The 109111-nt window shown below is 65.7% G+C and carries 120 protein-coding genes, 1 tRNA gene and 1 riboswitch (1 of these 122 cut by a window edge); of the genes, 65 read left to right on the forward strand and 56 right to left on the reverse strand.

The window, feature by feature from the left end:
* Positions 1–59: 59 nt before the first annotated feature.
* Complete coding sequence (locus H9639_RS04550) at positions 60–662, reverse strand: antibiotic biosynthesis monooxygenase (RefSeq protein ID WP_191806960.1); 603 nt, start codon at positions 660–662, stop codon at positions 60–62.
* Between the two features lie 115 nt (positions 663–777).
* Entirely contained in the window at positions 778–1674 is an 897-nt protein-coding gene (locus H9639_RS04555) for a LysR substrate-binding domain-containing protein (RefSeq protein ID WP_191806961.1), read from the reverse strand.
* A gap of 133 nt (positions 1675–1807) precedes the next feature.
* On the opposite strand from H9639_RS04555, the gene H9639_RS04560 reads away from it, so the two are divergent.
* From H9639_RS04560 to H9639_RS04575, 4 genes are all read left to right on the forward strand, one after another.
* The gene (locus H9639_RS04560) at positions 1808–3106 is read left to right on the forward strand and encodes a cytochrome P450 (RefSeq protein ID WP_191806962.1); all 1299 of its coding nucleotides are present in this window, start codon (positions 1808–1810) and stop codon (positions 3104–3106) included.
* Between the two features lie 25 nt (positions 3107–3131).
* Entirely contained in the window at positions 3132–3455 is a 324-nt protein-coding gene (locus tag H9639_RS04565) for a 2Fe-2S iron-sulfur cluster-binding protein (protein WP_191806963.1), read from the forward strand.
* Positions 3456–3458: 3 nt separating this feature from the next.
* On the forward strand, positions 3459–4697 hold the full coding sequence (locus tag H9639_RS04570) for an NAD(P)/FAD-dependent oxidoreductase (protein WP_191806964.1): 1239 nt from the start codon (positions 3459–3461) through the stop codon (positions 4695–4697).
* Positions 4698–4762: 65 nt separating this feature from the next.
* Entirely contained in the window at positions 4763–6148 is a 1386-nt protein-coding gene (locus tag H9639_RS04575; RefSeq protein ID WP_191806965.1) for an MFS transporter, read from the forward strand.
* Between the two features lie 21 nt (positions 6149–6169).
* Here H9639_RS04575 and H9639_RS04580 read toward each other — a convergent pair whose 3' ends face one another.
* On the reverse strand, positions 6170–6928 hold the full coding sequence (locus H9639_RS04580) for a LysE family translocator (RefSeq protein WP_191806966.1): 759 nt from the start codon (positions 6926–6928) through the stop codon (positions 6170–6172).
* 80 nt (positions 6929–7008) lie between these two features.
* Here H9639_RS04580 and H9639_RS04585 point away from each other — a divergent pair, with 80 nt between their 5' ends.
* Both H9639_RS04585 and H9639_RS04590 read left to right on the forward strand, forming a co-directional pair.
* A complete protein-coding gene (locus tag H9639_RS04585; RefSeq protein ID WP_318241979.1) occupies positions 7009–7458 on the forward strand; it encodes an Lrp/AsnC family transcriptional regulator in 450 nt (149 codons plus the stop codon).
* Positions 7459–7491: 33 nt separating this feature from the next.
* Positions 7492–8166, forward strand: a complete 675-nt coding sequence (locus H9639_RS04590) for an alpha/beta hydrolase family protein (protein WP_191806967.1) — start codon at positions 7492–7494, stop codon at positions 8164–8166.
* A gap of 256 nt (positions 8167–8422) precedes the next feature.
* On the opposite strand, the gene H9639_RS04595 is transcribed toward H9639_RS04590, so the two are convergent.
* Together H9639_RS04595 and H9639_RS04600 are read right to left on the reverse strand one after the other, a co-directional pair.
* Complete coding sequence (locus tag H9639_RS04595; RefSeq protein ID WP_191806968.1) at positions 8423–8863, reverse strand: DUF5956 family protein; 441 nt, start codon at positions 8861–8863, stop codon at positions 8423–8425.
* Positions 8856–9839, reverse strand: a complete 984-nt coding sequence (locus tag H9639_RS04600; protein ID WP_191806969.1) for a LysR family transcriptional regulator — start codon at positions 9837–9839, stop codon at positions 8856–8858. Before H9639_RS04600 ends, H9639_RS04595 begins: the two co-directional genes overlap by 8 nt.
* 71 nt (positions 9840–9910) lie before the next feature.
* Here H9639_RS04600 and H9639_RS04605 point away from each other — a divergent pair, with 71 nt between their 5' ends.
* Together H9639_RS04605 and H9639_RS04610 are read left to right on the forward strand one after the other, a co-directional pair.
* The gene (locus H9639_RS04605; RefSeq protein WP_191806970.1) at positions 9911–10981 is read left to right on the forward strand and encodes a YeiH family protein; all 1071 of its coding nucleotides are present in this window, start codon (positions 9911–9913) and stop codon (positions 10979–10981) included.
* 215 nt (positions 10982–11196) lie between these two features.
* Positions 11197–11892 carry an HAD family hydrolase gene (locus H9639_RS04610; RefSeq protein WP_191806971.1) on the forward strand — a complete coding sequence of 232 codons (696 nt, stop codon included), beginning with the start codon at positions 11197–11199 and terminating at the stop codon, positions 11890–11892.
* A gap of 14 nt (positions 11893–11906) precedes the next feature.
* Here the strand turns inward: H9639_RS04610 and H9639_RS04615 are convergent, their stop codons facing one another.
* From H9639_RS04615 to H9639_RS04630, 4 genes are read right to left on the reverse strand one after another with little or no spacing between them, the layout of a single operon-like run.
* Positions 11907–13178, reverse strand: a complete 1272-nt coding sequence (locus tag H9639_RS04615) for an NAD(P)/FAD-dependent oxidoreductase (protein ID WP_225219237.1) — start codon at positions 13176–13178, stop codon at positions 11907–11909.
* Positions 13179–13493 carry a 2Fe-2S iron-sulfur cluster-binding protein gene (locus H9639_RS04620; RefSeq protein WP_191806972.1) on the reverse strand — a complete coding sequence of 105 codons (315 nt, stop codon included), beginning with the start codon at positions 13491–13493 and terminating at the stop codon, positions 13179–13181.
* 31 nt (positions 13494–13524) lie between these two features.
* The gene (locus H9639_RS04625) at positions 13525–14730 is read right to left on the reverse strand and encodes a cytochrome P450 (protein ID WP_191806973.1); all 1206 of its coding nucleotides are present in this window, start codon (positions 14728–14730) and stop codon (positions 13525–13527) included.
* A gap of 10 nt (positions 14731–14740) precedes the next feature.
* Positions 14741–15691 carry an ABC transporter substrate-binding protein gene (locus H9639_RS04630; protein WP_191806974.1) on the reverse strand — a complete coding sequence of 317 codons (951 nt, stop codon included), beginning with the start codon at positions 15689–15691 and terminating at the stop codon, positions 14741–14743.
* Positions 15692–15832: 141 nt separating this feature from the next.
* Here H9639_RS04630 and H9639_RS04635 point away from each other — a divergent pair, with 141 nt between their 5' ends.
* Complete coding sequence (locus H9639_RS04635; RefSeq protein WP_191806975.1) at positions 15833–16699, forward strand: IclR family transcriptional regulator; 867 nt, start codon at positions 15833–15835, stop codon at positions 16697–16699.
* 56 nt (positions 16700–16755) lie between these two features.
* Positions 16756–17352, forward strand: a complete 597-nt coding sequence (locus tag H9639_RS04640; protein ID WP_191806976.1) for a DUF1349 domain-containing protein — start codon at positions 16756–16758, stop codon at positions 17350–17352.
* Between the two features lie 11 nt (positions 17353–17363).
* On the opposite strand, the gene H9639_RS04645 is transcribed toward H9639_RS04640, so the two are convergent.
* Complete coding sequence (locus tag H9639_RS04645) at positions 17364–17720, reverse strand: nuclear transport factor 2 family protein (RefSeq protein WP_191806977.1); 357 nt, start codon at positions 17718–17720, stop codon at positions 17364–17366.
* A gap of 100 nt (positions 17721–17820) precedes the next feature.
* Between H9639_RS04645 and H9639_RS04650 the strand changes: the two genes are divergently transcribed.
* Together H9639_RS04650 and H9639_RS04655 are read left to right on the forward strand one after the other, a co-directional pair.
* Entirely contained in the window at positions 17821–18840 is a 1020-nt protein-coding gene (locus H9639_RS04650) for an LLM class flavin-dependent oxidoreductase (protein ID WP_191745626.1), read from the forward strand.
* 56 nt (positions 18841–18896) lie between these two features.
* On the forward strand, positions 18897–19355 hold the full coding sequence (locus H9639_RS04655) for a GNAT family N-acetyltransferase (protein WP_191806978.1): 459 nt from the start codon (positions 18897–18899) through the stop codon (positions 19353–19355).
* A 55-nt stretch (positions 19356–19410) separates the two neighbouring features.
* Here the strand turns inward: H9639_RS04655 and H9639_RS04660 are convergent, their stop codons facing one another.
* From H9639_RS04660 to H9639_RS04675, 4 genes are all read right to left on the reverse strand, one after another.
* Positions 19411–19947, reverse strand: a complete 537-nt coding sequence (locus tag H9639_RS04660) for a DUF488 domain-containing protein (RefSeq protein ID WP_191806979.1) — start codon at positions 19945–19947, stop codon at positions 19411–19413.
* A gap of 5 nt (positions 19948–19952) precedes the next feature.
* Positions 19953–20168: a hypervirulence associated TUDOR domain-containing protein gene (locus H9639_RS04665; protein WP_191806980.1), complete on the reverse strand. Its 216-nt coding sequence runs from the start codon at positions 20166–20168 to the stop codon at positions 19953–19955.
* Between the two features lie 66 nt (positions 20169–20234).
* Positions 20235–20534 (reverse strand): hypothetical protein, encoded by a 300-nt coding sequence (locus H9639_RS04670; protein ID WP_191745622.1) that lies wholly within the window; start codon positions 20532–20534, stop codon positions 20235–20237.
* Positions 20535–20636: 102 nt separating this feature from the next.
* On the reverse strand, positions 20637–21662 hold the full coding sequence (locus H9639_RS04675) for a GTP pyrophosphokinase (protein ID WP_191806981.1): 1026 nt from the start codon (positions 21660–21662) through the stop codon (positions 20637–20639).
* Positions 21663–21940: 278 nt separating this feature from the next.
* Between H9639_RS04675 and H9639_RS04680 the strand changes: the two genes are divergently transcribed.
* Positions 21941–23398 (forward strand): FAD-binding oxidoreductase, encoded by a 1458-nt coding sequence (locus H9639_RS04680; protein ID WP_191806982.1) that lies wholly within the window; start codon positions 21941–21943, stop codon positions 23396–23398.
* Here H9639_RS04680 and H9639_RS04685 read toward each other — a convergent pair.
* Together H9639_RS04685 and H9639_RS04690 are read right to left on the reverse strand one after the other, a co-directional pair.
* A complete protein-coding gene (locus H9639_RS04685; protein ID WP_191745618.1) occupies positions 23386–23613 on the reverse strand; it encodes a hexameric tyrosine-coordinated heme protein in 228 nt (75 codons plus the stop codon). The genes H9639_RS04680 and H9639_RS04685 overlap by 13 nt on opposite strands.
* Before the next feature lie 109 nt (positions 23614–23722).
* On the reverse strand, positions 23723–24064 hold the full coding sequence (locus tag H9639_RS04690) for an antibiotic biosynthesis monooxygenase family protein (protein ID WP_191806983.1): 342 nt from the start codon (positions 24062–24064) through the stop codon (positions 23723–23725).
* Positions 24065–24115: 51 nt separating this feature from the next.
* Here H9639_RS04690 and H9639_RS04695 point away from each other — a divergent pair, with 51 nt between their 5' ends.
* Both H9639_RS04695 and H9639_RS04700 read left to right on the forward strand, forming a co-directional pair.
* Positions 24116–24736, forward strand: a complete 621-nt coding sequence (locus H9639_RS04695; RefSeq protein WP_191806984.1) for a flavin reductase family protein — start codon at positions 24116–24118, stop codon at positions 24734–24736.
* Between the two features lie 200 nt (positions 24737–24936).
* Positions 24937–26697, forward strand: coding sequence for a BCCT family transporter (locus tag H9639_RS04700; protein WP_191806985.1), 1761 nt, complete (start codon positions 24937–24939; stop codon positions 26695–26697).
* Here the strand turns inward: H9639_RS04700 and H9639_RS04705 are convergent.
* Positions 26694–27440 (reverse strand): alpha/beta fold hydrolase, encoded by a 747-nt coding sequence (locus tag H9639_RS04705; protein ID WP_191806986.1) that lies wholly within the window; start codon positions 27438–27440, stop codon positions 26694–26696. The genes H9639_RS04700 and H9639_RS04705 overlap by 4 nt on opposite strands.
* 99 nt (positions 27441–27539) lie before the next feature.
* Here H9639_RS04705 and H9639_RS04710 point away from each other — a divergent pair, with 99 nt between their 5' ends.
* Positions 27540–28535, forward strand: coding sequence for a GlxA family transcriptional regulator (locus tag H9639_RS04710; protein WP_191806987.1), 996 nt, complete (start codon positions 27540–27542; stop codon positions 28533–28535).
* A 58-nt stretch (positions 28536–28593) separates the two neighbouring features.
* On the opposite strand, the gene H9639_RS04715 is transcribed toward H9639_RS04710, so the two are convergent.
* Complete coding sequence (locus H9639_RS04715) at positions 28594–29703, reverse strand: NADH:flavin oxidoreductase/NADH oxidase (RefSeq protein WP_191806988.1); 1110 nt, start codon at positions 29701–29703, stop codon at positions 28594–28596.
* Between the two features lie 128 nt (positions 29704–29831).
* Here H9639_RS04715 and H9639_RS04720 point away from each other — a divergent pair, with 128 nt between their 5' ends.
* From H9639_RS04720 to H9639_RS04735, 4 genes are all read left to right on the forward strand, one after another.
* Complete coding sequence (locus H9639_RS04720) at positions 29832–30194, forward strand: ArsR/SmtB family transcription factor (protein WP_191806989.1); 363 nt, start codon at positions 29832–29834, stop codon at positions 30192–30194.
* Between the two features lie 61 nt (positions 30195–30255).
* Positions 30256–30321: riboswitch (guanidine-III (ykkC-III) riboswitch) on the forward strand.
* An 11-nt stretch (positions 30322–30332) separates the two neighbouring features.
* Positions 30333–30647, forward strand: a complete 315-nt coding sequence (locus tag H9639_RS04725; RefSeq protein ID WP_191806990.1) for a DMT family transporter — start codon at positions 30333–30335, stop codon at positions 30645–30647.
* Between the two features lie 2 nt (positions 30648–30649).
* On the forward strand, positions 30650–31000 hold the full coding sequence (locus H9639_RS04730; RefSeq protein ID WP_191806991.1) for a DMT family transporter: 351 nt from the start codon (positions 30650–30652) through the stop codon (positions 30998–31000).
* 120 nt (positions 31001–31120) lie between these two features.
* Entirely contained in the window at positions 31121–32596 is a 1476-nt protein-coding gene (locus tag H9639_RS04735) for an amino acid permease (protein WP_191806992.1), read from the forward strand.
* Positions 32597–32601: 5 nt separating this feature from the next.
* Here H9639_RS04735 and H9639_RS04740 read toward each other — a convergent pair whose 3' ends face one another.
* Genes H9639_RS04740 through H9639_RS04750 form a run of 3 tightly spaced genes read right to left on the reverse strand, consistent with a single transcriptional unit; the run spans position 32602 to position 36269 of the window.
* Positions 32602–34179 (reverse strand): sensor histidine kinase, encoded by a 1578-nt coding sequence (locus H9639_RS04740; protein WP_191806993.1) that lies wholly within the window; start codon positions 34177–34179, stop codon positions 32602–32604.
* Entirely contained in the window at positions 34176–34919 is a 744-nt protein-coding gene (locus tag H9639_RS04745; RefSeq protein ID WP_191806994.1) for a response regulator transcription factor, read from the reverse strand. Before H9639_RS04745 ends, H9639_RS04740 begins: the two co-directional genes overlap by 4 nt.
* Positions 34920–34964: 45 nt before the next feature.
* The gene (locus tag H9639_RS04750) at positions 34965–36269 is read right to left on the reverse strand and encodes an MFS transporter (RefSeq protein ID WP_225219238.1); all 1305 of its coding nucleotides are present in this window, start codon (positions 36267–36269) and stop codon (positions 34965–34967) included.
* Positions 36270–36419: 150 nt separating this feature from the next.
* Here H9639_RS04750 and H9639_RS04755 point away from each other — a divergent pair, with 150 nt between their 5' ends.
* Entirely contained in the window at positions 36420–36860 is a 441-nt protein-coding gene (locus H9639_RS04755) for a hypothetical protein (RefSeq protein WP_191806995.1), read from the forward strand.
* Between the two features lie 90 nt (positions 36861–36950).
* Positions 36951–37268 (forward strand): hypothetical protein, encoded by a 318-nt coding sequence (locus H9639_RS04760; protein ID WP_191806996.1) that lies wholly within the window; start codon positions 36951–36953, stop codon positions 37266–37268.
* Positions 37269–37307: 39 nt separating this feature from the next.
* Here the strand turns inward: H9639_RS04760 and H9639_RS04765 are convergent, their stop codons facing one another.
* Positions 37308–37814, reverse strand: coding sequence for a hypothetical protein (locus tag H9639_RS04765; RefSeq protein ID WP_191806997.1), 507 nt, complete (start codon positions 37812–37814; stop codon positions 37308–37310).
* Positions 37815–38017: 203 nt separating this feature from the next.
* Here H9639_RS04765 and H9639_RS04770 point away from each other — a divergent pair, with 203 nt between their 5' ends.
* Entirely contained in the window at positions 38018–38266 is a 249-nt protein-coding gene (locus H9639_RS04770) for a PLDc N-terminal domain-containing protein (protein ID WP_191806998.1), read from the forward strand.
* Between the two features lie 126 nt (positions 38267–38392).
* Positions 38393–39661 (forward strand): Nramp family divalent metal transporter, encoded by a 1269-nt coding sequence (locus H9639_RS04775; RefSeq protein ID WP_191806999.1) that lies wholly within the window; start codon positions 38393–38395, stop codon positions 39659–39661.
* Positions 39662–39673: 12 nt separating this feature from the next.
* Here H9639_RS04775 and trxB read toward each other — a convergent pair whose 3' ends face one another.
* The 4 genes from trxB to H9639_RS04795 all read right to left on the reverse strand — a co-directional run bounded on the left by trxB (position 39674) and on the right by H9639_RS04795 (position 45107).
* Complete coding sequence (trxB, locus tag H9639_RS04780) at positions 39674–40648, reverse strand: thioredoxin-disulfide reductase (protein ID WP_191807000.1); 975 nt, start codon at positions 40646–40648, stop codon at positions 39674–39676.
* Between the two features lie 105 nt (positions 40649–40753).
* On the reverse strand, positions 40754–41641 hold the full coding sequence (locus H9639_RS04785; RefSeq protein ID WP_191807001.1) for an ABC transporter permease: 888 nt from the start codon (positions 41639–41641) through the stop codon (positions 40754–40756).
* Positions 41638–42579, reverse strand: a complete 942-nt coding sequence (locus H9639_RS04790) for an ABC transporter ATP-binding protein (RefSeq protein ID WP_191807002.1) — start codon at positions 42577–42579, stop codon at positions 41638–41640. Before H9639_RS04790 ends, H9639_RS04785 begins: the two co-directional genes overlap by 4 nt.
* Before the next feature lie 164 nt (positions 42580–42743).
* Entirely contained in the window at positions 42744–45107 is a 2364-nt protein-coding gene (locus H9639_RS04795; RefSeq protein WP_191807003.1) for a transglycosylase domain-containing protein, read from the reverse strand.
* A 346-nt stretch (positions 45108–45453) separates the two neighbouring features.
* Between H9639_RS04795 and H9639_RS04800 the strand changes: the two genes are divergently transcribed.
* Complete coding sequence (locus H9639_RS04800; RefSeq protein WP_191807004.1) at positions 45454–46059, forward strand: hypothetical protein; 606 nt, start codon at positions 45454–45456, stop codon at positions 46057–46059.
* Positions 46056–46640, forward strand: a complete 585-nt coding sequence (locus H9639_RS04805; RefSeq protein WP_191807005.1) for a hypothetical protein — start codon at positions 46056–46058, stop codon at positions 46638–46640. The genes H9639_RS04800 and H9639_RS04805 overlap by 4 nt, the downstream gene beginning before the upstream one ends.
* An 81-nt stretch (positions 46641–46721) precedes the next feature.
* Here the strand turns inward: H9639_RS04805 and H9639_RS04810 are convergent.
* A tRNA-Ala gene (locus H9639_RS04810) sits at positions 46722–46794 on the reverse strand.
* A gap of 226 nt (positions 46795–47020) precedes the next feature.
* Here H9639_RS04810 and H9639_RS04815 point away from each other — a divergent pair.
* Complete coding sequence (locus H9639_RS04815; RefSeq protein WP_449657880.1) at positions 47021–47428, forward strand: four-helix bundle copper-binding protein; 408 nt, start codon at positions 47021–47023, stop codon at positions 47426–47428.
* Entirely contained in the window at positions 47428–47754 is a 327-nt protein-coding gene (locus tag H9639_RS04820) for a hypothetical protein (RefSeq protein ID WP_191807007.1), read from the forward strand. Before H9639_RS04815 ends, H9639_RS04820 begins: the two co-directional genes overlap by 1 nt.
* A 21-nt stretch (positions 47755–47775) precedes the next feature.
* On the opposite strand, the gene H9639_RS04825 is transcribed toward H9639_RS04820, so the two are convergent.
* Positions 47776–48081, reverse strand: a complete 306-nt coding sequence (locus H9639_RS04825; RefSeq protein ID WP_191807008.1) for a hypothetical protein — start codon at positions 48079–48081, stop codon at positions 47776–47778.
* Positions 48078–48599, reverse strand: a complete 522-nt coding sequence (locus H9639_RS04830; protein ID WP_191807009.1) for a mycothiol transferase — start codon at positions 48597–48599, stop codon at positions 48078–48080. Before H9639_RS04830 ends, H9639_RS04825 begins: the two co-directional genes overlap by 4 nt.
* 138 nt (positions 48600–48737) lie before the next feature.
* Here H9639_RS04830 and H9639_RS04835 point away from each other — a divergent pair, with 138 nt between their 5' ends.
* The 11 genes from H9639_RS04835 (at position 48738) to H9639_RS04885 (ending at position 57970) form a co-directional block, all read left to right on the forward strand.
* Positions 48738–48962 carry a hypothetical protein gene (locus H9639_RS04835; RefSeq protein ID WP_191807010.1) on the forward strand — a complete coding sequence of 75 codons (225 nt, stop codon included), beginning with the start codon at positions 48738–48740 and terminating at the stop codon, positions 48960–48962.
* Between the two features lie 123 nt (positions 48963–49085).
* Positions 49086–50033 (forward strand): metal ABC transporter substrate-binding protein, encoded by a 948-nt coding sequence (locus H9639_RS04840; protein WP_191807011.1) that lies wholly within the window; start codon positions 49086–49088, stop codon positions 50031–50033.
* Positions 50030–50818, forward strand: a complete 789-nt coding sequence (locus H9639_RS04845) for a metal ABC transporter ATP-binding protein (RefSeq protein WP_191807012.1) — start codon at positions 50030–50032, stop codon at positions 50816–50818. Before H9639_RS04840 ends, H9639_RS04845 begins: the two co-directional genes overlap by 4 nt.
* Positions 50815–51705, forward strand: a complete 891-nt coding sequence (locus H9639_RS04850; protein ID WP_191807013.1) for a metal ABC transporter permease — start codon at positions 50815–50817, stop codon at positions 51703–51705. The genes H9639_RS04845 and H9639_RS04850 overlap by 4 nt, the downstream gene beginning before the upstream one ends.
* Entirely contained in the window at positions 51702–52415 is a 714-nt protein-coding gene (locus tag H9639_RS04855) for an IclR family transcriptional regulator (protein WP_191807014.1), read from the forward strand. The genes H9639_RS04850 and H9639_RS04855 overlap by 4 nt, the downstream gene beginning before the upstream one ends.
* A gap of 109 nt (positions 52416–52524) precedes the next feature.
* Positions 52525–54486, forward strand: coding sequence for a heavy metal translocating P-type ATPase (locus tag H9639_RS04860; protein ID WP_191807015.1), 1962 nt, complete (start codon positions 52525–52527; stop codon positions 54484–54486).
* A 36-nt stretch (positions 54487–54522) separates the two neighbouring features.
* Positions 54523–54876, forward strand: coding sequence for a nuclear transport factor 2 family protein (locus tag H9639_RS04865; protein ID WP_318241980.1), 354 nt, complete (start codon positions 54523–54525; stop codon positions 54874–54876).
* 46 nt (positions 54877–54922) lie between these two features.
* Positions 54923–55648 (forward strand): hypothetical protein, encoded by a 726-nt coding sequence (locus tag H9639_RS04870; protein WP_191807016.1) that lies wholly within the window; start codon positions 54923–54925, stop codon positions 55646–55648.
* 48 nt (positions 55649–55696) lie between these two features.
* Positions 55697–56404 carry a hypothetical protein gene (locus tag H9639_RS04875; protein WP_191807017.1) on the forward strand — a complete coding sequence of 236 codons (708 nt, stop codon included), beginning with the start codon at positions 55697–55699 and terminating at the stop codon, positions 56402–56404.
* 221 nt (positions 56405–56625) lie between these two features.
* Positions 56626–57567: a choloylglycine hydrolase gene (gene bsh, locus H9639_RS04880; RefSeq protein ID WP_191807018.1), complete on the forward strand. Its 942-nt coding sequence runs from the start codon at positions 56626–56628 to the stop codon at positions 57565–57567.
* 1 nt (position 57568) lies between these two features.
* The gene (locus H9639_RS04885; RefSeq protein WP_191807019.1) at positions 57569–57970 is read left to right on the forward strand and encodes a (R)-mandelonitrile lyase; all 402 of its coding nucleotides are present in this window, start codon (positions 57569–57571) and stop codon (positions 57968–57970) included.
* A gap of 24 nt (positions 57971–57994) precedes the next feature.
* Here H9639_RS04885 and soxR read toward each other — a convergent pair whose 3' ends face one another.
* The gene (gene soxR, locus H9639_RS04890; protein WP_191807020.1) at positions 57995–58507 is read right to left on the reverse strand and encodes a redox-sensitive transcriptional activator SoxR; all 513 of its coding nucleotides are present in this window, start codon (positions 58505–58507) and stop codon (positions 57995–57997) included.
* Positions 58508–58570: 63 nt separating this feature from the next.
* Between soxR and H9639_RS04895 the strand changes: the two genes are divergently transcribed.
* From H9639_RS04895 to H9639_RS04910, 4 genes are all read left to right on the forward strand, one after another.
* Positions 58571–59854, forward strand: a complete 1284-nt coding sequence (locus H9639_RS04895) for an MFS transporter (protein WP_191807021.1) — start codon at positions 58571–58573, stop codon at positions 59852–59854.
* Between the two features lie 233 nt (positions 59855–60087).
* A complete protein-coding gene (locus H9639_RS04900; RefSeq protein ID WP_191807022.1) occupies positions 60088–60294 on the forward strand; it encodes a hypothetical protein in 207 nt (68 codons plus the stop codon).
* Positions 60295–60485: 191 nt separating this feature from the next.
* Positions 60486–60815 carry a hypothetical protein gene (locus H9639_RS04905; RefSeq protein ID WP_191807023.1) on the forward strand — a complete coding sequence of 110 codons (330 nt, stop codon included), beginning with the start codon at positions 60486–60488 and terminating at the stop codon, positions 60813–60815.
* 106 nt (positions 60816–60921) lie between these two features.
* A complete protein-coding gene (locus tag H9639_RS04910) occupies positions 60922–61491 on the forward strand; it encodes a DapH/DapD/GlmU-related protein (protein WP_191807024.1) in 570 nt (189 codons plus the stop codon).
* Positions 61492–61582: 91 nt separating this feature from the next.
* Here H9639_RS04910 and H9639_RS04915 read toward each other — a convergent pair whose 3' ends face one another.
* Complete coding sequence (locus H9639_RS04915; protein WP_191807025.1) at positions 61583–62662, reverse strand: alkene reductase; 1080 nt, start codon at positions 62660–62662, stop codon at positions 61583–61585.
* A 284-nt stretch (positions 62663–62946) separates the two neighbouring features.
* Here H9639_RS04915 and H9639_RS04920 point away from each other — a divergent pair, with 284 nt between their 5' ends.
* Entirely contained in the window at positions 62947–64092 is a 1146-nt protein-coding gene (locus H9639_RS04920) for a baeRF2 domain-containing protein (protein WP_191807026.1), read from the forward strand.
* A gap of 351 nt (positions 64093–64443) precedes the next feature.
* On the opposite strand, the gene H9639_RS04925 is transcribed toward H9639_RS04920, so the two are convergent.
* The 6 genes from H9639_RS04925 to H9639_RS04950 form a co-directional block, all read right to left on the reverse strand.
* Positions 64444–64842 (reverse strand): hypothetical protein, encoded by a 399-nt coding sequence (locus H9639_RS04925; RefSeq protein WP_191807027.1) that lies wholly within the window; start codon positions 64840–64842, stop codon positions 64444–64446.
* 52 nt (positions 64843–64894) lie between these two features.
* Complete coding sequence (locus H9639_RS04930) at positions 64895–65320, reverse strand: hypothetical protein (RefSeq protein ID WP_191807028.1); 426 nt, start codon at positions 65318–65320, stop codon at positions 64895–64897.
* Between the two features lie 178 nt (positions 65321–65498).
* On the reverse strand, positions 65499–66020 hold the full coding sequence (locus H9639_RS04935) for an adenylyl-sulfate kinase (RefSeq protein ID WP_191807029.1): 522 nt from the start codon (positions 66018–66020) through the stop codon (positions 65499–65501).
* A gap of 16 nt (positions 66021–66036) precedes the next feature.
* On the reverse strand, positions 66037–66252 hold the full coding sequence (locus H9639_RS04940; protein ID WP_191807030.1) for a hypothetical protein: 216 nt from the start codon (positions 66250–66252) through the stop codon (positions 66037–66039).
* 236 nt (positions 66253–66488) lie between these two features.
* On the reverse strand, positions 66489–66704 hold the full coding sequence (locus H9639_RS04945) for a helix-turn-helix domain-containing protein (protein WP_191807031.1): 216 nt from the start codon (positions 66702–66704) through the stop codon (positions 66489–66491).
* Positions 66705–66716: 12 nt separating this feature from the next.
* Positions 66717–67172, reverse strand: coding sequence for a MarR family winged helix-turn-helix transcriptional regulator (locus H9639_RS04950; RefSeq protein ID WP_191807032.1), 456 nt, complete (start codon positions 67170–67172; stop codon positions 66717–66719).
* 62 nt (positions 67173–67234) lie between these two features.
* Here H9639_RS04950 and H9639_RS04955 point away from each other — a divergent pair, with 62 nt between their 5' ends.
* A complete protein-coding gene (locus H9639_RS04955) occupies positions 67235–67603 on the forward strand; it encodes a VOC family protein (RefSeq protein ID WP_191807033.1) in 369 nt (122 codons plus the stop codon).
* 109 nt (positions 67604–67712) lie between these two features.
* Here the strand turns inward: H9639_RS04955 and H9639_RS04960 are convergent, their stop codons facing one another.
* Positions 67713–68567 carry an aldo/keto reductase gene (locus H9639_RS04960; protein ID WP_191807034.1) on the reverse strand — a complete coding sequence of 285 codons (855 nt, stop codon included), beginning with the start codon at positions 68565–68567 and terminating at the stop codon, positions 67713–67715.
* 195 nt (positions 68568–68762) lie between these two features.
* Here H9639_RS04960 and H9639_RS04965 point away from each other — a divergent pair, with 195 nt between their 5' ends.
* Entirely contained in the window at positions 68763–69533 is a 771-nt protein-coding gene (locus H9639_RS04965; RefSeq protein ID WP_191807035.1) for a carboxymuconolactone decarboxylase family protein, read from the forward strand.
* A gap of 12 nt (positions 69534–69545) precedes the next feature.
* On the opposite strand, the gene H9639_RS04970 is transcribed toward H9639_RS04965, so the two are convergent.
* From H9639_RS04970 to H9639_RS04990, 5 genes are all read right to left on the reverse strand, one after another.
* Entirely contained in the window at positions 69546–71150 is a 1605-nt protein-coding gene (locus tag H9639_RS04970) for an alpha-amylase family glycosyl hydrolase (protein WP_191807036.1), read from the reverse strand.
* Positions 71147–72037, reverse strand: coding sequence for a carbohydrate ABC transporter permease (locus H9639_RS04975; protein WP_191807037.1), 891 nt, complete (start codon positions 72035–72037; stop codon positions 71147–71149). Before H9639_RS04975 ends, H9639_RS04970 begins: the two co-directional genes overlap by 4 nt.
* Complete coding sequence (locus tag H9639_RS04980; protein WP_191807038.1) at positions 72034–73044, reverse strand: carbohydrate ABC transporter permease; 1011 nt, start codon at positions 73042–73044, stop codon at positions 72034–72036. The genes H9639_RS04975 and H9639_RS04980 overlap by 4 nt, the downstream gene beginning before the upstream one ends.
* A 79-nt stretch (positions 73045–73123) precedes the next feature.
* Positions 73124–74440 carry an ABC transporter substrate-binding protein gene (locus H9639_RS04985; protein ID WP_191807039.1) on the reverse strand — a complete coding sequence of 439 codons (1317 nt, stop codon included), beginning with the start codon at positions 74438–74440 and terminating at the stop codon, positions 73124–73126.
* A gap of 29 nt (positions 74441–74469) precedes the next feature.
* Positions 74470–75486, reverse strand: coding sequence for a LacI family DNA-binding transcriptional regulator (locus H9639_RS04990; RefSeq protein WP_191807040.1), 1017 nt, complete (start codon positions 75484–75486; stop codon positions 74470–74472).
* 266 nt (positions 75487–75752) lie between these two features.
* On the opposite strand from H9639_RS04990, the gene H9639_RS04995 reads away from it, so the two are divergent.
* Positions 75753–76160: a RidA family protein gene (locus H9639_RS04995; protein ID WP_191807406.1), complete on the forward strand. Its 408-nt coding sequence runs from the start codon at positions 75753–75755 to the stop codon at positions 76158–76160.
* 24 nt (positions 76161–76184) lie between these two features.
* Here the strand turns inward: H9639_RS04995 and H9639_RS05000 are convergent, their stop codons facing one another.
* Both H9639_RS05000 and H9639_RS05005 read right to left on the reverse strand, forming a co-directional pair.
* Complete coding sequence (locus tag H9639_RS05000; protein WP_191807041.1) at positions 76185–76787, reverse strand: RNA polymerase sigma factor; 603 nt, start codon at positions 76785–76787, stop codon at positions 76185–76187.
* Complete coding sequence (locus H9639_RS05005; RefSeq protein ID WP_191807042.1) at positions 76784–77374, reverse strand: hypothetical protein; 591 nt, start codon at positions 77372–77374, stop codon at positions 76784–76786. Before H9639_RS05005 ends, H9639_RS05000 begins: the two co-directional genes overlap by 4 nt.
* A gap of 528 nt (positions 77375–77902) precedes the next feature.
* Here H9639_RS05005 and H9639_RS05010 point away from each other — a divergent pair.
* The gene (locus tag H9639_RS05010; protein ID WP_191807043.1) at positions 77903–79009 is read left to right on the forward strand and encodes a polymer-forming cytoskeletal protein; all 1107 of its coding nucleotides are present in this window, start codon (positions 77903–77905) and stop codon (positions 79007–79009) included.
* Positions 79010–79074: 65 nt separating this feature from the next.
* Here H9639_RS05010 and H9639_RS05015 read toward each other — a convergent pair whose 3' ends face one another.
* On the reverse strand, positions 79075–79650 hold the full coding sequence (locus tag H9639_RS05015; RefSeq protein WP_191807044.1) for an RES family NAD+ phosphorylase: 576 nt from the start codon (positions 79648–79650) through the stop codon (positions 79075–79077).
* A gap of 2 nt (positions 79651–79652) precedes the next feature.
* Entirely contained in the window at positions 79653–80054 is a 402-nt protein-coding gene (locus H9639_RS05020) for an MbcA/ParS/Xre antitoxin family protein (RefSeq protein WP_191807045.1), read from the reverse strand.
* A gap of 106 nt (positions 80055–80160) precedes the next feature.
* Between H9639_RS05020 and H9639_RS05025 the strand changes: the two genes are divergently transcribed.
* The 7 genes from H9639_RS05025 (at position 80161) to H9639_RS05055 (ending at position 88357) form a co-directional block, all read left to right on the forward strand.
* Positions 80161–80847 carry an ABC transporter ATP-binding protein gene (locus tag H9639_RS05025; RefSeq protein WP_191807046.1) on the forward strand — a complete coding sequence of 229 codons (687 nt, stop codon included), beginning with the start codon at positions 80161–80163 and terminating at the stop codon, positions 80845–80847.
* Between the two features lie 3 nt (positions 80848–80850).
* Entirely contained in the window at positions 80851–82416 is a 1566-nt protein-coding gene (locus H9639_RS05030; protein WP_191807047.1) for a DUF6297 family protein, read from the forward strand.
* Positions 82417–82524: 108 nt separating this feature from the next.
* The gene (locus H9639_RS05035; RefSeq protein WP_191807407.1) at positions 82525–83949 is read left to right on the forward strand and encodes a cryptochrome/photolyase family protein; all 1425 of its coding nucleotides are present in this window, start codon (positions 82525–82527) and stop codon (positions 83947–83949) included.
* A 98-nt stretch (positions 83950–84047) separates the two neighbouring features.
* Complete coding sequence (locus H9639_RS05040) at positions 84048–84623, forward strand: hypothetical protein (protein WP_191807048.1); 576 nt, start codon at positions 84048–84050, stop codon at positions 84621–84623.
* Positions 84572–86455: a hypothetical protein gene (locus H9639_RS05045; protein ID WP_191807049.1), complete on the forward strand. Its 1884-nt coding sequence runs from the start codon at positions 84572–84574 to the stop codon at positions 86453–86455. Before H9639_RS05040 ends, H9639_RS05045 begins: the two co-directional genes overlap by 52 nt.
* Before the next feature lie 333 nt (positions 86456–86788).
* Positions 86789–87760: a hypothetical protein gene (locus H9639_RS05050; protein ID WP_191807050.1), complete on the forward strand. Its 972-nt coding sequence runs from the start codon at positions 86789–86791 to the stop codon at positions 87758–87760.
* A gap of 3 nt (positions 87761–87763) precedes the next feature.
* Positions 87764–88357: a hypothetical protein gene (locus H9639_RS05055; RefSeq protein ID WP_191807051.1), complete on the forward strand. Its 594-nt coding sequence runs from the start codon at positions 87764–87766 to the stop codon at positions 88355–88357.
* Between the two features lie 372 nt (positions 88358–88729).
* Here H9639_RS05055 and H9639_RS05060 read toward each other — a convergent pair whose 3' ends face one another.
* Entirely contained in the window at positions 88730–89389 is a 660-nt protein-coding gene (locus H9639_RS05060; RefSeq protein ID WP_191807052.1) for a zinc finger domain-containing protein, read from the reverse strand.
* 269 nt (positions 89390–89658) lie between these two features.
* On the opposite strand from H9639_RS05060, the gene H9639_RS05065 reads away from it, so the two are divergent.
* The 5 genes from H9639_RS05065 to H9639_RS05085 all read left to right on the forward strand — a co-directional run bounded on the left by H9639_RS05065 (position 89659) and on the right by H9639_RS05085 (position 95861).
* The gene (locus tag H9639_RS05065; RefSeq protein WP_191807053.1) at positions 89659–91137 is read left to right on the forward strand and encodes a fumarylacetoacetate hydrolase family protein; all 1479 of its coding nucleotides are present in this window, start codon (positions 89659–89661) and stop codon (positions 91135–91137) included.
* Positions 91134–91829, forward strand: a complete 696-nt coding sequence (locus H9639_RS05070; protein ID WP_191807054.1) for a GntR family transcriptional regulator — start codon at positions 91134–91136, stop codon at positions 91827–91829. The genes H9639_RS05065 and H9639_RS05070 overlap by 4 nt, the downstream gene beginning before the upstream one ends.
* 41 nt (positions 91830–91870) lie before the next feature.
* Positions 91871–93388 (forward strand): 5-carboxymethyl-2-hydroxymuconate semialdehyde dehydrogenase, encoded by a 1518-nt coding sequence (gene hpaE / locus H9639_RS05075; protein ID WP_191807055.1) that lies wholly within the window; start codon positions 91871–91873, stop codon positions 93386–93388.
* A gap of 25 nt (positions 93389–93413) precedes the next feature.
* Positions 93414–94490, forward strand: a complete 1077-nt coding sequence (hpaD, locus tag H9639_RS05080) for a 3,4-dihydroxyphenylacetate 2,3-dioxygenase (protein WP_191745525.1) — start codon at positions 93414–93416, stop codon at positions 94488–94490.
* Between the two features lie 789 nt (positions 94491–95279).
* Positions 95280–95861 carry a dihydrofolate reductase family protein gene (locus tag H9639_RS05085; RefSeq protein WP_191807056.1) on the forward strand — a complete coding sequence of 194 codons (582 nt, stop codon included), beginning with the start codon at positions 95280–95282 and terminating at the stop codon, positions 95859–95861.
* A gap of 376 nt (positions 95862–96237) precedes the next feature.
* Here H9639_RS05085 and cynS read toward each other — a convergent pair whose 3' ends face one another.
* Positions 96238–96708 carry a cyanase gene (gene cynS, locus H9639_RS05090; protein ID WP_191807057.1) on the reverse strand — a complete coding sequence of 157 codons (471 nt, stop codon included), beginning with the start codon at positions 96706–96708 and terminating at the stop codon, positions 96238–96240.
* A gap of 39 nt (positions 96709–96747) precedes the next feature.
* Positions 96748–97413, reverse strand: coding sequence for a carbonic anhydrase (locus tag H9639_RS05095; RefSeq protein WP_191807058.1), 666 nt, complete (start codon positions 97411–97413; stop codon positions 96748–96750).
* Positions 97414–97525: 112 nt separating this feature from the next.
* Between H9639_RS05095 and cynR the strand changes: the two genes are divergently transcribed.
* Positions 97526–98440 (forward strand): transcriptional regulator CynR, encoded by a 915-nt coding sequence (gene cynR, locus H9639_RS05100; RefSeq protein ID WP_191807408.1) that lies wholly within the window; start codon positions 97526–97528, stop codon positions 98438–98440.
* Positions 98441–98455: 15 nt separating this feature from the next.
* Here cynR and H9639_RS05105 read toward each other — a convergent pair whose 3' ends face one another.
* Positions 98456–99052: a TetR/AcrR family transcriptional regulator gene (locus H9639_RS05105; protein WP_191807059.1), complete on the reverse strand. Its 597-nt coding sequence runs from the start codon at positions 99050–99052 to the stop codon at positions 98456–98458.
* A 126-nt stretch (positions 99053–99178) separates the two neighbouring features.
* On the opposite strand from H9639_RS05105, the gene H9639_RS05110 reads away from it, so the two are divergent.
* The 3 genes from H9639_RS05110 (at position 99179) to H9639_RS05120 (ending at position 101769) form a co-directional block, all read left to right on the forward strand.
* Positions 99179–100144, forward strand: coding sequence for a DUF5692 family protein (locus tag H9639_RS05110; protein ID WP_191807060.1), 966 nt, complete (start codon positions 99179–99181; stop codon positions 100142–100144).
* Positions 100145–100342: 198 nt separating this feature from the next.
* Complete coding sequence (gene corA, locus H9639_RS05115; RefSeq protein ID WP_191807061.1) at positions 100343–101338, forward strand: magnesium/cobalt transporter CorA; 996 nt, start codon at positions 100343–100345, stop codon at positions 101336–101338.
* Between the two features lie 11 nt (positions 101339–101349).
* Entirely contained in the window at positions 101350–101769 is a 420-nt protein-coding gene (locus H9639_RS05120) for an META domain-containing protein (RefSeq protein ID WP_191807062.1), read from the forward strand.
* 144 nt (positions 101770–101913) lie between these two features.
* Here H9639_RS05120 and H9639_RS05125 read toward each other — a convergent pair whose 3' ends face one another.
* The 3 genes from H9639_RS05125 to H9639_RS05135 all read right to left on the reverse strand — a co-directional run bounded on the left by H9639_RS05125 (position 101914) and on the right by H9639_RS05135 (position 105561).
* A complete protein-coding gene (locus tag H9639_RS05125) occupies positions 101914–103185 on the reverse strand; it encodes an MFS transporter (protein ID WP_225219239.1) in 1272 nt (423 codons plus the stop codon).
* A gap of 175 nt (positions 103186–103360) precedes the next feature.
* Entirely contained in the window at positions 103361–104707 is a 1347-nt protein-coding gene (locus tag H9639_RS05130) for an MFS transporter (protein WP_191807063.1), read from the reverse strand.
* Between the two features lie 353 nt (positions 104708–105060).
* Positions 105061–105561 carry a DUF456 domain-containing protein gene (locus H9639_RS05135; protein ID WP_191807064.1) on the reverse strand — a complete coding sequence of 167 codons (501 nt, stop codon included), beginning with the start codon at positions 105559–105561 and terminating at the stop codon, positions 105061–105063.
* Between the two features lie 583 nt (positions 105562–106144).
* Here H9639_RS05135 and H9639_RS05140 point away from each other — a divergent pair.
* A complete protein-coding gene (locus tag H9639_RS05140) occupies positions 106145–107365 on the forward strand; it encodes a hypothetical protein (protein ID WP_191807065.1) in 1221 nt (406 codons plus the stop codon).
* 66 nt (positions 107366–107431) lie between these two features.
* On the opposite strand, the gene H9639_RS05145 is transcribed toward H9639_RS05140, so the two are convergent.
* A complete protein-coding gene (locus H9639_RS05145) occupies positions 107432–108340 on the reverse strand; it encodes an SDR family oxidoreductase (RefSeq protein ID WP_191807066.1) in 909 nt (302 codons plus the stop codon).
* A 250-nt stretch (positions 108341–108590) separates the two neighbouring features.
* Positions 108591–109111, reverse strand: the 3' portion of a protein-coding gene (locus H9639_RS05150; RefSeq protein ID WP_191807067.1) for a multidrug effflux MFS transporter. Its footprint extends 682 nt past the window's final position; only the last 521 of its 1203 coding nucleotides appear in the window; its start codon lies beyond the right edge, outside the window; the stop codon is at positions 108591–108593.

Genomic DNA, 109111 nt, shown 5'->3' on the forward strand with positions numbered 1-109111 from the left:
CCCCCCCCCCCCCCCCCCCCCCCCCCCCCCGCCGTGGTCGTCGTTGTTGAAGAGGGGTTTTAGCTGGTCCGCCGGCGCTGCAGCCAGGGCTGCAGGAGCCCGGTAACCCAGGGCAGTACCCAGTACGCCATGATCGGGGTGAGGATGGCCGTGGTGATGAGCACGCGCAGCGGCATCAGGATCTCATCCCAGCCCGGAACGGCGAGGCCGACCAGCCAGGTAAAGATGAGGTTGACCGGGAAAAACCCCAGCCAGATCGCTATGGCCTGCTTCCACCGCGGCGGCGTGAAGGAGGCCTTAAGGTCAGTGGTGGCCGACGGCGCGTCGAACCAGCCCTCGATACCGGTGCGGCGGGTGACGGTGCGGTCTTCGACCAGATCCCGTCCCTTTGCCAGCCAGGCCTGCCGGTGTTCGGAGTGCTCCCAGGCATCCAGTGAGGGCTCATCGGCGAAGCGGTACAGCATGTGCCATTCGTCGGAGGTGGCGGAGGCGCGGACCCATCCCGAGCCGAGGAAGCCGGGCCAGGTATTGGCGAGGTTGACGCCTTCCTGGACCCAGTGCGTGGCCTCGGACACGCGGCGGGGATCGACCCGCCGGGTGATGGAGACCGTCACCGCCTCCGGCCCCCGGGCCGGAAGGGTGTCAGTGTGCGTTGATGTCATGCCTTCCAGTATCCGGATCCCGGGCCGGTGCTCCGAATCTGCAGGTCAGCGGCCCGCAGGGAGCTCCGGGACCGCTCCCGGGGCCACTCCAGGGAGCGCCCCCGGGGCCGGACCGCTAGCCGTAGAGCTCGGCGGCAAGGTCCAGCATGGCACTGACGCTTTGCGACGGGCGGACGGCGTCCGGCCAGACGATCGATACCGGGACCGGACGGACCGCCGGGCGGATCGGCCGCACCACAAGGGACCGCCCCTCGTAGGACTGCCCGCCGGCTGGCTGCTGAACCAGGATGGCGAAGCCCATGCCCCGCCCCACCAGGGAACGGGTCACCTCGTAATCGGTAGTCCGGAACCGGATATTCGGCTGCATGCCCGCGGCGTCGAACATGGTCATGGTGTTTTCGCGGCTGGGATTCACATCAAGCAGGATCATCGGTTCCGCGGCGACATCAGCCAGAGCGAGGTCCTCGCGGTCAGCCAGCGGATGGTCCGCGGAGAGCACGATCGATGGCTCCGCATCGTAGAGCTTCTGCCGGTTCAGGCCGGCCGGGAGGGAGAGATCGTAGGCAATGGCGACGTCGAGCCGGCCGCTTGCAAGCCGGCGCTGCACCTCGGTCTGCGGGCCGTCGAAGAAATCGAGCTGTACCAGGGGATGGCGCCGCCCGTAGTGGTCAATCAGCCGGGCAAGGACCGTGGGGGCCAGCGTCAGGTAGCAGCCGAGGGTCAGGGAGCCGCGGAGTTCCGCGCCGGCGTCACCGGCATGCAGCTCCAGGTCCGTGGCTTCCACCAGCAGGGACTTGGCGCGGGTCAGCACGTACTGTCCGGCAGCCGTGAGTGTGACGCCGTGGGCCTTGCGGCGGATCGTCAGTTGGGCATCAAAAACCCGTTCCAGGTTGTTGACCGCACCGGATACCGCGGACTGGGAGACGTGCAGGGACCCGGCCGCCGCGGCGATGCTGCCCTGTTCGGCCACGGCCACGAAGGCCTCCAGCTGCCGCAGTGTATACCGGGCCATGCATAACCTCGCTAAAACCGTGGATGGTGGACTCTTTCTTGTACTTTACCGGGGATATGATCCACACCACACTTGGTCTCAGACGAGTCGACTCAGATGTGTTGACGTGGACCCTTCCACCAGGAGACCAAAGATGACCTTCCCGGGAACAACGGAAACCACCGGCTGCCCCTTCACCGGAGCAGGCAGTAAAGCCGGAACCGCTGTCGATCCCCTGCCCGCTCCCCCGCTCCCCGCTCCGGCAGCGGACAACCCACCACCCCGGGACGCCCCGGTGGCCGACTGGGTCACCATCCCGGACCTGTACCGGGACCCGTTCCCGATCTACCGCCGCATGCGTGAAGAAGCGCCGGTCCACTGGGTCCCCGCCGTCAACCGCTACATGGTGACCAGCTACGCGGCGTGCCACACGATCGAGCAGGACGCAGAGACCTTCTCCGCTAATGAAACGGGCTCGCTCATGAAGCGTGCCATGGGCCACTCGATGCTGCGCAAGGACGACCCGGAGCACAAGCGGGACCGCGACTCCTACGGCAGCACGCTGCGGCCCGGGACCATCAAGAATCACTGGAATGCGGTCTTCGAGGCCAACAACGAGAAGTACCTCGGCGAACTGGAGCGGAAGGGGCCGGGTGCCGACTTCGTCTGGGACTACGCGGCACCGTACGCAGCGGAGAACCTGCGGCTGATCTGCGGCTTCCACAACGCCACGCAGGCGGACATGCAGCGCTGGAGCCAGACCATGATCGACGGCACGGGCAACTACGCCGACGACGCCGGGGTCTGGGCCAAAAGCGCGCAGTCCTCCGCCGAGGTGGACACCGCCATCGATGAGATGCTGCCCTACCTCAAGGACCACCCGGACCACTCGCTGCTCTCCGGGCTGGCGTCCCTGCCGATCCCCCTGGAAGCGATCCGCGCCAACCTGAAGATGACCATCGGCGGCGGCCTGAACGAACCGCGCGATGTGCTCGCCACCACGGTCTGGGCGCTGCTCAACAATCCCGGCCAGCTGGCCTCTATCAACGGGGATCCGAAACGCTACGCCACGGCCTTCGAGGAATCCGTCCGCTGGGTGGCGCCGATCGGCATGTACCCGCGGGAGGTCACCCGGGATACCGTCCTGGACGGTGTCCGGCTGCCCCGGGGAGCGCGGGTGGGCGTCGTCCTCGGCGCCGCCAACCGCGACCCGCTGGTCTTTGAGGACCCCGAGACCTTCAACATCGACCGGCCCAAGAAGCCGCACCTGGGCTTCGGCGGCGGCGCGCATTTCTGTGCCGGTACCTGGGTAGCCCGGGCACAGGTGGCGCAGGTGGCCATGCCCGCTCTCTTCGACCGTCTCCCCGGCCTCCGCCTGGACCCGGAGAACGCCTCTATCGACGCCGGCTGGGTCTTCCGCGGCCTGGTCAAGATGCCCGTCATCTGGGGCTGAAACCCCGTTTTTTGCTAGGAGAACCATGAACACCATTACCTTTATCCAGCCCTCGGGCGCGCCCGCCGTCGTCACCGTTGAGCCCGGCACGTCCCTGATGCGCGCTGCCGTGACCAACGGCGTTGACGGGATTGTTGGCGAATGCGGCGGCCAGGCCATGTGCGCCACCTGCCACATCTACGTCCGCCCGGAATTCGCCGGTGCCCTGCCGGCAATCAGTGACGACGAGGAAGAGATGCTCGACTGCACCACCGCCGAGCGGACCGACCGCTCCCGGCTCGGCTGCCAGGTCAAGGCCTGCACCGAGCTGGACGGCATCGTCGTCGACGTCCCCTCGGACCAGGTGTAGCGCATGCCGGTCGTCATCATTGGCGGAGGGCAGGCCGGACTGCAGGTTGCAGACAGCCTGCGCGGCGGCGGTTACACCGGCACCGTCACGATTGTGGCGGACGAGCCGGGCCTGCCCTACCAGCGTCCCCCACTGTCCAAGGACTATCTGGCAGCCGGCGCGGATCCGGCACCGCTTCCGCTGCGGGCCGCCTCGTTCTTCCCTGAGAAGGACATCGCGCTGCACGACGGCGTCAGCGCCGTTTCGGTGGACCGGGCGGCCAGGACGGTAGCCCTCAGCGATGGCAGCATCCTGCTCTATGAGCACCTGGTCTTCGCCACCGGCGCAGCCAACCGCTTCCTGGGCTGCGACGGCGCGGAACTGCCCGGGGTGCACGGGCTTAAGACCCTGGCCGACGCCGAAGCCCTGCACGCCGCGCTGCCGGCAGCCCGTGACGTTGTGGTGGTGGGAGCAGGCTTCATCGGCCTGGAATTCGCGGCCGCGGCCCGGGCCCGGGGCTGCAGCGTCACCGTCCTGGAATTCGCCGCCCGTCCAATGGGACGGGCACTGAGCCCGGCGATGAGCGACTGGTTCACCGCCGCACACGCGGAACTGGGGGTTCGGCTGCAGCTGGGCGAAGGCATCGCTCATTTTGAGGCCGGACCTGACGGCCGGGTGATGGCAGCCGTCTCCACCACCGGTGCCCGCTATCCGGCGGACCTGGTGGTCGCCGGCGTCGGCGTCGTCCCCAATGATTCGCTGGCTGCCGCGGCGGGGCTGGAAACCGCCAACGGCATCGTGGTGGACGAGGCACTGCGGACCGCTGACCCGGCGGTCCTCGCCGTGGGAGACTGCGCCAGTTTCCCCTCCGTCCACGCCGGCGCCCGAAACCGGCTGGAGTCCGTGCAGAATGCGACGGACCAGGGACGGCACGCCGCCCAGACCATCCTCGGGGCGCCGTCCGCCTACACCGAACTGCCATGGTTTTGGAGCACACAGGGAAGCCTGCGACTGCAGATCGCCGGCCTTTCCACCCCCGGGGACACCACCGTCATCAACGGGGACCCGGCTGCCGGCAAATTCTCCATCCTGTGTTTCCGGGACGGGCGGCTCGCCGCCGTCGAGTCCGTCAATTCACCCGGGGATCATCTGGGCGCCCGCAAGCTCCTGGCCGCCGGCCGCGGCCCCTCCCCCGAGGAAGCGGCAGCACCAGGCTTCAGCCTCAAGGCCTACGCCCGGCAAGCCGCGCCCAGTCCCGTCTAGACGTTCCGCCCGCTTTTCCGTTCCACCGTCCGCAGTTCCGCATCACTTCACCATCTGGAGACCCCATGAGCACACCACGGACCGACGCCGGTTCCCGGAGGACGCAGCGCCGCGTTGCCTTCGCCACGATCGTCGGCACAACCATCGAGTGGTACGACTTCTTTATCTATGCCACGGCCGCGGGCCTGGTGTTCGCCCAGGTGTTCTTCGCACCAGCCGGCGAGTCGATCGGCCTGCTGCTCGCTTTTGCGTCCGTGGGCATCAGTTTCCTGTTCCGGCCCCTGGGTGCTTTCCTGGCCGGGCATTTCGGCGACAAGATCGGCCGGCGTCCGATGCTGGTCCTGACGCTCATCCTGATGGGCATCTCCACAACCCTGATCGGTGTCCTTCCCACTTACGAAACGGCCGGGTTGCTGGCACCGGTGGTGCTGCTGCTGCTGCGAATCCTGCAGGGCATTTCCGCCGGCGGCGAGTGGGGCGGCGCCGTCCTGATGGCGGTGGAGCATGCTCCGCCCAGCCGCCGCGGACGGGCCGGGTCCTTCCCGCAGCTCGGCGTTCCCCTGGGCATGCTGCTCGCCTCCGGTGTGACCGCTGTGATGACTGGCTGGGTTTCCCCGGGCGACGCATTCATCGAATGGGGCTGGCGGGTGCCGTTCCTGCTCAGCATCGTGCTGATTGTGGTGGGCTACCTGGTGCGCCGGGCGGTGGAGGAATCCCCGATCTTCACGGAAATTGCCGAAAAGAAGCAGCAGACCAAAGTGCCCGTCGCCGAGCTGTTCCGCAAGCACTGGCTTCTGGTGATCCTGGCCGCCCTGGTCTTCGCGGGCAACAACGCCGCCGGCTACATGGCGACCGGAGGATTCATCCCCAGCTACGCCACCGGGGAAAAAGTAGGCCTGGACCGCACTGACGTCCTCCTGGCCATCACCTTCGCCGCCGCGATGTGGTTCATTTTCACCCTGCTCTCCGGCTTCGTTGCCGACACCATCGGCCGGAAGCGGACCTACCTCATCGGGTTCTCCGTCCAGGCACTGATGGTCTTCCCGCTGTTCTGGCTGATCGACACCGGGTCACTGCCGATGCTCTACCTGGCGCTGGGCCTCTTCGCGATCGGGCTGGGTATGAGCTACGGACCGCAGGCCGCCTGGTACAGCGAGATCTTCCCGGCCTCCGTCCGGTTCTCCGGGGTCTCGATCTCCTACGCGCTGGGAGCGATCCTGGGCGGGGCGTTTGCGCCGACCATCGCGCAGGCCCTGATCAATTCCACCGGAACCAGCGCGTCGGTGTCCCTGTACCTGCTGGGCATGACCGTTGTGTCGATTGCCGCTGTGCTCGTACTGCGGGACCGGCCGGGTATCGACCTGTCCATCAACAACCAGGCCGAGCAGGAGGTCGGTGCCACCGTTTTCGACAAGCGGCGGGCTCCGGCGTTCGAGAAGGTCAACAACTAGCCTCCGGCCCTCCTGGTGCTGCTAGCCGAACAGCGCAGCGCCCTGCTCGGCGAGCAGCACCAGGGACAGGCAGACCATGATGATGCCGCTGGCCAGGGTGACGGCGCGGGCTCCGGCGGGCCGGGAGCGCAGCAGCCGGCGGGCAGCGAGCGCCACGCAGGTGTAGATAACCACGGACACCGCGAAGTGGGACAGGCCGAGGATCAGTGACTGCAAAGGGACCGCCAGGACGGAGCCGGCATCAACGAACTGCGGGATCAGTGCCAGGTAGAGCAGCAGCGCCTTGGGGTTCGTGGCGCTGGTGCCGAGTCCTTTCAGGAAGTCCGTGCGTGCGGCAGGGTGCGCCGGTGCCGGTGCAGCCACGGCAATGCTCCCCGCCGTGCCCGGCCCGGCACCCAGGCCAGCGGCGGTCACGGCACGCCCACCCGCCGCCGTCGTCCCGGGAACGGCAGCCGCTGCTGCGGGAGCCGCCGTCGTCGTATCCGCTGTGAAGCCGGCCGAACGCCAGGTGCGCATCGTCGAGATACCGAGCCACAAGAGGTACGCCGCGCCCAGGAGGGTAATGCCCACCAGCAGCTGCGGAGTGGCGGCAATCAGCGCGGCCAGCCCGGCGACGATCAGCGCGGTGTGAAACAGGTAGCCGACGGACAGCCCGGCTACGGCCGGGGCAATCCGGTTGCCGCGCAGACCGGCGGAGATGCTGTACGCCCAGTCAGCACCGGGGGTCATGGCCAAGGTGATAGAGACGGCCGCGAAGCCCGCGAGCAGCGATAAATCCATCCCTTAACCCTAGTAATCCGACGGCGATAAGTGCTTACCGATTAATGCCTGCCAGGGGTGTTCAACAGTATGATTCTTGCGTGATTGACGATATCGACCGGGAAATATTGCGCCTGCTGCAAATCGATGGACGAATGACTGCCACCGCCCTGGCCAGCGAGGTAGGCCTTACCGTGGCGCCGTGCCACCGCCGGATCAAGGAGCTGGAGCGCAGCGGCGTGCTCACCGGATACCGCGCCGTCGTGGATCCGGCCGCCGTCGGGCTCACCTTCCAAGCCCTGGTGTTCGTCACCTTGCGTGACCGGCAGCAGATGCTCACCTTCGAGGACGAGGTGGGCCGGATCGAGCAGATAGTCAAAGCGGACAGGCTCTTCGGCGAACCGGATTTCCTGCTCAAGGTGATCGCCGCAGACCTGCAGGCTTACCAACGGTTCTACGACGAGGTGCTGGTGGGGCTTCCCGGCGTCGAAAAGCTGACCAGCACCATCGTGATGAAGACGGTGAAGGAGGAGGGAGCCCTCCCCCTGTGACCCTCGGGCCCTTCCCCGCGTAGATTGGACCCCATGCCAGTGCAGCAGCAGGAACTTGCCGTCAACGTGGGAGACGGGACTGTCACCGCCATGTTTGCGCGGCCCGATGACGCGTGGGCGTCCATGGTGGTCGCCCACGGTGCCGGGGCGGGAATGGAGCATCCGTTCCTCACCGGGTTTACCAACGCAATGAACGACGGCGGCGTGGCCACCTGGCGCTTCAACTTCCCCTACCGCGAGGCCGGGAAGAAGTTCCCCGACCGCGCCCCTGCGGCGATCGCCACCTGGCGCGCGGTGATGTTCGCCGCGGAGGATAACGCCGGCGGGGTGCCGGTGTGGGCGGCGGGAAAGTCCTTCGGCGGCCGGATGGCGTCCATGGCCGTGGCCGAGGGGATGCACGCGGCCGGGCTGGTGTATCTGGGCTATCCGCTGCACCCGCCCGGCAAGCCGGACAAGCTGCGGGATGAGCACCTGTACGGGCTGACCCTGCCCATGCTGTTCCTGCAGGGCACCCGGGATCCGTTTGCCCTGCCCGGGGAGCTGGAGCCGATCGCTGTGCGGATCGGCCCGAATGCCGTAGTGGAGCGCATCGAGGGCGCCAACCACATGTTCGAGGTGCGCGGGCAGAAGCGTTCCCAGTCGGATATCGGTGCCTCCCTGGCGGCTCCGGTGCTGGAGTTTATGCGGGCGCATCCGCCTGCGGGGTAAGGGCGGCTTTTCGGCGCGAAAACCCTCCGTTATGGGACAACTCGACCCCTTTGGGTTAAAACATCCGCGGCGCGCCGGAGGGAAACCCCAAACCGGCCGGAAAGTCTCAAACCGGAGGAAAAAGGTGCCACAAACCGTCCGGAGTTTCCCAAACCGGAGGGCAACGCGCCACAAACCGGAGGGGTTCCATAAGCACCGATGCCTGGGCTGCACGCATGCCGGGACGGGCCAGTACGCTGCGGACACATCCGCCTGGTCAGTAAAGCTCCGCAAGGCAACCGGTAACCACCGGGAGGAGCGCCCTCGTGTGCTCCTCGCCGTCCCGTTGAGGCATTCGGCTGAGCGCATCGTCCAGCAGGACACCGATCCGGTCCCACAGTTCTTCCGCCGAGCGGATCCCAGGAGGCAGTTGCAGATACCAGATGTACCCCTCAGGAACGGGCGGCACGCCGGCTAGAACCAGGTAGTCATTAGCCATCTCGACGATCCACTCGGAGTCATCTTCCAGCAGCTCTTCCCCGGCCGGCAGCGCTTCGTTGAGGCTTCCCGGCAGCGCTTCGTTGAGGCTTCCCGGCATCCGGCCCAGATGGCTGCTTCCCGCGGCCCAGGCGAGAAGCAGGAACCAGCCGTTGAACGGAACCTGCGCATACCCTTCCGCCGAGGGGATCAGCGGCACATCCTCCCAACGCTCATCCACGGGCACTCTTCCCGCCCTTCCGCAAGCGGGCGCGGCTGCCCCCACTCCCGTCCCCAGCCTGGCCCTTCCTGCCACCGACCGCGATGTCCAGAAACTCCCGCAGGGCTTCCGAGGAACTGTTGGCCGGACTCCACACAGCTTTGAACTGCCGCTCCAGCGGCTGGCCGGCCACAGGAACTTCCACCAGCCGGCCGCTTCTCACCGCCCCCTCGACGGCGAGAACGCTGAGCACTGCGGGGCCAAGACCCGTGACCACACCCTGGCAGATCGCCGCGTTGCTGTTCAGCTCCATCAACGGGTCAGCACGGTGGGAACCGACCAGCTGATCCAGGAAAGCCCGGGTTCCAGACCCTTGTTCCCGTTCGAGTAAACCGGTGCCGGCCAGCTCGTCGAGGCCCAGCGGCCGGGTCCGCGAGGCCCAGGGATGCCCGGTGCCGCACACCACCGCCATCCGGTCGGTCCATACGGTCACGGACTGCAGCTGCGCCGGAATTGCGGGCGTCTCCACGAAACCCAGCGTGACCTCCTCCGCAAGGACAGCATCCAGCACCTGGGCTGAGTTCAGAACCCGCAGCTTCGTCTCGACCGAGGGCATCCGGGCACGGAATTCTCCGATCCATCCGGGCAGCAGATGCTCGGCAATCGTCATGCTGGCCCCCACGGCGAGTTTCACCTGACCGGCATCGGCCAGCGCCGCAGCGCCGGCATCGAGCCGCTCCACGGCGTCGAGCACCTCCCGGGCCCACTCCGCAGTCAGGGCACCTTCCCGGGTCAGGGTGGACCCGCGCGTGGACCGGGTCACTAGGGGATAGCCCAGCCGTCGTTCGAGGGTCTTGAGGGAGCGGGTCGCATTCGACTGGGCCATGCCGGCATTCCGGGCAGCAGCGCTGAGGCTGCCGTGTTCGCCGATTCCCACCAGGAGCCGCAGCGCAGGAAGCTGCAGCCAGTTTTCAACGGGCGGACGCTGCATAGGCATATCAGCATCATATGCCTGCGGTGCCGAACTTGGGCCTACCGGCCGGTGAGTAAGGCTGAGAGGTTTTAACCATGGAAATCACGCAACATCAGGCGCCCGCTCCAGAGCATGACGCCAGCCTGTCCAACAGCACTTCTGCCTCCCGCACCAGCGCTGCGAGCCGGTGGATTTCTTATCTGCCCGGGCTCTCCGTGACCGTGGCCGGCGCTGGCGCAGCCTGGTTTATCGCACAGCTGATCCCCGGGATCAGCCCGCTCCTGATCGCCATCCTGGTCGGAGCGCTCTGGCGAAACCTCATCCGGGTCCCCCGCCGGCTTTCCCCCGGCATCGCCTTTTCCTCCAAGAAGCTGCTGCGCGCCGGCATCGTCCTGCTCGGGCTGCAGCTTTCCCTCTCCTCCATCCTTGGACTCGGGCCCGGAGTGCTGCTGGTTGTCGCCGCGTCCGTCGGCATCACCTTCGGTGTCACCCTCATCGCCGGGCGCCTGATGGGGATCAGCCTGACGCAACGCCTCCTCGTCGCTTCCGGCGTCTCCATCTGCGGCGCCGCTGCTGTTGCCGCAACGGAGAACGCAACCGACGCCAAGGAGGAAGAAACCGCGACGGCGATTGGCCTGGTGGTCCTGTTCGGCACCCTGATGATTCCGGCAGTTCCGTTCCTGGGCAGCCTGCTCGGGCTGGACGCGGAGTCAACCGGCATGTGGATCGGAGCTTCAACGCACGAGGTGGCCCAGGTGGTGGCCGCCGGCAGCGCGGTAGGCGGCGGCGCCCTGGCGGTGGCCGTCACGGTAAAGCTCGCCCGCGTCCTGACCCTGGCTCCGATGGTCGCCGGCATCTCGCTGTACATGCGCAAAACCGGAGCAGTGGCCGATGGAAAGCGGCCGCCCATTGTTCCACTGTTTATCGTCGGCTTCCTGGCAGCGGTGCTGCTGCGCAGTTCGGGAATTGTCCCGGACCCGCTTCTGACTGCGGGGCAGATTCTGCAGACCATCCTGCTGGCGGCCGCGATGTTCGCGCTGGGGCTCGGCCTGGACCTGAAAGGTCTGATCAAGGTCGGCGGCCGGCCGGTACTGCTGGGGTTTGGGGCCACCCTGGTGATTCTCGGCGTCGCGCTGGCAGGCACCCTGCTCTTCCCGCCGCTGTGAGCAAGCACCCGGCAGGACCAGGCAGGTCCGGCCGCGCACCCGGCAGGGCCAGGCCGGGCCTCACCCGGGCGCACCAGGCTGCGCCCGCCAGGGCCCCGGGAAATCCGGACAGAAATCCCGCGCACGCGCGTCTCGGATTTTGACGGACGAGTATCCCCACTGCCACGATCAAAGGGGACCGCAGACCCCCTGCGGCAGCTCTACCAGGAGGACCATTGACACCCGCTCCCGCACTGCAGGCAGTTTTTTGGGACATGGACGGCACGCTTGTGGACACCGAACCGTACTGGTTCGCTGCCGAGAAAGAGCTGATGGCCCGGTTCGGCGTCACCTGGACCGATGAGCAGGCAATGGAGCTGGTGGGCAACGCCCTGCCGGACTCGGCCAGGAGACTGCAGGAAGCCGGCGCCCACCTTGGCGCACGGGAGATCCTGGACACCATGCTGGCCAGCGTGGTCCGCAAAGTGCAGGAAGAGATCCCCTGGCGCCCCGGAGCACGCGAGATGCTGGCAGAACTTAATGCGGCGGGCGTGCCCAACGCGATGGTGACCATGAGCGAGAGCACCCTGGCGCGGGTCATCGCCGATCAGCTTCCGGAGGGAACCTTCCGGTTCCTGGTCACCGGGGAGATGGTGACCCTGGGCAAACCGGATCCGGAGCCCTACCTGCTGGCGGCCAAACTGATGGGCGAGGAACTGGGCACCTCTGTGGACCTGGACCGAGTGGTTGCCGTGGAGGATTCGCGCCCCGGCGTAGCCTCGGCAAAGGCCTCCGGCGCCGTGACAGTTGCCGTGCCGAACGCCGTCGACGTGCCCGAACAGCCCGGCATTACCCGCTGGGAAACCCTCGCCGGCCGGACGGTGGCGGATCTCGAGGCGCTGGTGGCGGAGCGGGCTTCCCTGCAGGTCTAACCGGACGGGCGCCCTCAGGCGGGCACCCGGGGAACCGCCGATTCCTTGAGCGTTCTGCCCAGGTCCGCGGCAGCCTCCGGCGGGATGTTCAGCCCGCGGGTCAGGGCATTGCGCACCGCCATGAAGTCCCGCGGGGTGTTGACACAGTCCGCGGCGATGATCCGTCCTTCCCGGTAATAGAGGACAGCGAACTTTTCACTCTCCGGATCGCCCCGCAGGACGGTGCTGTCGTGCCCGGCGGACAGGCCGGCGATCTGCAGCGTCAGGTCCCCCTGGTCCGACCAGAACCACGGCACCGTCCGGTAGTCCGCTTCCAGCCCCAGCAGGGACCGGGCAGCGGTTTTGGCCTGTTCGACGGCGTTCTGGACGCTCTCCAGCCGCAGGTTCCCGTTGCCGTAATCCGCCGTGAACGGATTGGGCGTATTCGCGCAGTCCCCGGCGGCAACCGTAACGCCGTCTGAGGCCACAGCGCGCGAATCCACCACGACGCCGTTGCTGACTTCCAGCCCAAGACGTTCGGCCAGTTCAGTGCGCGGCAGCACGCCGACCCCGATGACGACGACGTCGGCCGGGACCGTGGTGCCCCCGGCCAGTTCCACCCCGGTGACGCGGCCGTTTTCGCCGGCGATGCGGACGATGCCGGCGTTCAGGAGGACCGTGGTTCCGCGGCGGCGGTGTGCCTGGAGGTAGAAATCGCTGGTTGTTTCGCCCACGGCCCGGCCCACCAGGCGCGGTGCTGCCTCGATGATGGTCACCTGTTTGCCGGCCGCCCGGGCAGCGGTGGCAACCTCCAGGCCGATGAACCCGCCGCCGATGACCGCGACACTGCCGGCGCTGCCCAGTGAGCGGTGGAGGGATGCCGCCTGGTCGGCGTCGCGCAGGTAGCAGACGCCCGCCAGGTCGGCCCCGGGAAGGGCAAGCCTCCGCGGCGTTGCTCCGGTGGTCAGCGCCAGCCGCGCGAAGGGGAACACTCTCCCGCCGGCGCCGACGGCGGTGCCGCCGTCGGCGTCCCGGGAGATATCCGTGATCTGCTCCCCGGTCACCAGCTCAATATTCTCCCGGACAAACCACTCCGGGGTCCGGAACGTCAAGGATGCCGCGGTTGCTTCCCCCTTAAGGAAAGCCTTGGAAAGAGCCGGCCGCTGGTAGGGCAGATGCGGCTCCTCGCCGACCAGGATGATCGGGGCGGTGTCCCCCAGCTCCCGCAGCGTGCTGGCCAGCTGCACACCGGCCTGGCAGTTTCCGACAATCAGGGTGGCATCAGCGGAGGTGGCTGTTCCCATCATCTAAACCTGCGTTTCCGGAATGCGGACCCGGATGTCCGTGGACACGGGGAGCTGGCAGGAGAGGCGGCTGCCTTCTTCCCGCTCGGCTGCCGCGCAGTCCAGCATCTCGTCCTGCACAGCGAGCATTTCCGGCAGCGCCGCCCGGTCGCCGGGATCAACGTAGACGTGGCAGGTGGCGCACATGGCGCTGCCGCCGCATTCGGCAACAATCCCGGGAACACCGGAGGAAACCGCCGTGCGCATAACACTGGTGCCGGCTCCGGCGTCGACAATCATTTCAGTGCCGTCAGGCTGGACAAAGGTTACTTTTGGCATGGTGGGCTCCGGTGGGTTGGGCGGACGCGGTTCAGGCGGACGGGGTGAGGCGCAGCGGCAGGGAATCCAGTCCGCGCAGTGTGTTGTTGAGTTGCTGCACGGGCGCACCGATGATCTCGATCTTCTGCACGCGCCGGGCCAGTGCGGAGAGGATGCATTCACCCTCCAGCCGGGCGAGCATCTGGCCCAGGCAGGCGTGGATGCCGAACCCGAAGCCGAGGTGGCCCATGGTTTTGCGGGTGATGTCAAAGTCCTCCGGGTTCTCCCATCGGCGGGGATCCCGGTTGGCAGCGGCAATAAACATCAGGATTTTGGCGCCTTCGGGAATTCTGGTGCCGGAAAGTTCGGTCTCGCGGGACGTCGTACGGAAGAAGGTTTGGACCGGTGATTCGTACCGAATCGTCTCTTCGAATGCGGCGCGGGCCAGCGACGGGTCATTGTGCAGCAGCCGGTACTGTTCCGGATGTTGGGCAAGGCAGAGCAGGGCGTTGCCGATCCCGTGGACGGTGGTGTCCACGCCGGCTGAAAGGAAGGAGCGCAGCAGCCTCGCCGAGTCCTCGGCTGCGTAGCCGGCCTCTGCAGCGGCGGCGTGGATCCGGTTCCCCAGACCGTCCCCCTGGAGCGCACCGGGTTGGCACTGTTCCATCACCCAGCCGGCTGCTTGCGAACCCTTTTCCATGGCTTTTTCGAAGTGCCCGTTGCGGGGTCCAAAGGTATTAAAGACCATGGAGCCGTAGGGCAGGAGGTTCTCCCGGCCGTCTTTGGGGAGCCCCACAAAGTCCGGGAAGACTTCAAGCGGGTATGCCTCGGCCAGGTCCTTGACTCCGTCAATGTCGCCGCGTGCCGCAACCCGTTCCACCACGTGCTCCGCCCGTTCCTGGAAGCCGGCCTTGAGCTCGCGCAGGAATTTGGGGTTGAGGATGCTGGTGACAACATGCCGCGCCCTGGTGTGCTCCGGCGGATCGGCCTCCAGCAGCAGGCTTGGTGCCCGCCACGGTTTGTCTTTGCGGAAATCCGTGATGCCGACGCCAGCGGAGGAAATGAACGTTTCATGGTCCGCGAAGACCTGGGAGACCTCGTCGTGGCGGGCAACCGCCCAGACCTGATAGCGGTTCAGCCAGGTCACGGGTCCGGATTCGCGCAGCTGGACGTGGGCCTCGTACGGATCGGCCAGAAAATCATCGGCGAACGGGTCCAGGTCAAGAGCGGGAATCCCGAATTCGGTCGTGGTGGTCATGGCTTTCCTCCTACTCGGCGAGCAGTGGACGGGTGTCCAGTGCGGCGTCGATGATGTTGTATTTGTGCATCAGGTCTGCCGTTTTCTGCAGCTGACTGCCGTCGAGCCTGCCCTCGAACCTGGGCATTTCGATTTGCTCCACGACCTCCGCAGGAACCTTGGTAAACGTGGGGACCAGCTCGACCAGCCGCGCACGGTTGTCCTGGAGTTCCTGCCCTGAGGCCGCGATGGCCGTCCGGAACGCTTCGACTGCCTCGGGATTTTCCTGCAGGAACGTCTCCGTTGTGATCCATCCGGCCACCGGCATTCCGTCGACCGGACCGGTGAACAGGTTGGAGAGTTTGACGAACCCGGCGGCGGCCGCACTGGCCTGGAATGGCTCAACCTGCCAGATGGCGTCCACCGCCCCGCGTTCCAGCGCGGCCTGCATATCCGGGTACGGCATTTCGATCAGGTCCACGGCCGAAGGATCCAGGCCGGCGTCCTCAAGCAGCGCATAGACCGCAACTGAGCCGATGTTCTGGAGATTGTTCACCGCGAACGTCTTGCCGGCCAGATCCTCCACCGTGGTGATGCCTGAATCCTCCGCGACGAAAATGCCGTGGTCAGCGGCACCGACGTCGTTCCCTGAGATGAAGCGCACCGGCAGCCCCTGCTTCACCGCCAGCAGCGCCGACGTGTAGTTGGCATAGGCGACATCGATGTCGCCCGAGATCAGAGTGGGAATCGCAGCGGCCCCACCCTGCGTCTGAACCAGCTCCACGTCCAGCCCCTCGGCATCGAACAGGCCGTTCTCCTCGGCGTTGACGGCGGTGGAGGTGTGCACCAGGGGGAAGTAGCCCACCTGCACGGCTTCCCCCACCGCAGCCTGCCCCGAGGAACCGCAGGCAGCCAGCCCCAGAGCGGCGCCAGCCACAGCCGTGATTGCGAAGTAACGCCGGAGATTTCCGCGTCGATCCATGGTTTTCCTTCCAGAGGGCGCCTCATTGCGCCGGATGCAAAGCTCTGCCTGGAATCGGATCTTCACCGGCCCGACTCCGTTGCACTGAGTATGGGATGTGTCACAATTCAGGCTCCAGCTGGTTTCCGTTGAAAGGAAAATATGGCCAACGCTTCTGCCGGGAGGTCCGTGCTCAGCCGGATTATGCAGGTCCTGGGTACCTTCGACGTGGACTCGGCCTTCCTCACCGTGTCCCAGTTGTCGCAGCGGAGCGGCCTGCCGCTGGCAACTACCCACCGGGTGGTGGCGGAACTTGAGCAGTTTGGCCTGCTGGAACGGGAACGGGATAAGACCTACCGGATCGGTGTGCGCCTGTGGGAGATCGCCTGCCGCACGCCGGGCGCCCTGGGTCTGCGGGAAATAGCCATGCCCTACCTGCAGGACGTTCACTTCTCTGTTCGGCAGCACGCCCAGCTGGGCATCCTGCAGGGCCATGAAGTGCTGTTTCTGGAACGGCTGTCGACCCGGAACGCCGTCGTCAACGTGACCCTGATCGGCGGCCGGCTGCCGCTTCATGCCTCCTCCAGCGGGCTGGTTCTGCTGGCCCACGCTCCCGGCAGTTTCCAAGCCGAGGTTCTAGCCTCCGGGCTGGTGAAATACACCGAAGATACGGTCCAGAGCCCGGCTCACCTCCGGCGTTTGCTCGCCCAGATCCGCGAACAGGGCCACGCGGTGGGCAGCGGCTTCATTCATCCCGCTGCCCGGGGAATTGCCGTTCCGGTCTACGGATTGAAGGAATCGGTTGTTGCCGCGATCAGCGTGGTGGTTCCGAATGACTCCGCTCCGGCGCTTCCCACGGTCCGTCTGCTTAAGGACGCCGCCCGTCAGATTTCGGCAGCACTGCAGGCCGCGTATCTGCCGCCGGGTGGCCCCCAGTCAGCAGGCGGCGGCAAATACCGCGCCTTGGTGCATTCCTCCAGGAACTCCATGGAGTTCCTGGAGCAGCACCGGAAGGATCACCCGCTGTAGGGTTCCTGTACGGATCAACACCTAGAGGAACCACACCGAGGGGACAGGGCAGGACTATGCAGGAGTTTTTGGACCAGGCCACATGGACGCATCCGCCCGTCAGGAGCGAAGCCGACGGCGGCAATCTGCTGGTTGAGGCGGCCCAGGGCAGCGACTACTGGGAAAAGACGTACTACGGCTTCCAGCGGGATTCAGGGCACGCCCTCCTTGCGCCCGTCGCTGGAGACGGCGCCCTGGAGGTCACGTTCAAAACCTCCTACGACAGTCTTTATGACCAAGCCGGCCTCATGATCCGCACCGATGAGTCCAACTGGATCAAGGCGGGCGTCGAAATCACCGACGGTGAACCTCATGTGGGTGCTGTCGTGACGCGTGATTACTCCGACTGGTCCCTCAGCCCCGTGCCGGAATGGGCCCACACTAACGTAACCATCCGTGCCAGCTGGACCGGGAACTCGGTGGTCCTTCGAGCACGCAGTGAAAAGGCGCCCTGGCGGACTATCCGGGTAGCGCATCTGGACATCACCGGTTCCACCAGGGCCGGACTCTACGTCGCAGCACCGGAACGGGCGGGACTCACCATTTCATTCTCCCGGGCCGCCTTCGGTCCTGCCGATGAGAGTCTTCATGCCCAGCCCGCGGAGCAGCACTAGAAGGTTCAACCTCAGTACGGCGTGTGTTGGTGCAGGGCCAGCTTCCACTCGCCGTCCTCCCTGGCATAGACGCTGCTGAGCAGCGCGGTGTACGGCGTGCCGTCCCGGTCGGCCCGCACCTTGTAGGTGAGAAATCCGGCGTCAGACCCCAGATAGGTCTCCAGCGGTTCGATGATCTCGAAACTGGTCCACGGCGGACCGCCCATGGACGCGATGATCTGGTTGCGGTCGGTGATCCGCAGCCCGTTGGTCAGCATTATCACGGGCTCCCGTGCCAGCACCCGCGAGTAGTATTCAGTGGCCTCTTCCGGACCGGTGGAAAGAGCGTGCCAGCCCTCGGTTTCAAGTGCCACGAGTTCGTGTGCCATGGTCCGCGAGTCTAGCCCCGGGGCGGCCCGGGAAACAGTGGTTGCCGCATGCCCGGAACCGCGGCGGAATATCCGCCCCGGCCGGGGCGCTGTTGCAGATATGAAGAAAATTGGCTTCCTCTCCTTCGGCCATTACCGCGACGTTCCGGGCTCCCTGACGCCGACCGCCCGGGAGGCGCTGCTGCAGGCAATTGAGCTGGCCGTCGCCGCGGAGGACGTCGGGGCCGACGGCGCCTTCGTCCGGGTCCACCACTTCGCCCCGCAGCAGGCCTCTCCATTCCCGCTGCTGGCAGCGATGGCGGCGCGCACCAGCCGGATTGAACTCGGCACCGGCGTCATCGACATGCGCTACGAGAACCCGCTTTATATGGCTGAGGAAGCGGCCGGCACGGACCTGATCAGCGGCGGCAGGCTGCAGCTCGGCATCAGCCGGGGATCCCCCGAGCCCGCCCTGCGCGGCGCCGAGTCTTTCGGCTACGTTCCGGCCGAAGGCGAGTCCGACGCCGACCTCGCCCGCCGCCACACGGCCGTCTTCCGGGCCGCGATCGCCGGACACGGCATCGCGCCGGCCAACCCGGAGATGACCGGGTCCAGCGGCCTGCTCGCGATCGAACCGCAGTCGCCCGGACTCAGCGAGCGCATCTGGTGGGGCTCCGGGACACGGGCGACGGCGAAATGGACCGGCGAGCAGGGCATGAACCTGATGAGCTCCACCCTGCTGACCGAGGACACCGGTGTTCCGTTCGACGAACTGCAGGCAGAGCAGATCCAGGTTTACCGCCAGGCCTGGGCCGACGCCGGCCACCCGGGCACGCCGCGCGTTTCCGTCAGCCGCAGCATCATTCCGCTGGTCTCCGACGCCGACCGCCGCTACTTCGGGCTGCGGGCGCAGGCCGAGAGCCGCGACCAGGTGGGCCGGCTCGACGGCGGCCTGGCCCGGTTTGGCCGCAGCTACGTCGGAGAGCCGGACGTCATCGCGCAGGAGCTGGCCGCCGACGCCGCGGTCCGCGAAGCCGACACCGTGCTGGTCACCGTGCCCAACCAGCTGGGTGTTGACTACAACGCGGCACTGCTGGAGAACATCGTGAAGCTGGTGGCTCCCGACGCCGGCTGGCGGTAAGCGGCGCGCTCAGCTGCCTGGAAGCACCGTGGGAGCTCCAGTGAGAAAATGGGCCCATGAATGAGACGGAGCAGCAGCTGACGATTCGCCCCAGCCACGGGACGGCCGAGTACCCGCGCCTGGTGGAGATCTGGCGCAGTGCGGTGAGGGCAACCCACGATTTCCTGGCCGAATCCGACTTTGAACGGATTGAAGGAAACCTTGCCTCGGCGTATTTCCCGGCGGTGACGCTCATTGTTGCTGAGCGCGGGTCTCAGGTACTGGGTTTTGCAGGAGTTTCGGAAGGGACGTTGGAGATGCTGTTTGTCTCCGATCCGGCCCGGGGACAGGGTGTTGGTTCGGCCCTGCTCTCCGAGGCCATCGCCGGCTACGGAGTTACCCGGCTCGATGTCAACGAACAAAATGAAGGAGCCCTCGGGTTCTATCTGAGCCGCGGGTTCGTGCAGGTGGGCCGCAGCGAACTCGACGGCGACGGCCGCCCCTACCCGGTCCTGCACCTGGCGCTTCCGGCCTGACAGCCTGCCCCGGTTCCAAAAGCCTGATGCCGCCCCCAAGGATTACGCTTTGGCATTAGCGGGCCGGATAAGTAAGCCCTCGATCCGTGTCAACCACGGCGCCGGCGCTGAGTTCGGCCGGTTTCACCTGGCCCTTGCCGAGGATATGGCAGACCTCCGCGTCCCGGACCAGAAGGTGATCGGCAATAATCCGCCTGTGGCACCGCCACCACACCGCCTCCGAGCACATCAGCGCCGTCCGGGACGACGCTGCGGTGCCGAGCAGCTCCTCGAGCGCCTCACGGAATTCCGCGGAGAGCGCGTGGTCCGCGTAGTTGTGGAAGCTCCGGTTCTCCCACCAGGCGTTCACCTCGAACGGTACGTCCTTGCTGACCGGACGGCGGCCGGTGAGCGCTTCCAGCCGGATCAGCTTGATGCCGTGTTCCGCCAGGGACGCTTCGAGGGCATCGTTGTTGAACTGCGGGTATTTCTTGGAGCCCGGCAGCTTCCGGACGTCAGCCACCTGCTCGATGGCACTCTCCTGTAGGAGCTCCAGAAACTCATCCAAGGAACGGTTGGAGTGGCCGATGGTGAAGATCGGTGGTGTTTCCACCGCGGTCACTCCTTCAGGCCGCGGAGCGCACTGCCCTTGTGAGCGGCAACATGGTCTGTCTTGTCGCTCTGGATCTCATACTGCGGCTCCTCCGGGGACGCCCGGTGAGTGTGGCCCTTGTAATCGAAGTCCGACGTATGCACCTTGATGATCCGGCCCGAGACCCGGCCGGCTTCGGAGTTCCACGAAACGTGGTCCCCCACAGAGAAGTGTTCAGGCATGCCCGCCCCTTTCCTCAGTGAAAGTTCCTCGGTGAGTGAGTTCCTCAGTGAAAGCCACCGGTAACGCTACTTCCGCCGCCCGAACACCAGCGAGGCAGCAGCGGTGGCAGCAGTGACCGTGTACACCGCAGGCCAGGCACCCAGCTTCTTGGCCAGCGGATGGGACAGGCCGAAGGCGGCCACATAGGTGGAGGTGAGGGCGACGGCGGTCCCGGTGCCGGCGTCGCGCTTCCACAGGGCGAACGCCGCCGCACCGGCAGCGGCCAGCACTGCTCCGCCGAGCTGGCGGTTGCCGGTATCGCGGGCGGTCTTGTACCCGCCGATCAGGCCGGCGGACGTGATGAGCGGGGTCAGCAGGGATGCCACGGTTTCTCCTTCAGGTTGGACTTCTTCCACCCTAACCCCGGTCCGCACGCCCCTCCGATCCGCCAGGCCTGCCCGGTTAGCCCGGCCTGCCAGCGGCAAGCGCTACCCACCCAGCCGCCGCAGCCGGTACTCCAGCTTCGCGCGGCGCGTACCGTCATCGTCCATCAGCTGCGTGCGCTCCACATAATCCAACCCAAAACGGTGCAGCAGGACGTCGTCTGCGGCCCGGACGTGGCCGGGACGGAAACGGTACTCAATCCGCCGGGACACAATGGCCCAGTCAGCGGTCTTGAACAGGGCGTAGGCCTGCGGAACGGAGACCACGCCGTTGGCGCGCAGCACCTCCACCAGCCACTCGTACTGGTCGGCCCGGCTGCGCGGATTCTGCGGCAGTTCGTGCTCCAGGATGCCCCGGACCGCATCGGCAGTGAGCGTCAGTGACGGCGCCGCAACGGCGTGCACGGCCTCGCGCTCATCCCGGGCCTTCTGCGCCGTGACCAGTTCGTTGATGGTGTCGAATTCCCGGTCAGCCAGCTCGATCAGGCCCGATGCCAGGGTGAAGGCCCGGTTCACCTCCGGCGGCACCTCCCCGCCGCCCTTGTAACGGATGTCGTGCTCAAACTCGGCCCAGGCATGCTGCAGGATGGTGCGCAGCTGCACCTCGAACCGCTGGCCGCAGAACGCTTCGCAGCCAGGCGGCGGATTCCGGTCCGGAACGGCAAGCACCAGGTGCTGGCCCGAGTAGCCGAACTCTCCGCGGGAACGCTGCTCACCGGCTTTGTCCACGTGGCCCAGCTGGTCGAAAGCTCCGCTGAGGGCGTTGATGGCACTGCCGATATCCGAATCCAGGAAGAGAATCACCCGCAGCCCGATCACGTCGTCGATGTCCCCCATCCCGCTGGGATATTTCGGTGTGCCGTCGGGCAGGGTCCGGGACAGCTTCTCGCTGAGTGATCCGGCGCCCTTCACGCGGTGCTGAATGTGGTGGTAGTTCAATCCGTCATCGCCCAGCCGGGCCACAACGGCCGCATGGATTGCCGTCTCGGCGGCCTCAAACAGCGGGCGGTCGGCCCTAAAGGCCTGCGCCCACAGATCCACCTGGGAGCTGTGAACCGACGGTAATTCCACGTTTACTCCTTGCCTGGCAGCGGCGTCGGCAGCGGCGGGATCCGGCAGCGCGACGACGTCGGGCCCATCCCCAAGTCTTCGTCCGGTCCCCGCCAAAACACAATCGGATGCCGGAAGAAACAGCCCGAATCCGGACGGTTGCAGCCGGGCCGTGCGGACTTCTCCGGAACCCGTTGAATCTGCTGCCGGAGAAGCCAACACTGGGTTCAGTTACCAGTTCCCCACTCCTGCGCTTCTCCCGGCCGGGCGGAGCACGGGTGCTCCCAAGGCGGTGGATCATGACCGAAAACCCAACCCTCTCCGATTCCGCTTCGGCCGCTGTGCCCTGGCCGCAGCCGGAGGACAGCCTGTATCCGGCCCTCGCGGACGCCGTTTCAGGGACGGTGGTCCTGCCCGGCGACGCGGGGTATGAGGACCAGCGCCTGGTCTGGAACGGGATGATCGATGTGCTGCCCGCCGCCGTGGTGCGGGCGGCCAGCCCGGACGACGTCGCTCCGGTGCTGGCCTTCGCGCAGGCCACGGGGCTGCCGCTGGCTGTCCGGGGCGGCGGCCATAACGTGGCCGGCAACGGCACTGTCGACGGCGGCCTGGTGCTCGACCTCGGCGGACTGCGGACAGTGGAGGTCGATCCGATTGACCGTACGGTCACGGTGGGCGGTGGAGCCACCATTGCGGACATCGACACCGCAACCGTTCCGTTCGGGATGGCCGTTCCACTCGGAGTTGTGTCAAAAACGGGAGTGGCCGGGCTGACCCTGGGCGGGGGCGTCGGCTGGATGACCCGCGCCCACGGGCTCAGCGTGGACAACCTGATCGGCGCCGACGTCGTGCTGGCGGACGGCACGGCGGTGCATGCGTCGGCGCAGGAGGAGCCCGAACTGTTCTGGGGCCTGCGCGGAGGCGGCGGAAACTTCGGCGTCGTCACCTCCTTCACCTTCCGGGCCTGGCCCGTTCCGGAGACCGTGTACAGCGGCAACCTGGTTTACGGTGCGGACCGCTTCCCGGAGGCGCTCCGGGCCTTCGAAGCCTGGACCGGGGACCTGCCGGATGAACTCACCAGTATCGCGTCGTTCCTGGTGCCGCCGCCGGACTGGGACATGGGAGACGATCCGGTCCTGGCGGTGGGCTTCGCCTGGGCGGGCGAAGACCATCAGGCCGCCGACGACGCCGTCCGCCGCCTGCGCACGCTCGCTCCCCCGGATGCCGAGATGGTGGACCCGGTGCCCTGGACCGATTGGCAGTCCTCGCTGGATCCCCTGTTTCCGGACGGGTCACGTGCCTACTGGAAGAACACGTCCTTCGACGCGCTGGACGGGGACGTCATCGAGGTCCTCACCCGCCGCGGGCGGGAACAGGCGTGGCGCGGCACCGGCTTCGATATCCACCACATGGGCGGGGCTTTTGCCCGGGTACCGGAGGATGCGACGTCGTTCCCGGTCCGCGGCGCGGGCTACTGGCTGAACGTGTACGGCTTCTGGAATGACCAGTCAGACGACGCCCACCACACCGCGTTCGTGCGCGGACTGGCCGCTGACATGGAGCCGCACTCCGGCGGGGGCCAATACGTGAACTTCATGGGCGCGGAGGATCCCGTGCAGGCAGCCCCAAGCGTGTACTCCGGGGAGAAACTGGCCCGGCTGGCGGCCCTGAAGCAGGCGGTGGACCCGGGGAACCTGTTCCGGCGCAATCACAACATCGCCCCGGCGGGCAGCCCGGGGACCGCTCAGCGCCAGTAGTTGTTCGCCGCCGCGATAGTGGCGAATTCCAGGGCCACCACCTGGGAGGACGCAATCAGTTCATCCGGATCGGTGGCGTAGACCGTCCTGCCGGTCTTGAGGATCTCTCCATCCGGCTGGATCGCGTAAATGCTGTGCAAAGCCATGTCCATGGCCAACCTGCGTCCGGCTTCCGGTGTTTCCGTAATGAGGGAGTTGCCCGGGATCAGTTCCATGCTGCACCTGGTTTCAAAGTCGGTCTTGCACCGTGCCCCTGTTCCACCATCCCAGCCCCGGCCGGGTTTGGGAACCGGCCGCCGGGCGCTTCCCCCGCCGGCAGGAAGCTTAGGCTTCCGGGGTGCTGCCCCCGGCGATCCGGTAGCTCCACAGCTCAGCGCTGACGCCCACGGGCTTCTGCCGCGCCGCATCCGCACCTTCACCGTGGCTGTCACCGTGGCCATGCCCCCGGCCGAAGTTCTTGGAAGCAACCCAATCCTGGAAGGACTTCTCATCGCGCCACCGGGTGATGACCAGCCAGGTGCTGCGCTCGTCGGTCGGCTGAAGCAGCTCGAACCCTTCGAAACCCTCCTGGTTGTCGACGGCGCCGGCACGTGCTGCGAAGCGGTGGGCCAGCTCATCGCCGGAGTCGGCAGGGACAGTGATTGCGTTGATCTTGATGATGCTCATAGCCCATTATGCTCACACGGCCATGACGCAGCTCACCGCTAAGCTCGGAGAATGAGAACGGAATTCGAGCCAGCCGCCATGGGCGGGCGCGCCTTTTACCGCCTGCTGACCTCGGTGGTGGTGCCGCGGCCAATCGCCTGGATTTCCACCCTTTCCGCAGACGGCGTGGACAATCTGGCGCCGCATTCCTTCTTCACCGTGGCCTCCGTGAATCCGCCGATGATTTCCTTCACCTCGGTGGGCGAGAAGGACTCCCTGCGTAACATCCGCCAGACCGGAGAGTTCGTCGTCAGCCTGGCTCCGGAGGAACTTTTCGAGGCAGTGAACGCCACCGGCACGGGCTTCCCTGCCGGAGTGAGCGAGTTCGACGCCGCCGGCATCGCCCGGGAACAGAGCACCACGGTCCGTCCTCCCCGCGTTGCCGGCTCGCCGGTGGCGCTGGAATGCCGGCTGCGTGAGATCCACCCGGTGGGCGACTGTTTTGTTGTCTACGGCGAGATCATCCACGCGGCGGTGGCAGCGGAGGCACTCGACGCCGATGCCCACCCGCGAATCGAGAGGCTGCGGCCGCTCTCCCGGCTGGGCCTGAACGAATGGGGAACCATCGGCGAAGTCCGGACCATCTCCCGCATCCCCGCCGATGAGTGGCCCGGGCACTACCAGAAGGGCTAGGCAGAGCAGGCTGCCTATGCACGCGCCTGCCGGATTGAAATCGGTGTTCCGTATCTCAATCGGGCATCAATGCTGGCGGACTTTCGCTGCGGCCGATCTTTGCGCAGAGTTGATCAGTAGACTTACATGCTGCAGAACACGCAACGAAGCATTCATCAGAGCAGTCTGAGCGCTTCACAGCGCAGGAGGAGAAATTGGGAATGTCCGCCACACCAGGCGCCAGTACCAGCGAAGATCCGGAGAACGAACCAGAGGAAAGTACAGCGACCTCCAACTCCGAGGCGGAGGCGGAGGTGGAGGTGGAACCGGCACCCCAGGCGAGGCCCCCCGTCAAGAGAGTCGACAGATGGGTGTTCTGGCCCGCGGCCGCCATCATTGTGGTTTTCGCGTTCTTCGCGATTGTGTTTCCCTCCGCGGCCACGGAGATGTTCACTTCCATCCAAACCAACGTCATTAGGTGGTTCGGCTGGTACTACGTCGCAGCCGTCGCCGTGTTCGTTGCCTTCGCTCTCTGGATCGGGCTGAGCCGCTACGGTGACATCAAACTCGGCAAGGACGAAGACGAGCCCGAATTCTCGGTGATGTCCTGGTTCGCGCTGCTGTTTGCTGCCGGCATGGGCATCGGGCTTGTCTTCTTTGGCGTCGCCGAACCCCTTAGCCACTACGCATCTCCGCCGCCGGGCGTTGCGGGCACTCCAATCCAGCTCGCCCAGCGTGCCCTCACCCAGACCTACCTTCACTGGGGACTGCACGCCTGGGCCATCTATGTGGTGGTGGGTGTCTCCATCGCGTACGCCGTCCACCGCAGGGGCCGGCCCATTACCATCCGCTGGACCCTCGAACCGCTGCTGGGCACCCGGCGCGTCTCCGGCGGCTGGGGCAACCTGGTGGACATCGTCGCACTGGTGGGAACCCTCTTTGGTGTTGCCACCTCCCTGGGCCTGGGTGTCCTGCAGATCTCTGCCGGGCTCGAAGAAGCCAACCTCATCCAGGCCACAAAGCTGACGCAGATCGGTTTGATTCTCTGCATCATCACCCTCACCATCGCTTCCCTGGTCTCCGGTGTGGGGAAGGGCATGAAGTGGCTGTCCAACGCCAACCTGATCCTCGCCGGCGCCCTGATGCTGTTTGTCCTGTTCACCGGTCCCACCCTGTTCCTCCTACGCGAATTTGTGCAGTCCATCGGCAACTACCTGCAAAACGTCGTCGGCCTGACGTTCAACACCCTGGCGTTCTCAGGCGCCGAGGGTGAGGCCTGGCAGGCCGCCTGGACTACCTTCTACTGGGGCTGGTGGATCTCCTGGGCTCCGTTCGTCGGCATCTTCATCGCCCGTATCTCCAAGGGCCGGACGGTCCGCCAATTCGTGGCCGGCGTCCTCCTGGTTCCCAGCATTGTCGGCTTCCTCTGGTTCTCCGTCCTGGGCGGCACCGCCATCTACCAGGAACTCTTCGGCGGCGGTGGGCTCGTCGCCCCGGACGGCACAGTGGATACGGAAGGAGCCCTGTTCGGCATGCTGGACGGTCTTCCGGGCGGGACGCTGCTCACCGTGGGTGCCGTCCTGCTGATCGGGATCTTCTTCATCACGTCCGCCGATTCCGGTGCACTGGTGATGGGCATGCTCTCCACCGGCGGCGAGGTTGAACCCAAGAACTGGATCCGCATCTTCTGGGCGCTTTCCGCGGCCGCCGTCGCCATCGCACTGCTGCTGGCCAACGGCCTCGAGGCCATTCAGACGGCGGCGATCCTCACCGCTGTGCCGTTCAGCGTGGTCATCCTGATGATGTGCGCCGCCACGGCCAAGGCCTTCCACCAGGAACACGAAGCGCTCCTGCGGGCGCAGCGGAAACTGGCCCGCGAAGAGCTGACAGCCCACGTGGCCGAACATGTCGATGCCGCCGTCAAGAAACAGTTCAGGCGCCGCGTCCTGCCCATCCGGAAGGACCGCGGCAGCGGTTCCTAGAGCAGGCTGTCCACCGCGGCGGTGTGGTCCCCGATGAGCTCGGTGACCTCCCCCGGGTGTTCCAGCATGGGCCAGTGGCCGCCGGGCAGGATCTCGATCCTCCAGTCCGCCGCTCCACCCAGGGCCTCCGGCAGCTGGGTCCGTGCCGGAGTGACAAACACACCGCGCTGGGACCGCACCGGCTGCTCCAGGGATGCCTTGTCCAGGACAGTCCGGCCGGGGTGCGGGGTGAACCGCTCCGCCAGATAAGACCTCTCTTCCGGGCCCAGCCCTGCTTCCGCGTCCAGTGCCGCAGCGGGCGGGGCGGCCCACAGGTACCCATCGGCGATGATGTCTGCACGCTCCTGGGCGCGGGCATCGCCGTCGGGCCCCCAGAGATCAACGAGACTGCAGCCATCAACCGGCAGGAAGCTCTGGAAGTGGATGCTGGAGCGGATCTGGTCCCCCAGCCGGTCTGCGACCTGGGCGGCGACCATTCCGGAGTACGAGTGTGCCACCAGGACCACCGGGGCGCCGTGCTCGACCAGGTCACAGACCTGGTCCACGTGGTCAGCGAGACGGATGGCAGCACGTTCCTCCGCGGGCGTCTCGGGTTCCAGGCCCGCCAGCGTCACCTCCTGTGCGTCGAGTCCGCGGCTGCGCAGGCTTTCGGCGGTGGGTTCCCAGATCCAGGAACCCATCCAGGCGCCGGGCAGCAGCAGGACGCGGGGCGGGGTGCTGTTGAGAGCTTGTTGTGGATTCATACTTCGAGGCTAGGACCGGTCCCGGGCGCTTTAGCCGTGGCCCCTGACCTTGGTCCGTAATTCTGGGATACTCGTCCCAGGATCTCGGATAGGACCCGAATGGAATCGCATTCCATGGCTGTGATCGCCTACGACCAGGCTGAGCTGCTGGACATCGCCTGCATCACCACGCCCCTGTTTCTGGCCAACCACATCGGGAGGCTGGGGCATCCCTATCAGGTGCGTGTGCTCGCGCTGGGCGGTCACCCGGTGCAGTGCGCCACGGGGCTGACGCTTTCGGTGGACGGCGCCCTCGAGAAGTTCCTTGGCCCCGCGGAGACCATGATCGTGGCCGGAGGGACCGGGCATGAGGAAGCTGCCGCGTCCGGCCCACTGCTGCGGCATGTCCGGCGGCTGGCGGCCACCAGCCGCCGGGTAGCCTCCGTGTGCACCGGGGCCAGCGTGCTCGCTGCGGCCGGGCTGCTGGACGGCAGGCGCGCGACGACGCATTGGCGGTTCGCGCCGGACCTGACCCGCCGCTATCCGCAGGTCACAGTTGACGCGGCGCCGATCTACATCCGGGACGGCCGGATAGCCACGGCGGCCGGAGTCACCAGCGCTTTGGACCTCACGCTCTCCTTCATCCAGGAGGACCACGGTGCCGCCCTGGCCCGGCAGGTGGCCCGCGATCTGGTCACCTACCTCCACCGCCCCGGCGACCAGGCACAGATGAGCCTCTTCCTGGCCCGGGACAAGGGGCACAGCGGCACGGTTCACGCGGCCACCCGGTACGTTGCCGCCCATCTGGCGGATGATCTTTCGACGCCGGCCATCGCGAACCGGGTTGGTGTCAGCGGACGCCACCTCAGCCGGCTGTTCCAGTCCGAGCTGGGCATGCCGCCGGCCCGTTTCGTCCGCTCCGCCAGGCTCGACGCCGCCGCCCGGCTCTTGGAGTCCGGCCAGCTTCCCGTGGCCGTTATTGCCCGGCGCTGCGGATTCGGCTCAGCCGATCAGTTCCGGCAGTGTTTCGCCGCGCAGTACAACCTCTCTCCGTCCAAATACCGCAGCCGGTTCGCCGGCCCGGACGCTGCTGGCACGGATGAAGCAGCAGGCTAGGAGTACCCGCCGCCAGTTGCTGACGGCGGGTACATCTGTTGACTGCTGACTGCCCGGCCTACAGGACGTAGGCGTACTGCTCGATGTAGCGGGGTTTTATGCCCAGTTCCAAGGCGGCTTCGTTGGCCCAGGACGGGTTGCGCAGCAGCGGGCGGCCGAGAAACACCGCGTCCGCTTTTCCGGAAGTCACCAGTTCCTCGGCGAGCTGCGGGGAATCGATCCGGCCCACCGCAGCCGTCAGCACACCGGTTTCAGACCGGACGACGGCGGCTTTGGCTGTCTGGTAGTCCTGGTCCCGCGGGATGGGGACAATGTCCAGGCCTCCCGAGGACGCGTCGATGAGATCCACGCCGTGCTCAACGGCCCAGGTGGCCAGCTGCACCGTCTGTGTCACTGTCCAGGATTCGCGGTTGTCCTGGGGGTTTTCTTCCACCCAGTCGGTGGTGGAGACACGCATAAACACGGGTTTTCCGGCCGGCCAGACTGCACGGACGGCGTCGACAATTTCAAGGACAATCCTGGCCCGGTTCTCCAGCGGCCCGCCGTACTCGTCGGTCCGCTGGTTGGTAATCGGAGACAGGAAGGAGTGCAGCAGGTAGCCGTGGGCGGCGTGGATTTCGACGACGTCGAACCCGGCAGCCTCCGCACGGCGTGCCGCCTCGGCGAATGCCGCGGGCAGGCCGGCGATTTCCTCACGGGTCAGTTCATGTGGCACTGCTGAGCCGGGGAAGGCGAGCGCGCTCGGGCCCACCGGCTGCCAGCCGTAGTTTTCACCGCCGGCCTTGCTGTTTTCTTCGAGGGGCTTCCCGCCCAGCCACGGCCGGTCGACCGACGCCTTCCGTCCGGCATGCGCGAGCTGAATACCGGGAACGGCACCGTGCTCGCGGATGCCGCGGGCGAGCCGGGCGAAGCCATCCGCCTGATCGCCGTTCCACAGCCCGAGGTCGTACGGGGAGATCCGGCCTTCGGGCAGCACACCTGTGGCCTCGACCAGCACCAGTCCCACACCGCCGGCGGCGCGTGCGGTGTAGTGCGCGTAGTGGAAGTCATTGGGTCTGCCGGCCAGCTCCGGCTGGGGTGCGGCGGAGTAGGTGCACATCGGCGACATCCATACACGGTTGGGGATTTCCACATTCCGAATCTGGATCGGATCGAACACATTCGTCACAGCTGGGGTCTCCCTTTCACGGTTGCTTAGTACGCCATATGTCGTACAACGATCCCAATCGTACAACAGGGTATATTTGAGGATGTACTTCGTGATGAGTCACATCACCGCACCCAGTGGAGGAACACGTGGCACGCGAACTGGCCCATCCTGACATCACCTCTGTCTCGCTGGACACCGTTCTGGCTGCTCTCGCCGACCCGATCCGCCGGGAGATCATCACCCAGCTCTCCACCGGGCACAACGACCAGGCCTGCATCGCCTTCGAACTTCCCGTCTCCAAGTCCACCTCCACCCATCACTTCCGGGTGCTGCGCGAAGCCGGCCTGATCACCCAGCGCTACGAGGGCACCGCGATCCTCAACACCCTGCGCTGCGCCGACATGGAGTCCCGGTTCCCGGGCCTGCTGGGCGCGGTCATCAAAGCGGAATGCCGCACCCGCGGCCGGGCCGCCAGCGTCCCGGCGGACGCCGTTCACGGGCAACAGTGAGGCCAGCGCCGCTCGGTCCAAGGGCCGCGGCGCCGCAGCATGGTTTTTTGCTACCTTGGAACCAGGGCCCGCACCTCCGGCCCCCGGACGACGGTTCAGTACCCGGCACGCGACAAGACTGGCCAAAGGATCTCGCAAATGGCATGGGTCATTCTCATCGCTTCCGGAATGCTTGAGGCCGTCTGGGCCACAGCACTTGGAAAGTCGAACAACTTCCGCAAGCCCCTCCCCAGCATCGTTTTCGTCCTGGCACTGACCGCCAGCATGGCAGGACTCGCCTGGGCCATGCTGAGCATTCCGGTCGGCACCGCCTACGCCGTCTGGGTCGGCATCGGCGCCGTCCTTACAGCCGCCTACGCCATGGCTTTCGGCGGCGAAAAGGCCACCGTGGCGAAGGTGGTGCTGCTGATGGGCATTATTGGCTGCGTTATCGGCCTGAAGGTGGTGGCTTAGCCATGGCATGGGTCGTTCTAATTCTCAGTGCCGTTCTGGAGGCCGTCTGGGCTACCGCCCTGGAAGCTTCGAACGGGTTCACCCTCCCGCTGCCCTCGGTGATCTTCGCTGTCGCCGCCGCCCTGTCCATGGCCGGGCTCGGCTACGCCATGAAGTTCATCCCGATCAGCACCGCCTACGCCGTGTGGACCGGGCTTGGTGCCGTCCTCACCGTGGCGTGGGCCATGGCCACCGGCAGCGAGGAACCGGGAGTGCTGAAGGTCCTTTTCCTGGCTGGCATCATTGGCTGCGTGATCGGACTGAAGTTCGTGGACAAGGCTGCCCCCACAGCGGAGAAAACGGAAACCTCCTAGGGGAGCGGGAGGGCTCGATTCCCGCCCCAGCCGCCGCATAACCGGCCGTCAGGGGTTACAAAAGCCGCACATCGCGGTTGATACTGCACAGACGCATCCCCATCCGGTCAAGGAGCCGATATGTCCGTGTTAGATAAGCAAAGCTCAGTCTTCCGGCGCAAGCCGATCGAGGACACCGAGGCGGAAACCGGCGAAGGAACCAAACTCTTCAAGAGCCTCGGCCTGTGGCAGCTGACCGCCATCGGCGTGGGCGGCATCATCGGAATCGGCATCTTCACACTCGCCGGGCTGGTAGCCAACGGCGGACCGGATTCTGAAGGCGTGGGCCCCGCCGTCGTCATCTCCTTCCTGGTGGCAGGGCTGGCCAGCGCCGCGGCAGCCCTGTCCTACGCGGAATTCGCCGGCATGGTGCCGCGCGCCGGCTCGGCCTACACCTACGGATACGTGGCGCTCGGAGAGATTATCGGCTGGTTCATCGGCTGGGACCTGCTGCTGGAATACACCGCCATTGTCGCCGTCGTCGCCATTGGGATTTCGGGGTACTTCACCGAATTCATGGCAGGAATCGGCGTTGAGGTGCCGGTCTGGATGCAGGGCACGGGCGACGTCATCGAAGGCGGCCTGGTGAACCTGCCCGCCGTCGTCGTCTGCCTGTTCATCACCTTCATCCTCAGCCGCGGCACCAGGACCTTCGGCCGGTTCGAGCTGGTGGCGGTGGCACTGAAGGTCCTGCTGATCCTGTTCATCATCGGGCTCGGGGTGTTCTTCGTGAACACGGACAACTACACCCCGTTCCTGCCCAACGGTTTCGGTGTGGTCTTCACCGGGGCGGCCACGGTCTTCTTCGCGGTGTTCGGTTATGACGCCATGAGCACCGCCGCGGAGGAAGCTACGGACGGCAAAAAGCACATGCCCAAAGCCATTCTGCTCTCCCTGGGCGTGGCCATGCTGCTCTACATTCTGGCGACACTGGTGCTTACCGGCATGCAGAACTACACGGAGATCAGCCCGACGGCGGGATTCGCCTCCGCGTTCCAGAGCGTGGGACTGCCGATCATCGCCACGGTGATTTCGGCATTCGCCGTCATCTCGATCCTGACCGTGATGCTCACCTTCCTGCTCGGCGTCACCCGGGTCTGGTTCTCCATGAGCCGCGACGGACTGCTCCCCCGCTGGTTCGCCGGCACCGATTCACGCGGCACGCCCCAGCGGGTGACCTGGATTGCCGGCGGCGCTTCCGCCCTGCTGGCCGGATTCTTCCCGATCCGGGCGGTCGCGGATCTGACCAACATCGGCATCCTGGCGGCGTTCGTGGTGGTGTGCGTCGCCGTGATCGTGCTGCGGCGCACGCAGCCGGACGCGCCGCGGGAATTCCGGCTGCCGCTGATGCCCTGGGTTCCGGCGTTCGGAGTTCTGGCCTCCGGTTTCCTGATGCTGCAGCTGCACTGGGAAACCTGGGTCCGGTTCGGCATTTGGCTGATCATCGGCATGGCGCTGTACTGGTTCTACGGGCGGCGGCACTCGCTGCTGAATCCGGACAGTCCCAGGCACCGGACTCCGGGACCCGCAGCTCCGGCACCGGACACTGCAGGATAAACCGGTTACTGCGGCCGGCTGGACGCACCCCGGTCCGGGGCCGTTCCGGCCGGCAGCCGGACCGTGAAGACGGTGCGTCCGGGCTCGCTCTCCAGGTGAATGCTCCCATGGTGGGCACTGACGATCGCAGCGGCGATCGCCAGCCCCAGCCCGGAGGACGCCCGCCCGCTGCGCGCAGCATCGGCACGGGTGAAGCGGGAGAAGATGTGCTCCTGGAAAGCCTGGGGAATGCCGGGACCGTTATCCGCCACGGTGATCACCGCTCCTCCCCCGGAAGCCGGGGCCAGACTGGTGCTGATCGTGGTTCCCGGATCGGTGTGCCGGCTGCCGTTGGTCAGCAGGTTGATCAGGACCTGCCGCAGCTGGCCGGGGTCTCCCTGCACGATCACGGGCTCCTCCGGCAGGGAAATGGTCCAATTGTGGTCCTGGGCCGCCACCCGGGCGTCGCTGACCGATTCAATCACCAGCTGGGTGAGGTCCACTTCCTCACGCACCTCACCGCGGCCTTCATCCAGGCGCGCGAGCAGCAGCAGGTCCTCCACCAGCCCGGTCATCCGGCGGGACTCCGCTTCCACGCGCCCCAGCGACTGCTGGCCGTTGGCGCTGAGATCCTCCGTCAAGCGGACCATTTCGGTGTAACCGCGGATGGATGTCAGCGGTGTCCGCAGCTCGTGGCTGGCGTCGGCGACGAACTGCCGGACCTGCGTTTCGCTGCGCTGGCGCACGGCCAGCGCGTGGGAGACGTTGTCCAGCATCCGGTTGACGGCCAGCCCCACACTTCCCACTTCCGTGGCCGGGTGCGTCAGTTCCTCCGGCACACGCTCCGGCAGGTCGACGTCGCCGGATTCCAGCGGCATGGTGGCCACCTGGGTGGCCAGGGCAGAGACCTTCTCCAGGGGCCGCAGGGCCCGCCGGATAATCAGGTAGCTGAGCACCCCGGTGACGGCCAGCCCCGCGGCCGACACCCCGGCAATCGTCAGCCCGAGGGAGAAGAGAGTGTTGTTTTTTTCCGCCAGCGGCAGTCCGGAGACGACCACGGTTCCGGCCGAACCCGGCTGGGGCTGCGCCATCAGCCGGTACTCACCCAGCGAGAGTGTCCGGGTGACCGGCTCACGGACCGGCGGCACCGCCGCGATGACCTGCAGATCGGATTCCTGAAGGGGAGCCCGGGAGCCGTCCGGCTGCACCACGCCTGCGCTGACCACGGCGCCGTCCGTGACCCGGACCCCCAGCGTCCCGGTCCGGCCCTGGCCCGGGGCATCGAGCGGATCACGGTCCGGGTCCGGGAACCGGCCGTGCGGAAACTGGAAACCGGCTGCCCGGTCCGAGGTCCCGATCAACGCCTGATCCAGCTGCCGGGTCAGGTAGACGTTCATGACGGCGTGACTGAAGAACCCGATCGTCAGGCAGGTGAGGAGCAGCAGCGCCAGCGTGGCGACCAGGAGCTTGGTCCGCAGCCGCCACCCTTCCAGCCAGCGCTGCCAGCGCGGCTGCCCCGGCTGGGAACCGGGCGGGCTGTGTGATCCAGCAGCGGCCCGCGGCAGTGCCGTCCCCTGCCCTCCCGGGCTGCCCACGCCGCTCATGTTGCCGGTTTTAGCACGTATCCGGCTCCGCGGACGGTATGGATCATCGGCGGACGGTCGACGTCGATCTTCTTGCGCAGGTAGGAAATGTACAGTTCCACAATGTTCGCCTGCCCGCCGAAGTCGTAGTCCCAGACCCGGTCCAGGATCTGGGTTTTACTGACCACCCGGCGCGGATTCTCCATCAGGAAGTGCAGCAGTTCAAACTGGGTAGCCGTCAGCTGGATCTCTTCCCCGCCCCGGGTGACTTCCCGGGTATCCAGGTTGAGCACCAGGTCCCCCACCACCAGTTCGGAGGTGTCCGCCGACGCGGCTCCGGAGCGCTGGACCAGCCGGTGCAGGCGCAGCAGCACCTCCTGCATGCTGAACGGTTTGGTCACGTAATCGTCGCCGCCGGCCGCCAGGCCCGCGATCCTGTCCTCCACGGCATCCTTGGCCGTCAGGAAGAGGGCAGGAACGTCCGGGTCGAAGCTGCGGATCTTTCCGAGGGCCTCAACGCCGTCGAACTCGGGAAGCATCACGTCCAGCACCAGCACATCCGGACGGAACTCGCGGGCCTTCGCGACGGCGGCACGTCCGTCTCCGACGGTGGCCACCTCCCAGCCGGTCATCCGCAGCCCCATGCTGATCAGATCAGCGAGGTTCGGTTCGTCGTCGACCACCAGGGCCCGGATGGCTGTGCCGTCCGGGTGCGTGAGCTTGGGCAGATCGGCTGCGAAGTTGTTAGGGGCCTGGGTCATGTAAGCCTTTCCAATGGGTCCGCGGAAACCTGCTTCGGGGACAGCTTAGCCACCCGGATGCGGCTGGCCTGGCGCAGCGGCGCCCGTGGCGCCGTGTTCATCATCCCCCCGGCGGCTTTCACGATCCTTGTTCACAGCTGTGCGGGAACTGTGAATCTGCGTTCCGCCGGCGCTGCGCGCCTCCTGGCGGCGGTAGCCCAGCCCGGTTCCGATGCACAGCAGGTACGCGCCGGCGATGAACAGCCATCCGTCCAGGAACCCGCCGGAAAACTGCAGCAGCAGGCCCATCACCAGGGGTCCCAGCGCAAAGCCCGCGTACATGCCCAGCGACACTGCACCGGAGGCGGCGCCGACCCGCTGCTTGGGCACTTCGCGGAGGACCCCCGCCATCACCACCACATTGACGCCCAGGACCGAAGCCCCGTGGAACAGCACTCCGGCCCACAGCAGCGCCGGCACCCCCGTCTCGCCGGCGGCCAGGAGCAGGCCCGCTCCGCAGATTGCCCCGGCTGCCAGGGTCAGCAGCAGGCTCGAGGCACGGACGCCTTCGGCCATCTGCCGGCCCCACAGCACCCGGGAGGCGACCCCGACCACACCGGCTGCGGCTGCCGTGGCTCCCGCCAGCAGCAGGGAGAACCCGAGCTCCCGCTGGGCGAACAGCGGCAGATAGACGTTGGTGGCCTGCATGCCTGCCCCGGAGAACAGGGCGAAGGCGGCGAGCAGCCAAACCGGCGCGGGGAAGCTGCGGTCCGCCGCTGCGCGGCTGGCCTTGTCCAGGGCCGGACGGCGCGGTTCCTTCGGCAGCCGGTTCCAGGAGTAGAGCAGCAGCAGGCCCAGGACCACGGCCGCTCCGACGGCGGCACCGCGCCACCCGGCAAACAGTGCGGCTGCCGGGAAGAACAAACTGGAAAAGAGCTGGCTTGCCTGCACACCGGACTGCTTGATCCCCATCCATCCAGGGCGTTTGCCGGGTTCCACGGCGTGGATGATGATCCGGTTGGTGGTGGGGTTGGAAATGGCCTGCGCCGGTCCGGAAAACAGCACAGCGGCCAGCAGCCACAGGTAGTTTCCCGACACAGCCATAAAGGTCAGGGCCAGTGCGGTGCCCCCGAAAATGATGAGCAGCTGGGACCGGGCGCTAATGCGGTCACTGAGCCTGCCCAGGGACATGGAGGACAGCGCCGCACTGCAGAAGCAGGTGGCGGCCAGCAGCCCAAACTGGGCCTCGCTGATCCCCAGGTCAGCCATGATGAGGGTGCTTGTGGCTGACAGTCCGTAGTTCATGACCGGGCCGGCGCCCATGGCACAGACCAGTACGAAAAGCAGTCCGGGGCCGGGGGTGGAACGCAAGATTTTCCCTTCCTGGAACGACACACACCATTGTGGCCTGTGTATGCCAGTGTTACGGACCAAAAAGGACTAATATCAGCCGTAGGGTCCACCATCACCGGTCCCGTTTAGCTGGGGGAGTTCCAATTGGGCAGTGAGTCTCAGGCGCGAGTGCCTTCGCCGCGCCGCCGCTCGGTAATGCTCTACCGCCGCGCCCGTACGGCCCTGATTCTGGTTGGCGTGTTCTGGCTGTGGCTGCTTTTTGGCAGTGCTGCGTTTGTTGCGTCGCTTTTCGACAGCCCGTTTTACGCGATGCTCGCTCTGTATGCGGTTGGGGCTCTCACTCTGATCTCCCTGCTGATCGCTCCCGTGGCGCTGGCCTACCTGCTGATGAACCGCCGGACCGCCGCCCCGGCTCCCGCCGCAGCCGACCTGCCGGTCACGGTGATCCGTCCGGACCTGCCTGCCCAGCCGCCCCGGTCAGCCGAGGCTGCCCGTTTCCCCCGCTCGGACCTGGCGCCGGTGATCCGGATGATTCCACGCAAGGTCAAGGACAGCGGAACCGCCCTGGGCTCCCGTGCGGCCGCGAAATGGCGGGACCTGGCCTCCTAGCAGCTGCGCTGTTCTGAGGCGGGACAGCCCGTTCCACCCGGCAGGCACTGCCCGGAAGCAATGTCAGTGCCGGCAGCGACAGTGGAGTGCATGAGAGTATCCACGCGCCCCGCTCCGCACCCCCAGGCAGCTGCCTCCGCCCCCCGCGTATCCCACGCCCACTATCGGCGGGAGCCGTATATCCGCTGCCGGATGGACGGACTCGAGGTGGATGGCAAGGCCGCCGCCTGGACCCGCACCCATGTGCTTGTGCATTGGATCGACGACGACGCCCGGGCCCACAACCGCTGGGTCCCTGCTGCCGCCGTCGTGCGTATTCCCCGGGACGATTCTGCCTGGCGCGATCCGTACGACGATTTTGCCTTCTACTACGACGCTTCACCTCAACCGGCGGCTCCCGCGCGCTAGACCATTGACAGCGGACCGGCACGGGGCCGGCCGCTCCGCTTAAGGAACCGTCAGCACCGGGGCGGAAGCCTGGTCCTGCCGGGCAGCCGCAGCATCGCGGAAGGCCCGGACCAGAACCACAACTGAGATGAAGAGGGTAGCGATGCCGAACGGATTGGCCAGGGCCGCCGAGTACCCCAGGACGTCCTCGCCGGCCAACCCGGAGAATACCGACCCGCTGCCAGGTGTGCCGAAATCCGGAACGAAGAAGCCGAAGGCAGCCGCCAGGAGGTAGTTGCCCAGCAGCAGGAGCGAGGTTTTCAGCGGGGCCCCGAACGGGCGCCGGGCCTTGGCGTGAACGGTGATTTTCACGGCCGCGGTGAGCATCAGAACGGCGAGGACCGGACCGGCGGTCAGGGCAAAGATCGGGACGAGCTTGCCCTCCACACCGAACAGCACCCGGCCGGCGGTGATCCACAGCGGCATAACGATGGCCATGGGGATGCTGATGGCAGCCATCACCAGGGTGAAGGCGCGGGAAAACGCAGAGGGTGCAGGAGCGGGCATGCTTCAACTCTAGCCGTGCCCGAACCGGCGTCTCAGGTGCAGGGATGACCCCTGAGCCGCACCAACTCATCTTCAAGGATGATGTGCACCCCGGCACCGGAAACCTACGCTGGGAACCGTGCCGGCCGGACAACGGTTCAGTCCTTCCGGTTTAGTCCAGGATCCTCCCCCGTTTGCCTCCGTCGAAAGCACCCGGTTCAATCATGCCCGCTGAGTTTCTGATGTGGATTCCCGCAGCCATCCTGCTGCTGCTTCTTGTCCTCACCTTGACGGCCGGGGCGCTCTTCAGCCTGTACCGCACCGATGGGGCATCCGGTGGAGGGCGGGCACTCTGGTGCGCTGTGATCCTTCTGCTGCCGGTGGGCGGCGCCCTGGCCTGGCTGGTTGTGCTGCAGCACCGCACCCGCTGTGAACCGGCGGTCGAGGGCGGCAGCCCGGAAACCGCAGGGTAGCTGCTCTCACACTTTCGACGGCGGTCCGGCAGCCCAAAGGTGATGGTGACGACCAGTCCGTTAGATGTTGCGCACTCCTGTGTGAAACTCTTAGGCACGCCGAACTCGCGGTGCTACCTTAGCCATATGCTTCCGAAAGCAGCATCCCCCAACGCTGCCCCCGCGCCACACCGGGGCGCGGCAAAAACCCGCCTGCCCTGGCTGCTCGGCCCGGCACTGGTGGCCGGAGTTGCGTACCTGGATCCCGGGAACGTGGCCAGCAACATGACCGCGGGAGCGCGGTTTGGTTACCTCCTGGTATGGGTTGTTGTCGCCGGCAACACCATGGCCTGGCTGGTGCAGTACCTCTCGGCCAAACTGGGACTCGCCACCGGGCGGAGCCTGCCGGAACTGGTGGGCCAGCGGGTCAGGTCCTCCGCCGGCCGGCGGTTGTACTGGCTGCAGGCGGAACTGGTGGCTATGGCAACGGACGTTGCGGAGGTGATCGGCGGCGCCGTCGCACTTTGGCTGCTTTTTGACCTGCCGCTGCTGGCCGGTGGCATCATCACCGGCACCGTGTCGATGGCCGTGCTGGCCCTGCAGGGCAGCGGACGGCACCGCGGTTTTGAATACGTGATCGTTTCCATGATGGCGATCATCGTGATCGGATTCACCGCCGGCGTGTTCATCGCCCCGCCGGAACCGGGAGCCGTCGCAGCAGGATTGGTTCCCCGGTTCGACGGCGCCGAGTCCGTGCTCCTGGCCGCCTCCATCCTCGGCGCGACAGTAATGCCGCACGCCATTTACGCGCATTCAGCCCTCACCCGCGACCGGTTCCCCGACCGGACCCAGCACATGACCACGTCGACCCTGATTCGGGCTACCCGCTGGGACGTCACGATTGCCCTCGCTGTGGCCGGCACGGTCAACCTGGCCATCCTGCTGCTCGCGGCGACCTCGCTGCAGGGCGTCGACGGCACGGATACCCTCGACGGCGCGCACGCTGCCATCGAGGGCGCACTCGGCGGCGGGATCGCGTTCCTGTTCGCGCTCGGGCTGCTGGCCTCCGGGCTCGCGTCCACCTCAGTCGGCGCCTATGCCGGGGCAGAGATCATGCAGGGCCTGCTGAAAATCCGGATCCCGATGCTGCTGCGCCGGCTGGTCACGCTGCTGCCGGCGCTGGCCATTCTCGCAGCGGGCATTGATCCCACCTGGGCCCTGGTCCTGAGCCAGGTGGTGCTCTCCTTCGGCATACCCTTCGCGCTGGTGCCGCTGCTGTGGCTGACTTCCAGTGCAGACCTCATGGGCATCCACCGCAACCGGTGGTGGACCACCGCGCTGGGCGCCGTCGTCGCGCTCCTGCTGATTGCGCTGAACATTGCCCTGCTGGTCCTGACTTTCAGCGGCGCGGCTTAGACCCACATTTCACTAGTCCAGCGCTCCCTCCACCAGGGCGGTGGCAATGGCATCGGCGTCCTGGACGGCGGCCAGGTAGCGTTCAGCATCGAGCGCAGCCGAACAGCCGGTGCCGGCGGCGGTGATCGCCTGACGGTAGCGGTGGTCCACCGCGTCGCCGCAGGCGAAAACCCCGTCCACGTTCGTCTGTGTGGTGGGCGCCGCGACGCGGATATAACCGGCGTCATCCAGGTCAACCTGCCCGTGCAGCAGCTCGGTGCGCGGCACGTGGCCGATCGCCACGAAGACGCCGGTGACGGCCAGGTCACGGGTTTCGCCCGTAACCGTGTCCGCCAGGGTCAGCCCGGTCACCTTGTCCCCGCCCTGGACCGCGGTGACCTCGCTGTTCCAGGCGAAGCTGATCTTATCGTGGCATTTGGCGCGCTGGGCCATGATCCGGGAGGCCCGAAGCTCGCTGCGGCGGACCACCACCGTCACGCTCCTGGCAAACCGGGTCAGGAACAGTGCCTCTTCCATGGCCGAGTCTCCCCCGCCCACCACCGCAACATCCTGGTTCCGGAAGAAGAAGCCGTCGCAGGTGGCACACCAGGAAATGCCCCGGCCATTCAGCTTCTTTTCCTCGGGCAGGCCCAGTTCCTTGTAGGCGGAGCCGGTGGCGAGGATGACGGTGCGGGCTTTCCGCGTGGTTCCGCCGCCGGTGGCCACCCGCTTGGTGTGGCCGGACAGGTCCACTGAGACGACGTCGTCGAGCTCCACCACCGCACCGAACTTTTCGGCCTGCCGGCGGAGTGCCTCCATAAGGTCCGGGCCCTGGATTCCATCCGGGAAGCCGGGGAAGTTCTCCACCTCGGTGGTGTTCATCAGCGCGCCGCCAGCCGTGACAGAACCGGCCATGACCCGGGGAGCCAGGCCGGCGCGGGCAGCGTAAACCGCGGCGGTGTAGCCCGCGGGACCAGAGCCGATGATGAGAACGGAATCGAGTGTCATGGCTGCTCCTTGACGAGGGCCGGGCGGTGATCCGGTTCCTCCAGTGTGGAACCGGACCAGCCCCCGCTGCCAGAGCCCCGGGCTGCGCAGGAGCCCGCGGCAGCCCTATGCCTGCACGTGGATGCGCCGGCGGATGCGCATCGTTGCCAGCAGGGTGAAGAGCACCGCCATTGCCACGAGGCTGAAGAGCACGTACCCGGTGCCGACCTGCCAGTCCCCCACCTGCGCGGTGATGCCGAAGACGTCCTGCAGTTCCGCCGTCGCCGCCGCCTGACCGCCGGTCATCGCGGGGAGGGTGTCAGCGGTCATTTCCTGCCGCAGCAGCATGGAGGACTGCATAAACGGCAGGGCGCTCACGAAAGTGCGCACCCCCTCGGGGAAGTTGCCCACCGGAATGTAGGAGCCGGCCAGGAACCCGAGGACGGTGCCCACAATGGTGGACAGCGCGGAGTAGGCACCCGCGGTGCGGATGAAGGACACCACGAAGGCGCTCAGCGCAGCGAAGGCGATGCAGGAAAGTACCAGGTAGCCGCAGATCCGCAGCAGCTGCTCAGCCCCCAGAACCACGTCGCTGACCGTGTACAGGTAGACCAGGCTGACGATGAACACCAGCGCGGTCATGATCAGCGAGATCAAGGTGGCCGAGAGCAGGTAGCCGAGGATCAGTTTGCCGCGCTGGATAGGCGAGACCAGGAAGTCGCGGAACCGCCCGGATCCGGAGTCCTCCACAAACACGTTCATCGCACCCAGCGCCGTTGTAATGGAGGTGATGCCCAGGATTCCGGCGAACATCCAGCTGTCCACAAAGCCCTTGATCTCCGCGCTGGTTGCCTGCGGAAAGGACTGGCCGAGCCCCTCGGTCTGGAGGTTGCCCAGGAACAGGGTGTAGAGCAGGAAGATAACCAGTGCGGAGACCAGGGAGAAGAACACGCCCAGCCGGTCCCGGAAGAAGAGCCGCAGATTGCGGGCGGTGAGGTCCATGATGGCGTTCATTCCTGGGTTCCTTCCAGGGCAGGGGTCCGGCCGGTCAAAGCCAGGAAAACGTCGTCCATGGTGCCGTGCCGGAATTCGAAGTCCCGGACGGCGGCTCCGTGCCGGACCAGGATCAGGCGGGCAGTTTCCGCAGTTTCCACGCCAAGGCGCACGACGGCGCCTTCCGCGGATTTGACGGCGGCCCCCAGCTCAGCGGCGAGGGCCTCCAGACCGGGACGGTCGGCTGTGGTGATGGTGAGGATGCTGGAGCTGTGCAGGGCGCGGAGCTCCGCGGGGGTGCCGTCGGCGATGATGCGCCCCGCGTCAATGATGCAGACCCGGTCCGCTTCCTCCGTTTCCTCCATGTAATGCGTGGTGAGGAAGACGGTGAGCCCGTGGCGGTCGCGCAGCTCGTGGATGGTGGACCAGACGATTGCACGGCTGGCCGGGTCCAGGCCGGCCGTGGGTTCGTCCAGGAAGATGATCGGCGGCGCATGCAGCAGGGCGCGGGCAATGTCCACGCGGCGGCGCTGCCCGCCGGAATAGGTTCCGTAGCGGCGGTCCAGGAAATCGCCCAGGCCGATCAGCGTGGACAGATCATTGATCCGTGCCTCATTGGCGGAGCGGTCGGACGAGTAGAAGCGGGCCCGCACCCGGAGGTTTTCCCGGCCGGTGAGCAGCGGGTCAAGGATCGATTCCTGGAAGACGACGCCGATGTTCCGGCGCACACCCTCCCCGGCGGTCCGCACGTTGAACCCTGCTACCTCCGCCGTGCCCGCTTCGAACGCATTGACAGTGGTCAGGCAGCCGATAGTGGTGGATTTGCCTGCGCCGTTGGTCCCCAGGAACGCAAAGACACTGCCCGGTTCCACGTCGAAGGAAATGTCATCCACTGCTGTGGTGGAACCGTATCTTTTGGTCAATCCCCGGACGGAGATGGCCGGCGGGTTTACAGTCAATGCGCTCTTCCCAGGTCAATGGCCTGCCGGTTCACCCGGACGGCACGGAGAGCGGCTGAGCTGCCCCGATAGGGACAATCTAGCCGAGCCTGGAGAACCGAATGGCCCCTCCCGGCATTTATGTCGCGAGGGGCCAAAAGTGTTGGTGCGGGTGCCGGATTTGTTTACCCCGCTGCGGTCGGTGCCGCTGCGGGCTCGGACTCGGTCGCGGACGGCTTGGGAGCCGAGGTGCTCGGGCTGGGCTCCGGAACCGACGACGGCAGCACGGGCGCCGGCTGCGTGGGCTGCACACTGGGACGTACCGAGGGCGTAGCCGTGGGAGTTGCGTCCTTCGCCTCGTCCTCGGGCTCATCTGATTCCGAGGGGCTGGCACTCGGGCTTGGGCTCGGGCTGGTCAGCAGGTTGCTCGGCGGGTTGGCAAACGGTTCACCCGGATAGAGATCTCCGGCCTGCTGCATGAACTTGGCCCAGGAAGGAGCGGCAATCAGCGAACCGTCAATTTCCGGATAGGTCCTGCCGCCGATTTCCAGACCGGACAGCGAGCCGGTTCCGGCTTTCCAGTTGCCGATCCAGCTGGCCGTGGCCATACCGGAGTTGTAGCCGATGAACCAGGTCTGGGAACGGCTGTCGTTGGTGCCGGTTTTGCCGGCCATGGGCTGGTTGCCGTAGTTCAGCAGCGAACCCGAGCCCGTTTTCATGACTTCCTGCGTTGCATAGTTGACGGCGCGCGCAGTCTCCTTGCTGATGACCTGCTCGCACTCGGGTTCGGGGACCTCGTACGTGGTTCCGTTGGCGGCCGTGACCTCAAGCAGGGCGCGGGGCTCGCAGACATTGCCTTCGGCAGCGAAGCCGGCGAAGGCCTGCGCCATAACCATCGGGGAGACGTCCTGCACACCGCCAAGCAGGGCGGACGGCGTGACCAGCAGGGATTCCTCTTCCCCGGATGCGCTCTTGCCGTTGTGGATACCCATGGATTCGGCAATTTCCATGATTCGGCACAGGTCCAGCTGCTTGGCAGAGGACATGGTGATGGTGTTCAGGGACTGGGCCAGGCCGCGGAGCACGGTGGCATCGCCGTAGTTGGTGTCACCGTAGTTCTGCGGCGTGTACCCGTTAGCGGCGTCCACTACGTAGCTTCCCCCGTCGAGGCAGCTTGCCGTCCAGGTGTCTCCCTGCGGGTAGGTCTTCTTCCGGCCGTCCAGCTGCGTGTTCAGCGACTTTCCAGCGTCCGCCCAGGCCGCCACGGTGAAGGGCTTGAACGTCGAGCCGGGCTGGAACCCGCCCACGCCGCCGAGGCTCTTGGTCGGATCACCGTCCTGGTACTGGTCAACGTTGAAGTTCAGCACGGAATCGCCGGGGTTGTCGCCGGGAATGTACCGGGTGTTCTGGGCCATGGACAGGATGTTGCCGGTGCCCGGTTCCAGGCTCACCATGGAGTGGCCAACCTGTCCGTCGGTGGTGTCCGGGTTCGCGGTGTCGTCCACGGCCGCCTGCGCGGCCTGCTGGACCTGTGGATCCAGAGTGGTCTTGATGGTCAGCCCGGAGCGGTACAGCACGGACTCACGCTCCTCGACGGTACTGCCGAACTCTTCGCTGTTCAGGACCAGATGCTCCACATAGGAGCAGAAGTACGGCGCCTGTTCAGCTCCCACGCAGCCGTTCAGGGTGGGGGTGATGTTCAGGTCCAGGCCGGTGGCCACAGCGGCGTCGAACTGGGCCTGGTCAATCTTGCCGTGCTCCAGCATGGTGCCGAGCACCAGGTTGCGCCGTTCCAGGGCGCCGTCGGGGTTGGTCTGCGGGTCGTACATGCCAGGGCCGTTCACCAGCCCCGCGAGCAGCGCGCTTTCCTGGATGTTCAGGTCCCTGGCGTCCTTGTTGAACAGGTACTTCGAGGCTGCCTGCACGCCGTAGGTGTTGCCGGTGAACTGCACGATGTTGAAGTAGCCCTCAAGGATCTCGTCCTTGGACATCTCGTTTTCCACCGCGATGGCCAGCCGGATTTCCCGGATCTTGTCGGAAATGCCCTTGTTGCCGCTGTAAGTGGCTTCTTCGCCACGTTCGTTGGCGGAGTTAATCAGCACGTTGGTGACCAGCTGCTGCGTGATGGTGGAGGCACCGCGGTTCGTTCCGCTGGAAATGTTGCTCGCGAGTGCACCCATGATGCCTTCGACGTCAACACCGCCGTGTTCATAGAAGCGGTAGTCCTCGATAGACAGGAGCGCGTCCACCATGTGGGGTGAAATCTGGTCAAAGGTGACGGGCTGGCGGTTTTCCTCATAGAGGGTCGCGATCAGGGAGTCGTCGGAGGCAACGATCTTGGTGGGTGTCGCCAGGGTGGCCCGTTCCAGGCTTGCGGGCAGTCCATCGAAGAACTTGATGGAGGCCGAGGCCGCCGATCCGGTGCCCGCGGCCATGGGGACGAACAGCCCGGCAACGAGCACGCCGCAGAGCACACTGACTCCCAGGAAGGAAAGCAGTCGTCCGAAGGTGGTTGCCGTGGTGAACACGGAAGATTTACGTGCAGCCATGATAAGGGAGCATAACCCAGGAACCTTTGATTAATAGATTGGTTGGTCACCCAATACCGGGCCGTACCGTTGCGTCCAAGCGGTCAGTGAGGATAATTCGCCAGCAGTGAAAGTGACCGGATTCATGCTCCGGCCCAGGTGCCCGGGGTTTTACTGAGGCCCAACGAATCTTCCGCAGCCCATCCCCTGCAAGGGTCTGCCGCTGCTAGACTCCTGCACACTTCCCCGTGACGCCCGGGAGCGGCGGCGGACCTCAGCAAACCTCTCAGCGGTTGTGCTGCCGGCCCCGCCGACTTGGACACCGGCGTCCGGTGAAGCCCCGGAACCACACCGGACTAGGAGAATCATGGCTCGATTACTCCACGATCTGCGCCGCCTGCGGACAGCGGTGGACGGCCGGCTCAGAACGCCGCCGCCACCACCGCCCGGCAACCATGAAGAAATCCATGCCCGCCTGATTACGGCAATGAACTCCGCCAAGACAGCGGGACGGACCCTGGACGAGCAGGAACGAGTGGCTGTGGATGCCTCCGCTCATTTCGCCTCGGTTGCCGAGGCCTACCGGCTGCGCCGGGAAGCCGTGGAATCGGTGCTGGCCGGGTCCGCGAATGCCTCCCAGGCCGCGTTGTCCCTTGCCGGCACAGCCCGGCGGATGCACGGGCTGGCTATGGCCCGTGAGGCCAGTGCCCACGCCCACCTTGCCGATATCCGTTCCCGGCGTGAACGGGTGCAGGAGTTGGTTTCTGACCTGGTGAAAGCCCAGGCACAACTGCGGCTGGCCGTCACCGTTGAACAGAGCCGGTCCCGGCTGAACGGACTGGGCGGTGTGGGCGGTTCCGCGGTTCCGGGCCCTCACGGGACCGGGAATTCCTTTGATGAAGAACTGCGTGTTGCCACCCGGCTGGCGCGGGAAGCAGAAGCCCTGGCAGAGCTGAAAGGCGGATGGGAATGAGTGAAGAGTCGAGTGTGCGTATTGGAGTGCCATTCACCCCGCCGCGTTCGTATTCGGAAAAGGCCGTCAGCCGGCTGATTTTTACCGCAGCGGCCTTCGTGATCTTCGGCGGGTTTAACGTGATCGCCGTGCTGCTGGCCATCCTGCTGGTGGTTTATCCCCTTCTCATTGCCCGGGAGCGGCTGGTTCTGCGCCCGCGCCGGGAGGAGACGGAAACCACCGCCCTGAACGACGCCGTCGCCCAGTTCTTCCCCGACGCGCCGCAGCTGCGGCGCGAGCAGTGGCGTGCGCTGATGACGTCGCGGAAGGGGAAATCGTTCCGTTTCCCGGACGACGTCGGCGGGGAGCTGCGGGTCATTCGTACCGGCCGTGCCGCCCTGGCAGGTCAGGCGGCCCTGGCCGGACAGCCGATGCGGGCCCGCAGCCCGAAGCGGACGGAAATCGAGGTGATCCGCCGTTACGGGGACATCGGCCTCACCGATTTCGACACGATCATGACGGCTTCCGGGCGGGATCCCAACATTGCCCGGGCCATTGCGGAGGTCCGGCGTGGCTACCGGCATGGGCGGGAGTCTGCGTAACCGCCCTACCAGCACCCGGCCCCGGGCCGGAACAATGAAAAACACCCCGGTCCGAGGACCGGGGTGCCATCTGTAAATCCGTGGAGCTTAGGGGAATCGAACCCCTGACCTTTTCATTGCGAACGAAACGCTCTACCAACTGAGCTAAAGCCCCGTGCCCTGACTGCCGCCCGGCACCGAAGCACCGGATCACCATCGAATAACAGCCTTGTCAGGCTACGCCGATTCTATGCACTCGCCTAGGTTGAGGGCAAAATCTTCCGTCCTGGTTGAGGCCAGCCGAAGGCCACAGCTACGCTCGAAGCAGTGCGCGGCGGGGTGCACCGGGGGCGCGGATACCCTTCCGGCGCTGCCGCCCGGAACCGATGAAGGAGCCCACCGTGAGCCTGATCAAAGACATGCTTTCCTCCCATCCGGCAGGCAACTCGAATGTGGATATGGAAGCCCTGGCACGGTGTATCGAGTCGTGCTTTGACTGCGTGCAGACCTGCACCGCCTGTGCTGATGCGTGCCTGAGCGAGGACATGCTCGGGGACATGGTCAGCTGCATCCGCACCGACCTGGACTGCGCCGAGGTCTGCGCTGCCACCGGAAAGGTCCTGGCCCGGGCCGGCAAGGACTATGCCTCCACTGTGGATCTGGTCCGCGCGTGCGCTGCCGCCTGCCGGCGGTGTGCCGAGGAATGCCAGCAGCATGCCTCCGCCCACGACCACTGCCGGATCTGCGCCGAGGCCTGCCACCGCTGCGCTGCAGCCTGCGACGCCCTGCTGCTCACGATTTCCGCCTGATGGTGCAGGACCACCGGGTTGTCGTCCTGCACGCATCCAATGAACCCGCCGACGTCGAGCGGGCACTGGCCGCAGCGGAAACCCTGCGGACCAAGGGACTACCGGCCCATGTGCGGATCATCGTCAACGGCGCCGCCCTGGACGGACTGACCGGCACCGAACCCGTCAGCCTCCCGCCGGACACCGAAGTTGAAGCCTGCCTGGTCGGAATGGGCAAACGGGGCATCACCACCAACCAGCTCCGGCCCGCCGTCCGAACAGTTCCTGCCGCGGTGGCCGCACTGGCACAGGCCCAGTTCGACGGCGCTGCCTACATCCGGCTCTGAGGACCCGAAATCAGGCCGGCTTCACTTCCGTGAACGCAGCCCCCGCACCAGGATCCAGACGATTGGCGTCATCGCAGCAATGAGCGTGATGGGGTTCGGCCGGAACTCCGCCGGACCTCCCTCGCGGCCGGCATAAACACCCAGTGGAACCACCAGTCCCCCGGCACCCCCGCCGCCGTCGCCGTCGGCCTCTCCGCCGCCGCCGAAACCGGCCTGCACCAGTGCCACCGGCACCAGGGTTTCACCGCCGACCTGCACGGGCTCGCCGTAGGCCTTGCTGACGGCGGTGGAACGGAAGGTTTCGGCGAGCTCTGCCAGGATGTTCATGACCCCATACTTCCCCCCGCGAGCATCCCGCGGATGTAGGCGGCCTGCCCGGCGTGTTCCAGGCAGTCAGCCAGGGAGCTGATCAGCCGGACACCGAGCGTCACCGGCGGATCCCAGGAGGTGTCCACCACCTGGTCCAGGTCTTCGGGCGTCAACCCCGAGACGAACGCGACCGTCCGCGCGCTCACGGCGTCGTAATAACCCTGCAGCACCTCAGCGGACTGCACCTGGACCTTGGCCACCTCCTCGGAGGTGTGCCCGTAGCCGGTGTCCTCCACCATCAGCGGCAGGCCCACCCGGCTTGCCCATCCCTCCGCCGTCCACACCTGCTGGTGCCCGGCCATGGGAGCAATCTGGGCATCCTCCACCCGCGCCAGGTGCCAGATCAGCCAGGCAATGGAGTTCCCCTGGGGATACGGCCGGTGGTTCAGCTGCTCGACGGGCAGGTCATGGAGGACCCGCCGAATGGTCCCGGGCAGCCGCCCGAATGCGTCAATGAGCAGGTCGCTCGGTTCCATGACACTCCAATACGGATAACTGGACGACGACGACGGCCGCCGGATGGATTGTTGCCTTGCCGACATCGTTCCACCGTGAAGGAAAGAAAAACACCACGGGCCCGTTCCAAGCGGCCGAAGCGGTCCTAAACTGACCCGATGGAGTGGATTGATGAACGTCCCGCCTGGCTTCCTCCCATTCCTCCCCCGCACCGTGGACGAATGCGCATAGTGGCCGGGATGCTGCTGGTGATCGGCGTGCTGGTCACCGTGCTGGTGACTGCTTTTCTCGGCGGAATCATTTCCATGTTCCTTTTCTGGCCGCTGGCCGGCGGAATGCTCCTGCTGATCTCCGGACTCCTGAGCCGCCGCCGGCTGCCCTGAGCACCGCCGGCCCCCTTTGGTGGATGACGCTGCACCCAGCGGTTCTGGATAGCCCAGCGGTTCTGGAGAAAGTTCGGTATGCCGAACTTGTTTAATCGACATACCGAACTTAGGGTACTGCTCATGCCCTTACCTTCCCTGTCCCGCCGGCTGGCAGCGTTGCCCGCCGCCGTCTTGCTGCTCACCCTCTCCGCCTGCGCCGGTGCCTCCGGCTCCCCCGAAGGAGGCTCGCCCGGAGGAGACGACGGTAAACCCGTTGTCCTGACCACCTTCACCGTCCTGGCGGACATGGCCCGCAACGTCGCGGGGGAACACCTCCAGGTCGAGTCGATCACCAAGCCCGGGGCGGAAATCCACGGTTACGAGCCCACCCCCGGAGACATCCGCCGCGCTGCCGGCGCGGACCTCGTCCTGGACAACGGCATGAATCTCGAGGCCTGGTTTGAGCAGTTCACCGCCGATCTGGACGTTCCACGCATCACCGTCAGTGACGGCGTGGAACCGATCAGCATCACCGAAGATGCCTACGCAGGACTCCCCAACCCGCACGCCTGGATGTCTCCCCTGAATGCCATGATCTACGTGGACAACATGGCGGATGCCTTCGCCGGCCTCGACCCGGACCACGCCGCAGCCTTCCGGGCCAACGCCGAGACCTTCAAGGCCGAACTGCAGCAGATCCAGGACCAGCTGGTCACGGACCTCGGGGCACTGCCGGCGAATCAGCGGGCCCTGGTCACCTGCGAAGGAGCGTTTTCTTACCTCGCCCGCGACGCCGGCCTGACCGAACGCTTCATCTGGGCGGTCAACGCCGAGCAGCAGGCCACTCCGCAGCAGATCACCGCCGTGATCGGTTTCATTCGGGAAAACGAGGTTCCGGCCGCATTCTGCGAATCCACTGTCTCCGACGCCCCGATGAAACAGGTCCTGGCGGCAACCGATGCGGAGTTCGGCGGCATCCTCTACGTCGACTCGCTCTCCGAAGCCGGCGGCCCGGTTCCCACCTACCTGGACCTGATCCGGCACGACACCCGCACCATCGTCGATGCCCTGACCGGGAGCACCTCGTGAATCCGGCGGATGGGACGGCGGCACCGGCCCTGGAACTGGAGGCGGTGACGGTCCGGTACGACGACGTGACGGCGCTCGACGGCGTCAGCCTCACCGTCGAGCCGGGCCGGGTCTGCGGACTGGTCGGCATGAACGGTTCCGGCAAGTCCACGCTCTTCAAGGCGCTGATGGGCCTGCTCAAACCTGCCGCTGGAGAAGTCCGCATCGCCGGGCTGCCGCCCGCCAAGGCCCGGAAGGCCGGGCTGGTGGCCTATGTCCCGCAGAGTGAAGACGTGGACTGGAGCTTCCCGCTCTCCGTCCGGGACGTGGTGATGACCGGCCGCTACGGACACATGGGCCCCAGCCGCCGGCCGCGCCCGGCGGACCGGGATGCCGTTCGCGATGCCCTGGCACGGGTGGAACTGCAGGACCTCGCGGACCGGCAGATCGGCCGGCTCTCCGGCGGGCAGAAGAAACGCGCCTTCGTGGCCCGCGGAATTGCCCAGGGCGCCTCGGTGCTGCTGCTGGATGAGCCGTTCGCCGGCGTCGACAAGCGCTCCGAAGCCACCATCACCGCCCTGCTGCGCCAGCTGGCCGCCGAAGGCCGCACCATCCTGGTCTCCACCCACGACCTGCACGCTTTGCCGCAGCTGGCGGATGAAGCCGTGCTGCTGCTGCACCGGGTCCTGGCTCACGGGACGCCGGAAGAGGTGCTGCAGCCGGCGCAGCTGGCCCGGGCCTTCGGCCTCAATGTACTGGCGGACGCCGGCGCAGGATCCATCGCCGCAGACCGGAGCCGGCCATGATCGAAGCCCTGCTGGAACCGCTGGCCTACGACTTTATGGTCCGCGCCCTGGCCACGGCGGTGATTGCCGCCGTCGTCTGCGGGGTGCTTTCCTGCTGGCTGGTGCTGATCGGCTGGTCCCTGATGGGCGACGCCGTGTCCCATGCCGTGCTGCCCGGCGTCGTGCTGGCCTACATTGCCGGGGTGCCGTTCGCGGTGGGCGCGGTGGTCTTCGGGTTCCTGGCGGTGGGGCTGATCGGCCTGGTCCGGGACACCTCCCGGGTGAAGGAGGACGCCGCGATCGGCATCGTGTTCACCACGCTCTTCGCCGCCGGTCTGGTGCTGATCTCCGTGACACCCAGCCAGACGGACCTGAATCACATCATCTTCGGCAACCTGCTCGGCGTCAGCACGGGCGACCTGCTGCAGATCGGCATCCTCGCCGCCCTGACCCTGGCCGCACTGCTGTTCAAGCGCCGCGATTTCACGCTGTACGCCTTCGATCCCACCCATGCCCACGCCGTCGGCCTGAATCCGCGGGTGCTCGGGGCGGCCCTGCTGGGACTGCTGGCACTGACCGCCGTCGTCGCGCTGCAGGCCGTGGGCGTGGTGCTGGTCGTGGCGATGCTGATCATCCCCGGTTCCACCGCCTACCTGCTCACCGACCGCTTCTCGCGGATGCTGCTGATCGCCCCGGCGACGGCGGCAGCCTGCGCCGGGGCCGGGATCTACGCCAGTTACTACCTGGATACAGCGACCGGCGCCATGGTGGTGCTGGCCCAGGGCTGCGTGTTTACCCTCGTCTACCTCTTCAGCCCGCGCCAGGGTGTGGTGAGCCGCACACTGTCGGCCCGCCGCCGGCGCAGAACAGCGGCCCGGCAGCGCACTGAGCCTATGATTGGCGCATGACTTCTGCGTCCACGGGTGCCGGTTCCCAGTCCCAAACCCTCTCCCGCGGTATCCAGGCCCTGGAGCTGCTGGCGGACTCGGAAGCACCGCTGAGCATCGCTGAACTGTCCGCCGGCCTGGGTGTCCACCGGTCCATTGCGTACCGGATCCTGCGCACCCTGGAGGCGCACTCGCTGGTGATGCGCGACGACGCCGGCCGGGTCTCCGCTGCCCCCGGACTGGCAGCGCTGGCCCGGGGAGTCTCCCGCGACCTGCAGTCCGCCGCCCTGCCGGAGCTGACCATCGTGGCCAATGAGCTGTCCATGACGGCGTTCATCGCGGTGTGGGACCAGCACGACTGCGTCACCCTGGTGACCGTTGAGCCCCGGCACAGCCGGACCGCACTGATCCAGCGGCCCGGAACCCGGCATTCGTTCACGGTCGGAGCTCCGGGAATCGCCATCCAGTCCGCGGTGACGGAGGAGCATTGGAACCGGCTCGCTCCGGGGCAGCCCTACCGGCCAGAGGCCCGGCTGGCCCGCGAGCGCGGCTATGCCACCAGCTACAGCGAGGTGATTGACGGCGTCGGCGCCGTCGCGGCACCGATCCAGGTGCCCGGCCAACTGCCGGCGTCGTTGTCCGTGGTGTACTTCGGCTCCGGGAAGGACGAGGCTGGCATCGGCGCCCGGCTGATGGAGAGCGTCCGGCTGATCGAGGCGCAGCTGCGCTAGCTTCCCGCTGCCTAACCCGGCATGACCGAACCGGAACGGGCGGGTTTTGCCGGGTTAGGCAAGCATTCTCTTGCTGGAAAAGGGCCGCAGATAGGCTTACAACAAGAGCATGGTCTTCAACCGTGGAACTGCTGCCCGGACCGCTGCCAGCCGGGCGCTGCGGCGCTATCCCGTCGTCGCCGCCACCGTGGTGGTCATCGCCGTCGTCCTGCTCCTCCTCGGAGCCGGAGCGGACACCACGGCGCAGTGGATCGCCACCCTCTTCACCCTCGGCGTTGTGGGGCTGACAAGCGTGGGCATGGTGCGGGATATTCTGCGCGGACACTGGGGGCTGGACATCCTGGCTGTTGTCGCTATGCTCGCCACGGTTGCCGTCGGCGAGTACATCGCGGCGCTGATCATTGTCCTGATGCTCTCCGGCGGGGAAGCGCTGGAGGACTATGCCGCGGGACGAGCCAAGCGCGAGCTGAACGCGCTGCTGGACCGCGCTCCGGACGTTGCGCACCGGCTGCCCTCGGGCGTGGACACCGGCGAGCAGGTTCCAGGTTCCTCCAACCACAGCCAGGGCCCGGCGGAGGACATTCCCGCCACCGAGGTCGCGGTCGGGGATGTCCTGCTGGTCAAACCGGCCGAAGTGGTCCCAGTGGACGGCGTTCTGCTTTCCGACGCCGCGTCCTTCGACGAATCCTCGCTCACCGGTGAGTCGCTGCCCGTGGCCCGCATGGCCGGAGACACCGTGATGAGCGGCTCGGTGAACGGCACCCATGCTGTCCGAATCCGGGCCACAGCGACGACGGCGGACAGCCAGTACCAGCGGATCGTCGCCCTGGTGCAGGAGGCCTCGGAATCGAAGGCTCCCGTGGTGCGGCTCGCGGACCGGTATGCCGTGCCGTTCACCGCCGTGTCCCTGCTGATCGCCGGGATTGCCTGGGCCGTGTCCGGGGATCCGGTCCGGTTCGCGGAGGTCCTGGTGCTGGCCACGCCCTGCCCGCTCCTGATCGCCGCACCGGTTGCCTTTATGGGTGGGATGAGCCGGGCTGCCGGCAGCGGCATCATCGTCAAGGGCGGAGCGGTCCTGGAACAGCTTGCCCGGGCGCAGAGCGCTGCCTTCGACAAAACCGGCACCCTGACCTACGGCCGGCCCGAACTGGTGGCGGTGAACCCGGAACCCGGTTTCAGCGCTGATGACCTCCTGACGCTGGCCGCCTCAGCAGAGCAGTACTCCTCCCACGTCCTGGCGGCCTCCGTCCTGGCCGCCGCGGAACAGCGCGGCCTGCACCCTGCACCGGCCGACACCGCGCAGGAAGTCGCGACCAACGGCGTCGAAGCGCTGATCGGCGGCCGCACGGTCCGGGTTGGCAAGCGCCGGTTTGTCGCCGAAGTGGATCCGCAGACGCGTCCGGTGGACCTGTTCCCCGGCCAGATGGGCGTCTACCTCAGCGTCGATGGCCGATTCGCCGGCACCCTGGTGATGAGCGACACCGCCCGGGACAACGCGTCCGCCACCCTGGACCGGCTGCGGGACCTCGGCATCACCGAAACCGTGATGCTCACCGGTGACGGGCTGGCCACCGCGGAGAGCATGGCAGCGGAGGTGGGCATTACGGACGTCCAGGCCGAGCTGCTGCCCCAGGACAAGGTCGCCGCTGTTGCCGCCCTCCCGCACCGCCCGGTGATCATGGTGGGCGACGGCGTCAATGACGCCCCGGTGCTCGCCGCCGCCGATGTCGGAATCGCCATGGGAGCGCGAGGTTCCACCGCTGCCAGCGAATCTGCCGACGTCGTGATTGTGGCCGATGATATTTCCAAGGTGGCAACCGCCGTGGACATCGGCAGGCGGACCCTGCAGGTGGCGCTGAGCAGCATCTGGCTCGGGATCGCACTGAGCATTGTGCTGATGCTCGTGGCGTCCTTCGGCCTGATTCCTGCCGTGGCCGGGGCACTGACCCAGGAACTCGTGGACCTGGTGGCGATCCTCAACGCGCTGCGGGCACTGCATGGCCGGAAGCTGTTCCGGCGGGAGGCGAAAAGGACTACTGTACAGACGGCTGAAGTCTCAGGTTCCGTCTGACCCGGAACCTCCCCGACCCGCAAGGAGGGGTCACGCGTGAGCATCCAAGGGGAACAGGCCCGCCACTACATGGACGGTTTCCGGCGCAGCGATCACCAGGCGATCCTCGCCTGCCTCACTGACGACGTCGTCTGGCGCATCCACGGCGCCCGCACCACCCGGGGCAAGGCGGAGTTCGACGCCGAAATCGGCGCTCCCGGGTTCGAGGGCAGCCCGGATCTGAGTATTGAGCGCCTGATCAGCTCCGGGGACACCACGGTCATTACCGGTTCGGGCCACAGCAGCCATCAAAGTGTCGTCGGGCCCATCCATTTCAATTACTGCGACGTCCTGACCTTCCGGGACGGGCTGATCAGTGAGGTTGACTCCTATATGGTGGCGGTTCCCTGACTGCAGGTGCCTCCCCCATCAGGTTCCTTTCGAGCAAGGACAGATCATGCCTGGCACCTACGTCATTGAAGAAACGCACAATCCAGTGGTTTTTTCGGACAGTCCTGACTCGCCAGCCGCTGACTTTCTGGTCGAGGAAAGGCCCCGGTCGATCCGGGACCTCTACCGCCTCGGAATCATCCACCCGGCTATTCCGGAGGATGATCTGCACGACATCCAACGGAGTCTGGAGCATTCCGTTGTGCCCGATGTGGTTTTCTCCGAGGGGAATCACGGTGTTGTATCGGCCCGCACGGTCCAGGGCGTGGCGGCCATTCCGCCTGAGGTCGTGATGGCGCGGGAAGTGATCAGCCGTGCAACGGCGATGCTGATCGCCCGGGGCCACCCGCCGGCCCTGGCGAGGCTGACGGCTGAAAAAGGCGCCCGGTTCATCTCCCCGGTCCGTGATGCTTTCCCGGTGTGGCGGGAGGTCCGGTTCCCAAACCTCGATTTGGAGGTGCGGGGCCTGCTGTTTCTTAAGCGTTCGATCAATGCGCTGACTGCCCTGAACGTGCGGTTCCACGAGCACGGCTGGATCTTTCCGGAAAGCAGCCATTTCCTTCTCACCTGCAACGAGATGGTCGGCGTTCCGCGGAAACCCTGGGAAGTTCCACTGGTGATGCAGGAAATGAGCAAGCCAGGTCCCCATCCGCCCATCGCGGGTTACACGGACCGCCTCTCGGTTGCGGAGATTTTCGCTCGTGCGGAGGCTGTCACAGCCACCTGGCGCTGACCTTCGGCCGTCAAACCATGCCTACCCTTTCCGGAACAGGAGACCATCATGGGCGGAATCGACAAACGCGGAACGGACGGCGGAGAAGGAGCGCCGGGCGCCATTGGAGGTGAGGGACCGGCAGGACAAGAGGGGTTCGATGCGGTCTGCAGCGGCTGGTTTTTCGTCGGAGACACCGGCTCCACCCGCGGCGGGCGCGGCGGCGACGGCGGCCCCGGCGGTCCCGGGGCGGATGGCCTGCCGGGAGGCAAAGGAGGCACCGTGGAACTGCACGTGCGGGTCCTCGGCAGTGATGTCGTCGTCGACGCGTCCGGCGGCAACGGGGGTAAAGGCGGCAACGGAGGCAAAGGCGGCAAGGGCGGAACCGGTGGCAAAGGCGGCGACGGAAACAGCTGTGAACCCGGTGCCTACGGAGGCGGAGGCGGCAACGGCGCCCAGGGCGGCGTCGGCGGCAAGGGTGGTGACGCGGGCGCGGCCGGCGACATCCTGGTTTTTTACGTGTCTGATCAGAGCGGCGGCCAGAGCATTTTTAAGGCGAAGTCGGGAGACCCGGGAAAGGGCGGGGACCCGGGTCCGGGAGGAGACGCGGGAATCACCGGCGCAAACGGCGACAGAGGCGACTTCAGCCACGCCACCACCGATCCCGGCGAGCCCTCCACACCCGGAATCGCCGGAACCAGCGGCGCACCCGGCGCTAAGGGCGCACCGCGTGATGACAAGGACAAGGTCAAGTTCCAGCAGGTCACCGAGGTGTAACCCGCACGTCCTGGGACGAGACCATCTGCACGAAATACGTGTGCGGGCGTTCGGGTTTGGTGAGGATGCTGCCGTGGGTGCGGGGTCCGGGCCTACCCTGAACAGGGCAGAGGAGTTTCGGGCCGGACAACCGGCCCTGTTACTTCCCAGCAGCGTCTCTGGCAGGGGGCCACCGGGCAGGCGAAGCCATTCACCGCTTCGCCGGAACAGGGAGCATCAGCATGTGCACAGGCATTCGGTTCGGCAGTGACAGCGTCTACTTGGCCCGCAACCTGGACTGGACGTCCGGCTACGGGGAGCGGGTGGTCCTCACTCCCACCGGGTACGCCACCAGATCGCCGTTCGGCGCGGTGCCGGGTATCCGCCACGCCGTCATCGGCATGGGCATTGTGGAGGAGGACACACCGCTCTACTTCGACTGCGGCAACGACGCGGGCCTGGCCGTTGCCGGCCTCAACTTCCCGGGCTACGCGGACTACGCTCCGGAACCGGCCGACGGGGCGGTGAACGTCGCCGCGTATGAATTCCCGCTCTGGGTGGCGTCCCAGTTCGCCAGTGTTGACGAGGTGCAGGCCGCGCTCGGCAACGTCGTCATTGTGGACAAGCCGATCAACGAGAAGTACCCGAGCTCGCTGCTGCACTGGTTCATCGGTGACTCCAAGCGCGCCATCGTTGTGGAGTACACAAGCGACGGTATGCACGTCTTCGATAACGACGTCGATGTCCTCACGAACCAGCCCGGCTTCCCCTGGCACCACGAGAACCTGCGCAACTACCTCAATACCTCGCCGGAGTTCCCAGAGAAGGTTGTGCTTGGCCGGGCGGATCTGGTTCCGTTCGGCTCCGGGTCCCTGATGCGCGGAATCCCCGGCGACTACTACTCGCCGTCGCGGTTTGTGCGGGCGGCCTACGTCAACGCCCACTACCCGGACCAGACGACCGAGGAGGCAAACGTCACCCGCGCATTCCACACCCTGCAGCAGGTTGCGATGGTGGAGGGCTGCGCAGCCATGGGCTCGGGCGAGTTTGAGAAGACCATCTACACCGGGCTCTTTTCCTCCCGGACGATGTCCTATTACTGGAACACCTACGATGACCCGGCGATCCAGCGCGTTGCGATGGCCGACCATGCACCCGGAGGCACAGAGCTGGTGGTCGTTTAGCATGAATATTGAACCCACTGTGCCGACCACCAAGAATCCACCGGAGCAGTTTGCCGGCGACGTGTGGCTGGATCCGATTGCCCTTCCCCACGAAAGCGACCAGACGATGGTTGTCGCGACTGTCCGCTTCGCCCCCGGCGCGCGAACAGCTTGGCACTCCCACCAGCACGGCCAGTATCTGCGTGTCACCCAGGGCGTAGGCCGGTTCGGTACCCGGGACGGGAAAATTTTCGACGTCCACCCCGGCCAGACGCTCTACACCGCTCCCGGTGAGGAACACTGGCACGCGGCCGCACCCGGCTGCTTCATGGAACACATCGCCATGACCCAAAACGGTGCCAACCCGTCCGAGACCACGACCTGGGGTGAGCACGTCACCGACGACGAATATTACGGCCGGTAAACGACGGCGGATCGTTGTCCGCGGTTAATGCACCTCAGGGGAATCTCTCGTGGGCGCAGGTTTGCGGCCACCACGCGGCGTCGACTTTGAAGGCATCTTCCAGCGGGCGCCAGGTCCTTGAGCTGCAGCTTGGTCCGAGGGGTTGAGGATGCCGCAGGAGGACATTGAAAGGCATCCGCACCCAATGCAGTCCTCCAGCGATCTGCGCAGCTCCTCCAGTTCGCTGATGCGCTGGTCAATCCGGGTTTTCCACGGCTCGCTCAGCTGGCCCCATTCCTTCGGTGAGGGAGCGCGTTCCGCCGGCAACTGGTTCATCGCGGCTTGAATCTCAGCGATAGACAACCCAACCTTTTGAGCTGCCGCGATGAACGCCAAACGTCGAAGGACACTTCTGCCATAGACCCGGCGCCCGGCTACGCGTTGTCTGCTGGAGACCAGTCCGCGCTCTTCGTAAAAGCGAACCGCTGAAACCGATAAACCCGATCGTGCCGTGACCACTGAAATCGGCAGCAGAGTTTCCGGCTTGGTTTGCTTCATTTGACGAACGGTACCGGATAAATATTTGCGCTCAAGTTAACTTGAGCGCATACGATCGCCGGCATGCCTGCCCCCGTTCAACTCTCCTATACACAATCCCTGAAGAATCCCCGTTTGGCGTCATTCCTGGCCGGGGACATGCTCTCGAGAATCGGCGACGGAATGACCCTGGTCGCCCTGCCCGTCCTGGCCCTTGAGCTGCGCGGCACCTTGGCACCTGCTTTTGTGCTTTCGATGGTTTACGCCATTCCCCTGCTGGCCCCGCTGCTGGTCAGCCTCTGGTTCGGGCTGGGCACCCGCCGTTTCGACCCGGGAGCCGTAGTGGCTGCCGATGCGTTGCTGCGCTCGTTCTTCTACGGCATTGCAGCGCTGCTGGCCCTGACCGGGTCCCTGTCGCTGGGGTGGCTCGTGGCGCTGCTCAGCGCAGGTTCCATCCTGCGGCTGCTCGCTGCGAGCGGAAGGCGCTTGTTCGCCCTGAACCTGGTGGGACCGGCTGGTGCCTATGCCGTCAACGGCATGATCGGCACCTCGCTGGGCGTAGGAATGTTCATTCTCGGTCCCGTTTTCGGAGGCCTCACCCTCACTTCCGGATCGGCGGCGCCAGCCCTGCTGTGCAATGCGGGCACGTATTTAGTCCTGCTCGCTGTCCTCTGGGCTGGGAAACGGCACCATTCCGGCGCCATCCCTTCCGCTCCAACCGCCCGTTCCGGCAAATCCGGGATAGCGATTCTGCGGTCCCGGCCGCAGCTGATGCAGTTATTCTGTGTGTTTTTTGTTTTCGACCTTTTTTACGCGCCCGTGGAAGTGGCCCTGCCGCTTTTGCTAATGAACGACCTGAACCTGCCGTCCCCGGCACTCAGCGCCCTTTGGACGTCATACGGCATCGGCGCTCTGTTGGGAGCCCTCTCGGTGAACTACCTCCGCAGGCTTCCCGCGGTCCCCATACTGCTGGCCGTTATCGTTGGCTGGGCCCTATCCATGGCAGCTCTCGGGCTGGCAACATCGGGGACAGCTGCGTATCTGATCTTCGCGGTCGCCGGACTGGTGTACGGGCCGTTCAACCCGCTCGTCTTCGTTGTTCTTCAGCAGCAGGTCCCACCGGAGGAACAGCAGCCGGTGTTCACGCTCTGGACTGCTGGCATCACGCTTGCCATGCCCCTTGGCCTGGCCCTGGCTGGGCCACTTGTCTCCGCTCTGGATGCACGTGGTTCCCTGATCCTGTCCGCCGGAGTGTCTCTGGGCCTCGCAATGTGCGCACTCTGGATCCTCCGGAAACAACTGGGCCGGAAAGCCGCAAATGAACCATCAAGTGGTCAGGTGCTGCGGAAATCCAGCACAAACAGGTAACCGCAGGTGCAGACACGAATGCGGTAACGGTTTAGCCTTCAGGTCACCGGAGTACAGGCTTCGGGCAGTCTCATCCCTGGGGAGTCTGATGCCGACCACTACGTCAGCGTTGCGGCCGTTTTTCTTGGCCTTTCTGCTACTGACCAGACCGCACGTCCTAGGGGATCGAGGCAACCATTAAACGCCTGCTCGTAGAACTGCTCTTTCTTGGACCATTCTGCCTCCTGGTCTGGATGTACTCCGACTACGGGTGGATCGCAGCCGTAGTTACGGTAACCATCATGTTCCTCACCGCGGACCTCGCCGCGCGATGGGGCAGTGCCCAAGCCGCAGAGACCGCGAAGTACAAAGAGGAATGGCTCGTCAAGCGCAAGAAACGTCCGAAGTCGGACGGCAGTGACAGCCGAAGAGGCGAGAAGAAGGACGACTCGTCCAACTGACGGGCGCATCCGACCGGCAATTCTTGGGTGCTGTAGGGTGGCCGGAACATTAGGTCGACGTTGACCAGCCCAGTCTCCCCCAGGACCACCCGCTGGCACGCAAAACGCTGGGAGGCTGTATGCGCGCGAAAGTCCTGCCTGTTCTTGGTGTGAGTGCCCTGCTGCTGTGCGGTTGCACGCAAGCCGCCTCGGTGCCTGAACAGGTGAGCGTGGAGAACGCCATGTACCCCGAATATGCAGCGGGTGAGAGGGAGCTCGGCAGCGTGAGCGGATCCGGGACAGCCTCGGGTGGATTCGGGCCCGCCGGTGCCGCCGTCGCCGTCTACCTGGTTTGCCAGTTCGGCGGCGAATTGACGGTGAATGTTGCCAATACCGGAAAGACCACCATCCCCTGCGGCACCCGGGAGGATCCGACCCGTACCGTCTTTGAGCTGGACGCCACGGTGGCGGTGCTTTCCGTGGACGTGGAGTCGGCGGAAGGTTCTGCCTGGGCTTTGACGGTGACGGATGCCGGCGGATAGCGGGCCGGCCTCCGCAAGCCAAACGGATCCATCGCCCCTTGCCGTGCCCAACCGATACGGTGAGTCTGAGGGGCGCTGTGGATAAGCGCCTCGGATAAGGACCCACTTGGAACTCGACGATCTCCTCGCCGCCCTGAACGCCGGCGAGACCATAACCGCCGGCTCACCCCTGCACGAGGCCATGCACCACGCCAGCCAGCAGGCCCTGCTCATTACCGGGGAACTCAACACCGGCTACCACGAACCGGCCCGGGTACGGGAACTGCTCTCCCAGCTGACCGGGAGGCAGGTGGATGAAACCGTGGCCCTGTTCCCGCCGTTCTCCGCTGACTTCGGCAGGAACATCACCCTGGGCAAGCGGGTTTTCATCAACTCCGGCTGCCGGTTCCAGGATCAGGGCGGCATCAGCATCGGCGATGACTGCCTGATCGGGCACAACGCCGTCCTGGCAACGCTCAATCATGACCTCTCACCGGCCAGGCGCGCGGACATGCATCCGGCTCCGATCATGCTGGGCCGGAACGTCTGGCTTGGCTCCAACGTCACGGTGCTGCCCGGTGTGAGCATTGGGGACGATTCCGTCGTGGCTGCCGGCGCCGTGGTGACCAAGGATTTGCCGGCCCGCTCGCTGGCGGTCGGCGCCCCTGCCCGCGTGATCCGGTCGGTGGAGGACTAACGTTCCGCCGGGGTGAATTCAGGCCAAGAGAACGACGGCGCCCCTCCGCAGTGCGCGGAAGGCCGCCGTCGTTGACTAGGGCAGCACTCGGCTAGGAAACCGGAGCCAGCTCCGGGTAGTCCGTGTAGCCTGCGGCACCGTCGGTGTAGAAGGTGGCGTAGTCCACTTCGTTCAGCGGCAGGTCTTCCTGCCAGCGGCGGGCCAGGTCCGGGTTGGCGATGGCGGGACGGCCGACGACGACGGCGTCCGCCAGGTCTTCGGCCAGGAGTGCGACGGCGTCGTCGCGGGTCGTCATCACGCCGAAACCGGTGTTCAGCAGCACCGGACCGCCGAAGCGGCGGCGCAGCCCCTGGACCAGGTCATCGGCCGGGTCCTTGTGCAGGATGCTCAGGTACATGGGCTTCAGCGGCGCGATCCCGTCAACCAGGGCGTTGTAGGTTGCCAGCACGTCCGCGCGGTCCGCCTCCAGGACCCCCTGGATGTTGTGTTCCGGCGAGATGCGGATGCCGGTGCGCTCGGCGCCAATGGCCTCGGCCACCGAGTGGAAGGCCTCGATGATCAGCCGCGCCCGGTTTTCCGGGGAGCCACCGTAGGAGTCGGTGCGCTGGTTGGTGGCGGGAGACAGGAATTCCTGCAGCAGGTAACCGTTGGCACCGTGCAGCTCAACGCCGTCGAACCCTGCCTTCATCGCGTTCACCGCAGCTGCCGTGAATTCCTGGACGACGCCGGGGAGCTCTGCTTCGGTCAGGGCGTGCGGCACCGGGTAGGGCTGCTTGCCCTCGTAGGTGTGCGCCATACCTTCGAGCGCGATGGCGCTGGGGGCGACGGCGCCGCGGCCGCCGTTGATGTTCTCATGTGCCACCCGCCCGGAGTGCATCAGCTGGGCCACAATCCGGCCGCCGGCGGCGTGCACGGCGTCCGTGACCCGCTTCCAGCCGGCCACGTGGTCCTCGGTGACCAGTCCCGGCATCCGGGTGTTTCCCTGGCCGGTGAAGGACGGGTAGATGCCTTCGCTGACCATCAGGCCCAGCGAGGCCCGCTGGCGGTAGTAGTCCACCATGATGTCGGTGGGCACACCTTCGAGGTCTGCACGCATGCGGGTCAACGGGGCCATCACGAGGCGGTTGGGCAGTTCCACGGCACCAAGTGTCAACGGGGTAAAGAGGTTCACTGAGGGTTCTTTCTGTCGCTCGCCTCAGGGCTGATCGTGTCCTGGGCTGAAGTTTGTACATCAGAACAAGCGGCAGGAGTGGCGGGGATATTCCGGATAGCGGGGGAAGTCACATCCGGTGGCTTCCGGCGCACCCCTGATCCGGGAAGTCCCCTGCAGTTCGCAGCTGGGCGGTTCAGACCGGTGCAGCACCGCAGCCCCTATAAATGGCGCAGACGCGGGTGCTAGCGTGGATCACGGATTGAATCACTGCAGGGCCGCGGCCGTGCAGGAAGGAGATCGACATGACCCGGCAACTCCACGAATTTGCTGACCTCTACCGGCGCAAGGGCCCCTGGTGCCTCGCGTATGTAGATGCTTCAGCGGGGACTACAGACAGCTTGGAAGCTGCGGAAGTCCGTCCGGGCGATGTCAGGAAGGCGCTCGCCAAACAGGGTGCCTCCCGCGAGGACCAGGAAGCCGCGGAGACCGCGGTGCTTCCCGCGGACGGCTATCCCTCGCCGGTGTCGCGGTTCCTCCTTGTCCAGCAGGGCGCGGTGGCCTTGAACGAGGTGCTGCCCGGCCCGCTCGTGCTGCCCGAACGGGTGTCGCTCGATCCCATCCCGGATCTCTTGCCGCTGCTCAAACACCGGCCCGAGGAACTGCCCTATATTGTCGCCGAGGTTTCCCGCGAGGATGGCGAGATCCGGCTGCAGTATGCCGGCCTTAGCCGTCCCGCCTCCGTTCAGGATGTGGAGGGCGAGACCGAGGACATCACCAAACTGCCGGCAGGCGGCTGGTCGCAGGACAAGTTCCAGCGGCAGACCGAGCAGATCTGGCGGCGGAACGCGGATCAGGTCGCCGAGGAGATCGACCGGATCGTCGACAGCAGCGGAGCCCGGCTCATTGTGCTGGCCGGTGACGTCCGGGCACGGGGCCTTGTGCTGGATCAGCTCGCTGAAGCGCACAAGGGTTTGGTCAGCATGATCGATTCCCATCCCCGCCCGGCGGGAACATCCAACGGGCATTTTGAGGACGAGGTTCAGGAACGCGTCGCCTTGTTCTGGGCCGAGGAGCAGGAGCAGATCATGGACCGGCTGGCCCAGCAGGAGGGGCAGGCCAATCCGGAATCCGCCATGGGCTTTGGCCAGGTGCTGACCGCACTCCAGCAAGCCCAGGTGGAAATCCTGATCCTGAACGACGGCGCGCTGGCCGACCGCCAGCTCTTCGCCCTCGGTGCCGAGCCCTGGGTGGCCAGCGCAGAGGAACAGACCCTCGGCGCGGAGGTCCTCGGCAAGGTTCCCGCTCCTGCGGCTTTGGTCCGGGCGGCCGCCCTGACCGACGCCAGTCTCCTGCTGGTGCCCGACGGCGTCCTGCCCCACGGCACCGATGCCGCCGCGCTGCTGCGCTGGCCGACCGGACCCGAGGCTCCGGGCGGGAAAGCTCCCTAAGCCGGGCCGGCCGGTGGTTGGCCGGGTGGCTGGTGGTTGGGCGGTGGCTGGTGGTTGGTGGCGTTTCCCTCCGTTTTGGGAAAACCCGACCGTTCCGGGAACCGTTTCCCTCCGTTCTGGGAAAACCCGGCCGTTGTGTGCCACGGTTTCCCTCCGTTCTGGGAAAACCCAGCCGAGATGAGGTTTCCCTCCGGAGCGCGGCGGGAGGAAAATCCCCTAACGGTCGATTTAACCCAAAACGGAGGGTTTGGCGGTCATTCGCGCTGGTACCTCGAAGCGCAATGCTGCATTCTGTGAAGCCAGCTTCTAGTGTCTGTTGGGTCAACGAGACGCACGCTTGCCGCCGGGAAACTAGTTTCGGGCCCAGCCGCAGATGCCGGGTGCTTCCGTTGCCGCCGGTCCTGGGTAGCCCCGGCCGCCGGGCGCGCTTTCGCACAACTCTTCAGCGGCGGCCTTGCTCAAGCTGTACACGGGCGGCGACGCTGCAACGAGCAGCAGCACAACAGTACAGAGGGACAGCGCCCATGCCCGGCGGTTCGTCGTGGCTCGCTTCATCAGGACACCGGTGACAATCGCCGCGAGGGCTGCCGCGAGGAAAGGCAGGCCGGTCGCCGCCTGAGAATATCCGGCACCCGATGTTCCAATAAACGACACAAAGCTGACCGTTGAGAACAGGACAACGAACAAGACGGGGAGGAACGTGGGGATGAGTACCCACAGCACCAAGAGAATCGGCCGGTCTGAACGCACCGGTGCCCTTCGGCCCGCGGCGCCTTGTCCGGCACTCAACGTTGTCCGGCGCTCAACGCAGTTCGGCGATCGCGGCGTTCTGCTGCGCCGCGCGGCACAACTGCTCTTCGCGCTCTTCGGGGCTGAGCTTGTTCCAGGCCCGGGACTGGCTATCGATTTGAGCCGCCGAGTAGCCCCGGGACATCATCTCCTCGGGCGACAGCAGCACACTGTTTTCCGGGCCGATCATATTGTTCCGGTCCAGTTCCGCGCCGGGACCGTTCGCGTAGTCGGCGGAACAAGCGGCGAACGGTTCGTAGACCGCTGTGGCAGGATCATCCCCCAGCTCAGGAAACCCAGTGGCCGACGGCGGCAGGGCGGCGAGCGCTGCAACCGACGGATCCGGGCTGGTCGCCGGTGCGGTGTCGTCTCCACCAGACGCAGTCATTGTGCCGATCCCCAGGGCAAAGCCGCCCAGGATCGACAGACTGACGACCATTCCTACCGACGGTTTCCGGATCATGATGGTTCCCCCGAACCTCTAGCGTCACACCCCACCGGCGCGACGGCCTCAGCCTAGCGGAAGGCGCAGAACTTCCGTACCCGCTATCGAGTCACGTCCCGCTACCCGTAGCGGTAATAGAGAATCCCTCCGGGCGGCCTGGCGGGAAGCGGAGTTAAGCCCAGTCAGTGAGCGAAAGCAGCTGGGCCGCGACCTCTGACGGCTGCAGCTGACCGGTATCGATCCGGTGCACGGAAGCCGGAACCTGCTCATCGAGCAGGTTCGCCATCAAGGCGCTGCGGCCCAGCAGGTCGGCGTCGATTGCTCCGTGATTCCGGCGCTCCAGTCGAGGGCGGACCTCCTCGTCGCTGCCGCACAGCAGAACCGCGGTGACGAGCGGATCATCGCCCAGGGCTGCCACCAGGCTCGGAAGTGTCAGCACTGCTGCGGTGTTGGTGTAGATGAGCCGGCGGTAACCCAGTGAACGGTAGGCGCCCCACATGGCGGCAAGGTTCTGTTCGGCGAGGTTGGCAGCCGGAAACGCCAGGTGAGGTGCGGGATGGGCGAGGTCGAGGTAATCGCCTTCGATGACGGCGTGGGGAACTCCGCGTTCAATGAGCTGTTCGTGGAGCTGCAGAGCCGCGGTGGACTTGCCGACGCCGGACCGTCCGCTGATGAAAAGCACGTGGGAGCGCATCTGGTGGCCCTATTGGTTAATTGTCCCGGTACCCGGCTCCGCCACGGTGGGCCATCGACGGCGCGGCCGGCTCGGGCGCCCGCCAGATGACGATGAGCAGAGTCGCGATGGGTCCCAGCAGTATTGAGAGCAGGAACCAGTTCCATCTGGAGCGGTTCTTCTGCTCAGCGAGACCCGCGTTAATCAAGGCAAGCGTGAACCAGAATGTGCCGGAGCTTACGTAGTTGTCCATCGGGACACTCAATCACAAGTGGCCGGAGCGGACGGAACCGACGTCCGGCACAGCAGGGATCTGCACTTGGATCGGCTTTTCGACGGAACGCCCTCATAGCTGTAGCCACCGTCGATATCCGCTGACCGTCCGTGCCCGGGACGTTCGAAGGCAGAGACCTGTTGGTTCCCCACCAGCGCATCGGACTGTTCCCGCCGCGATTCCAGCCACGAACGGCTTTACCCAATCGCCGGCTCCTACCATTGTGAAGCTGCTTTGACGTCACCGGACGTGAGCCGGCTTGGTGGTGGCGAAGCGAGCCCGGTATTCGTTGGCGTGATGCCCAGGCCATCGAGCACCAGCTGCTGCGCCCTGCCCAGGCGGACGCGCTCAACCCAGCGGGCCGGCGTCGCACCCAGCTCTGTCTGGAATAGGCGGGTCAGATGCCGTGCGCTGACCGCTGCGGCGTCCACTGCTCCGCGGGGCTAAGAGCGCACCTCATTTTCACTGCGCAGGGACTGAATCATGCTCTGCAGGATCCTGTATGCACCGGACTGCTCTTCCTGCGTCATCCCGCTGAGCATCCTGACCTCGACAGAACGGACTGCGGCGGTCGCCTTTCTGAGTTCCTCCCGGCCCCGCGGCGTGAGCTGCGTGGGAAGCACCTTTCCGATGCGGCCTTCCGCCGGCCGGACCACGTACCCGTCCCGCTCCAAGGCCTGCAGCAGAACATTCATTGATTGCCGGGTCACGAACGCGCCGCGGGCCAGCTCGGAGTTGGACAATCCCGGGCGCTGGGCGAGGAGTTCGAGGCACGAGTAGTGCGTCACGGTCATCCCGAGGGGACGCAGAACGGCTTCCATCGCTGCACGCAGTTCGCTCGATGCCTCTTTGAGGAGATAACCAAGCGAAGTTTCGAGGTGAATACCTTCTTGACCCATGTCAGTATTCTGACATACCGTGTGTGTGTCAGCTAACTGACACAAACGAAAGAAGATACCCCATGCCTGTCACCGGACCCGATTTCATCTCCCTCCAAGTGCGTGATCGGAGCTCCTCGCAAGAGTTCTACGAGCGTTACCTCGGTCTTGTCCGGTCTCCCGCTGGTCCGCCCCACGCCGTCGTCTTCGAGACGACTCCGATTGCGTTCGCACTTCGCGACGCCGTTCCCGGCACCGATCTCGCGTCCGTCAGCCAGCCCGGTGTCGGCGCTGCCATCTGGCTCCATGCCACTGACGTCCATGCCATCCACGATGCCCTGGTATCCGGAGGACACCGGATCGTCGCTGCCCCGATCGATGGACCCTTCGGCCGCACTTTCACCTTTGCCGACCCCGACGGCTACCACATCACGCTCCACGACCGGGCGTAACGGGGCACCCGTCAGAACCCAACAAGAGGCCGGGGTTCTGACGGGTGTCACCGGAGGTGTTGCGGAGGGACGAGCTTGACACAAGCCATAAGCCACCGGTGCGATGCGGTCACTTCCCACTGAACACCGGGAACCTGCTGGACTTCCCATAGTCCTTGATCTGCAGACCGTGGAGCGTGTCCATGTCCTGGTCGGCGATGACGAAGTCGACCTGAGCGTTGCTCCGCATGTGCTCCGGGTTCGCCGTCTTGGGTAGCGGGACGGTTCCGAGCTGGAGCACATAGCGGATGCAGAGCTGCGGCACGGACACCTCGTACCGGGCAGCGATGGCGGCCACTGCTTCATTCTTCAGGATCTCGCCGTGGGCAATCGGTGAATAGGCTTCCACCAGCATGTTGTTGTCGGTGCAGAAATCCAGAAGATCGTCCGGGGTGCTGCCCACATGAACCAGAATCTGGTTGACCTGTGGAGGAACAGTGCACGCCGAAAGGATGTTCTCCAGGTCCGGCTGTTCAAAATTGGAGACGCCGATCGAGCGGAGCTTACCGGCGTCGTGCGCTTCCTCCAGCGCCCGCCAGGCTTCCCGGTTGCCCTCGGCGTAGGAGCCGCCGCGCCAGTCGTTCCATGGCTGCGGACTGTGGATAAGCATCAGGTCCAGGTAGTCCAGGCCCATCAGGGCCAGTGACCCGTCAATGGCGGTGACCGCGTCCTGGTAGTCCTTGATCTCGGCCGCCAGTTTGCTGGACACGAACAGCTCTCCGCGCGGCACCCCGCTGCTGCGCACGCCCTCCCCTACCGCGTGCTCGTTTCCGTAGGCCTGTGCCGTGTCGATGTTGCGGTACCCGATCCCGATGGCGTCCCGCACGGCCTGCGCCGCGGCGTCGCCGGGGATGAACCAGGTGCCGAGTCCGAGCTTTGGGATCGGCAGTCCGTTGGCCAGCGTGTAGGTTTCGTTCAGGATCATGGGTCCTGCTCCTCGCGGATTGGAAACGGGGTGCCTTCCTCCGCCATGGTCCTCCGGTTTGCCAGCCAGGGGAATGGTTGGGGGCGGCTCGGCAGCTTCCATTGACAACCTCTGCCGGCGCCATGTTGCCGCGGGGCGTCCCGCATGCTTGCATGGGAGGGGCAGCGCCGCGCAGCACGTTCCAGGGAGCACACCATGGACGCAGAAAATCAGCCCAGCCCGTCCCGCCGGGAGCAGGCAGAGGCAACCTACGAGCGGCTGTTCGGGCCCCGGGACCGGGACGCCCACCAGGACGATCCCGAACTGATGGAGATCCTCCGCGGCTTCGTTTTCGGCGATGTCTTCGGCACCGGCGTGCTGGATGACCAGACCCGGGAACTGATCACGGTCACCGTCCTGGCCTGCCTGCAGACCCTGCCGCAGCTGAGCGCCCACACCGCCGCCGCGCTCCGGGTGGGCGTCCCCCCGGTGCAAATCCGGGAAGCGGTCTACCAGCTGGCACCTTTCATTGGCTTCCCGCGCACCCTCAACGCCGTCGCCGCAATGAATACGGTGTTCCGTGAGCACGGCCTCGAGCTGCCGCTGCCGGCACAGGGAACGGTCGACGACGGCGCCCGGTACCAGCGCGGGCTCGCCGAGCAGGAGCCGCTGTATGGGACAGAGATCAAGGACAACCTCGCGGACCTGCCGCAGCCGTTCAACGAGGCCCTCCCCCGGTTCCTGACCGAGTTCTGCTTCGGGGACTTCTACACCCGCGGCGGCCTGACCGTGGCGCAGCGGGAATTGCTGGTTCTGTGCGCCCTGGCCGCGATCGGCGACACCTCGGCCCAGCTCGGCCCGCACGGCCGCGCCTGCCTTCAGGTGGGTAATTCAAAAACGGTGATCATCGCGGCCCTGGTCCACTGCTTCCCGTACGCCGGTTTCCCCCGGGCGGTGGCCGCTATCCGGGCGGTGAAGGACCTCTAAGGGCAGCGCCGCCTAGGGTCGGTCCACGAGGATCCACGCAGCGCCGTCGGGTGGGAGGAGCCCTTCCGGAGTCAGCGGCGCTGACGAGAGCAGGACAGTGCCCTCCGGAAGCGGGACAGATGCATCGCCCATCGCCACGGCAAGCAGGAACTGCTCCCCGCGTGCGCACAGCAGCAGCCCATGGTCTCCAACGCGCCATTCGCAGGCATCACCGGGCGCGAAAATCTCCTTCTCCAGCAACTGCCCGCGCAGCCGGAGCGCGTCGGTGACCAGGTGCAGGGTCGACTCGGGATCCTTCCGGTGCGCCTCCACGGACCGCGAGCCCCAAGCAGGCGGCGTCGGCAGCCACGGGGCCGCAGTGCCGGCGGAAAAACCGTACGCGTTACCGGGTGCAGTGGTCCACGGCAATGGCACGCGGGCGCCGTCGCGGGACACGCCGCCGCGGGCCCACATGGGATCCGCGCGGGCGTGCAGGGGCACGTCGACGTCGGGCAGGTTGAGTTCCTGACCCTGGTAAATGTAGGCACCGCCGGGCAGTCCGAGGATGGCGAGCAGGCCCGCACGCGCGCGGCGGATTCCGCGTTCCCCGCCACCGAACCGGGTCACGGACCGGGGAACATCGTGGTTCTCCAGTGCCCAGGTCGGCGGCGCGCCGTGGGCCCTGCGGGCAGCTTCCAGCTCCGTGCCGACGGCGGCCCAGGCCGCGGCGTCCCAGCCCAGCTTCACGAAGGCATAGGCGAAGGCCTGGTGCATCTCATCCTGCCGGGTGTACCGGGCGGCACGGTCCGGTGCCAGGTTCACCTCGCCGACAAGGATCCGTTCAGGAGAGTACGTTTCGGCCAGCCGGCGCCAGCGCCGGTACACCTCGTGCACGTCCTCCTGGTCGGAGACCTGCGGGTTGGAGCGCAGGCCGTCGACGACGGCGTCGGTGCCCGCAGCGTCCGGCAGGCCGTCGGCCTTGAACAGGGCGTGGGCCACATCAATCCGGAGACCGTCCACCCCCTTGTCGAACCAGAACCGGAGCACGGCTTCGAAATAGTCCCCCACTGCCGGGTTGCGCCAGTTCCAGTCCGGCTGCTCCGGGGAGAAGAGGTGCAGGTACCACTCGCGGTCCGTGTCGGAGCCGGGGTTCACCCGGCTCCAGGCGCGGCCGCCGAAAACGCTCTGCCAGTTATTCGGCGGGGCACCGGCGTCGTTCCCGGTCTCGAAGTGGAACATTGCCCGTTCGGGCGAACCCGGCCCGGCGGCGACGGCGGCCCGGAACAGCGGATGCTCCGAGGAACAGTGGTTGGGCACCACGTCCAGGAGGATCCGCAGCCCCAGGGCGTGGGCCGATTCGAGCAGCTCGTCGAACTGCTCCATGGTGCCGAAGAGCGGGTCCACGCCGCAGTAATCGCTGACGTCATACCCCTGATCCACCTGCGGGGAGGGCTGGAACGGGGTCATCCAGATGCCGTCCACCCCCAGCGACGCAATGTAGGGCAGGCGCTCCAGCAGCCCGGCGAGGTCGCCCACACCGTCGCCGTCGCCGTCAGCGAAGGACCGCGGGTACACCTGGTAGATGACGGCGTCCTGCCACCACCCGGGCCGCTGTCCGCGGATCGCCGAGCCGCTCATTTGGTGCCTCCCGAGGTGAGTCCTTCGACGATGCGGCGCTGGAAGATGAGGACCATGATCACCAGCGGAATGGTGACGATCACGCCCGCTGCCATCTGCTCGCCGAAGGGCGCCTGGAACTCCGTGGCCCCGGTGAACTTCGAAATGGCGACCGTGGCGGTCTGCAGTTCGGGGTTGTTGATCATCGACAGCGCAATGATGAACTCGTTCCAGCTGTGAATGAACGTGAGGATCGCCGTCGTGAAGACGCCGGGCGCGGCCAACGGCAGGAGAATTTTCCGGAACGCCTGCCACTTGGTGCAGCCGTCGATCATCGCGGCCTCCTCCAGATCGAAGGGAAGCGCCTTCATAAACGTCGTCAGGTTCCAGACCGCCAGCGGAATCGCGAAGGACAGGTTGGGCACGACCATTGCCTGGTAGGTGTTGATCCAGCCAATGTCCGTGAACAGGCGCAGCAGCGGCACCACCACGGAGATGCCCGGGAACATGGAGGTGGCGATGACGAGCCCTAGGATCACGGATTTGAACCGGAAGTTCAGCCGCGAGATGGCATATGCGGCGAAGATTCCCAGGACCAGGGCCGCCGTCGTCGTAATTCCGGCGACGATCAGGCTGTTCAGGAGGGCCTTGCCAAACAGTGTGGATCCGTCGAAGACCTTCAGGTAGTTCTCCACGGAAAACGGTTCCGGGATCAGGGTGTTGTCGAAAATGTCTGCCGTGCGGCGGAAGCTCGAGACCAGCATCCAGTAGAACGGCGAGAGGCAGTACACAAAGATGGCCCCGAGGCCGGCGTAGGTGAGGTAATTCTTCCAGCCGCGTTTTTTGGGTGCGCGCTGCGGAGCGTCGTCGGAGGTATCGGTGCGGGTGAGCAGGGGAGTTTGGGTCATGAGACTGCCTTTGCTTTCCGGGAGGTGCCGGCCTTGCGGAGGGTGCGCAGCTCCTTGGTCCCGGCGACGTCAGCGCCGAGGATTTTCACAAAGGCGATCGCCACCACGGCCACGTAGAGGAACAGGATGATGGCGAACGCCGACGCCGAGCCGTAGCGCAGCTGGTTTGATTCGTCCCAGGCCAGCATCGAGAGGGTTTCGACGGATTGTTTGCCGGGACCGATCAGCACAAACGGCAGGTCAAACATTCGAAGGGCATCGAGGAGCCGGAAGAGCACGGCGACGAGCAGGGTCGGTTTCACGAGCGGAAGGGTGATGGAACCCAGCTGGCGCCACCAGCCGGCACCGTCGATGCGGGCGGCCTCGTACACCTCCGCTGGAATAACCTGCATACCGGCCAGGACCAGCAGTCCGATGAACGGTGCTGTCTTCCAGACTTCCGCGATGATTACCGCGGCCTTTGCCTGGAATCCTTCCGCGGTCCAGAGGATTTCCGTGCCGATCAGGGTGTTGGCGATGCCGTCCGATTGGAAGATCCAGCGCCACAGCAGTCCGGAGACGGCGGTGGGGATAGCCCACGGGATGAGGATGCTGGCCCGCAGGAGGCCGCGGCCGCGGAACGCCCGGTTCATGGCCAGGGCGAGGCACAGGCCGAGCACGGTCTCGAGGGTGACGGTGGTGATGGTGAAGAACGTGGTGTTGCCCAGGGCGTTGAGGAACCGTTGGCCGGACTCCCCCACCAGGAGGTCGGTGTAGTTGGCCAGCCCGACGAAGCTCTCCCCTTCAGCGACGAAGCCGTTCTCATCCAGCCCGGATTCTTCCCGGAAGAGCGACTGGTAGAGGGCGGACACCAGGGGGTAGGCGATGACCAGGCCAAGGACCAGCAGGGTGGGAGACAGCAGCAGCGCCGCCATCCTGCCTTCACCGCTGATGCGGCCGCCTGGCTTGGGTTTTCTGGGAGGTTGGCCGTCGGGACGGCGCGGAGGCGCAGCGGTAATGGTACTCATGGAGTTCCTAACTGGGCGGGAGGACGGGAATCAGGCCGGAAGGCGGCCGCCGGCACCGGCGTCGACGGCCGCCGGCGGGCTATTCGGCCGAAAGCTCTTCGAGCTTTACCTGCATGTCAGCGAGGGCGGTCTCCGGATCCTTCTGCCCGGTGAGTGCCGCGTACGCCTCTTCCTGGATGGCCGTCGTCGTCGCCCCGTACTTGACGACCTGCGGCCTGGCCTGCGCGTTCTCCAGCGATTCCAGGAGTGTCGGGTAGAACGGGCGCTTTTCGACGACGGCGGGATCCTCGAGCAGCGAGGGGTAGACCGGCGCGCGCGAGCTCTTGTCCAGGCGGGCCTTCGACTCTTCCTCACTGGTGAAGAACTTAATGAAGTCCAGGGCCGTGGCCTTGTTCTGCGTGAACGGGGAAACCGCGAGGTTCCGGCCGCCCAGCGTGGAGACACCCGGGTTGTCGCCGATGCCGGGCACTGAGCTGATGCCGAATTTGTCCACGACGGCGCTGGAACCGTCCGTGGCGGTCAGCGAGGAGTAGACGAAGGGCCAGTTGCGCAGGAACACCAGGTCACCTTCCTGGAACGCGCGGCGGCCCTGCTCCTCGATGTAGGTGATGGCGTCGCTGGGAACGAGGCCGTCGTTGAAGGCGTCCGTGAGCTGGGTGAGGCCGGCGAGGGCCTCGGGGGTGTCCACCGTCGGGGTTCCCTCGTCGAAGAGCTGGCCTCCGGCAGATCCGACGGCTTCGGTGAAGTTCACCGTCAGGGCCTCATTTTTGTCGAACTGTCCCGCATAGCAGGACATCCCGTCGGCCTCCGGGAGGGCCAGCACTTTCTCACACGCGGCCGTCATCTCTTCCCAGTTCGTGGGCGGGGCATCGATGCCGGCAGCCTGCAGCAGGTCCGTGCGGTAGTAGAGCAGGGCGCCGTCCGTGTAATACGGGGCGCCGTACAGAGTGCCGCGGTAGGTGGCGGTCTCCACTGCGGCAGGGACCATGCTGTCGGTCGGCAGCGCATCCTCCGGCATCGGCATAATCCACCGGTTGGCGGCGAACTCGGAGGTCCAGACGACGTCCAGGTTCAGCACGCTGAAGGTGTCCGACTCGATCTGGGCGTTCTGCACCAGCTGCTGGCGCTGCTGGTCCGCGGAATCGGGCAGCTCGATGAACGTCACCTGCTCATCGGGGTGCTCGGCGTTCCATTTGTCGATGGTGTCCTGCGCGGCGCCGGAGGCGTCCCGGGAGGAGACATAGTTGATGGGTCCCCGGCCTTCGAACGCGGCGGCCGCGTCCTGCTGCGCTTCCGGGGACTCGGCGCCGCCACCGCAGCCGGTGAGCGCCAGGGCGGAGATGGTCAGTGCTGCCGTTCCGAGAAGAATCTGCCGATAGTGGCGTCGTTGCCTCATGCTGTGCTCCTTAGAGTGGTGCGTTGCTCTTACAGTTCCTGGCTGGGCTGGTGCTGGTGTGCGGGGTGCTGGTGTGCGGGCGGTCCGGTGGATCCGCGGGCAATGATGGAGTGCGGCATAATGCGCGGCCCGAGGTTGCGGGCGCGCAGCAGTTTCCGGACCGCTGCCCGTCCCATCTCCTCCAGGGGCTGGGCGACGGTGCTGAGCGGCGGGTGGACGTGCTGGGCCGTGGAGGTGTTGTCGAAGCCGAGCACCGAAACATCGTCCGGAACGCGGCGGCCGCGTTCCTGCAGTTCGTTGACGGCGGCGGCTGCCATTTCGTCGCTGACGGCGAAGATGGCGGTGAGGTCCGGGTCCTGCCGCAGCAGCTCATCCAAGCCCGGGGCACCGCTGTCATAGAAGAACGTGCCGTGCGCGACGACGGGCGGGTGGCCTGCCTCCGCCATGGCCCGTTCGTAGCCGCGCTGCCGGGGGTGGGCCACGAACACCGACGCCGGATCTCCGGCGAGCAGGCCGATGCGCCGGTGCCCTAGGGACAGCAGGTACCGGGTGGCATCGTAGGCGGCCCGCTCGTCATCAATGGAGACGCTGGGAGAGCCGGACCTGTCGCTGATGGCGACCGAGATGATCGGGATGTTCGGGCCGAGGATCTGCCGCGTTTCCTGCGTGATCACCGCGGAAATAAGGATTACGCCTGCTGCCCGGTAAGTCCGCAGCGTCCGCAGGTAGCCGTCAATAAAGACGGACTGGAGTCCCGTCCGGCCCAGCATGACGGCGTAGCCCTGCTCGCGTGCTGCTTCCTCGACGCCGCGCATCACTTCGGAGGCGAGCGCGTCAGAAACCATGGGGGCAAGGAGTCCGATAACCGACGTCTGCCGGGTCTTCAGCCCGCGGGCCATGAAGTCGGTCTCGTAGTTGAGGGAGGTGACGGCTTCTTCGACGCGGCGCCGGGTTTCCTCGGAGTAGCCCACAAGTCCGTTGACCACGCGGGAGACGGTCGCCGGAGATACGCCGGCATGCTTGGCGACGTCCCTGATGGTTACCATGACCCTCCTCTGTTCGGACTTCGTGTGGACTCCGTGCGGACGCTGTTCGGACTCCGTGCGGACGCAAACGGTTTACGTAAACGATTGCGCGACTCGCGTCACACCCTAAGCAGATATTTCTGAGATCCATGATGTTTCGTAAACAGAGCCGAAAAGATGTCTGGTTTCTGGGGGCAAGTTCTTCTTCTGCGGGGATCGTCCTTTAGGGTTGGCCGTGTCTCACGCCTGCCTACAGAATCTGAGCGAACCGCCCATGCCAGCGCACCATTTCAGCCCGCAGCTCCACCAAGTCCACGGCCCCCTTCTCGCACTTCGTCTCGCACGGTGCAACTGGCTATACGGCTGGAATTATTGGCCAGCGAGCCGACGACGGTTCCCTGGTCTCGGAAGATGTTGCGGCGCAGTGCGAGGCAATGATGAAAAACCTGAGAACGCTGTTGGAAGAACTCGACTTGAGTCTTTCGGATCTCCTGCGCACCACCATTTATCTGACCGATTACCGAGAGTTTGAAACAATTAACGCTGTGTACGCCAGCTATGTGCGTGAACCCTTCCCTGCCCGGACAACAGTTCAGGCAGCGGCGCTACCGCTCGGCGCGAAGGTCCAGATCGACGCAGTCATCGCCCTCCGGGATGCGGGCTCTTCTCCTGACCGGATCCTTAGTGACGGCTAATCCGTGAAGACGGACGTTTTCTCCTCAATCGGCGGGAACATTCGCGAGACGACCAATTCCGAAACTCGCGCCGCGGGACTGTCTCGCAGAGCCTGCCGGGGGCGGCGGCTGGTCCTTCCCCTCGCCGTCGGGCTCTCCCAGCGCGGCGCGCAGCTGCTGTTTTATCCGCGCCAGCCGTGACCGCGCGGTTGATGGATTGATACCCAGGACGGCCGCTGCCTCGTGGGACGCCAGGCCGTCCCAGTAGGTCAGCCGGACCAGCTCGGCGTCCTCCTCCGGCAGGCGGTCGAGTGCATCCCGCACCTCCAGGGCTGTGTCTTCCAGCGCCGGTTCGTTCTGGAGCCGCATATCTTTCACCAAACGCTCAACTGCAGCGGAGCGGCGGGCCAGCTTGCGGCGGGAGTCCCGCAGGACGTTGTGCGCGGTGGTGAACAGCCACATCCGGCCCTGGGTTGGATCCGCCGGCACCCGACGGCGCAACTTCCACGCGGTGAGCAGCAATTCGCCGTATGCTTCCGCGGCATCGCCGTCGTTCAGCAGACGGCGTTGGAAATACCGCAGCAGGTCGTCGGCATTGGCGCGGACGAGCTCATCGATCAACGACGCCGTCTCGCTCGCGTTACTCACTGGCAGCCCTGCGTGATGCTGAACAGGCTCACGGGGCCTTGTCCTTCCGGGGTTCGCAGGCCTCGGTTTTCTATCTCCGCAAACAGAAGGTCAGCTACGGTCCCGTGAACGGCGAACTGTGTGATCTCATCGGGACTGTTGTGCAGGACGCCGGGGGTGCCGTCGCCGAACGGTTTGTCGTTTTCTGCCTCCGCGCGAGCTCTCGCAGCGGACGTGTCCAGAGTGTTGAGGTCGAGTCCCGCGACGAACTCACGGGCGGCGGCGACCTCCGGTGCATCGTCTGGAACTCCATCCGGCTCAACTCTGAGAGCGGAGTAACAGGTCTGGCCGTTTGGGCCGGGGAACTGGTAAACGTTGTCGGCTGTCCACCCCCAGGGGGTCTGCATACCGTTGCCGGCCACCGCGACTGTTCCTCCGGCTGCGAGCACAGCGGAAGCCGCCGCGCCGGCCGCCCAGACGCGGAGGGTCCGCTGACGCCGTCTCCGCGCTCCTTCCAGGATCCGCGTACTGTGCTCAGCCAGCCCCAGCGGCTGGGATACGTGCGGGGCCGCTGCGCGGATCCGGGTTTCCAGGTCGAGATCATTCATGAGGGTGCCGCCTTCCTGACAGATGCTTTACCCATACATGGCCGCAGGCCCCACGATTGTCCACCGACTCAGGAGTCTCTTTGGCCGTCGGCCTACGGTAGCAACCGCTCTGAAGATGCTTTACTGGCCATTCCAGTCGCGGAAGTCTCCCCATCCGGTATTCCCGAAGCTAGGGCTCTGCCCGCCGCTGAGGATCGAAGCGCGCCGGTAGCTTGAACCGATGACCTCCCGGGGCTGTGCTTCCGTGCCGGACCCCCTCAATCGGCGGCCAACAATCCGGGACGCACGGAATCCTTGGGCCCTGGGCTCTCCCCAGCCAGCGGCCGGGAACCGGCAGGAATTATGCCGAGCGCCAGCCAACCGCATCCTCCGCCCCTATTGCGCGGCGGCTATCTGGCGGACACTGAGGACATTGGCCCCGGGACCACGGCGCCGGTTTGCGTATCGGCCTCAAGTTCCGGGATGCCGCCGTCAACAGCCCTCCAACGAGGACCATCAGGCGGACCCAGGTACCGGAAAGGCATTCCGATGAGACTTCCTTCTCCCTCACGGCGGGCTTTCTCCGCAGTTCTCGCCGCTGTCATTCTGCTTCTCCTCACGGGGACCAGCGCATTCGCTGCTTCCCCGGCATCCAGCCCGCAGTCTGTGTCCACTGCTGTGACGAACGACGGGTCAGGCCCGCAGTACTACAGCGGACTGAATATCGACGTCCGGGACGACGTATCCGGGGACGTGTACGCGTCGGGACAGAGAATCACCATCAGCGGAAACGTCACAGGGGATGTGATCGCGGCCGCCCAGACGATCACCATCACCGGAAACGTTGACGGAAACGTGCGCCTGGCCGGGCAGGACGTAACCATTAGCGGCGACGTTACGCGCAGCGGCACCATCTTCGCGTCGACTGTCGACGTGACCGATACCGGCTCCTTCGGGACCGATCTGGTGGGCGCCGCGGGCGATATCTCCATCGCCGGCGCGATCGGCCGTGATGTCCAGGTCGGCGTCGGGAACCTGACCATCGACGGGACTGTCGGCGGCAACCTGACGTACAGCTCCAACAAAGATGCGGACATCGCCGACGGCGCGGTCAGTGGCACGGTCGAGCGCATCGCGCCGCAGCCCGACCGAGAGCCGTCGCCGGGGGAAAAGTTCATTGGATGGGTCCTCGGGCTGCTCTATGCGTTGGTTGCCTTGAGCCTCATCACGGTGCTCGCAGGCTGGCTCTTCCCCCGTCTGCTGCACCGTGTGACCGACCGTTTGGTGCCCCAACCGTGGAAGGCCCTGCTGGTTGGTTTCGTGGCATCGATCGCCGTTCCGTTCGCCGTGCTGATCCTCCTGGTCACGGTCATCGGGGCGCCCGTTGCGCTGGCCATCCTGCTGGTCTGGATCTCGCTCACGCTCGCAACCTTCGTCTTCACTGCGTATTACATAGGCAGGCTCATCTTCCGCGGGAACCAGCATCCGGTGATCAAGGCGCTCGTCGGAGGCATCATCCTCATCGTCGCGCTGCATGTTCCGTGGCTTAACATCCTCGTCTGGCTGGCCATGGTGTTCTTCGGCCTCGGCGCGCAGCTCCTGGCAATCTACGACCGGCGTCCCTGGCGGCGCGTTCCGCCCGCAGTCGGCCCGTAGGAAAACGGCCGCCATTACGCGGGCGCACGACTTTTTACCTTCAGCAAGCCGAGGCTGTTTCTATGTCAGACGATCGTCTTGGCCAGGGACTTCATGGCGTCTTGGACATGCATGTTGTTGAGGTCCAATCGCTCGATGTTTCGCAGCGTCAACGGCGCCGATCTGGAGGGTGTTTCCCAGATGCCGATGATTTCCCAGTGTGGACGATGGAATGACCACCATTTAACCCCGGCCCATTGCTGCGCACCGGCGGTGTTCCGCTGGTTAAACACACGCAGGGCCCATGCCTGGCTGGCTGCCCGGTTGCGCGTGACAACCTCAGACGGCTTAATGCGAAGGTCAACGAGGTTCTGGGCGTTGTCCAAGTCAAGCAGGTTAATACTGTCCGGGATCTCAAGTGTGGCCAGGGCGCGCCGGGATCCGCGAAGGTACGGGACATCGAACATGTCGGCCGTCCACTGGTTCTGGTCGCCGAAGACCTCGGCTACAGCGCCGGCCGGAGTCATCGCCAAGTACCAGAGGTCATATGACCCGGGATTATCCAGTCGGCCTCCGGATTGCGGCTTGTGCAGGTAGAGAGGGTGGCCCGGTTCTCCGGGCTGGGCCCGCGGCAGGTACGGGAAAATCCTGTATGCGAGCATGCCTAGCCGAAGGCGCCGGACTGGGCGGCGTCGAGAGCGGCAATGACTTCAGCTGAACCACGGGTCTTGAGGACGTCGATGGGGCGGGCCCCGTCAAGGTAGGAGTTTGAGCCTTGAAGCCACTGGAGAGCGGCGTCCCTGCTCCAGATCATCCGTGCACGGGCCATCACATGATCGAGGTCGACAACCAGCCGCCCCGCTTCCAGGCCGGGCGATTCCAGGCCCCGGCTCCAGCGCGATGGCTGACTAGGGCTGACACCGAGTACCTCAGCCACGACGGTTGTGCTGCCGAAAGCTTCAATGAGCAGCTCTGTTCGCTGCTGCGCCCCGGAGAGCCTGCTCCCCCGCCGGGCTCCAGTTACGGATGTTCTGGAACCTCGTCTCGAAACGCTTGGGCTTGTCATGTCTTGACCCTACGCCCAACAGATTCGTTGGGCAATGCCGACTGGCTGACCCGGCTCTGCACTCCGCTGCGGAATGAGGCCGGCGCGGCTCGGCTAGATTGAACCCATGACTTTCCCGGGGGCCGTGCTCGATATTTCCAACCTATCCGTAGGCTACGGCGGCGCGCCGGTGTGCGGACCGATCACGGCACGCGCGGACGCGGGTGAGATCCTCGGCGTCGTCGGCTTTAACGGTGCCGGCAAGTCCACGGCCGCCCGCACCATCGCCGGGAAGCAGCAGATGCTCGACGGCGAGGTCCGGGTCCACGGGCTGCCGGTCAACGAGGACGCGATCCCGTTCCGCCGCCAGGTCGCCGCCCTGTTCGACGAGGACGCGTTCTTCCCCTCACTGTCCCTGCGCGAGCACCTGCAGCTGGTCGCCCGCGGGCACTCGGTCCCGGATCCGGACGCCGCCGTCGACGCCGAACTGGACTTCTTCGCCCTGCAGGAGCGGGCCGACGCCGTTCCCGCCTCCGTCTCCTCCGGCCAGCGCCGCCGGCTGCTGCTGGCTTCGGCCCTGATCCGGCCGTCGTCGCTGCTGATCCTCGATGAACCGGAGCAGCGCCTGGACCCCGCCATGCGCGAACGTGTCGGCGAACGTCTCCAGGCCTATGCCGCCGACGGCGGGACGGTTCTGCTGGTCACCCATGATCCGGCGCTGCTGCTGGCTACGGCGCAGCGGTGCCTGCTGATTGACGACGACGTCCGCGAGATCGCGCCCCAGCGCGCCGCCGCGGAAATCGCCGGACGCTGACCCATGACCACCCAGACCATCCATGCCCCTCCCTTCAACCCGGTCCGCTACACCCGGCAGGCGGCGCGGGCATATTCCCGTGGCCGGTCCCGGTTCCGGGATGCCTTCGTCGACGTCTATACCGCGGTGCTGGCGCTGGGAACCATCGGCGCGCTGGCCGTGGGGCTTGTCCTGGCCCTGCGCGAGCAGGTGGCCTTGGCCTGGAACACGGACGCGGCCGGGCGCACTCTGGTGGCGCCGCCGTCGTTCGCCCTGCCCGACGGCACGGCAGCGACCGTGCTGGTGTTCGCGGCCCTGGTGACGGTGATGACCGTGGCCCGGAAGTTCGGCCCCGCGGCGGTCAACGGACCCGAAGGATACTGGTGGCTGAGCCTGCCGCTGGACCGGCGGCCGATGGTAACCGGACGCCTGGCCCGCCGGCTGACTGCCGTGTGGGCGGGCGCGACCGTGCTGTATCTGCCGTTCGGGTTTGTGATGGATCTTCAGGCGGGCGTGGTGGGGCAGTTCCTGGCTGCCGCGGCATTTGGCGTGGCTGCTGTCTGCGCGGTGCTGCTCGCTGCCCTGCGGCAGGCCGGTCCGGGCACTGAGGGGTCGGGCGCGTCCCGGCCCGAGCTGCTCCGGCGGCTGTTTTCCGGACCGCTTCCCGGTCTGCTGCTGCTCGCGGTGCTGAGTTTCGTTCCGCGGCAGGCAGCGGCGGGTGTCCTGGGCCCGGCGTTCGTCGCTCTGGCGGCCGACGTCGCGCTGGGACTGCTGGTGTTCGCCCGACTGGATCGGATCCCGGGCCGGGAGCTGATCCGCGGCGGCGCGGTGTCCGGGCATGCCGGTGCGGCGGTGTTCCTGATGGATCTCAATGAGGTGGGCCGCGCGCTTTCGGCAGAGCCCGACGGCGTTGCCTCCGCCCGTGCTGCGCGGTTGTATGCGAGGGGCGGGCGGACTCCGTTTGGTGCTCTGCTGCGTGCTGACACCGTAGCGTTCCTGCGGACCCGCGGGTTGTGGGTGCGCCCCATGCTGGTGCTTGTTCTCTGTGTGGCCTTGTTGCTGACCGGCGGCGCGCAGCCTCCGCTGATGCAGCTGGGGATGATTGCGCTGGCTGTATTTGCGGCGGTTCCGTCGCTGGGTGCGGTGACCCGGCGGACCGCGATCATGCCGGGCCTCGACATGCTGCTGCCGCTGTCAGTCTCCGTAGTGCGGCTGAGCCGGATGGCGCTGCCTGCCGCTGCTCTGGCGCTGTGGACGGCGGTGCTGTGTGCCGTGCTGGTGCTGCTCGGCGTGGGGAGTCCGGCGCTGATTGCTCTGGGTGCACTGGCCGGCGTGGGGTTTGGTGCGTCAGCGGTGCGGGGCGCCTACCGGGTCCAGCCCGACTGGACCATTCCGCCCAAGGACACCCCATTCGGCCCGATGCCCAGTGCGCAGACCGGGGCACTGGTTCGCGGTTTGGACACGACACTGCTGGCACTGGTTCCCCTACTGCTCGGGCTGTTCCTTGGTTATGTGCCTGGGGTGTTGCTGCTGGCGCAGGCTGGGTTCTCGGCGGTGTGTGTTCTTGTGGTGATGTACTCGAGTCGATGACTGACTTAAGATCATCCGCAAATTTGAAGGGGTGTTCCCTACCCAAAGTGGGCGCGCGGGACCGCTGCCAAGGTCCACGGATAGGGTCGTGTTATCCAAGGAAAGGACCTGCCCGTGGTTTCCATCGCTTGGCTCCGCGACGATCTGCGCACAGCTGATAACCCTGCCCTCCTGGCCGCAGCGCACGACGGCGGCGCGGTAGCCCTCTATGTTCTGGATGAGGAATCACCGGGCATCCGGCCGCTGGGCGCCGCCGCCAAATGGTGGCTGCATCATGCTCTGCGGGCCCTGCGGCATGATCTTGAAGCCCTGGGCATTCCGTTGGTCCTGTTGCGGGGGCCGGCCGGCGACGTCGTTCCTGCTTTCACGCAGGAGGTGGACGCGGAGCGGATCCTCTGGAATCGGCGCTACGGCGGGCCGGAGCGAGAGGTTGACACTGCGGTCAAGGAGTGGGCGGCGAGCACGGATGTGCAGGCGGAGAGCTTTCAGGCTTCGCTGCTGCATGAACCCTGGACCGTGCGTACGGGCGGCGGCGGACCGTACCGCGTTTTCACTCCCTTCTGGCGAACGGTGTCCGCAATGGATTTCCGGGCGCCCTTTCCGGCTCCGGACAAGAATGCTGCCCCGCCGGACGGCATCCCCGCCGGGGAGGACCTTCAGGACTGGAACCTACTGCCGCTGAATCCGGACTGGGCAACCGGGTTGGCGGAAGCCTGGGCCCCGGGCGAGGAAGCCGGCTTGTCCGCACTCAGCGACTTCCTGGCCGGCCCGGTGCAGAATTACGACGACGGTCGCGACCGCCCGGCGAAGCCCGGGACCAGTCGGCTCTCCCCGTACCTGCGGTGGGGGCACGTGAGTCCGTTCCAGGTGTGGCACGCGCTGTCCCGCGTGCGCGGGAACGGGCCAGGGCCGGATGTGTTCGGCACCGAAATCGGCTGGCGTGAGTTCTGCTGGCACCAGCTCTTTCACAACCCGGATCTGGCCACCAAGAACCTGCGGCCGGCCTTCGACGGATTCCCCTGGGAACATCCGGAGGGCTCCGGACCGCAAACCCCGGCAATCCTGCGGAGGAAGGCAGCGCAATCGCCGTCGAGATCCCGGCCTGATGGCCTGGACCCCCTCGATGCGTGGAAGGCCGGGCTGACAGGAATTCCGCTGGTCGACGCCGGCCAGCGGCAGCTTTGGAGCATTGGCTGGATGCACAACCGGGTGCGGATGGTCGCCGCCAGCTTCCTGGTCAAGAACCTGGGCATCCACTGGCGGGTGGGTGAAGAATGGTTCTGGGAGACCTTGGTGGACGCAGACCCCGCGAGCAATCCCGCCAACTGGCAGTGGGTCGCGGGCTCCGGCGCGGACGCAGCACCGTTCTTCCGGATCTTCAATCCCCAGACACAGGCAAAGCGCTTTGATCCCCAAGGTGAGTACGTTGCCCACTGGGTGCCGGACGCGCTGACTCCCGCCTATCCCGAGCCGCTCGTGGACCTACTGGAGTCCCGCCGGCACGCGCTTGAAGCGTACGAGAGTATTCGCTGAGCCGCACAGTCACCGTCGCCGGGATCGACCTGCCCGTCTACTACGCCAACCCGCATCCCGCGGCTCTCGGCCGCAGGCACGTCCCCTGGGACACTGACGTGAGCACCATCGCCGGGAAGCAGCAGATGCTCGACGGCGAGGTCCGGGTCCACGGCCTGCGGGTCAACGAAGACGCTATCCCGTTCCGCCGTTCGGTCGCCGCCCTGTTCGACGAGGACGCTTTCTTCCCCTCGCTGTCCGCCCGGCTGGATCGAATCCCGGGGAGGGAGCTGTTCCGAGGCGGCGTGGTGTCGGGGCACACCGGTGCCGCGGTGTTCCTCATGGATCTTAACGAGATGGGCCGCGCGCTTTCGGCAGATCCCGACGGCGTTGCCTCCGCCCGTGCGGTCCGCTGGTATGCGCGGGGCGGGCGGACGCCGTTTGGTGCCTTGCTCAGTGCTGATACTGCCGCTTTCCTGCGGACCCTCGGCCTGTGGATCCGGCCGGTGCTGGTGCCTGTTCTCTGTGTGGCTTTGTTGCTGACCGGTGGCGAGCAGCCTCCGCTGGTGCAGCTGGGGATGATTGCTGCTGCGGTTTTGCGGCAGTTCCGGCGCTGGGTGCGGTGGCCCGGGGGACAGCAATCATGCCCGGCCTGGATCTGCTGCTGCCGCTGCCAGTGTCCGGCGTGCGGCTGAGCCGGATGGCATTGCCTGGTGCTGCCCTGGCGCTGTGGATTGCGGTGTTGTGCGCGGTGCTGGTGCTGCTCGGCGCGGGCGATCCTGCACTGATCACTCTGAGAGCGCTGGCTGGTGTCGGGTTTGGTGCGACGGCGGTGCGTGGCGCCTACCGGGTCCAGCCCGACTGGTCCCTCCACCCAAGGAGACGCCGTTCGGTCCAATGCCCAGCGCAGGCCGGGTCCATGGTCCGTGGTTTCGACACGACGCTGCTGCCCGTTGGTTCCGCTGCCGCTCGGACTGTTCCTGGGGTATGCGCCTGGGATGCTGCTGCTAGGGCAGGCTGGTTTTTCTGCGGTGTGTGTTCTTGTGCTGATGTATTCGAGACCGAAGTGACACTATATGATTCTCTGATGCCCCAAGCCGCTTCAACCGACGCTGAGCGTTTCCTTGGTAGCCCCCGTTGGGCACACATGACCGAATGGATGTCTACATCGGAAATAGGCGAGGCCCGGCCGGAGTGGCGTTTGCGTTGTTCTCAGAGATATCAACGTCAGCCAGGAGAATACCCTCAGGTGGGTACACCCCTGCTATTGGTGTCCTGGGAGCAAGCCGAGAGCATCGAGCCTTACGATGACCGACCATTCGATGAAATCGTAGGCTTATGGATGCCAGTAGTAGGAACCGAGTATGAGCCACCACGCAAAAACCAGGAACGTTCGGGCACAATCTATAAGGCTGACTTCGAGCTAGTGCCGGAACCGGGTAATCCTTATGATCACACCGCCCTCGCAGTAGATCTGAACGGGGTCCGTATTGGATACCTGGGTGCCAGTTACGCCGCCCATCACCATTGGAGAGTCCGTGCGCTAAACGTACTGGGGCATCGTGTCGTAGTTCCCGGTTTTTATCGATCCACCTTCAGTCCAATCGCTGAACGGGACTGCCTCGAAGCCTTTGCTCTTCGTCCTACCACGCAGATGTACGACGGGATCTTGGAAGATCAAGAAGAGCAGGCCTCCCGCATTAATGAGTTATGGGCAGCACTCAGTAACGAAACGCGAGAAAGGATTGCGTGTGGCGGCTTTCATCTCACTGATGAAACAGCAGGCGAGGTCCTGAAACTGCAGGAGCGTTTTCCCGACATCGGATTGCCTACGCTGCCTTACGCAGACGCGATGCCGCGGAGCATCCAACTCATGCTCCGTAATGCCCGCCACGAGCAGGCTGAGAGCAAATGGCGTAAGGCTCGCGAGCTTGATGCCAAGGCACTTGACCTCGTACGCGGCGGGTCAAGCGTGAGAAATGCAAGCCGCGAAATCGCTATTTCAGAAACACGTATTCGGAAGGCAATGAAAGAAGCCGGGGTAACGGCTCTTCGGAAACATGCGGATGAATCTCGAGACCAGACCGTCGTATTGCTCGCCGAGAAGGGTCTATCCCTGTCTGCTATTTCCGCTGAAGCTGGGCTGAGCGTTAGAGCAGTCTCAGCCGCACTCCGTCGACGAGATGTGCCCACACGCGGAGTATCCGGCGTGAATGAGTGGTCCCGAGCAAGCATGCTTCAACGGGTCTCCGACTGCGCTGACGCGCTAAAACTCCAAGGGCAGGGAAACACAAGAGAGGAAATCGCCAAACAAATGGGAGTCTCGGTCCACACAGTCAAGAAGCGCTTGAGCGATGGGCATTTCTTCGATAATCCAGCGAACAACCCTCAGCGGCTTGACCTCGCTCGGAGAGTCCGGGAACAGAGCCTCAAGCAATCTGAGTGCTCGGGTTTCGGTGAGCAGCGCGCCCTTACGGATGGCAACGTGCTTGACCTTATTCATGCCGGATGGATGCATCGGGCGTAGTCACCTGACCGAGCCCGGCTCCGTCGTTTCCTCGCGGGCGGACGGACACCGTTTGGCGCGCTGCTCTCTGCCGATAACGTGGCAGTCCGACGGAAGCGAGGCCTGTGCAACGTGCTGCTGATTAGGACTTTCAATCGACAGTAATCAGACGGCCGGTCGTGGGTGGATAGGTCTCCCGTGGTGATGCCCAGCCCTCGCTACATGCTCCTTCGGGATAGCCCCGCTCTCTCGCAAGCCGCGGCCCAGTCGCGCGGTAACGGACCCGTCGCTGCGACCTTAGACTTGCTAAAAGCGGAAAACCCGCATAGGTCTCGAAGCACAGGTAGGAACGCGGTGGCGTCGTTGGATTATGAGTATGGCTATCGTTTGTCGACTTTTTCGATATCAGGCACCCAACCCGGAGGGAGCTTCCTTCCGCTAGATCACCCGGCGCTAGGCGAAAACGGTGCGCTGGGTGTCTATTTTGATAACTTAACGCGCCTAGTACTCAGTCCAGGCGGGAAAGACCGAAAGGGCCGATACCTGTCAGTTGAATCGGTTCGTCGGCACGGCATATGCCTATTGGTGAACCTGCGCGGGGGTCCTTCTGGTGATGAGTCTGACATAGTCGTTGCCGGAACCAACGAAGTCCGCGGCAGGATCACGAAGGACGATGCTCTGACGTGGGATAGCCGCATTCTTTTGGTGTTCCCTCAGGGAAACTACCTTCAAGGATTTATGGTGGCGGAAGCTAAGGGCAGGAGCAACCACGGCCCGGCACTGCAGGATCGACTCGAGCAGCTACTGAAAGAGAACGAGTCATTGCGGCCAGAGGTGACTCATGATGTTGTCGATGCTCTAGCCTGGAAACGCTTTTTCCAAACACAGGACGCCAGAACCCATGAACTGGAGTTTACATTCGCCAATCCCGCAGGCGATGGCACCAACTTTACTGAGGATCATTCGGTTAGAAAGGTGCGGCTGGTCTACACGCTTGAAGCCGACGGATCGGCCGACCATAAATCAACCAAGGTCATCACGGGCCAAAAACAGGATCGAAAGCATGCTCTCCTAGCCGCTGTCGGGGGTCACAAGTATGCTTCTGAGGACGTCGAGGAAGCAGTCGCTACGGTTGTTGCAAATGGAAAGGCTCGCAAGTATCGAGTGAGTAACAGCCCTACCCGTTTCACTCACATAATTGAAAGCATTGGGCAACTCGATGAACCGGCATTTCTCCGGGAAGCCGGACGCACTGTGTTCGAGACCTCTACCGCAATGAAGATCAATCTACCGAATGATTGGTTACCCCTTCCTCAGGAGGACTAGGTAATGGGCGCAAACCGTTTCAGCCTCAGTCCCATCCTTCGTCGCCATTATGAGTCCATGCGCCCACCGGGTAGCAAGCGGATTTCCTTCGGCACCTCCGCAGTGCTCTTTGCGATACCTGGCATCATCGGCACCGGCGCGATTGCAGTGAATTTTAGGCTGCCAGCAGCTGCTCTTACCCCGAGTATGGCTGCGCTTGGTGTGCTCACGGGCGCTTTCCTCTCTGGATTCGTTCTGCTGATGAACACCCGTATCAAAGCGGCGGACGACGAGCATATGAACTATCGACATAACCTAGCCCGGCTCATCGGGCAGACAGCTGTAACATCGCTGTACTTGGTAATTTTCTGCGTCGCAATGATCGCTGCGTGTATCTCTGTCGCCATCGGTTGGGAGCTGCTGGCATCTCTGCCCTATGGCCTCAGCGTGGCCTCAGGGCTTTTACTGGCCGGGCTCGTCCATGTTGCCCTAACCGGCGCTACGTTCGTTCGCAGGCTTTTCGGCGTCTATTATCAACTATTCGCATCCGATTTCACCCCGGAATTGCAGTCGATACCGCCTCACCGTCCCGCACAAAGACACAGGAATTCAGCCTGACGCTCTCACGCCGTTCTGGCTCGCGGACCGGGAATGGAACTCAGTTGATGCCGGACCCTTGTGGGCCTGGCTCGTCCGCCGACGAGTAGCTAACCGCAGTCAAGGACAATCCCGGGGGTCTGGGTTACACAGATGCCGAGACTATCGATGAAATGATGCTGGGTGTCTAGTGCTACGGAGACGATGTAGCTGATGCATGGTATGCGTGGATGCCGCCGCCCAGGGAATTCAGGTACCCTGGTCCCGGTCAGCCACACAATCCCGGAGCCGCCTCCATATGGCATGGAGTCACAGCAAGCAAACCTAACTGCCACACGGTACCGTTGGCAGACTCCAATGCACCCCGGTGGATAGCACGCCTTTAGCTCCTTGTCATCGCTCCGTGCTGCGTGGCCTCTTCGCGTGGTTTTTGGCCGGGTTGTGCGCCAGCGTCAACGATTTGGCGTTGGTACGGCAAACCTCCCCGGCCGGCGATCCGCACGTGGGACAGTCATGGGAAAGATCCATGGTCATCAGCAAGTCGCGCTCGTACCCTTCGTAGAATTCATCCGGCATGCTGGCCGTCGCACGTTCAATGGCTGCTTCAACCTTTGCTTGGTTCTTTACCAGAGCTCGGTGGAACTTGGCAGCATCTCCGACAGCACTCATCACCTGTGGAGCTTCGTCCCAAAGCAGCAGTTGAAATGTCGGGAAGGGCCGCGGACCGCCGAAGTCCCCGTTGAGAAGAACCGATCCAGCAGCTCGCGCCTCCGCAATCTGAAGCATCTCCAGATAATGCAGTTCCAGCTCACTCGCCGCGGTCCCCACAACGCTCTTCCTGAGCCCTTCTGTACCGTTCTGCACAAGGGCTTTCTGAATGTAAACACCGCTGCCGAAGTAACCGTCCATGTGATCGACATCCAGACGGGTGCTCTGGCCAATATATGACCAGCCGTCTATGGCGTTGTCGGTCCGGAAGACATAGCCGACCGCACCCGGTTCGATAACCGCCTCGTTACTGATCGTTTCCCCATTCCGCGGTGCCAGAAGCATCCACTCTACGGAAAGAGACCACCAGCCCGCCTCAGGGAGGGACAGAGACAAGCCGTAGCCACCCAATAGCCGCAAGAGTATGCCCTCGTTGTGCAGTGGAGACCCATGAAGGGACGGTATAGCCACACCTAGCTGACACGTGTCAGCTAGGTGTCGGCTTACCTCGTTGCCCAACACATGTGGATTCCTTGTGCACCCAGACCTTGACGTGACCCACCCCACACGGCACACTGGATCGTATACGATTTCGTACTTGATCCAGGAGTGAGATGTCCACGAGCAGCACCGCCACACCGGAGACACTGGCACAGGCCGGCAAGGTCATCGCCGTCCACATCAACTACCCAAGCCGGGCAGCAGAACGCGGACGCACCCCGGAACAGCCCTCATACTTCCTGAAGCCCAGCTCCTCCCTCGCCCTCACCGGAGCCACCGTGGAGCGCCCGGCCGGCTGCGAACTGCTCGGCTTCGAAGGCGAAATTGCCCTGATCATCGGCAAGACCGCCCGCCGCGTCTCCGTTGAAGACGCCTGGAGCTACGTCGGCGGCGTCACCGCCAGCAACGACCTCGGCGTGTACGACCTCCGCTGGGCAGACAAAGGCTCAAACCTCCGCTCCAAGGGCGGCGACGGCTTCACCCCCGTGGGCCCGGCCATCCTCGACGCCGCCACCGTGGACCCCGCCGCCCTGCGCGTTCGCACCTGGGTCAACGGCGAACTCGCCCAGGATGACACCACCGAAGACCTGCTCTTCCCCTTCGCGCAGCTGGTCGCCGACCTCTCCCAGCTCCTCACCCTCGAACCCGGAGACCTGATCCTCACCGGCACCCCCGCCGGCGCCTCCGTGGCCGTCCCGGGCGACGTCGTCGAAGTTGAAGTGGACTCCTCCTCCACAGGGCAGACCACCGGGAAACTGACCACCACCGTCACCGAAGGCACGACGCCGCTGGCTCCCTTCGGCGCGCAGCCCAAGATCGATGACAAGCAGCGCGAGGAAGCCTGGGGCTCCGCCGAGAAAGCGGGCCTCGCACCCGCCCAGGAACCGGCGTCGGCTCTCACTCCGGAGCTGAAGGCCAAGCTCGAATCAGTCGCCACTGCCACTCTCAGCTCGCAGATGCGCGCCCGCGGCCTGAACAACGTCTCCATCGACGGCCTCACCGGCACCAAAACCGGCCGCAAGGTAGTTGGCACCGCCCGCACCCTGCGCTTCGTGCCCAACCGCGAGGACCTCTTCAAGTCCCACGGCGGCGGCTACAACGCCCAGAAACGCGCCATCGACTCCGTCCGCGAAGGCGAAATCCTGGTCATGGAAGCCCGCGGCGAAAAGGGCACCGGCACCCTGGGCGACATCCTCGCCCTGCGCGCCAAGCACAACGGCGCCGCAGCCATCATTACCGACGGCGGCGTCCGCGACTACTCCACTGTGGCCGGCATAGACCTCCCCGTCTACTGCGCCAACCCGCACCCTGCAGTCCTCGGCCGCCGGCACGTCCCCTGGGACACGGACATCACCATCGCCTGCGGCGGCTCCACCGTCCAGCCCGGCGACATCATTGTGGCCGACGACGACGGCATCCTGGTCATCCCACCGGCCATCGCCGAGGAACTGGTGGAAGCCTGCATCAAGCAGGAACACCAGGAAGAGTTCATCGCCGAAATGGTGAAGGCTGGTCACGGCGTCGACGGGCTCTACCCGATGAACGCCGCGTGGAAGGAAAAGTACGAGGCCTGGGCGGCGGAACAGGCGTGAACAGCGTCCCCACCAACCGTGCCTCGTCCAGCGCTGGCACGGTGAGCAAGGCCGAACAGGCCTACCAGACGGTCCAGTCGAAGATCGCCTCCGGTGAATACGGCCCCGGGTACCGTCTGGTGCTCGGCCGGATCGCCGCGGACCTGGGCTGCTCCGCCGTCCCGGTTCGGGAGGCGATCCGCCGGCTGGAGGCCGAAGGCCTGGTCCGGTTCGAGCGGAACGTCGGCGCCACGGTCACCGGCATCGACCCCACCGAGTACCTCTACACCATGCAGACCCTGAGCCTGGTGGAAGGGTACGCGACGGCGCTCTCCGCACCGCTCGTCACGGCGGAGGACCTGGCGAAGGCGAAGGCCATCAACGCAGAAATGCGCGGCTGCCTGGAGCACTTCGACCCGGTCCGCTTCACCGCCCTGAACCGGGACTTCCACTCCGCCCTGTTCACCAACTGCCCCAACCCGCACATCCTGGACCTGGTCCACCGCGGCTGGAACCGGCTGGGCGCCCTGCGCTCCTCCACCTTCAGCTACGTTCCCGGCCGGGCCCAGGACTCGGTTGCCGAACACGATCGCCTGCTCGAATTGATCGAGGCAAAGGCCGACGCCGGCACCATCGAGGCCGCGGCCCGCGCCCACCGGATCGCCACGCTCGAGGCCTACCTGAAGCACTCCCCCGCCAGCTCCACCCCGTAAATCGAACCCGAGACCAGACCCCGCATCAAAGGAGACGCCCCATGGCTGAGCACTACATCCCGGAGAACCTTCCGACCCACATCCAGCACTTCATCAACGGCGAATTCGTGGACTCCATCAACGGCGCCACCTTCGACGTGCTGGATCCGGTAACCAACCAGAACTACGCCACCGCCGCCGCGGGCCAGAAGGAAGACATCGACGCTGCCGTCGCTGCCGCCCGCGAAGCCTTCGTCAACGGTCCGTGGCCCAAGCTGAAGCCGCGCGAGCGCTCCCGCATCCTCAACAAGATCGCCGACGCCGTCGAGGCCCAGGAAGAACGCCTGGCGGAGATGGAAACCTTCGACACCGGCCTGCCCATCACCCAGGCCAAGGGCCAGGCCCGCCGCGCCGCAGAGAACTTCCGCTTCTTCGCGGACCTGATCGTCGCCCAGTTCGACGACGCCATGAAGGTCCCCGGCAGCCAGATCAACTACGTGAACCGCAAGCCGATCGGCGTCGCCGGCCTGATCACCCCGTGGAACACCCCGTTCATGCTCGAATCCTGGAAGCTTGCCCCGGCGCTGGCCACCGGCAACACCGTGGTGCTCAAGCCCGCCGAGTTCACCCCGCTCTCCGCTTCCCTCTGGGCGGACATCTTCACCGAAGCCGGCGTTCCGGCCGGTGTGTTCAACCTGGTCAACGGCCTGGGCGAGGAAGCCGGCGACGCACTGGTGAAGCACCCGCAGGTTCCGCTGATCTCCTTCACCGGCGAGACCACCACCGGCCAGACCATCTTCCGCAACGCGGCGGAGAACTTGAAGGGGCTGTCCATGGAGCTCGGCGGCAAGAGCCCGTGCGTGGTCTTCGCGGACGCGGACCTCGACGCCGCCCTGGACTCCGCCCTGTTCGGTGTCTTCTCCCTCAACGGCGAGCGCTGCACCGCCGGCTCCCGCATCCTGGTGGAGCGCCCGGTCTATGACGAGTTCTGCGAACGGTACGCCGCGCGCGCAAAGACCATCGTCGTCGGCGATCCCCACGACCCGAAGACCCAGGTGGGCGCCCTGGTGCACCCCGAGCACTACAAAAAGGTCGCATCCTACGTCGAAATCGGCAAGACCGAAGGCCGCCTGCTGGCCGGCGGCGGCCGCCCCGAAGGCCTGGAAGAGGGCAACTACATTGCGCCCACCGTCTTCGCCGATGTGAAGCCCGACGCGCGGATCTTCCAGGAGGAGATCTTCGGCCCCGTCGTCGCGATCACCCCGTTCGACACCGAAGAAGAAGCCCTGGAACTGGCCAACAACACCAAGTACGGCCTGGCCGCCTACATCTGGACCTCCGACCTGACCCGGGCGCACAACTTCGCGCAGAACACCGAGGCCGGCATGGTGTGGCTGAACAGCCACAACGTCCGCGACCTGCGCACCCCGTTCGGCGGCGTGAAGTCCTCCGGCCTCGGCCACGAGGGCGGCTACCGCTCGATCGATTTCTACACCGACCAGCAGGCCGTGCACATCACGCTCGGCAAGGTCCACACACCCAAGTTCGGCAGCGACGACGCCGCCAAGACCGACGCCTAACCCCCGCTCTGTTCAAAGGAGAACCATGAACGCCAACCCCAATCCGATCCCCACGCCGTCCATCGCTCCGCCGGACATTGTCCGCTGCGCCTACATGGAACTGGTGGTCACGGACCTGGCCAAGTCCCGCGAGTTCTACGTGGACGTCCTGGGCCTGCACGTCACCGAAGAGGACGAGAACACCATCTACCTGCGCTCCCTCGAGGAGTTCATCCACCACAACCTGGTGCTGCGCAAGGGACCGGTCGCCGCCGTCGCCTCCTTCGCCTACCGCGTGCGCACCCCGGAAGACGTGGACGTTGCCGAGGCGTACTACAAGGAACTGGGATGCCGCACCGAGCGCCGGGCCGAGGGCTTCACCAAGGGCGTGGGCGACTCCGTCCGTGTGGAGGACCCGCTGGGCTTCCCGTACGAGTTCTTCTACGCCGTGGACCACGTGGAACGCCTGACCCAGCGCTACGACCTGTACTCGGCCGGCGAGCTGGTCCGCCTGGACCACTTCAACCAGGTCACCCCCGACGTCCCCCGCGGCCGCGGCTACCTCGAGGACCTGGGCTTCCGAGTCTCCGAGGACATCAAGGACTCCGACGGCGTCACCTACGCCGCGTGGATGCACCGCAAGCACACCGTGCATGACACGGCGCTGACCGGCGGCGACGGCCCGCGCATGCACCACGTTGCGTTCGCGACCCACGAGAAGCACAACATCATCCAAATCTGCGACAAGATGGGCGCCCTGCGCATCTCCGACCGGATCGAGCGCGGCCCCGGACGCCACGGCGTCTCCAACGCGTTCTACCTCTACATCCTGGATCCGGACGACCACCGCATCGAGATCTACACCCAGGACTACTACACCGGCGACCCGGACAACCCCACCATCACCTGGGACGTGCACGACAACCAGCGCCGCGACTGGTGGGGCAACCCCGTTGTCCCCTCCTGGTACACCGAGGCTTCCCTGGTCCTGGACCTGGACGGCAACCCGCAGCAGGTTGTGCCGCGCACCGACTCCTCCGAAATGGAAGTGACCATCGGCGCGGACGGCTTCTCCTACACCCGCGGCGACGAGACTGACTTCAAGGTCGGCTCGCAGCTCTAGTTTTCGCGCGAACAGCCGGTAATCGAAGAACCGACGTACGACGGCGGGAGGGACAGTTTTGGCTGTCCCTCCCGTTTTTGTTGGCGTGGGGGTCGGGGGCCTGGCCCGTCTGGGGTCGGGGGCCTGGCCCGCGCTTCCGACTCTCTGTTGCTGCTGTAACCAGATGTGACCACTCCAGATAACAACCGTCACGAAAGGTGGGAAGGGCGGGCACACTGCCGGTTTGCGGGGCCGAAAGGCTGACGAGCCGGACGCCCGGGGGCTGGCCCAGAGCTGGCCGGGGTGCCGCGCGTCGGCTGACTGGGGCTGCCTAGGGGCTGGCCGGGGTTGGTCGGCGCTGGGTTCGGCCGCCCGGCCCGCGCTTCCCACTCTCTGTTGCTGCTGTAACCAGATGTGACCACTCCAGACACAACCCTCACAAAAGGTGGGAACGCCGGGCACATGCTCCGGTTTGCGGGGCCGAAACGCTGACAAACCCTACGCACGGGGGCTGGCCCAGAGCTGGCCGGGGTCTTGGCCCGTCTGGGGTCGGGGCCTGGCCCGCCTGGGTCGGGGCCTGGCCCGCGCTTCCCACACTCTGTTACTGCTGTAACCAGGTGTGACCACTGCAGCAACAACCATCACTAAGAGTGGGAAGGGCGGGCACGTTGCCGGTGTCCACAGCGGAATAGAACCGGACGCCCGGGGGCTGGCCGGGGTGCCGCGCGTCAGCCATACTTACGGCCTGACTCCCGCACTCCCCACCCGCACCACACCCCCACGAGCCCCACCACACCCCCAGGAGCACCCATGGGCAAGGTCGTTCTCTACGCTTCAGTGTCAGTTGACGGATTCATCGCGGACGCCGATGACCAGCCCGGCCCGCTGTTCGACTGGCTGGTCAGCGGAGACGTGCCGCTGGACGAGAGCGGCGCCTTGAAGGTATCGCAAACGTCCTACGACTACACACGGGCGTACTGGGACCGGATCGGGGTGACGGTCGCCGGCCGTCACGTGTTCGACCAGACGGATGGCTGGGGCGGGGAACCCCCGGGCGGGATTGACCACGTGGTGGTCGTGACGCACCGGCCGCCGCCGGAGGACTGGGACACCGCAGCCCCTTTTTCCTTCGTGAACGGCATCGCAGCAGCAATGGACCGGGCACAGGAGCTGGCGGGTGAGCGCACCGTGGAAGTTGCCGCCGGCGACGTCGGCGGGCAGGTCTTCGCTGCCGGCCTGGTGGACGAGGTGCGGATGGACGTCGTTCCGGTGGTGCTGGGCTCCGGGAAGCGCTACTTCGGCTCGGTCAACGCCCAGCACCTGCTGGAGGACCCGGATGTGGTGCTGAGGGGCAACCGGGTCCTGCACCTGAGCTACCCGGTCCGCCGCTGACCCCTTGGGTTCCGGCCTGGGTTCCGGGGCAGCGTTCGAGGGCCGCGTCCCGGGGCCCGGGCCGGGTTCCGTGGCAGCGTTCGAGGGACCGGGTCCCGGCGCCCCGTCCCGGGGCCGAGCCCACGACGACACGGGTTCCCACTGTATGTATCCTCCCGTGATTGGTGGGGTCACATCAGCCACGGGCGTTTACAAAGATTGGGAACCCGTGTCGGTCCGCCAGCCAGCCCACCCGTTCGGCCCAACCCGTTCGGCCGGGCGGCCCAAACCGTTCGCCCCAACCCGGGCGGCCCAACCGTTCGGCCGGACCGTTCCGCCGGAACCGCCGGGGCTCCAGGGTGGAACCGCCCGGCTGGACCAGGTGGGAACCCCCGGCTTAGAACGGCTTGGTCGGGAGGTACTTTCCGTCCAGGGTGATCACGGCGCGTGAACCGCCCTCGGGATCTTCAACCTTCTTGATGTCCAGCTTGAAGTTGATGGCGCTGATGATGCCGTCACCGAACTGCTCGTGCACCAGGGCCTTCAGCGTGGATCCGTAGATCTGCACCATTTCGTAGAAGCGGTAGATGGTGGGGTCGGTGGGGACGCCGCCGGGGATGCTGCCGCGCAGGGGAATGGTCTGCAGGATCATGCTGGCGTCCTCATCCAGCCCCAGCTTCTCGACAACGACGTCGGCGGCTTCCTTGGGCAGCGCGTGCTGGCCCAGCAGCGCGGCAGTGACGAAGGCAAGGCTCAGGCCTGTGCCGTCGGTCAGGTCCTGCCAGCTGAGGTTCCTGCGCATCTTGGCGTCAACGATGGCGGCGGTCAGCTCTTCGCGCGGGCCCTGGGTGTTCTGGGAGTGAATCATGGGAGTTTTTCCTTCTTCTTGTGGGGGTTGAGGGGGAAATCAGGCGGCCGGTGCGGCCGCGGCCTGGGTGGAGGTCGCGCTGGCGTGGGGGTTCTCGGCCAGGGAAACAAAGTTCCCGCTGGAACCGTCAAGGGTGTCGATGGAGCCGCTTTCAATGTCATATACCCAACCGTGAAGGGTCACCCGCTGCTGATCCAGTGCCAGGGACACCGAGGGGTGGGTCTTGATGTTGTTCAGCTGGGCCAGAACGTTCCCGCGGACCATTCCGTCCAGCCGTTCCTTGGCTGATTCATGGGTGCGGGCCGCGTTGACTGCCTTGGCGGCGTCGGCGTGGGCGAGCCAGCTGGCCACGGCCGGCAGGTGTCCCATATCGGCGTCGGTGGAAATGGCAGTCATGGCGCCGCAGTCGGAATGGCCGCAGATAATGATGTCCGTGACGCCCAGGACGGAGACCGCGTACTCCACACTGGCCGTGACACCACCGGGCTGGGGGCCGTTGGCGGGAACAATGTTTCCGGCGTTGCGGATCACAAAGAGGTCGCCGGGTTCCTGCTGGGTGAGCAGCTCCGGAACAACCCGGCTGTCGGAGCACGCGATGAACAGGGCCTTGGGTTTCTGGGAAGTGGACAATTCTTTGAAGAGGTCTGAGCGCTGGGGGAAAGCTTCCCGCTGGAACTTCAGAACGCCGTCGATGATCTCTTGCATGGGCCGTCTCCTTGTTGATAGTCGAGCACCTCAAGACTGACGGAAATCAGCGATAGTGTCCAAGAATCAACTACGATGGTTTCGATAGCAAAAACCTATAGTTGGAGACGTGATGCTGCAGCAGATCCGTTACCTCACCGCGGTGGTGGAGTACGAGAACTTCACCCGGGCGGCGGAAGCCCTGCGCGTGTCGCAGCCCACGCTCTCCCAGCAGATCAAACAGCTGGAGAAGCAGCTGAATGTCCAGCTGCTGGACAGGTCCGGCAGAAGCGTGCGGCTGACGGACGCCGGTGAGAACTTCCTGGGCTACGCCCGGCGTGCGCTGCAGGAGCTCGACGCCGGCACGCGGGCAGTGCACGATGTGCAGGATCTGAGCCGCGGTTCCCTGCGCCTGGCGGTGACACCTACGTTCACCGCCTATCTGGTTGGCCCGCTGATTGAACGCTTCAACGTCCGCCACCCCGGGATCACCCTGAGCGTGCAGGAAATGACCCAGGACCGCATCGAGGCAGCGCTGGCGGCGGACGCCCTGGACCTGGGCATCGCTTTTTCCCCGGCGCATTCTTCCGGCATTGAAGCCAAGGCGCTGTTTGTGGAGACCCTGGGATTGGTGGTGGGAAGCCACCATCTCCGCGCCGGCACAGCTGCTCCGATGGCCCTGCAGGAGGTGGAGCAGGAACGTCTGGTCCTGCTCAGCAATGACTTTGCCACCCGGCGGCACCTCGACACATATTTCCGGGACCACGGCATTGTTCCCCGCATAGTGATCGAGGCGGATTCCATCAGCGCAATCGTGGAAATTATCCGCCGGGGCCAGCTTGCCGCCCTGCTGCCTGAAGGTATTACCCGAACGCAACCGGGGCTGCATCCGGTGGATCTCTCGCCGGCCATACCGCACCGCACTGCCGCCCTGCTCCGGCGCGAAGGCGCCTACCAGAGTGCGGCCAGCCGCGCTTTTGGCGAGCTGGCACTGGCTTGGGACGAGTCCAGCGATGAGTCCGGCGGCATCCCGCGCACCGAACGCTGAGCTCACAGCGGCCAGTCACACCCCGCGGCGGGCCCGCGCATCGAGCCGGCGGACGGACTCACGTACGGCACCGTGGAGCATAATTTCCAGGTCGCCGACCACGCGATAGGGGTGTTCGACCATGCCGTCCGCAACCCACCGCAGCACGACGGCGAGCACGGCCGAGGTATAGAAGTCGACCACCAGCACACGGTCTTGCGGGCGCACCGGTCCGCCGCCGTTCTGGTCCATCACAGCCTCGGTGACGGGCCGCATCTGCCGAAACAGGAAACGCTCGAGTCCGGGCTGGCCCACGCCGTCGAGCACCCCGAGCGTCGATGAGCGGTTGTCGCGCATGTAGCGCATGAGCCGCACAAGTCCGTCCGCCCATCCCACCTCAACCGCGAAGGCGCGGACCTGGCGGGCAACTTCGGTCTCGAACACCCAGGCCGCGAGGTGCCGCACGTCGGGGAAATGGTAGTAGAACGCCTGGCGGGTCAGCCCGCAATCGCGGGTCAGTTCTGTAACCGTCACCTTGTCGAGCGGCTCCGTGCGCAGCCGGATTTTAAGCGCGGCCGCCAGAGCCACCCGCGCGCTCTCATGCCGATGCGCTTCCGTGCCCTCATCGCTCATGCCTGACGGTACCACCGGGGTTTTTTGGACACATCGCAACAGGTGTCTAACGGCCCGGGATGCGGCCCTTCTTATCGTAGAAACGACGGCACGCACGTCGCGGGCCGCGAAGGAGAGGTCCCCAAGATGTTCCTGTTCGAATCCATTCCCTGGTATTCCTGGGCGATGTTCGGCGTCGTCCTGGTTGCCCTCATTGTGCTGAACGAAGTGACGCGGCGCTGGAAGTGGGCCGGTCTAACCTTCTTCGTGGCGCTGCCTATCCTCCTGACCGTATTCGTGTGGCCCACGACGGCCGGAGAAGGCTCGTCCACAGGCACCTGGTTCCACTGGGTGAAGGTGTACTCGGCACTGCTCGGGTGCCTGGGCTTTATGCTCATCCGGTACGTCCCGCGCTTGGCGAAGAACCGCTGGATGCTGATGTTCCCTGCGCTGATCCTGGCGATCAACATCGCCGAGGCGGTCATCCGCGACTTCGAGGTGGCCGGCCTGCAGGGCATGCACGACGGCGTTTTTATGGTCGGCGGTCCGTGGAACTACATGAACGCCATCGCCGGCATCCTGAATCTGCTCACCATCTGTGGTTGGGCGGGCATCATCGTCTCACGCGACAAGTCGAGGGACATGATCTGGCCTGACATGATGTGGTTCTGGATCATCGCCTACGACCTGTGGAACTTTGCCTACGTCTACAACTGCGTCGGCGACCACTCGTTCTACGCCGGTGCGGCACTGCTCATCTCCTGCACCATCCCCGCGTTCTTCCTCAAGAAGGGCGCATGGCTGCAGCACCGCGCCCACACACTGGCGCTGTGGATGATGTTCACGATGGCGGTCCCAACATTCGTGAGCACCTCACCGTTCGCCGTCGACTCCTCGCACAACCCGACCGCACTGTTCGTCGTGTCTGCCCTCTCGCTGGCAGCCAACATCGCCGTCGCGGTCTACCAGGTGTTCATCATCGTCAAGCGGCGCCGCAACCCGCTGCGCGACGAGCTATACACCCATCTCCCCCAGTACCGCGAGGTACGCGACGCGAACCTTCCCGGGGAATCCGCCCTGCCGAAGACAGCGGGCCGACGGGTCAGCGTCTAATCCCGTTCCGCTCCGCCGGCTCCGGCGGGTGCGCAGCAAACACCACGCGCCGTGGTCGGGCCACCCTGGCCCGGCCACGGCGCCGCCGTATGCCGAAGTCTGCCGAGTCGCATGCGCGGCATTGCCGTCGACGACGGATAATGGTCAGTGCCCCTCGGGGCAGCCCCCGGAGAGGCCGGACGGGCCGAAGGAGGAACAGTGACGCTCGTCGACAACGCGGTGTACGTGGACGGCAAGCGCCTGCACAGTCCCGAAACGCTCGAGGAAACGTTCGAGCTCACCCGCAAGTCCGGCGGCATGGCATGGATCGGGCTGTACCGGCCGGACAACGTGGAGCTGCTCGCTGTCTCCGAGGAGTTCGGCCTGAATCTGCTGAGTGTGGAGGACGCCCTCTCGCTGCATCAGCGGTCCAAGCTGGAGCAGTACGGTGAGCAGCTGTTCGTGGTGCTCCGCCCCGCCCGCTACCTTGACGACGTCGAACGCGTGGAACTCGGTGAGCTGCACCTCTTTGTGGGACCGAACTTCGTGGTGACGATCCGGCACGCCGAATCCCCGGATCTGGCCCGGGTCCGCAAACGCATGGAGCGGGACGAACCGCTCCTGGCCCTGGGTCCGCACGCCGTGCTCTACGCGATCCTGGACCAGGTGGTGGACGAATATGCTCCGGTGGCCGTCGGCCTGGAGAACGACATCGATGAGATCGAGGATGAGCTCTTCGGCGGCGACGCGGAAGTCTCCCGCCGGATCTATGAGCTCTCCCGGGAGGTGATCGCCTGCCAGCGGGCCATCACACCGCTGGAATCCGTGGTGGGCGAGCTGCAGCGCAATCCCGGCGGCTACGGCATGCCGGACGAGCTCAAGGACAACCTGGGCGATGTCCTGGACCACGTCCTGCGCCTCACCGACCGGATCACGTCCTACCGCGCGCTGCTGGACAATGCCCTGCAGCTCAGCTCCACGCTGGCCTCCAACCGGCTGGCGGAAACGTCCATTGCCCAGAATGAACAGACCAAGAAGATCTCCGCCTGGGCCGCCATCCTCTTCGCCCCCACCCTGGTGGGGACCGTGTACGGAATGAACTTCGACAACATGCCCGAACTCAACTGGGAACTGGGCTACCCCATGGCCCTGGGCCTGATGGTGGTGCTGGGCATCATGCTTTACGCCGCGTTCAAGCGGAACAACTGGCTCTAGGAGGCCCCGTTATGCGTCCCCGTTACCTCATCCTTGCGCTGGCCCTGACACTGGGGGTTTCCGCATGCGCCACGGATGCCGGCTCAGGTTCAGCCGGTTCGGATTCCCCCTCGTCCAAACCGTCCGCCGAGGCACCCGCCACATCCGCCGCGGAGGTGGAAGGCACCTGGGGGAACCCGGATGAGATGCGTGAACCGTCGCTGAATCTCGGCTCCGATGGGCGGATCAGCGGCACGGACGGCTGCAACCGGCTCCTGGGCAGCTGGACGTTCGAGGACGGCAAGGTCCACTTCTCCGAAATGGGCATGACCATGATGGCCTGCCCCGACGTCGACCAGTGGCTCAGCAAGGCCTCCACGGCTGTGCCGGAAACTGACACGCTGCGGATTTACGACGCCGGCGGCACGGAGATCGGCACCCTCACCCGATAGCGGGGCTGGGTTTGCAGCGGGGCTCGCCCGGTAGCGGAGCCGGGCCGGCTGGCGGAGCCGGGCCGGCTGGCGGAGCCGGGCCGGCTGGCGGAGCTGGGCCGGCTGGTCCAGCGCTCAGGCAGCGCAGCTTCAGGCAGCGCGGCTTCAGGCAGCGCTGATGACCCGGTTCCGGCCGGCGAGCAGGCCCATCAGCGCCAGAATGGCCATGATCCCGGCCGTGACCAGGAGCGGAAGAGTCCAGTCTCCGCTCAGTTCCCGCAGTCCGCCGAACAGCACCGGGCCCATCGCGCCCAGGCTGTAGCCGACAGACTGTGCCATGCCGGAGAGTGAGGCCGCCTGCGGGTAATTCACGCTGCGGAGACTGAACAGTGACAGGGCAATCACGATGAGGCTTCCGCAGCCCACCGAGCCGAGCAGGACCCACAGCAGGGTGAGGTCCGGGGCAAGAGCCAGCCCGAGGAACGTGGCCACCATCAGTGCGCCGCTGATAAAGGAGATCAGCCGCTGGTCCGAGCCCCGGTGCAGCAGGGCCCCCGCAGCGAGGCTGGCAAATACGTTGACCAGCAGGAAGACCGAGAGATGAATGCCCGCTGTCGTCGCGGACACCCCGTGGTCCTGCTCGATCGTGGGCAGCCAGGCCATCAGGACGTAGAACGCGACCGACTGCAGCCCCATAAAGAACGTCACCTGCCAGCCCAGCGCTGATCCCCACGGCGACCGGTACGTTTGCTCCGCCACGGCGGCCTGCTTGGTGCCCGACGGGCGGCGGCGCAGCCAGGGCAGCAGGACAGCCATCGCGATGAGCGCCACGCCAACCCAGATTCCGAGCCCCAGCCGCCAGCCCGCCGGGGATGTCTGTGCCACCGGCACGACGACGGCGGCACCGACCGCGGCGACCCCGGCCTGCACGGCCGTGTAGTTGCCGGTGATCTGGCTGACCTTCAGCGGGAAGTCCCGCTTCACCAGCGACGGCACCAGGACGTTGAGGAAGGCGATGGCCAGTCCGATCATCGCGGTGCCGGCCCAAATGAACCCGGGCACCGGGAGTGAGCGGAAGACGATTCCTGCCGCGAGGATGAGCAGGGACACCCACATGGTCCGGTCCAGGCCCAGCCGGGAGGCGACGCCGGGGGCCATGGGTGAGAAGACCGCGAAGGCGATGAGCGGGAGACCGGTCAGGAACCCGGCGGCGGTGGTGGTCAGGCCCAGGTCTTCACTGATGTTTGACAGGACGGGCCCAACGCTGACGAACGATCCCCGCAGGTTGGCAGCAATCAGCAGGACGCCAATGAAGGCAAACCCGAACCGTGCAGTGCGTTCCCGCTTTTGAACTTCCCGTGAGGTGCCCAGCATCGTTGCGTCCTTCCGTGTTTCGGAGAACCCGCGCTGAACCGCCACCGGCGTCAGCGCAGGCATCAACGTCAATGTCTATCACGTCACACGGGTTGCGTCCGGCCGGGGCATGCCGGCCGCCGCCGTCGTCGTCTCCGCTCCGGTCCGGCGCCGGGAACCGGAGACAGAAAACCGGCCCCTTGACGCTCCAAAGGGCCGGTTCCTGCTGTTTCTTTGTGGGGGGTGGGAGGAGGTTTGGTTAGCGCGCCTGCGGTGCCCGGTGGGAGTCCTCGACGCCGAGGTCCGCACCCTTGGTTTCCTTGACCATGGTCACTGCAGCAAAGGAGATGACGCACAGGACCATAATGTAGATGCCGATCGAGCCGGACCAGCCGGTCTCATCCAGCAGCAGCTGGGCGATCATCGGGGCGAACGCACCGCCGAGGATGGCTCCGATCGCGTAGCCAATGGAGACGCCGGAGTAGCGGACACGGGCCGGGAACATCTCGGCGTACAGTGCGGACTGCGGACCGTAGGACAGACCCAGGCCGATGGTCAGGATGAAGATCGAGAGGCCAAACAGGAACACATTGGCGGTATCGATCAGCAGGAACATCGGGATGGCCCAGAGGAACACCCAGGCGTAACCGATCTGGAAGGTGCGGACGCGTCCGATCTTGTCCGAAAGCATGCCGCCGTACATCGTGAAGATCAGCCAGCCGAAGGAGCCGACCGTTGTGGCCAGTAGCACCGCCGGACGCTCCATGCCCAGGGTTTTGCCGGCGTAGGAGGCGAAAAACGCGATGACCAGGTAGCCGGCTGCGTTGTTGGCAATGAAGATGAGCGCGGCCAGGATGACTTCGCGGGAGTTGTACTTGAACAGCTGGCCCAGCGGAGCGGAGGATTCCTTCTTGCGCTGCTGCATCTCCTTGAAGACCGGGCTCTCATCGACCGAGCGGCGGATGAAGTAGCCAACAAAGATCAGGACCACGGAGAAGAGGAACGGGATGCGCCAGCCCCATTCCAGGAACGCCTCGTCGGACATCACGCTGGAGAGCACGAACATCACGAAGGTCGCCAGGATCATGCCGACCGGAACACCGATCTGCGGGTAGGCGCCGAAGAAGCCTCGCTTATTGATTGGTGCATGCTCCACGGAGAGCAGTGCGGCACCGCCCCATTCACCGCCGGCGGAGAATCCCTGCAGGACGCGCAGGACCAGCAGCAGGATCGGTGCTGCGACGCCGATCTGACCGTAGGTGGGCAGCACGCCGATCAGTGCCGTGGCTGCGCCCATCATGATCAGGGTGAAGACGAGCATCTGCTTGCGGCCCAGCTTGTCGCCCAGATGGCCGGCGACGACGGCGCCGAGCGGGCGGAACAGGAAGCTGATGCCAATGGAGGCCCAGGCAACGATCTGCGCCAGTGCGGTGCCTTCGCCAACGGGGGCAAAGTACAGCGTGGCCAGGACCAGGCCGGCGGCCTGGGCGTAAATGAAGAAGTCGTACCACTCGATGGTGGTGCCCACCAGGGTGCCCGCAAGCACCTTGCGTTCCTCCCGGCTCATCCGCTGGGACGGCTCAGCAGACGCGCTTTTTGTAGTCATTGAAACTCCGTTGTCTTATGGCTGGGGGGTCAGGGGTATTACTGAAAGAACGGTCGGTAACCAGTCGCCCCAAGATACCGTGAACTGTGACGGGCAACACAGCTTTTTCTTTTTGTGACAGGGCTCGGCCCGCGCGGCCGATCCTTGACTGCCGGGGTGAATCACTGAACTTTGGCGACTGCATCCGAGGAGTAATCGTTGGGGCGTTGGGGCCGATTTATTCAGGGCGTTCGATAATCGAACGTCAATTCCGTATAAAGAACTACGGGGACTCTACTGGAATGTGACACGGCGCACAAGATTTACGCGTGGGGTCGATTTTGGATGCCTGCCCGGTGTGGCGGCCGGACACGCTAGCGGGTGGCGAAGTGGACCCAGACGCCAATGATCCAGGCTGTTCCCGCCGCGAGCGCGAGCGCCAGTTCCACCAGCAGCCCCAGCCCGGTTGCCTTCAATGCCGCCCAGGATGAGGAGGCGGCCGCGGAAAGACTGCGCTGGCGGGCAAACTCACTGATCAGCAGGCCCCCGGCGAAGCCAACAATCAGCCCGACGACGGGAATCACGAACATGCCGGCGATCCCGGCAATGAGGCCGATCAACACTGATCGGTTGGGGATTTGCCGCTGCTTCAGCCGCCGGCCTGTAAGGACGGCACTGGCGGACATGCCGGTGAGGGCAAATAAGGCACCGAAGGCGAAGGACCACCAGCCCGCACCGCTGCTGACACCGATGGCCCAGCCCAGGAACGTGAGCAGAATCAGGATGCTGCCCGGGAGCACCGGCACCACAATGCCTGCCACACCCACGGCAATCAGCAGGCCGGCGACGACTGTAATAAAAAGGTCGGTGTCCATGAAGGACAGTCTTTCATCTGCTGGCTCCGCCGGGGCCAGCGGACTTGGAGGTCCGGCGGGCTCGCGGGCCGGGAGGTCCGGCGGGCTCGGGGGCCAGGAGGTCCGGCGGGCTCGGGGTCGGGAGCCTCGGGGCCGGGAGGTCCGGCGGGCCCGGGGCCGGGAGCCAGCCAGCCAGCCACACCGTGACGACACGCGTTCCCACTGTTCGTTGCTGCAGTGGCAGTTGGGGTCACACCAGTCACGAGAGTTTACAGAGCGTGGGAACGCGTGTCGTCAACGCGGACCGTGCTGCCCAGCCTTCCCACCAAATGTTGCCGGTGTTACCTACGGGACCCCACCAGCCACAAGGGACACATAGTCTGGGAAGTTTGGGCCGCCACCTCCTCCCGCACCTGCCCACGCCGCATCCGGCCCCAGTCGCCCGCAGCCCCACGGTGCCCTACCCCCTCCCTCCCAGCCCGCCCCCTCCCCCAATAACCCCTGCCGCCCCTCACCAGCCGCCCGCCAAAACGGCCGATACAGTAAGGTTGCTTATGAAGTCATCGTCTTCAGTCAGCCAGCACTCGACGGCAAGGAGCAGCAGATGAGCACAGAGTCAGGCAGCACGGCCGCAGGCGAACGCCGGCGGCGGGCAGAGGATATCGCCTCAGGTCAGGGCGGCAGCGCCGGCAGTAACCCGGAAGGCAGCGAGCCGGACGTGACACGCCCGCTGAACACCAGTGGAGCCACTGATCCCCGGAGGAACGACACCGAGGTACTACGGGAGGGCCACGCCCGGCACAACGACACCGAAGTCATCAGCACCGACGGCCCGCGGGCAAACGACACCCGGGTCCTCAACACCGACGGCCCCAGGCACAACGACACCGAAGTCCTCAACACCGGCAACGGCCGGCAAAATGACACCGAAATACTCGGGCACAGCGGCGCCCGGCACAACGACACCCAGGTCCTGGGTACTTCCGGGGCCGGCGCCGGGACGGCAGCTGCCGGAACCAGGACCGCCAACGCCCGCGCGGCGGCAGCAGGCAACCGGGCCACTGACGGCACCCGGGCCGACGCCGAAGTTACCGGCACGCGCGACCCCAACGATTCCGCTTACAGAACGGACCATACGGATTACACCGAGGACACGCGTGCGGACGGTAACCAGCCGGATCGGAACCGCCGCGAGTCCAGCACCCAGACACGGCACGCCGGCCGCGGCCCCCGCGCCCAGGGCCTGCCCAACCGCGAGGGCCTGCTGGCCGCGGAACGGGAGCGTTTTGGCGGCATCAAATTCGGCGCCGCGTTCTTTGGCTGGCTGACGGCCACCGGCATGGTCGTCCTCCTGTCCGCCGCCGCGGCAGCGATCGGAGCCGCCGTCGGCGTCTCCACGGACACGGACCTCGGTGCGGCGCTGGAGCAGGCGGCAGCAAACCAGTCCGCCGGACTGACCGGGGCGATCATCACCCTGGCTGTACTGCTGCTGGCGTACTACGCCGGCGGCTATGTGGCCGGCCGGATGGCACGGTTCAACGGCCTGAAGCAGGGCCTCGCCGTGTGGCTGTGGGCGCTGGTCGCGGCCGCCGTCGTTATTGTTCTTGGCCTGGTTTTCGGCAACGACATCCGCAGCATCACCCAGCTGAACTCTGTGGCTCCGCTGCCGGAGGACCTGGGTGACATCTCCTTCGGAACCTGGCTGGCTGTGGCTGCGAGCCTGGTGGTCAGCCTTATCGGCGCCCTGCTGGGCGGCCTGGCAGGTATGCGCTTCCACCGCCGTGTGGACCGCGCCCATTTCCCTGCAGTTCAGGAAACCGACTAAAGCACCACGAAAAACGGGGCCGTCTCCACACAGTGGAGGCGGCCCCGTTTGGCGCTGATGAGCAGGTTAGGGGCTGGGCATCCCGCCGTTGACGTTGAGGGTTTCACCCACCACGTAGCTGGATTCCGAGGAGGCGAGGAACACGTACGCGGGTGCGAGCTCGGTCGGCTGTCCGGCGCGGCCCAGCGGGGTGTCCTTGCCGAACTCCGGCAGGGCATCCTTGGGCTGCCCGTCGGAAACCTGCAGCGGGGTCCAGAACGGTCCCGGCGCGACGGCGTTCACCCGGATACCCTTGGGCGCCAGCTGCTGGGACAGGCCCTTGGTGAAGTTGTTGATCGCTGCCTTGGTGCTCGCGTAGTCCAGCAGGTGCGGGGACGGGCTGTACGCCTGAATCGACGTGGAGTTGATGATGCTGGAACCTGCGGGCAGGTGCGGCAGTGCTGCCTTGGTGATCCGGAAGAACGAGTAAATGTTCGTCTTGAACGTGTCATCGAGCTGCTCATCGCTGAGGTCCTCAAGACTCTCCACCGCGATCTGCTTGCCGGCATTGTTCACCAGGATGTCGAGGCCGCCCAGGCCGTCGACCGCGTCCTGCACCAGCTGCGCGCAGTAGGCTGCGTCCCGCACGTCGCCGGGGATCCCGACGGCGGTGCGTCCGGTTTCCCGAATGACCTCCATAACGTGGGCGGCGTCCTCTTCCTCCTCCGGGAGGTAGGCCAGGGCGACGTCGGCCCCTTCCCTCGCGAAGGCGATGGCCACTGCCGCGCCAATGCCGGAATCAGCTCCGGTGATCAGCGCCTTGCGCCCCTGGAGCCGGCCGGTGCCGCGATAGGAATCCTCGCCGCGGTCGGTTTGGGGTTCGAGGTCTGCGTCGAGGCCCGGTTCCGGCTGATCCTGCTTGGGCGGCGAGATGGACGGATACCGGGTGACCGGGTTCTGGAAGGTGTACTGGTCCGCATTCTGTTCATTGGCCATTGAGTATTCCCAACTTTCCACAGTTTATGGACGTGGAGCCGCTTGCGGCGGCCCGCCAACCATTTAGGTAAGCATACTTAGTACCCTATGGCGGAGGCGGGGCTGGGTTCAAGCCGGGCTGACGCGCTAGCAAGAAGCGCTAGAAGAAGAGGCCGAGGAAGCCAACACTGATGCTCCCCACCAGACCAATGATGAGAAGCCAGACGATGGGCGTGCGGTACTTATTCATGTGTCGCATGGTCCGCCCAGTCTACGCGGGATGCCGCCCGCGGGTGAGGGCAACCGCGGCACCGGCCAGCAGGGCAGATCCGAGCATCACCAGGGCCAGCGGCAGTGCCGAGTTCTCGCCGGCAAGCCCGGTCAGCGGGGACACCGCGGCGCCCATCAGGAACTGCGCTCCGCCAAGAACAGCGGAGCCGCTCCCCGTGGCTCCCGCAGCCTCTGCGAGGGCCAGGGCTGTGGTGTTTCCCATGATGAACCCGAGCGAACAGACCGCACAGAACAGCGGGATAACCAGCAGCAGCGGCGGCACTCCGGTCAGCACCAGAATGAGCATCGCAGCTGCCGCCCCGGTCAGCACCGCAACGGCCCACACCACCATCCGGCGGGCCGGAACCCGGCGGGCCAGGCGGGCCGCGATGAACCCCGCACCCACCATTCCGGCCGCGTTCAGGCCGAACATCAGGCCGTAAACCTCCGGGCTCAGGCCCATGAGGCTCTGGTAGACGAACGGGGACGCCGAGATGTAACCCATCAGCACGCCGAAGGAAC

The organism is Arthrobacter gallicola, from assembly GCF_014836775.1.
In the GTDB taxonomy this organism is placed as follows: Bacteria; Actinomycetota; Actinomycetes; order Actinomycetales; family Micrococcaceae; genus Arthrobacter_B; species Arthrobacter_B gallicola.

Excerpts from the sequence above, each read along its gene's own strand:
- H9639_RS05020 (WP_191807045.1), bottom strand. The coding sequence starts at position 80,054 with ATGACAAGCCCAAGCGTTTCGAGACGAGGTTCCAGAACATCCGTAACT.
- H9639_RS04820 (WP_191807007.1), top strand. The coding sequence starts at position 47,428 with ATGGTGCAGGACCACCGGGTTGTCGTCCTGCACGCATCCAATGAACCC.
- H9639_RS05125 (WP_225219239.1), bottom strand. The coding sequence starts at position 103,185 with ATGCCTGCGCTGACGCCGGTGGCGGTTCAGCGCGGGTTCTCCGAAACA.
- H9639_RS04875 (WP_191807017.1), top strand. The coding sequence starts at position 55,697 with ATGGGCGGAATCGACAAACGCGGAACGGACGGCGGAGAAGGAGCGCCG.
- soxR (WP_191807020.1), bottom strand. The coding sequence starts at position 58,507 with ATGAAGCAAACCAAGCCGGAAACTCTGCTGCCGATTTCAGTGGTCACG.
- H9639_RS04695 (WP_191806984.1), top strand. The coding sequence starts at position 24,116 with ATGAGAACGGAATTCGAGCCAGCCGCCATGGGCGGGCGCGCCTTTTAC.
- H9639_RS04785 (WP_191807001.1), bottom strand. The coding sequence starts at position 41,641 with ATGAACGCCATCATGGACCTCACCGCCCGCAATCTGCGGCTCTTCTTC.
- H9639_RS04885 (WP_191807019.1), top strand. The coding sequence starts at position 57,569 with ATGAATATTGAACCCACTGTGCCGACCACCAAGAATCCACCGGAGCAG.
- H9639_RS05055 (WP_191807051.1), top strand. The coding sequence starts at position 87,764 with ATGGGCGCAAACCGTTTCAGCCTCAGTCCCATCCTTCGTCGCCATTAT.
- H9639_RS04770 (WP_191806998.1), top strand. The coding sequence starts at position 38,018 with ATGCCCGCTGAGTTTCTGATGTGGATTCCCGCAGCCATCCTGCTGCTG.
- H9639_RS04580 (WP_191806966.1), bottom strand. The coding sequence starts at position 6,928 with ATGGATTTATCGCTGCTCGCGGGCTTCGCGGCCGTCTCTATCACCTTG.
- H9639_RS04920 (WP_191807026.1), top strand. The coding sequence starts at position 62,947 with ATGACCCGGCAACTCCACGAATTTGCTGACCTCTACCGGCGCAAGGGC.
- H9639_RS04840 (WP_191807011.1), top strand. The coding sequence starts at position 49,086 with ATGCCCTTACCTTCCCTGTCCCGCCGGCTGGCAGCGTTGCCCGCCGCC.
- H9639_RS04705 (WP_191806986.1), bottom strand. The coding sequence starts at position 27,440 with ATGAATCCACAACAAGCTCTCAACAGCACCCCGCCCCGCGTCCTGCTG.
- H9639_RS05105 (WP_191807059.1), bottom strand. The coding sequence starts at position 99,052 with ATGAGCGATGAGGGCACGGAAGCGCATCGGCATGAGAGCGCGCGGGTG.
- H9639_RS04685 (WP_191745618.1), bottom strand. The coding sequence starts at position 23,613 with ATGGAACTGATCCCGGGCAACTCCCTCATTACGGAAACACCGGAAGCC.
- H9639_RS04710 (WP_191806987.1), top strand. The coding sequence starts at position 27,540 with ATGGAATCGCATTCCATGGCTGTGATCGCCTACGACCAGGCTGAGCTG.
- H9639_RS04550 (WP_191806960.1), bottom strand. The coding sequence starts at position 662 with ATGACATCAACGCACACTGACACCCTTCCGGCCCGGGGGCCGGAGGCG.
- H9639_RS04690 (WP_191806983.1), bottom strand. The coding sequence starts at position 24,064 with ATGAGCATCATCAAGATCAACGCAATCACTGTCCCTGCCGACTCCGGC.
- H9639_RS05015 (WP_191807044.1), bottom strand. The coding sequence starts at position 79,650 with ATGCTCGCATACAGGATTTTCCCGTACCTGCCGCGGGCCCAGCCCGGA.
- cynR (WP_191807408.1), top strand. The coding sequence starts at position 97,526 with ATGCTGCAGCAGATCCGTTACCTCACCGCGGTGGTGGAGTACGAGAAC.
- H9639_RS04575 (WP_191806965.1), top strand. The coding sequence starts at position 4,763 with ATGAGCACACCACGGACCGACGCCGGTTCCCGGAGGACGCAGCGCCGC.
- H9639_RS04620 (WP_191806972.1), bottom strand. The coding sequence starts at position 13,493 with ATGCCAAAAGTAACCTTTGTCCAGCCTGACGGCACTGAAATGATTGTC.
- H9639_RS05085 (WP_191807056.1), top strand. The coding sequence starts at position 95,280 with ATGGGCAAGGTCGTTCTCTACGCTTCAGTGTCAGTTGACGGATTCATC.
- H9639_RS04725 (WP_191806990.1), top strand. The coding sequence starts at position 30,333 with ATGGCATGGGTCATTCTCATCGCTTCCGGAATGCTTGAGGCCGTCTGG.
- H9639_RS04960 (WP_191807034.1), bottom strand. The coding sequence starts at position 68,567 with ATGATCCTGAACGAAACCTACACGCTGGCCAACGGACTGCCGATCCCA.
- hpaE (WP_191807055.1), top strand. The coding sequence starts at position 91,871 with ATGGCTGAGCACTACATCCCGGAGAACCTTCCGACCCACATCCAGCAC.
- H9639_RS04850 (WP_191807013.1), top strand. The coding sequence starts at position 50,815 with ATGATCGAAGCCCTGCTGGAACCGCTGGCCTACGACTTTATGGTCCGC.
- H9639_RS04765 (WP_191806997.1), bottom strand. The coding sequence starts at position 37,814 with ATGCCCGCTCCTGCACCCTCTGCGTTTTCCCGCGCCTTCACCCTGGTG.
- trxB (WP_191807000.1), bottom strand. The coding sequence starts at position 40,648 with ATGACACTCGATTCCGTTCTCATCATCGGCTCTGGTCCCGCGGGCTAC.
- H9639_RS05025 (WP_191807046.1), top strand. The coding sequence starts at position 80,161 with ATGACTTTCCCGGGGGCCGTGCTCGATATTTCCAACCTATCCGTAGGC.
- H9639_RS04900 (WP_191807022.1), top strand. The coding sequence starts at position 60,088 with ATGTACTCCGACTACGGGTGGATCGCAGCCGTAGTTACGGTAACCATC.
- H9639_RS05065 (WP_191807053.1), top strand. The coding sequence starts at position 89,659 with ATGTCCACGAGCAGCACCGCCACACCGGAGACACTGGCACAGGCCGGC.
- H9639_RS04980 (WP_191807038.1), bottom strand. The coding sequence starts at position 73,044 with ATGAGTACCATTACCGCTGCGCCTCCGCGCCGTCCCGACGGCCAACCT.
- H9639_RS05120 (WP_191807062.1), top strand. The coding sequence starts at position 101,350 with ATGCGTCCCCGTTACCTCATCCTTGCGCTGGCCCTGACACTGGGGGTT.
- H9639_RS04955 (WP_191807033.1), top strand. The coding sequence starts at position 67,235 with ATGCCTGTCACCGGACCCGATTTCATCTCCCTCCAAGTGCGTGATCGG.
- H9639_RS05005 (WP_191807042.1), bottom strand. The coding sequence starts at position 77,374 with ATGAATGATCTCGACCTGGAAACCCGGATCCGCGCAGCGGCCCCGCAC.
- H9639_RS04760 (WP_191806996.1), top strand. The coding sequence starts at position 36,951 with ATGAGAGTATCCACGCGCCCCGCTCCGCACCCCCAGGCAGCTGCCTCC.
- H9639_RS05140 (WP_191807065.1), top strand. The coding sequence starts at position 106,145 with ATGAGCACAGAGTCAGGCAGCACGGCCGCAGGCGAACGCCGGCGGCGG.
- H9639_RS04640 (WP_191806976.1), top strand. The coding sequence starts at position 16,756 with ATGCAGGAGTTTTTGGACCAGGCCACATGGACGCATCCGCCCGTCAGG.
- H9639_RS05030 (WP_191807047.1), top strand. The coding sequence starts at position 80,851 with ATGACCACCCAGACCATCCATGCCCCTCCCTTCAACCCGGTCCGCTAC.
- H9639_RS04555 (WP_191806961.1), bottom strand. The coding sequence starts at position 1,674 with ATGGCCCGGTATACACTGCGGCAGCTGGAGGCCTTCGTGGCCGTGGCC.
- H9639_RS04855 (WP_191807014.1), top strand. The coding sequence starts at position 51,702 with ATGACTTCTGCGTCCACGGGTGCCGGTTCCCAGTCCCAAACCCTCTCC.
- H9639_RS04975 (WP_191807037.1), bottom strand. The coding sequence starts at position 72,037 with ATGACCCAAACTCCCCTGCTCACCCGCACCGATACCTCCGACGACGCT.
- H9639_RS04795 (WP_191807003.1), bottom strand. The coding sequence starts at position 45,107 with ATGGCTGCACGTAAATCTTCCGTGTTCACCACGGCAACCACCTTCGGA.
- H9639_RS05135 (WP_191807064.1), bottom strand. The coding sequence starts at position 105,561 with ATGGACACCGACCTTTTTATTACAGTCGTCGCCGGCCTGCTGATTGCC.
- H9639_RS04650 (WP_191745626.1), top strand. The coding sequence starts at position 17,821 with ATGAAGAAAATTGGCTTCCTCTCCTTCGGCCATTACCGCGACGTTCCG.
- H9639_RS05110 (WP_191807060.1), top strand. The coding sequence starts at position 99,179 with ATGTTCCTGTTCGAATCCATTCCCTGGTATTCCTGGGCGATGTTCGGC.
- H9639_RS04615 (WP_225219237.1), bottom strand. The coding sequence starts at position 13,178 with ATGATGGGAACAGCCACCTCCGCTGATGCCACCCTGATTGTCGGAAAC.
- H9639_RS05145 (WP_191807066.1), bottom strand. The coding sequence starts at position 108,340 with ATGGCCAATGAACAGAATGCGGACCAGTACACCTTCCAGAACCCGGTC.
- H9639_RS04730 (WP_191806991.1), top strand. The coding sequence starts at position 30,650 with ATGGCATGGGTCGTTCTAATTCTCAGTGCCGTTCTGGAGGCCGTCTGG.
- H9639_RS04835 (WP_191807010.1), top strand. The coding sequence starts at position 48,738 with ATGGAGTGGATTGATGAACGTCCCGCCTGGCTTCCTCCCATTCCTCCC.
- H9639_RS04895 (WP_191807021.1), top strand. The coding sequence starts at position 58,571 with ATGCCTGCCCCCGTTCAACTCTCCTATACACAATCCCTGAAGAATCCC.
- H9639_RS04860 (WP_191807015.1), top strand. The coding sequence starts at position 52,525 with ATGGTCTTCAACCGTGGAACTGCTGCCCGGACCGCTGCCAGCCGGGCG.
- cynS (WP_191807057.1), bottom strand. The coding sequence starts at position 96,708 with ATGATTCACTCCCAGAACACCCAGGGCCCGCGCGAAGAGCTGACCGCC.
- H9639_RS04665 (WP_191806980.1), bottom strand. The coding sequence starts at position 20,168 with ATGCCTGAACACTTCTCTGTGGGGGACCACGTTTCGTGGAACTCCGAA.
- H9639_RS04655 (WP_191806978.1), top strand. The coding sequence starts at position 18,897 with ATGAATGAGACGGAGCAGCAGCTGACGATTCGCCCCAGCCACGGGACG.
- H9639_RS04985 (WP_191807039.1), bottom strand. The coding sequence starts at position 74,440 with ATGAGGCAACGACGCCACTATCGGCAGATTCTTCTCGGAACGGCAGCA.
- H9639_RS04870 (WP_191807016.1), top strand. The coding sequence starts at position 54,923 with ATGCCTGGCACCTACGTCATTGAAGAAACGCACAATCCAGTGGTTTTT.
- H9639_RS05045 (WP_191807049.1), top strand. The coding sequence starts at position 84,572 with ATGCCCGGCCTGGATCTGCTGCTGCCGCTGCCAGTGTCCGGCGTGCGG.
- H9639_RS04680 (WP_191806982.1), top strand. The coding sequence starts at position 21,941 with ATGACCGAAAACCCAACCCTCTCCGATTCCGCTTCGGCCGCTGTGCCC.
- H9639_RS04590 (WP_191806967.1), top strand. The coding sequence starts at position 7,492 with ATGCCAGTGCAGCAGCAGGAACTTGCCGTCAACGTGGGAGACGGGACT.
- H9639_RS04990 (WP_191807040.1), bottom strand. The coding sequence starts at position 75,486 with ATGGTAACCATCAGGGACGTCGCCAAGCATGCCGGCGTATCTCCGGCG.
- H9639_RS04830 (WP_191807009.1), bottom strand. The coding sequence starts at position 48,599 with ATGGAACCGAGCGACCTGCTCATTGACGCATTCGGGCGGCTGCCCGGG.
- H9639_RS04635 (WP_191806975.1), top strand. The coding sequence starts at position 15,833 with ATGGCCAACGCTTCTGCCGGGAGGTCCGTGCTCAGCCGGATTATGCAG.
- H9639_RS04605 (WP_191806970.1), top strand. The coding sequence starts at position 9,911 with ATGGAAATCACGCAACATCAGGCGCCCGCTCCAGAGCATGACGCCAGC.
- H9639_RS05010 (WP_191807043.1), top strand. The coding sequence starts at position 77,903 with ATGAGACTTCCTTCTCCCTCACGGCGGGCTTTCTCCGCAGTTCTCGCC.
- H9639_RS04565 (WP_191806963.1), top strand. The coding sequence starts at position 3,132 with ATGAACACCATTACCTTTATCCAGCCCTCGGGCGCGCCCGCCGTCGTC.
- H9639_RS04700 (WP_191806985.1), top strand. The coding sequence starts at position 24,937 with ATGTCCGCCACACCAGGCGCCAGTACCAGCGAAGATCCGGAGAACGAA.
- H9639_RS04935 (WP_191807029.1), bottom strand. The coding sequence starts at position 66,020 with ATGCGCTCCCACGTGCTTTTCATCAGCGGACGGTCCGGCGTCGGCAAG.
- H9639_RS04745 (WP_191806994.1), bottom strand. The coding sequence starts at position 34,919 with ATGACCCAGGCCCCTAACAACTTCGCAGCCGATCTGCCCAAGCTCACG.
- H9639_RS04625 (WP_191806973.1), bottom strand. The coding sequence starts at position 14,730 with ATGACCACCACGACCGAATTCGGGATTCCCGCTCTTGACCTGGACCCG.
- hpaD (WP_191745525.1), top strand. The coding sequence starts at position 93,414 with ATGAACGCCAACCCCAATCCGATCCCCACGCCGTCCATCGCTCCGCCG.
- H9639_RS04940 (WP_191807030.1), bottom strand. The coding sequence starts at position 66,252 with ATGGACAACTACGTAAGCTCCGGCACATTCTGGTTCACGCTTGCCTTG.
- H9639_RS04930 (WP_191807028.1), bottom strand. The coding sequence starts at position 65,320 with ATGGTCGTCAGTCTGTCGATCCTGGGCGGCTTTGCCCTGGGGATCGGC.
- H9639_RS04570 (WP_191806964.1), top strand. The coding sequence starts at position 3,459 with ATGCCGGTCGTCATCATTGGCGGAGGGCAGGCCGGACTGCAGGTTGCA.
- H9639_RS04560 (WP_191806962.1), top strand. The coding sequence starts at position 1,808 with ATGACCTTCCCGGGAACAACGGAAACCACCGGCTGCCCCTTCACCGGA.
- H9639_RS05130 (WP_191807063.1), bottom strand. The coding sequence starts at position 104,707 with ATGACTACAAAAAGCGCGTCTGCTGAGCCGTCCCAGCGGATGAGCCGG.
- H9639_RS04645 (WP_191806977.1), bottom strand. The coding sequence starts at position 17,720 with ATGGCACACGAACTCGTGGCACTTGAAACCGAGGGCTGGCACGCTCTT.
- H9639_RS04950 (WP_191807032.1), bottom strand. The coding sequence starts at position 67,172 with ATGGGTCAAGAAGGTATTCACCTCGAAACTTCGCTTGGTTATCTCCTC.
- bsh (WP_191807018.1), top strand. The coding sequence starts at position 56,626 with ATGTGCACAGGCATTCGGTTCGGCAGTGACAGCGTCTACTTGGCCCGC.
- H9639_RS04970 (WP_191807036.1), bottom strand. The coding sequence starts at position 71,150 with ATGAGCGGCTCGGCGATCCGCGGACAGCGGCCCGGGTGGTGGCAGGAC.
- H9639_RS04800 (WP_191807004.1), top strand. The coding sequence starts at position 45,454 with ATGGCTCGATTACTCCACGATCTGCGCCGCCTGCGGACAGCGGTGGAC.
- H9639_RS04805 (WP_191807005.1), top strand. The coding sequence starts at position 46,056 with ATGAGTGAAGAGTCGAGTGTGCGTATTGGAGTGCCATTCACCCCGCCG.
- H9639_RS04600 (WP_191806969.1), bottom strand. The coding sequence starts at position 9,839 with ATGCCTATGCAGCGTCCGCCCGTTGAAAACTGGCTGCAGCTTCCTGCG.
- H9639_RS05060 (WP_191807052.1), bottom strand. The coding sequence starts at position 89,389 with ATGCTTCTGGCACCGCGGAATGGGGAAACGATCAGTAACGAGGCGGTT.
- H9639_RS04740 (WP_191806993.1), bottom strand. The coding sequence starts at position 34,179 with ATGAGCGGCGTGGGCAGCCCGGGAGGGCAGGGGACGGCACTGCCGCGG.
- H9639_RS04965 (WP_191807035.1), top strand. The coding sequence starts at position 68,763 with ATGGACGCAGAAAATCAGCCCAGCCCGTCCCGCCGGGAGCAGGCAGAG.
- H9639_RS04825 (WP_191807008.1), bottom strand. The coding sequence starts at position 48,081 with ATGAACATCCTGGCAGAGCTCGCCGAAACCTTCCGTTCCACCGCCGTC.
- H9639_RS04775 (WP_191806999.1), top strand. The coding sequence starts at position 38,393 with ATGCTTCCGAAAGCAGCATCCCCCAACGCTGCCCCCGCGCCACACCGG.
- H9639_RS05095 (WP_191807058.1), bottom strand. The coding sequence starts at position 97,413 with ATGCAAGAGATCATCGACGGCGTTCTGAAGTTCCAGCGGGAAGCTTTC.
- H9639_RS04735 (WP_191806992.1), top strand. The coding sequence starts at position 31,121 with ATGTCCGTGTTAGATAAGCAAAGCTCAGTCTTCCGGCGCAAGCCGATC.
- H9639_RS04630 (WP_191806974.1), bottom strand. The coding sequence starts at position 15,691 with ATGGATCGACGCGGAAATCTCCGGCGTTACTTCGCAATCACGGCTGTG.